Raw genomic sequence first — 115,343 nt, forward strand, 5'->3', positions numbered from 1 at the left:
CTTCGAGTGAATGGACTTGAGCCGATGTTACTGGCGACCCATAGAGCGAAGCAATCAATGCAGTCCGTGCGCTAGTGGCGGGAGCCTTGCCGCCGTTCTCCCATCCCTCGATTGCGGCGGTCTTCGCCTTATTCGCCTCCCTGTTGTTCGCGCAGAGGCCGGACGCCACGAGACGAGGGACCATGCGAAGGATGCTGCCGAGTTGGTCGGCTTGTTTGAGAGCGTGCGCAACCGAATTCGACTTACGGCAAAGAGCCTGTAGCGCACGAACGCTGCGCACCCCCTTGCGAACAAACGAAACAGCCACAGCAACGAGTCGGGTACTTACTCCGCTTCGAATAAAGACTGGCCGGCCTTTTCGCAAGACAGGCTCGTTCGTTCCCGGCTTCAACTTCGCGCGCTTCGTTATTGCACAGATCATTTCTTCGGCTATCTTGTCATCTGCCCAGAAGGAATCCGCGTCGAAACTGGCGCCTTGGGAGTCACGCTCGATCTGGAGGCGCTGAGAATACCACTTCGATACAATGCCAAACATTCCCTGGAAGTACTCGCTTCCGATTTCAGGAGGTCCGCACTCGACAAAAACAATCATCGCGTCGCGCTTTTTCTTTCGGGCTTGTTCGTGGCGTTTCTCGCGCGCTCGGGTGCTGGCAATTTCTGCCGCGCTGCGGCACGTATTGCTAGCGACGTGTTGATTGTAGTGACTCCCGATTGCTCTAAGGCCGCAACGCTCACAGGTACCGTATGCTGGATTCTCGGGGCAGACATCTCTGAGGTGTTCTTGATAGTCGAATACTGGCACGAGTTCGCCACAGTATTCGCAGTCACGGTAGCGGGGGATGTTAGATTGTCCAGTTGGTTCACTCGCCTGTTCCTCATCAGGCGGTCTTGATACCCGTGAGGGGTCCATTCCAGTCTTCGTTCTAAACACCATCGCGAACTTTGATGCGCGCTTGTTCACGGATACCTCCGAACTTATTTATATCGCTTGCTCTGAGCCGTTCACAAGCAGACAATGACAGACGAAATCGGCTCGCCTAACGTCGGCCTAATTACCCGATGAACAGCCGCGCAATCTCTACGCGGTTGGCGAGTCGAAATGAACTAGAGACTTGCCGCCGAAGAGAGGGCGAGACGATGCGAATTAGAAGTCCGCTTGAATTTGCCAATGGACACGCATGCCTAAAGATTCAGCAGGCCGATCGCTTGGAGGACGAGCGATTATCAGATTTGGTCGCGCTCGGCATGCCTACAGACGGTCAGGTCCGGCTCACAATAAAGGGCGAGTTTTTTGATCCTGCCTTCGCCGGCTATACGCTAGAGCTTTATGGGTTTTGGCCTGAAGACTTGGAGCCGAATCGGCGTGATCAGAGAATTGGGGCTCCCGATCATACGCTTGTCAATTACCCATCAGAGGCGAGCGGGTACATCTTCAAGGCGTGTTATTACTTCTGGCTACAGAGAGTAAGGTATGGGAACGAGACAGTACGCGAGTTAAGCTGGCATCCTGACGTGCGCGACTACCTATCCATTAAGCGCAACGTGTGGGTCAAGTATTCAGAACCTGCACGGGCTCTGCTACGCCACGTACAGCAGCGCGGACGGCGCGAAGGGACCGGCTACTTCAAGAGCGATGCGAGTTTCATCAACGCACTTAGCGAGGTGCTAAGAGATCAAGACCGGAGACTGTCCGAATCGAAGGGCCTGTACTTCTTATCACGAAATCAATTTTGGCAAGCAAAGCCCCTAACGATGAGGGAAAGCCAAGCCAGAACGAAAACGTTGAGGAACTGGCTTACACGATGTGGCCTCACTTGGGATCAGGCAAAAGGCAAGTATTGCTAGGGCGAACTAACAATTGAAAGGCATAAGCGCTGAAATTCCGGCTCCGCATTGGAAGGGAGACCTTAAAGAATATCTCCAATGGCTAGCACCAAGGGATCAGCGTCTTGTTAGGACGCTCAAAACCTCAGGCTTACCGTCGAAGGGTGAGTGTAGCCTAACAGCAACGCCGGGAGAGAACTACGGAATCCGCTATAAGGACTTCGCGGTCAACAGTCTCTCGGTGTTGTTGGGCAATCGGGATGACTTCGACCTGAACAAGATGGGGGGCATGTTCTGTGTTTCGGGTTCGGGCTCGGAAGGCTGGAGAATCTGGAGAGTGTGGCTACTCGAAGTTGCACATAACGATCCGCAGCGAGGCTCGTGTATTCGTTATCTCTGGGATCGGGCCAGCAACGGCTCACGCATTAGCATCGAGCATATTAACGACGACTTAGCTAGGTCAGAGCGCAAACAACTCGGACGAACTAGCGTCGTTACCCAGTTGAAACAGCTCGTATCCGGCCTTGAAATCATCTCGATGGAAGAAGCCAAATCGAAGCTTTCGGGTCGGCCGGAAGGAACCGGTTGGTTCAAAAGCCTTAAGGATTTTCGTATCGCTCTAAAGGAGGTATTGGCAGCGCAGAATAGCCGCCCGACTCAGTTGAACGTACTGAAACTTCTTGACAATCACCGTTTCTGTCAAATAAAAGCTCGAAAGCCACGCAATCAAAGTCATACCAAATTACTGAGACATTGGCTTCATAAGGCTAAGATCAAAAGCTACAACAAAGCTCTGCAAATGTACTGGAAGCCATCGAAAAGCGGAAAATAATTCAACCGCCGTTTCTTCCTGCGGAAAATAAGTCATACCGAGTTTCTTCCCTATATCGTGAACCGCCCGAACGTGCTGTAATCGGATCGTTGAAGGTTTCGTTTGTGCTGCCAACTAGTGTAATCGAGCCTAAGAATTTTTTCACGAAGCAGAGCCGGTGAGCATATCGGAGTTCGCCCGATTGTTCGCCGGCTCTTGCTATTTCTGGAGGGTTGCCTATGAAAGCAAAACGACCCCGGTAGTTCGTAGCTACCAGGGCCGTTGAAAACCAAATTTCTTATTAGCTGGCTTGCGAGCCAGCCTGCATTGTAATCCCACCGAGGCCGGTTCGCAACCAAAATTTTTCACCTTCGAACTGAGCCTGCCATTTCTTGGCGGGTAGGGAGACCTATGCAGAAAACGAAGAGACGCGGCCAAGGCCGCAGACCAGTGCGGGCATCGCCCCGCATTCTCACTCGAAACGGACAGCGCAAGACTCGATTGAACTGCGCGGTTCGATGCTTCTAGTGAAGTCAGCTAGCAGCGGGCCGGGGAGCCAACGATTCTCCCCGCGCCCGCGCGATTGCTACGGCTATGCGTCATTCTGGCGATCATACCACCCTTGCATGCCGCCGAGCGTTATAGTACGTATCCACTTCGGGCTATGACTTAATTTCACTATTTCAACGTGCGCAGACATTCTCAATCCTCTCTGATAAAGCATGGAACGGCCATCGTGATCCTTCGAACCGCGAACGATATTATTGTAGGTGCCGATAGCAAAGTTAATTATGCCGTAGCAACCGGGAATGTTGAGACGACGTGCAAGATATTCCAGGTGGGGCGGGTTTTTGTCGCCTCCGCTGGAATGATAGAGAGCGCGGAATTCGAATATGACGCGCGGACAATCGCTACTGCCGCGATCCAACAAGGTAGCAGGATTCTTGAAATGATGGATCGGTACCAAGATGCCATCTCTCAACCGCTGCTAGAGGCCGCCGGCTCCTTGCACGATCAGAATCCAGCCTTATACCAAAGCATGATCGGCGATGGAGAAGTTCTCGATACGGCCTTCTTTGGAATCGAGAATGACGTTCCTGCTCTAATCTACAGTCAGTTTGAAATTACATTCTCGCCCGACCGAGACGTTATGAAAGTTGTGCCCGGAATCCTGGGGGTAGATCACTACTTGTTGTGGGGACATCCCCGGCCACTAAAGAAGTTTCTTGATAGCCATCACGGCTACTTCGATGAGGTCGGAGACGTGAATGCGATTAGGAACCTCATTCAAATTGCAATTGACGATAAGCCCGGTAAGGTCGGGAAGCCCATTGTAATTATCCGCGTCAATACAGAGGGCGCAGAATGGGTCATAGAATCTCCGTGTTGTCCTCCAATAGAACCATACTAGGATTTTGGGGCAGAACTCGCGCTTGCCTCGTAAATGGGGCCATAATCGGCTTTTCAAGGCAAAGCCCTGTTCATCCTTTTCTTCTTTATCGGAATCCGTCTGATTATCGTCGCGGACCGCGAGGCGGACGCCGGTCGCGGTCACCGCCGGGTCGCGGCGGGCGCGGACCCCGATCATCCCGTGGACGATCATCCCGAGGCGGACGATCTCCGCCGCCGTCGCGATCAGAGTCAGGCTGGCGCTCTTCTTCACCTGTTTCGCCGCGCTCATCTCTCAGCACTGCCTTGCGTGATAATCGTATCTTGCCCGATGGATCGACGTTGATCACTTTCACCAGCAACTGCTGGCCTTCTGTAAGCTCGTCGCGAACGTTCTGCACTCTGTAATCAGCAATCTCGGAGACATGCAACAAGCCGTCGGTGCCCGGCATGATCTCGACAAACGCCCCAAAGTCTGCGATGCGCTGGACTGTGCCCAAATAAGTTTTGTTCACCTCGGGGACAGCGGTGATCTCTTCGATCAAGCGCTTGCAAGCCTCGGCTTTCTCGAGATTGGCCGAGGCAATGTTGATGCGACCAGTGTCTTCAACGTCGATCTTGCAGCCGGTTTTTTCGACCAGGCCGCGAATTATCTTACCGCCCGGCCCAATGACCTCGCGAATCTTGTCGATCGGAATCTGAACCGTAAGGATTCGCGGAGCATACTTGCTGATTTCAGCGCGCGGCTCCGCAATGGCCGCATCCATCTTTTCCAGAATGTAGAGACGCCCATCCTTCGCCTGCTGCAAGGCGTCGGCGAGAATCTGAGCGTTTATGCCCGTGACTTTGATATCCATCTGCAGCGCTGTGATACCCGTGCGCGTTCCCGTGACCTTGAAGTCCATGTCGCCGTAGTGATCTTCAGCGCCGGCGATGTCGGTCAAAATCGCGTATTTGTTGCCTTCCATCACCAGTCCCATCGCAACGCCGGCGACTGGAGCTTTCAGCGGGACGCCTGCATCCATCAACGCAAGCGAGCCTCCGCACACCGATGCCATCGAGCTGGAACCATTCGATTCGGTGATATCGGAAACAACGCGCGTGATATAGGGCCAGTCTGCTTCCGCGGGAAGCAGCGGCTCGAGCGCCCTGCGAGCAAGCGCGCCGTGGCCGTACTCGCGGCGACTTGTCGAGCCCGTGCGGCCAGTCTCGCCAACTGAGAAATGCGGAAAGTTATAGGCAAGCAGGAAACGGCGCTTGATCTCGCCTTTTTCCAAGTCGTCCATATACTGGACGTCTTCGCTGGTGCCCAAGGTGGCGGTGACGATTGCCTGAGTCTCACCGCGGGTGAACAACGCCGAACCGTGCGCACGTGGGAGCCAACCGACCTCGATCGAGATCGGCCGGATCTGGTTGAACCGGCGGCCGTCAGGACGATGACGACGATTCAGAATGTCCTCGCGGAAAATCTTCTCCTTCAAATGATCGAAGATCTTTCCGGCCATCTTTCGTTTGTCCGGCTCCTCCTCGGGATAAGCCGAAACGGTTTCGTCTTTCAGTTTGTCAACCAGCGTATAGCTTTCAAGCTTGCCGTGTTTTGTTGTGTCGAGCGCATCGCGCAAGCCGTCAGTGATTCGGGTTTCGATCTCCGACAGCATCGCTTGATCGAGTTCGGGCTTAACAACTTCGCGCTTGACGATGCCGAGCTTCTGATACATTTCTCTCTGAAGCCGGCACAGCTTCTTTATTTCGTTGTGGCCGAACATCAGCGCTTCGACCATCACGTCTTCGGCGACTTCGCTCGCGCCCGCTTCCACCATCACGATCGCCTCTTCGGACCCCGCGACGATCAGATTCAACGGTGAAGCACGTGTTTGATCGTAGGTGGGATTGACTATGAAACGATCCTCGATCAGCCCCACGCGAACGCCGGCGATTGGTGTCTCGAGCGGGATGTCCGAAAGGTAAAGCGCGGCTGACGCTCCGGTTATCGCAAGGACGTCGGAGTCGTAGTTCTCATCGGCCGAAAGCACGAAGGCTATCACCTGTGTTTCGCTGTTGTATCCCTTGGTGAACAATGGCCGGATCGGCCGGTCGATTAGCCTCGAAGTCAGCGTCTCTTTCTCGGACGGACGACCTTCGCGTCTAAAGTAGTTGCCGGGAATGCGCCCGGCCGCGTAACCGTACTCGCGGTATTCAACCGTGAGCGGGAAAAAATTTATGCCCTCGCGGGGCTTCGTGCCGACCACGGCTACCAGAACCACTGTGTCTCCATAACGAACTATCACAGCGCCATCGGCCTGCTTGGCGACTTTGCCGGTCTCAATCGAAAACTCTACTCCCCCTAGCTGAACTGATTGCTTCAACTCCATATCTGTCTCCCTTCTCTCCGCTGCGCGCCTCTCCGCTTTTGATCTGAGAGCCACAGCCTGCGTGCGTACCGCATGCGGCTCAGTTTTGTAGCGCGCTGTTGCAGTAACTGAAATTTCCGGCTTGCAGTCTACGTTCTGCAAGCAAAGTGTTGCTGTGAAAAGCAACAAGGCCACGGTGAGCGGCAAAGCCTGCCGGCTCGCTCCCGTGGCCATCGATGAACTGAATTGTCTGAACTGTACGTGGCGCGTCCGGTTTCCATCGCCTGGTCTTTTGCCGCCAGGACTTCACACCTAATCGAGTTATTTCTTGGTTGCGCGCCAGAGAACCGACAACTGACCGGACCGCTCGAAACGGCTGCACTCGGTTCCGGCCTTTCGCTGAGGTGATCTCTATTTTCTTATACCCAGACGGTTGATGACTTCTCGGTAACGGTCGGCGTTCTTACGCCTCAGATAATCCAACAAGCGCCGCCGCTGGCTGACCATCTTCAACAGACCTCGCCTCGAATGATTGTCTTTGACGTGAGCTTTGAAGTGCTCCATGAGGCCGTTGATACGCTGCGTAAGCAGGGCAACCTGAACTTCAGGCGAGCCGGTGTCAGTAGGGTGCGTCTTGTATTGACCGATCACTTCGGTCTTAGCTTCCTTAGCCAAAGCCACTGTAACTCTTTCTCCTCTACAAGCTAGAAATCTTCGTTCTCATTGAACTGCCAAAAGTTATCACACGCGGAGCAACGGTGTAAAGTCCAACACGGACGACGGCACTTCCTTGAAAAATGTCGATCTACCGCTGGCTGACCCCGGCAGGACCTTCCGCGTAGAAGAGGCGAACCTCCTTTTCGGTCCTCAACACTCGGTTTGATCCGGCGGTCAGGACGATGTCGGCGCTGGGCCGCTGCGATTTCAAGCGGCGCTCGCGTTCGATCGCAAGAGCATGGGCGCCCGGCTGCGAACCCTGATCCAGATAGTCAAGACCAAGCTCGATCTTGGCATATGCTTCCGCGAGTTCATGAAAGGTTATCGCACCAGTTTGAACCCAGTAGTTGCTGCTCAGGTTGTACCAACGCGCGTCGGGATTCATGGCCACAAGCGAGTCAAATCCTTCAGGCGGCTGCTCTACAGCGAGCTTCTTGCCATCTTTTCGATAACGATTGATGCGGCTGTCGAAGTTCGTGTCCAGGTTTATGCTTCCGCTGATGGTTATGATCTTTCCCAGCGTTGGAACTTGCCGGCCTGTGTGAAGGCGGTAACGGTAACGCCCTTCCGCGAGTTGAACCAGGAGAAGCAGTCCTTCATTTGACCAGATATGTTTTGCCACTTGTACAGCATCACCCGCCCGAGACGGGCCGAGGCCGCCCGTGTTCGCCAACAACCTTCTATCCAGTTGTACGCGTCCATCGGGATCGAGCTTGATCAACTGGGCATTCTCTGCGCCGACGATCCATCGTAGGCGCGCCAGTCCCTCGGCGGTGTCGCCGGTTATCCAAAGGCCGCCTCGATTCCTGGATTCAACCCGGTAAGGTCGCACTTCACCGACGACGAGCCTCAGCGCCAGTGTGACCGGTTCCGGCCTGGGTATAAGCCCTGTATCAATACGGGGCGCGAGACCAAGTGCCGATGCTCTGAAATCGGGCAGCGGTGTAGCAGGAGAAGCATACGTCTCGCGCGCCGCCGCGACCGGTCGAACTCTGAGCGTCGCATTCCGAGCGCTCTCTGGCAGTGAAGCCCCCTTGGCAGCCGCTGGACTCAAGATGAAGTTCTCAGCGCTCACCGCGTGGCGCGTGCTTGGTGGTTTATGCCGGGCGACTGAGGCCAGCGCTTCCGGGTCGCTGCCAGTGACGCGTCTGGGTCGAGTGACCGCCTGATTCGGGTCCGCTCGCCTAACCAGAAACTCGTCGACGACGCCACGCCCCACCAGGTTCTCGCCGTAACGGCGCGCCGCTTCGCTGGTCGAGAATAGTCCTACAAATACCCTGGTCCAGTACCCGCGTGCTTGTAGCTCTACAGTTGCGCAGAATGGACGCTCTCCGGCTCGAACCAGCTTAACGGCGAAACGATCGGCGAGATCCGTGGTAGGGAACGCAGCAACTTGCAATGTGTAAGGAACGGCTGGATCTGAACCGGCAAGCGCGATTGCCGGGCCTATCAACATGAGCACCGCCGTTGAGAAGAGAAAGAGCCGCCAGTGCATGGGCCCTCCGCTAAAAAGTTATTTGTGGGCGTCCAATTCTGCGGGTGCAAAAGACAGCTTCGGGGACTCCGGGGGAGTTGCAGCTCTGAAGGCTGCAAGTGAAAAGAGGCGGCGGTGGCTAACCGGAAAAGGGAGCACGTCCGCTTACGTTCTTCATCCTAGGTTACGACCAGATCACTGTCAATAATTACGTCAGTCGTGATCACTCTGGTCCGCGACGTTGACCCAGCAAACATCGCGCCGCGATTCTCAAAGCCGATGGCGCTCCTGGAAACGATTATCGACGGCCTCACACTCAATTGTTTTCTGGTGCTAGCGTTAACAAACCAGCTATCGAGCGCTGACTTGCCTTCGCCTGTGCAAGTAACTAGCATGCTCATTTCGCGTGCTCGCCAAAATGCTGAGTGAAGACACCATAATGCCTCACGAGGGAACAATCGAAACACTCATAGGAGCAGTTCGAAAAGTCAGCAGCTCGCTTGACCTCGACGAAGTGCTCGACACGATTTTCGATTCGATCAAGGAACTCATCAACTACTCGGCTGCCGTGATCTACGTCATGGACCCGCGGAGCGGCGAAGTTCACGAATTCAAGACTCGCGGATACGCGCCGCAATCAATATCCGAAGACTTTCTCGCAACCGGCAGCGGCATAATCGGCTGGGTGATTCGAAACCGAACAGGCGAAATCGTCGACGATGTGAAGCGCGACGCGCGTTACGTCAAGGTGCGAGCCGAGACCGGCTCCGAGATAGCCGCGCCCATCATTCGCGCCGATGGCAGGGTCATCGGCGTCATCAATCTCGAAGCCGATGTGGTCAACGGTTACGGTCAGCGCGACCTTGAACTGCTGACGATGTTCGCGTCGCTCGCGGCTGCAGCGATCGACCACACGCTGCTTTACCGCCAGGTGATGCGCCAGCGCCGAGTCGAGAGCGAGCTCGAGCTTGCGCGCAAAGTAGTCGAGGGCCTGATGCCGCGCTCGTTCCCGCTGATCGAGGGCTTCGACATCTACGGCACAACGATCTCGTTCCGCGAGGTTGGAGGCGACTACCTTGATTTCATCGACTCGATCTCGGACCGGCTGGTTGTTCTGGTAGCGGACGTATCCGGCAAGGGGCTGGCGGCGGCATTGATTATGGTCGCGTTCAGGGCTTACTTTCACGCGACGGTAATCAACGAGCTGGCGATGCGAGTGGTGATGTCCCGCGTCAACCGGCTGGTCCACGACACAACCGACGGAGAAAGGTTTATCACTTGTTTTTACGGCTTGATCGATCCCGAGCACAAACGCTTGCTGTACATCAGCGCCGGTCACAATCCGCCGCTGCTGTTGCGCGGCGACGGGACCAGCGAACTGCTGACCCAAGGCGGTCTGCCGTTGGGCCTATTCGAGACCTCGCGCTATTCGGAATCGGTGGTCGAGTTCCGCTCGGGCGACATCCTGGTGCTGTACACGGATGGAGTTGTCGAAGCTCGGAATCAGCTCGATGAAGAATTCGGCGTGGAAGGGCTCGAAAAAGTAGTGCGCGCATCAAGCGACCGGCGCGCCCACGAAATCGTGAAGGCAATAACAACCGCCGTGGACGAGCACTCTGTTGAGGTGGGCGGCCCCGAAGATGACCTGACAGTGTCGGTAATCAAAGTGAAATAGCCATTAACTACATCACCCTGAACTGACCAAGATCGTTCGTAGTCAAGCTGTTGGACTCAGCGAACAGCGCCTTACGTCGCGCCTTGTCCGCATGCATCGCGCGGTCGGCTGCAAGCAGCAACTCATCAAACGTCTCACCGTCCACTCCGAAGCTCGCGTAGCCGACGCTCATGCCGATGAACAGCTTAGAGCCCGCATAGCCGAAATCGTGGCGGTCTATCGCTCGTTGAATTCGCTGCGAAAGCTCCTGCACTTCTTCCGTGCCGACTTGCAGTATCGCCACGAACTCATCACCGGCGTAGCGGCTCACGAAATCCGATGAGCGAACCTGACCCAGCAGCAGCACTGAGAACTCTTTCAGCATTTGGTCACCCGCCTGATGCCCAAACTTATCGTTCACCGCCTTGAAGCCATCCAGGTCCATCATAACCACCGAGAAACTGTCGCGATGCCGCCGCGCGCGGTCAGCTTCTTCCTCAAAGCGATATCGGAGCGCTCGCGCGTTCGGCAGGCTCGTCAGCAAATCAGTGAGCACGCCTGTTTCGGTTCGCTCGTGATGGACCGCATTGGCGATCGCATCCGTCGCGAGCTTCGCTACCGCTTCCATCAATCTCAGATGTTCAGCAGTGTACGCGCTGAGGTCGGCGGAATACAGCGCCAGCGCGCCGAGCATCACTTCGTCCCTTGTGAGCGGCACGACGGTCGCCGTGCGGTACGGTTCGGGCAGATCGACCTTGAGCACATCGAAATCAAGACGGGGATCGCAATTGTGCATCGGGTGACGATTGGCGACGACCCATCCGGTTATTCCCGCGCCCGAAGGAACGCCTTTGCCTTTGAACAACTCGGCGTGGCGCCCCGCAACGTGCGCAGCTTCGACATCGGTCGAGTCCGGCCGCACCAGGTAAAGCACGCAGGTCGTGTAGCTGACTATGTCTTCCAGTCTCGCAGCGAACACCGCGAACGTGTCGCGCAAGTCCAAGCTCGTACCGATCGTTTGTGCGATGTCGTACAGGGTGATCACTTCTCGATGCGCGCTGCGTATGCGTTCGTAGACCATCGGTCCGCTCTCGGTGACCGGGGCCCGGGCGATCCCTCGCTCTTGCGGATGCTCGACCCGCCGAGGCTCGAAGCACTTCTCGCGAATCTCGGCTTCGAACTCATCAAGATGATCCAGAAAAGTTCTAACAACGTTTGGATCGAAGACGGTCCCGCTCCCTTCGTCTAGCATAGCGATCGCTTCGCCGCGAGTCATCGCCTCGCGATAGTTCCGGTCCTCGCGCACTGCGTCGAAGCAATCCGATAGCGTCAGTATTCGCGCGGTCATCGGAATCTCGTCGCCGCGCAGGCCGTCGGGATAGCCCCGCCCATCCCAGCGCTCATGATGGTGACGAACGACGGGCACGACGGGATAAGGGAAGCCGACTCGCTCGAGTATCTCGGCTCCGACGATGGTATGCACTTTCATCTTGTCGAACTCGGCGGGCGTGAGCGGACCGGGCTTGTTCAGGATGTAGTCGGGCACGGCCAGCTTGCCGATGTCGTGTAGCAGCGCGCCGGCCCTGAGAGCTTCGATCTCCGGCTCCGATAGGCCGAACAATCGCGCGAGTCCCGTAGCATAGACTTGCACGCGATGGACGTGGTCGGCGGTCACTTCGTCCTTGGCGTCGATGGCGATGGCCAGCGCCTCGATGGTCTTCAAGTGAAGCTCGGCCATCTGCTCGGCGTGACGGTTCGAGGTCTCGACCCGCTCGAGATAGACTTTGTAGGTCAAGAAGGTGACGGCCAGGATCGGAACCGAAATGATGAAGGCGTAAAATGAAATGACCGTGATCAGCTTGACGATCAGGCAGGCGCTCGCCGCGCCGGCGAAGACCGATATCGAAGTCAACAGGAACGATTGTTTCCAGGTGTCGACGATTCCTCGCTCGTTTTCCAGTGCGGCCGCCACGCTCATCATAGCGGAGTTCAGTACGAGATGAATCACCCCGAGCATTCCCGCGGCGAGGACCAATGTCCCCGGATCAGAAGCGAGCGTTTTCGGTTCGCCAAATACCAGAGAGACCGCCGCGCCCGAAACGAAGATGGACAAGCTCATCGCCGCCGCGTCAAACAAGATCATCTTGCGGCGTTCCTTGAACCCGAGCGCGCACACGGCAACGTCGAGCCCGGCGAGCACCACCGAGGGGTGTACGCCGTAGAGCAGTATCGAGATGAAGATGAATGACTCGGACAGAGTGACGGCGCTTCTGGCCCTGGGGATCCCGATGTCGATGCGCGAAACCATCAGTATCGTCACCAGGCTTAACAGGACCCATTCGAAGTTGATGGGGTGCAAGGCGACCGCGAAAGCCGAGTAAGCGAAAAACATCAGTCCAATCAGAGACACCGCTGCTATGAAGAGACTGGCGGTATTTTTGCGCTCACTGGGTTTCATGACCTGGTTTCTCGGCCGAGCAAAGTACAAATCCGATTCACTAAGGCGACCCGCGTTCCACCGCTTGGTGCGTGCTCAAGTCAGCGTAAGGCGAACAAATCGTTACCCGAACGTGCCCCGGGCCGCGCGACTTATGAGGAGAATCGGACCAAATTGAATGAATAGTTTCGGTCAAATTGCCGCATAGCCGTGGCGGAAGTAGCGCAGACTTTAGAGTCTATGCCACCGGCTGTCGCAATAGAAAACCATTGGGCCGTTCTTTGCGTATGAACCAGTTGGTAAGGTATAAATGAATCAACCGTGTTAGCCCCAATCTACAAAAAGGTGTTTAGGCAAAGTGCATCACAAGAAGTTCTTGGTCACAGCAGTCATCACAGCCGCAGCTCTCGCCGTTGCGATCTCAACAATCGTTTTCAGCTACGGCCCTCCCGCGGAATCCCGTTCTACGGACGAGAATCGAGCTGAGCCGCTGGAGGACGCAGCCGGAGAAGTCGCAGCAACCCTGCCGTTGTTTCACCGAGTCGATTCGAATTATGTCCGCGGGTCGCAGCCTTTGCGCGGCGGCATCAGAACGCTCAGCCGCCTCGGAGTCAGGACCCTCGTCGACTTGCGCTCAATTTACGATCACACGAAGGACATCAAGGAAGCGGCCGAGCTTGCCGGCCTCGCTTACCAATGGGTGCCGATGAGCGTTTGGAATCCGCCCACTGATGAGGAAGCCGATCGGTTCGTATCGGTCGTGACGGACACCGCGAACGGTCCGTTCTATGTTTTCTGCGCGGACGGGTTGAACCGCACGGGCGAGATGACCGCGATCTATCGCGTCGCGCACTCAAACTGGACTGTTGAGAAGGCGCTCGATGAAGCGGACGAGCTTGGCTTCAACCCTTATTACTACACGCTGCGGAGCTACGTCTGGGACTATGCGCGCAAGTTCAGGCCGTCATCAGTGCCTCCCACCGGCCGCCGGGTGAGTCCCCTCGAACCGTAAGCAACAAAGTAGATCTTACTTAAGCACGATCAGATCAATCACGAAAACTCGCCGCCTGGTTTTCACACGCGGGCAAGCTCGCCACCTCTGGATAGTTTGGCGCGACACGCTTGCTTGATAATGAGGCGCCGCTTCAATCATACTTCGCCCGGAAAGATGGGCAGGCAGGCCTCCCAACAAGAGTAACCAAATGGCAAAGTCCAAGTCTCCTAAGCTTGTCTTCGTCTGTCAACAATGCGGCTCGCAGCAGCCGAGATGGATGGGCAAATGCCCCGACTGCGGCGAGTGGAATTCGCTGGTTGAAGAGAAGTCCACGAGCGCACACCCGGAGTCTTCCCCTCGCGGCGGGTTGTTTCGCATGCGGGAAGTCGCGCCGGTCGCTTATCAGGATATCGAAAGTCAGAACGACGCGCGCCAGCCCTCGGGCATTGAAGAGTTCGATCGAGTGCTTGGCGGCGGAATAGTTCCAGGCTCACTTGTGCTGATCGGCGGCGATCCCGGCATCGGCAAATCAACGCTGCTGCTCGAAGTGGCGGACAAGCTTTCGATCACCTGCGGCAGAGTCCTGTACATCTCGGGCGAAGAGAGCGAGCGGCAGATCAAGCTGCGCGGCGAGCGGCTAGGCATCAATCCCACGGGTCTGTACCTCTTGCCCGAAACGTGTCTCGAACGAATCTTTCAAGAGATCGACCGGCTTGACCCGCAAGCGGTAATCGTCGATTCCGTGCAAACCGTATTCTCGATGAAGCTCGAATCCGCGCCGGGATCGGTTTCGCAAGTCCGCGAAGTAGCGGGGCAGTTTTTGATGCTTGCTAAGAACCGCTCGGTGCCCGTGTTCCTGATCGGGCACGTCACCAAAGACGGGGCGATCGCCGGACCGAAAGCGCTCGAGCATATCGTCGATACGGTCCTCTACTTCGAAGGCGAGCGCCATCATAATCATCGCATCATTCGCGCGGTGAAGAACCGCTTCGGCGCGGCGAATGAAGTCGGGGTGTTCGAAATGACCAGCCGCGGGCTGGTGCCTGTGCTCAATCCCTCCGGGTTGTTTTTGAATGAGCGGCCCGTTGGAGTGTCGGGCTCGGTGGTGACGGCTTGCGTGGAGGGCACACGGCCGATGCTGGTCGAGCTTCAAGCGCTGGTCACCTCAACGAAATACGCGACTGCTCGACGGATGACACAGGGCGTTGATGCGAACCGCGTTTCGCTGCTGATGGCGATGCTCGAAAAGCGAGTAGGCATGCACGTACTCGGCGACGACGTTTTCGTGAATGTGGCAGGTGGCATGACGATAGACGAACCGGCGGCCGACCTGGGCATTGTCGCAGCGATTGCATCGAGCTTCCGCAATGTTCCTGTTGACGAACGCTCGGCAGTGTTTGGAGAAGTCGGGTTGGCCGGCGAAGTGCGCGCGACAAGCCAGGCTTCAGTGCGAGTGCGTGAAGCTTACTCAATGGGCTTCCGCCGCTGCGTGATTCCTCACGGGAACCTCGCCGGGCTCGAGTACGACGACGGGATTGAAGTAGTTGGGGTGCGCAACGTCGGTGATGCGCTCGAGGCGTTGTTTTGATTTGCAGGTTTTTTCCGATCAATTGCTGAATCAAAATCCACTAAACGAAACGTCCACTTAACAGTTAGCTTCTACGGGACTGCAGTCGTGTGGAAGTGACGCCCGCTGGGTCAGAACCCCAAAACGTTCAGCGAGCACGGTCAGCAGTTTGACGTTAAGGCCGGGTCTCAAAGTGAGGATGTGATTTCCGCAAGCTTAACCGAAATCTCTCTTGATGCTGCTTCCTGGGCTTCTGAAAGCAACGCCGTCATACTGTCAGACAGATCAGCCAGACAAAGTTCGATCTCCTGCGGTAGTCGGCCACGCTGTTGTTCACTCATGGAGTAGTCGTAAATATCTTTGTCAGCCAGGATCATCAGCTTCTGGGGCGCTTCCGAAAGTATAAGAAACATGATGTCGGAATGAATCTTCCTCATCTTGGACTTGGCGAAGCCTCCTTTCTTCGCGCGCCCACTGTTTGCCGATATGCAACCAACGATCTGACCGTCATTGGATACTGCGTCAAACGCGAAGAAACCGTTGTTTCGTAAGGGAGCAATCTTTTTGGTAAACACTTGACCGTACTTTCGATGAAGCCATTCCGCCCGAATGTACTCCTCGACGATAAGGAATGATTTTGAAACAGCCATGTTTGGTCTCCAGGACCATGGTAGACGATCCCAATTCCAGGTCAATCGTTTCGACAACTGAACATGTGCTGCGCAAACTGGACTTGCCACGTTTGAACTGACATATCGAGGAGCAGTTCTGAAACAAAACATATCCGTTGCGACGAACTATCTACTAGATAATAAGGGGCCTGTGATGTAATAGATATGGGGGTTTGTCACTTAAAAAGTGAAACGCAATTCGGCCTCTGTTCTTCTATTCGACGGGCAAGAGCTTCCAAGCTGGCAGCCAGCCGGTCTTGCCCTTATAGGCTCCGTCCAGGATGCGCACCCTAATCAGGCATTCCGCAGCAAGCTGTCGTGGGTATTGATCCGACTGCCCGCGGATCTTGGCGAGCTCACTTTCCAAGTGCATTTTGAAGTAGGAAAGGGAGGTTTCAAGTATTTTCACCTTAACTTCGACCGGAACAAGCAGCAAATTACCTCCGTCTGTAAGTTCGTTAATGCCTTGTGAATCTTTTGCAGCTACAGATTTATTATAATCATCGTACGAAGACGAATACACTGCCATGACAACGCGGGGTCTGGAGTCCGTTTCCTCGTTTTGTCTGGCCTTGAGGTCGGAGTCTACAACCCGAGCTACGCGCCCCGGTTCAATAGTCATGCTGACATCGAGCTTATTTGCTCGCAGTCCTGAGGCTACTGCTACTGACAACGCCCAAATTCCGCGCTGAGCTTTCTCTGCCTCTCGCTCGGCTGCGCGTACGTCGCGCGCATACTTGAACGGGTTGTCCGTGTCGGTGAGACAGCAACCCTGTCGGACAATCTCGAGATTTATAAATAATCGATCTGGCATACGATAGATGTAGACCATGGCATTGCCATCACTATCTACCGCCAAGTCAGGCTCCAACTCAATCAATATGTGTGCCCTGCGATTAGCGAGTTTAGGCAATTAGTCGCTTGAGAAGCGTTGAATCGCGCATTAACGCCGATGAGCCGCACAACACTCTCTTTTCCGTGCAGCATGAGCACAGCTCTTGCGCCATCGAGTACTCGCAACACCTTCCAGACACTGTCGGAGGTTTTTGTTTTGGTCTGAGAGACTCCTAGACTTGGCGAGAAAACACTCAGGATGAGAAAACCCGCTGCTAGGTGTTTCTTCATTACTACCTCGCTATCTAGACACAGGGCTGAGGCGTCACTCCAAAGTGACATTGCCTAACCGAGGATCGCCAACTCGCAACAGGCTAGGAGCAATGATGGTATTCTGGCAGCCAGTTACAGTGAGTCAAGCCTTTTAGTGGCGTAACCAATATTCTTTGAGTGTGCGCAGGTTTCGTGGAGCAACGGTTTACGCGAGCACAGATTCCGTGGCGGCCCTCTCGTCTAATCCGCTAATAAGCACTGCGTAGCCCGCGCGTTAGCGGGTGGGTAAGGATGGCTTGAAGATAGCTTCGAGTTGGCGCTCAATTCGATCCAAGCGCTGCTCAAGGGCCGCAAACCGAGTATCCTGAGCCGCAAACCGGGCGTCGAGATAGCCACGAAGATCATCAATCCGCTTGTTCATCGCCTGCTGATTAAGCCAGCTTGCGCCAAAGATGCTGACGATGAAGGTCGCTAACGCAATGATGATGGTCACGATCAGTGGATTCATCGGCGTCATTATACTGAGTTGACCGAGGGAAGACTAGGGCTTGTCAAACATTGCGGACAGCTTCTTGAACCCTTGTTCTGTTCAGGGCGCCGGGTTGCTCTTTCCAATCCAATAATCCGGCCGCTCTTGCGTACTCGGATCGTGTCTCTCCATCCACCGCTCGGGAAGTTTCAGTTCATTGAATCCGAACTTGCGATAAAGATCGTGCGCGTCTTTCGTCGCAAGCACCCATCGCCTGAAACCTTGAAGTTCGGGATGCGAGATGATCACTTCCATCAGCCATTTCGAAAGGCCGTGCCCGCGATGCGACTCAAGCACAAACACGTCGGCTATCCACGCGAACGTTGCGTAGTCGGTGATGACTCGCGCGAATCCGACTTGCTGATCGCCCTTGTAGAGACCAAACGGAATCGAGTGTTCGATCGACCGGCGGATTGTCTCGACGGATCGCCCCGCGGCCCAATATGAAGTGTCCAGGAAACTGTGAATGACACCAATGTCGAGGCGTGTCTTGTCGGTGCTGATCGTGTATTCGCCTCTGTGCCAATGACCGTCCATGCTCGCCCTCCGTTCGTGTCATCAACGCGCTGAAGAGTGCTCAACTCCCTCCCGCAATCGGCGTTCGGCCAGGCGATCTGCAGGTCGACTACTCTTTCAACGCCGGTCTCGCGTACTCTCTCGCGTACTCTGGTGGTTCAATGCCCGCCGGAAGCCGACCGTCACTGATTGGCGCACCGGCCGTTAGTTTCAACGGCACCACGCCTGCCCAGACTGAGAGCTCGTAGTCTTCTTCATCGTCAATCGGGGGACCTGTACGCACCTTCGCCGAGACTTCGACGAGCGGCAGCTTCAGCACCAGCGTCGCGCGCAACTCGCCTTCATCAGGCGTGCGAACCTCTTCCCAACGTCCGGGCACTACCTGGTCGGTGAACGCATGGAGCGCTTTGAGCTTCTCGTCCTGAGCATCGACCGCCGTCGCATTTCCAAAAATGACCACGGACCTGTAGTTGATCGAATGATGGAACGCGGAACGCGCCAACACCAGTCCGTCAATCAGCGTGACGGTTACGCAAACGTCTATGCCTTCTTCCAACGAGCGCAGCATGCGGCTAGCGGCCGAGCCATGGATGTACAGATCATCTTCGATCCGCCCGTAGGAAGTTGGAATCACCACGGGCTTGCCTTCAGCGATGAATCCGACGTGGCATATGAAGGCTTCATCAAGGATTTGAAACACCGCGGCGCGATCGTACTCGCCTCGTTTCGGCAGTCGTTTCAAAACGGTTCGCTCGGTTGGTGTAAAGGTCCTCGTCAAGCTGTTTACTCCGTTGCTATCTCCAATGCTCGGCGCGGGCAGTCGCCGGCGCAGGCCTCTTGATCCGCGGCGCTTGCTTATCCTTTAGCGTTTTTAGGACCAGTGTCGTACGCGTCGAATGAACAGCTGCGATTCGCTCGATCTTGTCGCTGACCAGCCGTCCAAGCTGTTCGGTGTTCGATACCCGCACTCGCAGAACGTAGCAGTCTTCGCCTGCTATGCGGTGTAGTTCTTCGACCTCGGGAATTCGCGCGAGCAGCGCGGCGGCTTTGGCTGCGCGAAACTGAGTCTGAACGAAAACGAAAGCTACGAGGCTATCCTTCATAATCACCCCGCGAAGTAGCGCAGACTTTAATCTGTGTCTCTAGTCTCGACATTCCCGTGCCTCTCCCAACTCCCTTTGAGCAACTCCGCTAGGAGTTGAATGTTTATAGAAGCGGGTCGTTCGGCGGGGCGCACACCAGCGGGGTGCTATGTCGATGACTCGCTCATTCTACGAGAGTTGATCCGGCACATTGCACCCCGCTGGGGTGCGGCTCACGCGGACCACGTTTCTATAAACATTGCACCCCTACGGGGGTGCCTGCACAGACTTTAGTCTGTGTTCAGACCAATGCTCTCAGCCCTTCGACTCGTTTGACCGACCGTTGTTGCCGGCTCTTCAGTAGCCGGGCTTTGATCATCGACCCTAGTTGTTTGACCGCCTGCTCGATCGCTTGAGGACCGGCCATGGTGAAACTCAGCCGCATCATGTTCTGTTGCGGCGAGCTCGAATAGAAGTGTTCTCCGCTGACGAAAGTAACTCCACTCTCGATCGCCTGAACGAGTAGCTGCGAGGTGTTTATCGACTCAGGAAGCCTGACCCATACGGACATTCCACCGGCTGGCCGGCTCCAGCTTGCATCGTTCGGGAAGTGCTTCTCCAGCGCTTCAAGCATCGCGTCGCGGCGCTGAGCGTAAGCCTTCTTCACCCTCTTTATGTGCTTGGCGAGAAGCCCTCGCCGGGCGAATTCGAAGATCGCCGCTTGGGCGAGAAGGCTCGCGTGCAAATCGGATCGCTGCTTGGCGCGATTGAGATGATCAATGACCACTTGCGGCGCGGCAATCCAGCCGACTCTGAGCCCGGGGAAACCGACCTTAGAGAAGCTGCTGATGTAGATCACCATGCCGTGCTCGTCCAGCGCCTTGAGCGGCGGGACCTCGGGTCCGTTGTAGCGCAGTTCCCGGTAGATGTCGTCCTCGACTATTGGCACACGATATTGGCCGGCGATCTCGATCAGGCGGCGCCGCGACGCCACATCCATCGTGACCCCGGTCGGGTTGTGAAAACTCGGCACGACGTAGATCAGTTTCGCGCGCCGCTGAGAAAGAACGTCTTCGAGAACGTTGAGGTCCATTCCATTTTCGCCGACCGGTACGCTGATGTACTTCGAGCTCGCTCCGCAGAATACGCTGAGCGCGCCCGGATAAGTCGGATTCTCGAGCGCGACTTCTTCGCCGGGGGCCACCAGTATCTGGCGGATCAAATCGAGAGACTGCTGGCAGCCATTGGTGACAAGCACCTCGCCGGGCGATGCCTTCACTCCGGACAGCGCGAGCTGCGCGGCGATGTATTCCTGAAGCGGCGCGTACCCGCTGGTGGTTCCCAACTGGAGCAGTATGCGGCCTTGTCTTCTCAGCGCTCGATCGACACAGCGGCGGAAATCATCGAGCGGGAAAAGATCGGCCGAGGGAAGGGCGAGGGCGAGCGGAATCACCTCGCGCCGGGTTTCGAAGCCGGCCATCTCCTGTAGCCAGTTGTCTCTGCCCTGGACTGCGAGCAGCGACTCCCAGGGCATCGGCGATGGCAAGCTTTGCTCTTTGGCCGGAGAAGCTGGAGCCGGCGCTGGGACTCGCGTGATGTAGGTGCCGCTGCCGACGCGCGATGTTATGACCCCGTCGGCGGCGAGTTCGGCGTAGGCGTTCGTGACGGTGTTGCGATTGACACCGAGCGTCTTCGCAAGCTCTCTATTCGCGGGAAGCCGATCCCCGATCTTCAATGCGCCGTCGGAGATTCTGCGGCGCACTTCAGTCACGATCTGGGTGTAAAGCGGAACGTGACTGTCGCGTTTCAGCTCCAATAGCATCGATGGCAGCCTCAAAGAATTGGAATATCTGACCGAGCCATTTTACAGCCAGATTGCGCGATGTAAAGAACCAATTATGGGCCAATTCTCATAGGCCAATCAATGGGCTGTGTGGCTCCGATGTATTGGATATCGGTTTTTGAAAACGAACGGAGGTCGCTTAGTTTCGGATAGGTGATTTTGGATTACGCTTGTGTGCTACTGATGGGCTTATCGGAATCGTTAGATAACAGCCCGGACTTCGCGGGCCGGGTAAGATACTGTCTGGGCCAAACCGAAAAACACCAAAGGGGATGACGCCGCCCCCGTGGCCTCATCCCCCTCAGTTTATTGTTGCTTTGTCTGTCGCTTCTCTCAGTCTTGCGATGACCGGCGGAGCCCCCGTTCCCCCAACCACCGCCTAACTTTTTAAAGCTACGCAGTCACATTGGCAATGTTTGTGCCAGCGTTTCTGCCCCGCGCAGGTAGCCGTAACTTGTGCGGTTGAATGAAACCGTGTCTGTGCTCTTCTTTGAGCTGCCAAAACTTGTCAAGTAGCGAGTGACGAATCGCGGCAAAGAGCAAAGAGCAAAGAGCAAAGAGCAAAGAGCAAAAGGCAAAGGGCAAAGGGCAAAGAGCAAAGCGCAAAGGGCGGCGGTTCGACATCTTCTCTAGCTATGTTCCTCTTTACTCTTTGCTCTTTGCTCTTTGCCCTTTGCGCACTATAATGAACGCCGTCAGGGCCCGCCCTTGACACGACTGGGAGTCAGAACGGATCGCGGCCTCGATCAAATCCTATTCACTAATTGTTTCGCGCCGCTTTCCCGCGACTTGTTCGATTCTTATCTTCTTTAGTGTTCCAGTCGTAATCAAGCCGGAGCGAACAGGACAACTTGAATTCCAGATTGCGGTGATCCTATTTGTTTGATGTCGCAATCGCAGCTTAGTCGGAGTCGCGACCAAAGGGCCGCGAATTGATCTTTCAAAACTCAGCTTAACTATTCGCAGCGTCGTAAGGCAGGAACGGCTCGAGCGATAGATAAGACGTACGGAGGATATATGCAAGCCGATGTTACTCTGATTCGTATCGTCTTCGTCGCGGCGCTCGTGAGTGCAGGTTACTTCCTGAGGCCTTTCCCCAAACCCGGTTCGGGAAATGGGGTAATGTCGGCGGTCATTGGGGGAGTACTTGCAGTCTCGATAATCTACTTCGAGACCCGGATTCGCAAAGCCACACTTAAGACTCTTATTGGCGGGGCGGTCGGGTCGATACTCGGTATCGCAGGCGCAACCTTAATCTGCTGGATCATAGCCGCGCAGCATGCGATCCCGGAAGAGTTCAAATCTTTCCTAACACTCACGCTCACGTTGTTCATGGGTTACGTAGGATTGATAGTCGGCGCGGTCAAGGGGGACTATCTGGACCTCACTGCGCTTGGAGGAATATTCGTAGAAAAAGGAGCAGCCAAGTCGCACTCGTTGATACTGGACACTTCGGTCATCATCGATGGCCGCGTCGCCGATATTGCCGAGACAGGGTTTCTCTCCGGGATGCTGGTAATCCCTCAGTTCGTGCTGCGCGAGCTTCAACAGATCGCCGACAGCGCCGACTCGATCAAACGCAACCGCGGGCGCCGCGGACTCGACATACTTCAGCGGATTCAGAAGAAAAAAGGCAGCAGCTACGAGATAGTCATCAGCGAGGCTGACTTCCCGGATGTGCGCGAAGTCGACCACAAGCTCATCGAGCTGGCCAAGCAGATCGAAGCCAAAATCGTCACCAACGACTTCAACCTGAACAAGGTCGCTCAACTTCGCGGCGTGTCGGTGCTCAACATCAACGAGCTTGCCAATGCGTTGAAACCGGTCGTGCTGCCCGGCGAGATCATGCGGGTCTTCGTTCTGAAAGAGGGTAAGGAATACAACCAGGGCGTGGCCTATCTCGACGACGGCACGATGGTGGTTGTGGACAACGCCCGTCGCATGATCGGCAAGAACATCGACGTGTCGGTCACCAGCGTCTTGCAGACCACAGCGGGCAAGATGATCTTCGGCCGCTTCAGCGAGGACGGGCGTCCGGCCGGCCCGCGGCACAACAACGCAGCCTCGCCGTGACCGAACGCAAGCTCAACACAGCCATAATACCCGCGGCCGGCATCGGCGCCCGCATGCACGCCGATCGCGCCAAGCAGATGCTGGAGTTGGGCGGCGTGCCGGTGCTTGTGCATACGCTTCGGCGCTTCGAGCAGTGCGATGCAGTCGATCAAATCATTTTGGCCTTGCAGACGAACCTGACTACTGACGTGCTGGGGCTGATCTCTCGATACAACATTACGAAGATTGCGCGCGTGGTGGGAGGAGGAGCCGAGCGGCAAGACTCGGTCTATCGCGGGCTCCAAGTGGTGAGCGAAGAAAACGCCGGCATAATAGTCGTTCACGACGCCGTGCGCCCGTTCGTCAAGCCTGAAGAAATCCGCGCGGTGATCGAACGCGCCGCAGCCACCGGAGCTGCACTCCTTGCATTGGCCGCCACCGACACCATCAAGCAGGTGAAATCGGGCCGCGTTCAGCGGACGCTTGATCGGCGGCGAATCTACTACGCGCAGACGCCTCAAGCGTTTCAATTCTCGATCCTTCGCGAAGCGTTCGAGCGCGCATATGCCGATGGCTTCATGGGTACCGATGAATCGCAGCTTGTGGAGCGGCTTGGCCATCGGGTGTCGGTGGTGGAAGGCTCGCCGATAAACATCAAGATCACCCGGCCGTTTGATCTGCGGCTGGCGGAAGCGATACAAGCCGCGTTCTTCGATTGAGTAAATGAACGAATTGAGTCGCATAGGAATCGGCTACGACATACACCGTTTGGTTGAAGGGCGGAAACTTGTGCTGGGCGGCGTGGAGATTCCCTTCGAGAAAGGACTGCTCGGGCACTCGGATTCGGATGTGCTCACTCACGCGATCTGCGACGCACTGTTGGGGGCTGCTGCGCTTGGAGATATCGGCACGCACTTTCCGGATAGTGATCCTCGCTGGGCGGGAGCGTCGAGCCTGGACTTTCTCGCGCGGGTGGTTGAGCTAGTCACTGAAAAGGGATATCGAATTGCGAACGCCGACGCGACGGTTATGGCTGAGCGGCCTAAGCTCGCGCCATATGTTCAAGCTATGCGCGAGAGATTGGCTTCGGTCCTTCGAATCGACGTTGATCAAGTCAACGTGAAAGCAAAGACGAACGAAGGGCTCGAATCAGTCGGCCGCGGCGAGGCTATGGCAGCGCAGGCAATTGTGCTTCTTGCATACTCTGGGGCGAGAGCCTTATGAAGTTGCGGTTCGAATGGGATAATAGAAAGGCTGCGGCGAATCGTCGTAAGCATAGAGTGGGCTTTGATGAGGCGAGCACGGTCTTCGACGATGCGCTCGCGCGTATCTTTGATGATGTGGGGCACTCGACCGACGAAGTACGAGAGATCAAAATGGGGAATTCAATACTCGAGCGGCTGCTGGTGGTTTCTTTCGTTTTAGGTACCGGTGGAAGATATTCGAATCATCAGCGCGCGATTGGCGACCAGGAAAGAGCGTGAAGACTATGAAGAAAACATCAGGGCGTAAGATTCGGAAGAATCAATCAGACGAATTGCGACCGGAGTACCGCTTCGACTATGAAAAGGCACGTCCAAATCGGTTTTCGAGTGGGACGAGCGAGGAGCGGAGGGTCGTAGTGCTGGATCCCGACGTTTCCGCAGTCTTCAAGACACCCGAGTCTGTTAACAAGGCTCTCCGGGCGATAATCTCCGCAATGCCAGGAAGCAGGCCAAAAGTCATTCGCGAGTCAACACAGAAATAACTGAACCCCAACCGAACATCTGATGCTCAAGCAAAGAAAGACACCTGCGGTTACCGCGATCTGTCTGGTTTGGTTGATCCTTACCAGCGTTGCTCTTCTGACTCTGGCACAATCTCATCATAAGCCTTCGCGTGATGAAGCAACCAAGGCCATCCGCTCATCAGCGTACGAAATGATGAAGGCGTTTCTCACTCAGGACGTCGCGACATTCAAGCGTCATGCGGCGAAGCGGACGCTGGCACTGATAGACCTGGCATACGAGGCGGCGCGGCAGGATCCGCGTTATCAAGGAGAGCTGCAAACCGCGCGAATCACGAACGCGGACCAGTTCTTGAGCTACTTCTTGCAGGGCATGGCAACCCAGTATCTTCAGGGTGCCCCGCTGTCTCCCGAAGCAGCGGCTATCAGAGTCGCTAACGACTCGACCGTTTCCTTCATCAGCGATTCCGAAGCCCGAATCATCGCGGGTGATTCTGAAGTCGCCCGCGCACGGCTAGTCGCGAGAGGGTGGAAGATTGATCTGACGGATGCACTTAAAAAGGCTGTCCTCAAAGAAGTAAATAATCCGGAGCTGCGAGCTAAAATAAAGAGCTTGTGAGATGCGAGCAGTCGATATCATAGCCAAGAAGCGCGACGGTCATTCGCTCACCGGTGACGAGATAGGCTTCATCATTCGCGGTTACACTAACGGCGAAGTCGCCGACTACCAGATGGCCGCGCTCGTTATGGCCATCTATCTGCGCGGGATGACCACCGCAGAAACTCTCGCGCTCACCGAAGCGATGCTACATTCCGGAGAGGTCGTAGACTTCTCCGATCTGGCGCGCCCGCGCGTCGACAAGCATTCGACCGGCGGCGTCGGCGATAAGACTTCGCTGGTGATCGCACCGGTGGTCGCCGCGGCCGGTGTTCTCGTGCCGATGATCTCCGGCCGCGCGCTCGGGCATTCGGGCGGCACGCTCGATAAGCTCGAATCGATTCCCGGCTTTCGGACTGATCTATCGCTTTCGGAGTTTCGAGCAACTCTTACAGAAGTCGGCGCGGCGCTGATCGGCCAGACCGCCGAGATCGCGCCTGCGGACAAGAAGCTCTACGCGTTGCGCGACGTGACCGCTACTGTTGCTTGCCGTCCGCTGATGGCTGCTTCGATCATGAGCAAGAAAATGGCCGAAGGAGCGAGCGGCCTGGTGCTCGACGTGAAAACCGGCAGCGGCGCTTTCTTGAAGAAAGAAGAAGAGGCAAGGGAGCTCGCGGCGCTGATGATCTCGATCGCGCGCGGAATGCAGAAAGAATGCATCGTGCTGATCACCGATATGAACCAGCCGCTCGGCCGCGCGGTCGGCAATTCACTCGAGCTGATCGAAGCGATTGAGACTCTGAAAGGCGGAGGCCCGGATGACTTCAACACGTTGTGCCGCGAGCTTTCAGCGGAGATGCTGGTGATGGGCAGGGCGGCGACTGATACCGGCCGGGGCCGCCAGCTTTACGACGAGCTGATCTCATCCGGCGCCGCCCTCGAGAAGATGCGAGCCATCATCGGGGCTCAGGGAGGCGATGCGCGCGTGCTCGACGATTACGGGTTGTTGCCACACGCGGAGCAGCAGCAGGAACTTCTCTCATCGCAAGCCGGTTTTGTTCAAGCCATCAACACCGAAGCCATCGGGCACGCATCGATGCTGTTGGGAGCGGGGCGGGCAAGGCTCGATACCGCGATCGATCTCGGCGTAGGCCTGACCGTACACGCGAAGATCGGCGACACGGTCGAGCGGGAATCTCTTCTCGCGACGATGCACTTCAACGACGCCTCTCGCGCCGAAGAGGCCGGCGGCGACGTTCGCAACGCATACACGATAGGGCCGGAGCGGGTCGCTCCACCTCAGTTAATCAAAGCCGTTCTGCGCTGATTTACAAACATAAGGCGAGTCGTTAGAATCGAGCGCGCTTCGACCCACACTGAAGTTTTGAGTTCAGCCTACAGGCTGCCGGGGTTTCGGAGAGACAACCGGCAAGCTAAAGCTTGAACTCTGAACGTTTTGAGTTCAGCCTTCAGGCTGCCGGGGCTTCGGAGGCACGACCGGCAAGCTAAAGCTTGAACTCTGAACTCTGAACTCTGAACTCATCACGCCGAGGAGGACACAATGAAAACCAAGGTAACCCGTCGAGACTTCTTTCGCACAAGCGCCGTCGCGGGATTTGGCGCGCGGCTGTTCGGAGGCCTGTCGCCGGTCACGTTTGCTCAATCAAAGGGCTCGCGCCCGCTTGTGGTTTCGAGCGCCAACGGATTGCGCGCGACGGCGAAGGCGATTGAGATGATCCGCGCGGGTAAGGACACGCTTGACGCCGTGGTCGCCGGAGTGAACATCGTAGAAGACGATCCAAAGGATATGAGCGTGGGCTACGGCGGCCTGCCCAATGAGGACGGCGTCGTCGAGCTGGACGCGAGCGTGATGCACGGCCCGACGAAACGCGCCGGCGCAGTCGCTTCGATTCAGAAAATCAAGAACCCATCCAAAGTGGCGCAACTGGTGTTGGAACGCACTGACCACTTGCTGCTGGTCGGACCAGGCGCGCTTCGATTCGCGCTCGCTCACGGGTTCAAGGAAGAAGAGCTGCTGACCGAAGAGTCTCGCATCGTCTGGCTGCGATGGAAAGAGCGGATGAGCGCGGACGATGGGTGGGGGCCGGGGCTCGCCGCGCCGGACGTTCCGCCTACTCAGAGCAAGCTTCTCAACGGCGACCCGAAGCGCGCAGAACTGATCGCTCTCGCAGATGAATACATAGCTCACCCGCCGACCGGCACCATCAACTGCATTGCAGTGAACGAACGCGGAGACATCTCGGGCACGACGACGACGAGCGGGCTGTTTCACAAGTTGGCCGGACGCGTTGGAGATTCGCCCTTGATCGGCTGCGGCCTGTTTGTCGACAACGAAGTCGGCGCCGCGGGATCAACCGGCCGCGGGGAAGAATGCATAAAGATCAACGGCGCGCACACTGTTGTCGAGATGATGAGGAAGGGCATGTCGCCAACCGACGCCGCGCTCGAAGCCTGCAAGCGGGTGGCTGGGAACTACAACAACAATATGGCGAAGCTCAAAAAGTTCAGCGTCAATTTCTACGCGCTGAACAAGAACGGCGAGCACGGCGCGGCGAACTTGTGGGGCTACTCGGTGAATTCAAAGGGCGAGCGGAAACGCAATCAGTACGCGGTACACGATGGTCGAGAGAACAAGCTGCACGATGTTGCGTACTTATACGAATCGCCAGACAAGTAGCCCGAAGCGTCTGTTTGCGTTGGATGAACCGCCGATCTGCTCTGACTGACGCAACGCTGATCTTCGCAGATCAGCGAGGATCTGCGAACCGGCAGGCAGCGGAGACCGGCGGTTAATTCAGGCAGAGATGCACATTCTCATATCCGGCCACTCGCGGAGAGTCTCTATGACCAAACGTCGCTTGATCTTTGCGGCGAGCACCCTCATCACCACCCTCGCGCTCTTGCAACTCGCACCCGCTCAGTCGAAGCCACGGGCCCGCGATCTGGGGATTCCATTTGAGGGCACGCCAGGAGCGCTCAACGCGATCACCGATGTCAAAGGCATCGAGGTCGGTCACACGACGCTAATCTCGGGCGAGGGCAAACTCCAGGTCGGCGTTGGTCCGGTTCGAACCGGAGTGACTGCGATTCTCCCGCGCGGCAAGCAGTCATCGAACGATCCGGTGTTCGCGGGTTGGTTCTCGCTCAACGGCAACGGCGAGATGACCGGCACAACCTGGCTCGAAGAATCGGGCTTTCTAGAAGGGCCGATCATGATCACCAACACCCACAGCGTCGGCGTCGTGCGCGATGCAGTGATCGCGTGGCGAGTGAAGCGCGGACCGCCGGACGCGTCCGGGTACTGGTGGTCGCTGCCAATCGTCGCGGAAACCTACGACGGCTACCTGAACGACATAAACGGATTTCACGTCAAGCCCGGCCACGCGTTTGATGCTCTCGACGGCGCCAAGCCTGGGCCGGTCACGGAAGGAAACGTTGGCGGCGGGACTGGAATGGTCTGCTACGGCTTCAAGGGCGGGATCGGAACGGCGTCGAGGAAACTCGATCAAAACGTGGGCGGCTACACCGTTGGAGTGCTGGTGCAGGCGAACTTCGGCCGCCGCAATCAGCTTCGCATCGCGGGTGTACCGGTTGGTGTTGAGATAACCGAAGGCGCCCTTTCGTCCAACGATGGCTCGCTTCGCGATGACGTCGGCTCCGTTATCATCGTCGTCGCGACAGACGCTCCCTTGCTCTCGCATCAGCTAAAGCGACTGGCTCGGCGCGCAGCGCTTGGAGTCGCAAGGACCGGGAGCATTTCAGGCAATGGCTCGGGTGACATCTTTGTCGCCTTGTCGACGGCAAATCCGGAAGCCGCTAAGGAAACAGGAACAATTCAGTTGACGATGCTCCCGAATGAACGCATGACTCCGTTGTTCGAAGCAACCGTCCAAGCGACTGAGGAAGCGATCATCAACGCGCTGATCGCAGCGGAGACCATGACCGGGATCGATAACCATAAGGTGATCGGTCTCCCGCATGACCGATTGAAGCAGGTGATGAAGAAGTACAATCGCTCAGTTGGCGCGAAAGAGAGGTAGGTGCTGCCTATCAGGTCACTGCGGCGTAACCTGCAACCGGGGTCTTCAGCCTGACGACGGTGGACGTCGGCCGGCTCATACCTTTCTGCAAGAAGGGCGCAAACAAGTCCCGATTGCCTCCCCTTTTCCCCTTGGTTCGACTACTGCATTCGGTAGTGTGATATTCCTGCTTCGCTAGAGGTTTATTCACGGAATGTCCTAGTTAAGATAGCGCTCTAATTCTTTCGCGTTAATCGCACGTAGTGATAACAAACGCAAAGTCCAATAGCGGCGACCACAACGTAGAACTGAGAGTTCATGGGTGTATAGCCGCTGTATTCCCGTTAATACAAAGTCCAGCGCGGCAAGGATGAGAACCAGGTAGGACATACCCAGTAGTGAGTGCACCACGACCTGTATCCATTTGATCTTGGATTCTATGGCCCATTCTAACCAAACCAGGCGGCACCAACGCAAAGCAGATGCCGAAGAAATAAAAAAGGGGAAAGATGGCTTCAGGCTGAGCGATATAGTTGTAAACGACTATAACGGCAATGCCCAAGAAAAAGGCAATGATAAGAATCCAACATCCAACCGAGAAGCCAAGTGTTAGGATCCTTTTGGCTCTTGATTCTTCGCTCGGAGCGTCCACGGATGCTATCTATACTCTTGTTTCAGACTTGCGATCAAGCCGCAAGAAGTTCGGTAGTGGGGTAATAGTGTGTCGCCTCGAACGCTGAGACCTGCGGTACCATATTGCTGGCGGCAGTCCCAGGCGTTATGATCAACAGCATGAATCAAGAGCAGCCAATCAATCAGGAGCAGGGAATTGAGCTGGAATTTTGGGACAGGCAGGAATTCTGGAGGCAGGGGCGACCAATATCCGAACGCCGACGCCTTAGTCAGGGCGAGACAGTCCCGTTGCCGGAAAAGTTGGAATGCTTCGATGGCCACTTCTGGAAGGTGATAGAAACTCAACCAGTGGTAGGGATCGTGGGAACTCCTCCGGTAACGCTTGTCTTCTGTAGGTACATAGGACCGGCGAAGCAATCACTGAGCTAAGCGACAACCGGGCCTTATGATTATCCAGCAACGCAGGAATATCACATTACCCTGCATTCTTGTTCCGAAATAACTCGTGATGTGATGCTATAATCCGATACAAGGATCGACGCGACTCTAAAAAGGTAGACGAATCTTATGAAAATGACAGTGCTGGTGGAGCGGATCGAGGAACATAAGTACCGGGCGAGCACGGGGTATCCGTTGGCCATCGAGAGCGAAGGAAAGTCGCGTGATGAAGCAGTGGAGCGCCTGCGGAAGCGAGCCTTGGAACGCCTGGAGAGGAGCGAACTAGTGCAAGTCTCAATCGCCGACGAGCGCGATATCAATCCCTGGGTCAAATACGCAGGCCTCTGGAAGGATCATCCAGACTTTGACGAGTTCCTCGAGAATATCGCCGAATATCGTCAGGCCGCCGAAGATGTACGTCCCACCCGATGAGCCTCTACGTTTTGGACACCGACACGCTGACGTTGTGGCTTCGCGGTCACACACGCGTATGCGAGCGTGTCGCGGAGCAAGATTCAAACGAGCTTTGCGTGAGCATCGTCACCATCGAAGAGATGCTCAGAGGTTGGTACACGCAGATTCGCCGCGCGAAAACAGACGAGCAGCTCGAGCGCGCGTATGCTGCTCTACAACAGGCCGTTCAGGTCGCATCACGGCTTCCGATCCTCGCGTTTGATCATGCGGTCATCCAACGTTTCGCCGAACTGAGGAAACGCAAACTTCGGATTGGCACCAACGACTTGAAGATTGCGGCCACCGCGTTTGAAAACCAAGCAGTGTTGGTCACACGAAATCGGTCAGATTTTCGACGCGTAGCTGACCTGATGTTCGAAGATTGGTCCTGAGATGAATCGCGACAACATCCTCGACAGCCGATTCTGGGGCACCGTCCCGCGTGGACTAATCAATGCCAGGTCATTTATGATTTATTGGTCAGTCGCGCATCTCGAAACGCGACGACTAGGTGGAACCGCCTCTTCAAAACAATTCGATAGATCAGCGGCCAGAGACCTTAAATGAAACGAATTGCTTTTGTTCTTTTGCTAACAAGCACACTCGCGCTGCCCGCTTGCACCGGAGTGATAGGCAAGCGCGATGAATCCGGCGGCAAGCTTCGCGTCGGCATTGTCTTCGACATCGGCGGCAAAGACGACAAGTCTTTCAACGCCGCCGCGTGGGAAGGCGTCAAACGCGCCAAGGAAGAACTCGGTATCTTTCTTCGCGACGTCGAACCAGGCGACCCCACGTCGATCGAGCCTTCGATGCGAGCCTTCGCGGAACGCGGCTACGATCTGATCGTGGGCGTCGGCTTTGCTCAGGCGCCCATCATGGACGAGGTCGCCCGCGATTATCCCAACTTGAAGTTTGCCATCATCGACGGAGTGATCGACTTGCCCAACGTCGCCTCCCTGATCTTCAAAGAGCACGAGGGATCTTTTCTAGTCGGGATGATCGCAGCGCGGACGTCGAAGACCGGTAAGATCGGATTCGTCGGCGGGATGGATATTCCCCTGATCCACAAGTTCGAGACGGGCTACGAAGAAGGCGCGCGCTACGCGAACCCGAAGATCGAAGTGTTCGATAACTACGTGGGCGTGACCGATGCGGCGTGGAACAACCCAGGCAAGGGCAAGGAGCTTGCCAAGGCTCAGTTGGAGCGCGGAGCCGACGTCATCTTTCAAGCAGCGGGCAACTCGGGTCTCGGCGTCTTCGACGCGGCCGAGGAGACGCACACGCTTGCGATCGGGGTCGATTCCAATCAGAACTGGGTGAAGCCGGGCTTCATACTGACAAGCATGATCAAACGCGTTGACGTCTCAGTCTTCAACACGGTGAAGGACGTGGTCGAGGGCCGCTTCAAGGGCGGAATTCATGAATTCGGGATGGAGACTGATGGAGTTGGCTACGCGCTTGATGACTACAATCGGAACCTGATCCCGCAGTCGGTGCTTGACGAAGTGGACCGAGCGAAACAGGATATCATTGCAGGACGCATCAAAGTCACCGACGCGATGGCCGAGAAGTAGAAGTCAGAAGGCAGAAGTCGGAAGACGACCGAGGACCGGAGACGGCCGACCGTCAACCGTCAACCGTCGTCCGTCATCCGTCCTTGCTAGCCCTATCCAAGAAATCGTATCGCCGAGGGCAGCACTTCTAGGTGGGCAGGCGTGAAGCCGACCATCTCACCATCCAGATCAATGGCCATCGGCTCCTCGGTTTCTATTGAGACTTCGCGAGCATGCATCTCGGTCACCTTCGGGCTTTTCAGATACGCGCCCCGCTGGATTCGCGGCAACTCCCTTATCACATCCAAACGAGTAGCCCCGTCCGTTACGATCACGTCGAGCAGGCCGTCATCGAGTTCCGCGTGCGGCGCCAGCATCATCCCGCCGCCCGCGAACCTGCCGTTGGCGACAATGATCAGGTTGCTGTTGATCTTCATCTCGCGTCCATCGAGCCGAAGCGAAACCGCGATGTTCTTGTAGCGCCCCAGAGCGGCGATGGCTGCGGCTGCGAATCTCGCGCTCCCGCCGATCCAGCGAGGCAGAGTGTTGCGCCAACGGTTGACCATCTCCGAAACATCGCCACCCAGTCCGAACGACGCGACGTTGATGAACAAGCGAGAAACCTTCGCGCCATTCTGGTCGTGGAACTCCGCTCGCGCAACGTCGAGTAATCTGCTTTCCGGCTCGATCAGCGTTCGCATCCAGTCGCTGCGACTCGTCAATCCAAGCGTGCGGCGAAAGTCCGAACCGGTTCCACTTGGCAGCAGTCCTATCGATGCAGCCTCGTTGATAGCACAACCTCGATCGCTGAAGTAGCCATTGACAACCTCGTTCAGCGTGCCGTCACCGCCAACCGCTACAACACGCGAAGCGCCGGCGGAGAGCGCTTGACGCGTGACTTCAATTGCCTCGCCTGCGCGGGTAGTCACGTGCGCATCGAAGCCAATATCGAGGGCGTCAATTCGTTGCCGCGCATCTGCCCATGCGCGGAGAGTCGCGCCTCGAGCAGAAGCCGGATTGATGATGAACAGAATCTTTTCCACGTCTGAGGTCGGGCCAACAATGAGTCGGTTATACCAGCAGGGCGCAGCAGGCGTAGAAGTCAAAGTTCTGCGTCTTACGCTACGCTTGTTTTGCGAAGAAGAATGTCAACATGCCTGCTACCAAGAAAGAACTAGAGGATGCTGTTGCGTCGAGGTACGCAACAAGCGCAGTAGTGGAGTCATCCCTAATCAGAGCAAAGGCCAAGCAGCGCCACGCCAATAGGAGATTCCATATCGTGGCGATAATCAAGGCGATCCACAGCATGGAACTCGATACCTGGCTCGTCCCAGATGTTCTCGCCCCAAAGATCCCTCCGATAATCACTGCCAGAGGCACTGAGTATATGGCCAAGAGCTTAGTAAGCGGAGGAACCAACTCATCGGCGTAAAGATCGCCCTTTACGAAGGCAAGGATTATTGCCGCGCTTTGCAGAAGAAGAAATGCTACAAAGACGGTTAGCAATTTAAGTCTTGCCCGAGCAATCGTCACTTTCTTTCCCCAAGCCCCCTGAGCTCGTTTACCAGAGAGTCTATCTGCTTATGTGCTTCATCTTTCGTCGCGTCGCTCAAGTCATTCCGCCAGTTAGGGGATTTGCTTCTCTTCTAACGAACGAGATATTGAAGACGAAAGTACTTCTCACCACCGCCCGTTACATGCGGGTAAGAAAGAAGTATTGCGTACTGGCCAATCAGGGAATCGGAACGGATACTTAGAGGGATGTACGGGGTTGCGTAGTAAGTCGTATCCCCTTCGCGGTAAGGATGGAAATCCAGCGACTTGCGGGCAAAGAGGGCAAACGCAGCTTGTTCAAATGAAATGGCAAAAGGCCAAGGTTCATTTCGAGACGTTGATGCGAAGTCGCTCGGTTTGGGTATATCAAAGTCTGGAGGAGGTGCGTAATAATGGCCAACAGTAGCCATGAGAACAAAACTGAGAATGATGTTACCCCGATCCGGCTCCCGAAACTCAATTGTTAACTTATCGGAAACAGACAGGAACTCAAACCTACCTTGACGTGGCAAGAGAAACTCAAGCTTGTCGCGATCAGAGCTTGAACGAGGTTTTGACAGACTCACGTAGACCGTATTTTCCTTGCCACTAACGTTCCCCATTGGCATTAAGTCAAAGAAATATCTTAACCTAACAACATAAATCAATTCTTGCTTCGTAGTGTATCTTTTTACCATGCTCGCTTCGATTGCTACACCCTTCATGGGAATCTGAAAACGGGACGTCTCCCCTGCCCTCTGCGGTTGGCCTCCAGTAGCGGATTGTCTGGCCTTAGCACTTGTGTCGGCGGCCACTGGTTTGTGGGTGGCATACGAGGGTTCAGTTAGGAGTATTATTGCAGTCGCGAGGATCAATCTGCTCATAAGCCTCGAAGTCACTCTCAGACAAAACTAGGAAGGTCTTTCAACTCTACCCGTCCGCTTCGTGCGCGAAATAGGCCCAACGATTAATATGATCATTTACCAGGTTATTAGACATCGCTGCTATTGCTTTCGGCTAACTACGACCTAGGAGTGGGCCGAATGATACCGTTTCCAACAAATGAATTCAAGACCACTCGAATGCGACACACCAACACCAGTTGGATGGCAGCTAGGATCATTGAGAGAAGTTCGATGTCGATCGTTCGACCCAGGTCTCGAAACCTCAGCTCGCGGCAGACGGGACGGTTTCTTCTTTCACCCTTTCGATCTTAGTCTCAACTATCCGGTTTCGAGCCGTCGATTGGACCGTCAGCTTCAGACCGTTGTACTCGACGCTCTCGCCGCGCTTCAACAGCCTGCCCGCGCGCGCCATCATGAATCCGGCTATCGTGTGATAACTGTCGGACTCGGGCAGATTCAACGCTAGCCGTTTGTTCGCGTCTCTGATCGAAAGATTGCCGCGTACGTTGTAAGTGCCGTCGGGCTGTTCGACGATCTGGCGCGCCGCGGCTTCATCGTGCTCGTCGCGAATGTCGCCGACGATCTCTTCGAGCAAGTCTTCGAGCGTGACCAGTCCTTCCACTCCCCCGTGTTCGTCGACTACGAGGGCCATGTGCTCGCTCGAGCGGCGCAACATGCGAAGCGCGTCGTTGAGCTTCACGTTTGTCGGAATAAAGACGGGAGTCCTGACAAACTCTTCGAAGCTTACAGCACCGCCTCGTCGAACCGCGCGGCTCAGATCCTTGTGCAGCACGATGCCGATGATGTTGTCGAGCGAGTCGCGATAAATCGGCATGCGCGAGTAACGAGTTTGCTCGAACACGTCGAGCATCTCGGCGGGACTGAGTTCGGCATCCAGAGCTTCGATCTCGGTGCGCGGCACCATTACGCTTTCGACTGTCGCTTCGGTGAAATCAAAAACGTTGTAGATCAACTGCCGCTCGTCTTCGATCAGGTGGCCGCTCTTGTGGCTGAGCCCGACGAGGTGGCGCAACTCTTCCTCGCTGTATGCGGCGGCGTGTTCGGCGGTAGCTCGCAATCCCATCCAACGCAGGATCAGAACCCCGGATCGGTTGATCGACCAGATGGGGGCTTTGAAGACGCGGTAGAAGATCTCCATCGGGCGCGCTACCGCGAGCGCTATCTTCTCGGTTCGTTCGAGCGCAAACGCCTTAGGCACCAATTCGCCGAGCAAAAGGTGCAGGTAGGTTATCACGACAAACGCGAGCGCGACTGCGGTCGAATGCGCAGCGACTTTGGATGCGACGGCGGACAGAATCAAATCCGTCACCGGGTTAAGCAGCTGTGCGATGGTGTTCTGGCCGATCCATCCGAGCGCAAGACTTGCGAGGGTGATACCAACCTGGCACGCGGAAATGTAACCAGTCAGATCTTCCGTGATGCGCAGCAGGAGCCGCGCGCGCTTGTGTCCCTCCGCCATCAGGGTAGCCACCCGCGATCGCCTGAGGCTGACCAGTGCGAACTCGGCGCCGACAAAGAAAGCGTTGGCCAGCACCAGCATAAAAACAGCGGCCAGCTTGAGGAGGACAGTCAATAGTGGCGAGCCGTCCATAGACGGGGAGATTCTATCAAGCCCATGTAGTGATGACTAGCAACCGGGCGATCCGCCAATTTCTTAGAACATAGACCCCGCGCATAGAACCGATCGAATCGCGGGGCGCGGATGCCTTACTTCCTACCGACGCCGCACGGAAGCTCGTGCAGTTCAGCGACCAGTGCCAACGCGAACCGATACCCTACGTAGACGCTCGGCACGTGGACTCGTTTCACCTGGTCGCCGACACTATGGAGAATTGCCTCCCAGCCATTCGAGATACCGGCTATCGTAATCGCGGGTATCTTCTTCGAGATAAACGAACTGGAATCCGCGTCGGCGAAGTTAAGGTTGGCTCGCCCCAACGGAAGCTTCATTCGTTTTGCTAAATCGACTGCTCGTTTGATCAGCAATCCGCTTGACAGGTTTTCGATAACCTCGAGGCCCCCCATTCCCAGACTGTCAATGTTGACCATAGCGCAATAGCCGTCCGCTTCTTCCTTCTTGATCGCTTTCGCCATTGCCTTGGAACCAAGCAGTCCTTGCTCTTCTTTTCCGAAGGCCACAAAGACCAGGCTTTTTTGGATTGGATAATCTTTGAGGCTTCTGAATATGTGAGCCAACGCGACAATGCCGGTCCAGTTGTCGATCGCGCCGCATCCGTCCGCGACTTTGTCGTAGTGCGCACCCACGATTATAGTGCCGGTGGAGGTGCCCTTCTTACGTAAGACGAGATTCTCAACGCCATCCAGTTTTTCGACGTTTAGTTCGTCCTCGCGAGCGCCCATCTTCAAGAACAGAGCCTTAACGGCATTCAATCGTTCTAAGTCATTGCATGGAGCGAGAGCGAGGTCGCGAGCAATTTCCTCCTGAGTGGAAATAACACCTTGTTGAGCCTGAGCGGCGTAGTCCGGCTTTATCGAGGCGGGCGCCAGCAAGACGAAGGTGAAGAGCGGGACGACCAGACCCGTAGCAGATGGTCGTCGCTTTCTCGTATGGCTCAATCTGCACACATCATTTTGAAGTGATTCCATGGTTGACCGTTGGGGCAAGCGGCGGGAATCTCGATCGAGCTTCGCATAGCGCCCTTGCTCAGCCGCCATTCACCCAATTCCTCGCGCGCCCGATTGCGCGAGTCCATTCCGAAAGCAAACGATTGCGCTCCGATTCCGACATCCGTGGCTCGAACGTCTTCTCTCGCTGCCACAACTCGCTCAGTTCACTTGTGCTCGACCAGAAGTCAACCGCGAGCCCCGCAAGAAACGCCGCGCCTGCCGCGGTTGTTTCCGTGTTAGCGGGACGCACCACCGGGATTCCCAATATGTCTGATTGAAACTGCATCAGGAAGTCATTGCGCACCGCGCCGCCGTCTACTCGAAGCTCGGTCAGATCGATTCCCGAGTCGTCACGCATGCACCGCAACACGTCGCTTGTCTGATACGCGATTGATTCGAGAGCCGCGCGCGCGATGTGCTCTCGCGTCGAGCCGCGCGTCAGACCGACTATTGTCCCGCGGGCGTATTGGTCCCAGTGCGGCGCGCCCAGTCCGACGAACGCCGGAACAAAATAAACGCCGCCGTTGTCTTCAACGCTGGTGGCCATCGCTTCGGTGTCGGCTGCGGAGTCGATGATTTTGAGCCCGTCGCGCAGCCATTGGATTGCCGCGCCCGCGATAAACACGCTGCCCTCGAGCGCGTATTCGATCGGCTCGCTGTCGATCTGCCACGCGATCGTAGTCAGCAGGTTGCTCTTAGATCTTACAAGCTCCTTGCCGGTGTTGAGCAGCATGAAACAGCCCGTGCCGTAAGTGTTCTTTGACATGCCGGGTATCGTGCAGACCTGTCCGAACAACGCCGCTTGCTGGTCGCCGGCATTGCCCGCAATTGGTATCGCGCGGCCGAACAACGAGGGGTCCGTTTCGCCTATCATCGCGCTCGATGGAACGACGTGTGGGAGCACTTCGCGGGGCACATCGAGCGCGGCGAGCAGTTCATCATCCCATTCTCCGCGTTCGATGTTGAAGAGCAGAGTGCGGCTGGCATTCGACGGATCGGTCGCGTGAATGCGGCCGCCGGTGAGCTTCCATATCAACCACGAGTCCACCGTCCCAAAAGCGAGTCTGCCTCGGGCGGCCAGTTCTCGCGCGCCGGGAACGTGATCGAGCAGCCAGCGCACCTTTGTGCCTGAAAAATACGCGTCCAGCACGAGGCCAGTGCGTTGTTGAAAGAGCGGCGCCAGCCCCTCGCTTCGCATGTGATCGCAGTCTTCAGCGGTGCGCCGGCACTGCCACACGATGGCGTTGTGAATCGGTTCGCCGGTCTCGCGATCCCATATAATCGTCGTCTCGCGCTGATTGGTGATGCCGATGGCTGCGATCTGGTCAGGCTTAACATCCGATTCTCTCAAGACAACGTGGGCGGCGTTGAGCTGGGAAGACCAGATGTCTTCAGGCCGGTGTTCGACCCAACCGGGTTGCGGGTAAAGCTGCTCGAATTCTTGTTGCGCGACGGAGGTCGCGCGGCCCTGACGGTCGAATAGAATCGCGCGTGAGCTGGTTGTTCCTTGATCGAGCGCGAGGATGTACTGTTGACTCATTAACGTTCTCCAGGAAGGATGAGCTTCAAAAGGCGAGCAATGATAGCACTCGGGTTCTTTCTCAGCTAGAACAAATTTGGACTGCGCCGCCCTAAACCAGATTCCTACTCAGCTAGAACATCGGCGGCGCTTTTGCTTCGTGCAATTGTTTAGAAACCGCGAATCGGTCAAGAAAGGACCATCGCAGGGAGCGGCGGTGCTTTGGCTTCCGCGGGGTGATGAACCGGGGCGTAGCACCTGTTGGTAGGGTGTTCGCCAAAAGCGCCGCCACAGCCTGAGATAGTCGTTGAATCAGGAATAGGCGGCGCAGTCCAAATAAGCCGCTGCATGACACACTCGTTGCGCAGCAGCGTGAGCGTGTGGCTGCAATAACTGATCGAAGGCGGCGCACCACAAAGAGGTTCAAGTTCCTCGCAAGTCCACAGGTACGCCCCATTCGTTCTTGTGGACTCCAGTGGACAACCAGGTTTTCCCCTTACTGGTACTGCCAGCAAACGCGATGGTATAATTCACACCGTCGCGACGTTCAGTCACACAGAAGGAAACAAAACAGAATGGTAGCAACACGAACCCACAAGAGAGCGGTTTCAGTCACGCTCCTCGGATTGCTCTTTGTGCTCGCCCCGCAAGCATTAGCGCAAACTGAACAAGCTTCAGCGATCGATGTAACGCACTATAAGATCAATGCTGAGTTATTGCCCGACTCGCACACCCTCAAGGCACAAGCGATCGTAACGTTCAAAGCTCTCAAGCAGACTCAGTCAGCGGTGTTTGAGATGAACGGCTCGCTTAGCGTTTCCAGCATCAAAGCGCCCGACGGCAAAACGGCGCTGCAATTCATCCAGGACAAGGTCAACGAACTGAATGTCAGGGTGAACCTCGGCCAGTTGTATCCCGCCGGCGCCGACGTTACATTGACGTTCGACTACTCGGGTCCGCTGGCAACACCCGAAGGCGGTCCGATAGCTGACACTCGCCTGGCTTACATAGGACCCGAAGGCTCTTACCTGTTTTATGCGTCGCGTTGGTTTCCGTTTCACGGATACGCGGCCGACCGCGCGACTTCTGACATCAGTTTAACGGTACCGGGCAACTGGACCGTCGCCGGACACAGCGCCAACCCGGTTACTCCGGTCACGAATAAAGACGGGCGCAAGTCGTTCAGTTTTGTCGAGACTCAACCGGTGCTTCCGGGCTCGTTTGCGGCCGGGCAGTTCATCACCAAGACGATCAACTCCAGTGGCATGCAGTTGGACATAAGCGTTCTGCCGGGCAGCGAAGCGCGGCTTCAGGAGTTCGGTCAGGAGATCGCGCAGATAGTTCAGTTCTACAACAGCCGCTTTGGCCCGTTCCTGCTTGGCTCGCGATTTGTGATCGCTGAGATCGACGACGAAACGCTCGAATATTATAGCGGCGCGGGTATCGGGTTCATTCCCCACAGGACGCTCATATCCGATAAGCCGCTTCCGGTGGACGACCTGGCTCGCGAGATTGCCTATCAGTGGTGGGGGCAGGCGGTCGGGTTGAAGAGCTTTGACGACGCGTGGCTGTCGCAAGGGCTCGCCGAGTACTCCGCGGTGCTTTATCACGAATCACGACAGAGTCCGGCTGAATTCCATGAGACATTGTCAGCGATAATCGAACTTGCGCTTGCCTTCGAACAAGATGCTTCGATATCTCGCGCGCCGGCCCAACTCAACGATCAGTCGCCGGCCTATCGCTCGGTGGTGATTTACAAGGGCGCTTACGTTTATCACATGCTGAGGACCACGATCGGCGACGACAAGTTTTTCAACCTGCTCAAGACCTATTACTCGACCTACAAAGGACAGAACTCGGGCATAGAAGACTTCGAGACGCTGGCCGACAAGGTGTCGGGACAGAAGTTGCGAGGCTTCTTCGGAATGTGGATTGATTCGACCGGCGTGCCTGAGTTCAAGGTCGAGTACTCGATAATCCGGACGAAAGAAGGCAAATTCAAAGTGCGCGGCACATTACGCCAGAACATGGATTCTTTCCGCGGTCCGGTCGGCGTCGCGCTCGAAGCAGAGGGAGGCCGTGAGACAAAGGCCACGCTGGACATGCGCGGGACATCGGTTGACTTCGATCTCACAAGCGACGGCAAACCGCTGGACGTAGTCGTCGATCCCGAGAATCGTTATCTGCGAATAAGCGATGCGATACGTGTATCGGTCGTGGTGCGGCGCGGGATTCAGAACTTCCAGCGCGAGGAATACGCAGAGGCCGAGCAACAGTTTCGAGGGGCGCTCAAGCTTAATCCGCGCTCGTCGTGGGCGTGGTACAACATCGGTTTGCTCTATGTGGAGCAGCGCAATTGGCAGAAGGCGCGCGACGCCTTTACTGAAACGCTTAACGGGGACCTTGAGCCTGCGTGGCTTGAAGTCTGGTCTTACATCAAGCGCGGCAATTCGTGGGACGCTGAAGACAATCGCGACCGGGCCGTCGCCGAATACAACAAAGCCAAAGAGGCCGGGAACAATCACAACAACGCTCAGCAAGCGGCCGAGAAGTACCTGGGGCAGCCGTACAAGAAAGAACGATCGAGTCAGCCTGGCAACTGAGCGCCGGTTCGTAGTCCCGCCTTCAGGCGGAAGTTCGTGGCTGGTTCCACCCGAGCAAACTACGAACCTCCGCCTGAAGGCGGGACTACCAACCGTTAGAAAGGCGATCATTCGATGACAGCAGCTATCACAAAACGCCCGGAGAGTTCCGAGTATCCGCCCTACACCGAGGGCTACATTTCACGGGTACCCGACGGCGACATCGTGGCGACGCTCGGCAAGCAACTCGAAGATACGCTCGCTCTGATCAACAGCATTCCTGAAGCTCGCGGTGAGTGGCGATATGCGGAGGGCAAGTGGAGCGTCAAAGAGCTTATCGGGCACGTCATAGACAGCGAGCGAGTGTTTGCCTACCGCGCGCTGCGGTTTGGTCGCGGAGACGCGACGCCGCTGTCAGGCTTCGAGCAGGACGACTTCGTTCGCGGTGCAGACTTCAACAAGCGGAGTCTTAGCGATCTTGCAGACGAATACGAGCACGTTCGGCGCGCGACGATTTCTCTTTTGGCCAATCTGGATCAGAGCGCGTGGGATCGGCGAGGCGCGGCCAACAACAACGAAGTGTCGGTTCGTGCGCTTGCGTTCATCATTGCCGGCCACGAACGCCATCACGTCGACATACTTCGAACACGGTATCTGTGAAGGGTGTTCGGTTGACTGAGCCGATCGGCGGTTGCTAGTATCGGCAACAGATTAGATCCTCGAATTAGAGTGGGGCCATAGCTCAGCTGGGAGAGCGCATGACTGGCAGTCATGAGGTCAGGGGTTCGATCCCCCTTGGCTCCACCAACTACCTCACGCTATTTCGCTTCGGGGTAAGTTTGGGGGTCACTTTCGGAGCCGAAACCGCCCTTTGGAGCAACCAGTTGCTTAGATCATTAGATTCTCATCTCGCCCAATGTGAACTAATGTAGTCAACGGATTCTTTGGTTCCTAATTCCTGAGTCGCGTTTCCAGTACGAACGTAGAATCGAGTTTGCTGCCCCTCTTGAATGTATACGGGTCGCGAGCTTCGATTGACGCGAATGACGCATATCTCTTGTCCTTTGGCTGGCTGAAAGGAGACAGAAAGATAGGCGCAGCTGTCCTTGCCCATACACGAGGAAACGAGGTTTACCAAGAACTGTTGATAGCCGTCGCGATCTGGACGCTTCGAAAGTGTTCCGTAGTCCTTCTCGAGCCCCAGCACATTACCGTCATCGTCGATCCCGACAATCACGATTCCACCATTTCCGTTCAGGAAACCTGCGATCGTCTTAGCAATCACCGACTCCATGACCTTGTTTTGTTTTCCTTCACGGTAATCCCACCGAGCCGATGACTTGAATTCGACCTCATCGCTTTCGCCTTTGGAAATGAGATCGTCAATGTCCACGACGTCCAAAGACAGCTCATCTTTCTCTATGAAATCATTAATTGCTCTAGCGAGGGCCGCGCGGCGGTACTCCAGGAATTGGGGATATGCATCAATGCTCCACAGTGATTCATCCAGCGGCAGGCAATGCGCGGCTAAGGCTTCCTCTCCTTGTTCTTCTGTGCAAATATTCTTCTGGTGGCTTCGACGCGATACTTCGGTTTGTTCCCCCACTGACGAACGCCATATTTGCGATCTCGTTGATTTCACTTTTACTGTATTCCGCCTTTCTCAATAGGGACTTCGGAAATATGTGATGATGCTCTATAAAATCGAAACGACCTTGGTGTGTGAGAGACAGACCCAACCGGCTTCGCCAGTCTTTCGCGCCTCGAGCTTTTAGAGCTAGATAGGCAGTCGAGAATAGGGCGCTTCTCTGCCCACGGCCTTTAAAGTCGCTCGGCTCAATCTCGAATCGCCCAAGCTGCTGTCTCAAAACCTCGAGCAGATCATTTGTTGTTCCATCCCGGCTAATAATATTGAGATCAACATCAAGAGTCGTTTCTGATGAGCCACTGTAGTGTCCGCGAGCATTGGCGACATACAGCCAACGCCTCAGCTCCGCCTCATCACTCCGCGTCAGCTGATAGTGCTGGTGCATCGCGTAGAACGCTATCGTGATAATGAACACCGGTGAAGAAAGAAGACTCTCATCCTCAATGCCGGCATTAGCCCGTAGAAAACTAACCGCGAAACGAATTCCGTTTTTCGCCTCCTCCCAACCAGCTTTCAAGCGTTGAACAGGAATTGTTCCAACCGTTTTGAATCGACTCTGTCCTGTCGTAAACACTACCAGTGCGCGTACGAGTAATCCGAGGTCAAGCGTAAACCATTTTTCTTCACACTCCTCCTGGAACTGCTCAAAAAGCTTCAGTGAGTCTTGCCATCGAGAGGTGATTTGCGCTAGGGCTAGGTCAGATCCGCGAAGCTTGATTCCCAGCGAATTCACTCTCACGAAGATTTCGGCGACCTCTTCGTATGAAAGCTCTTTGTCGAGCACATGCATCACGTAAGGATAGTCCTTAATCTTTCGGACTGCTTGCAACCGTTTCGAATACCTGTCGAATAGCGGATCATCGAAGGAGTTCACTAATCCTTTCAAAATCCGAGCATCCGACTTGTCTTCAGCGAAGATATCCGAGATTTTCACCCAACGAGGATCTGACTGTATCGATCTGGCGGCCACCACAAAGGTGCGGAGTTTAAGTCTCTCGTGAATATTCGGGCCGGGCTCCTCTTCGTCACCTTCGGTTTCACTATCATCACCCGCCGTGTCATCTTCGACTTCCAGCACCTCCACGGGGGGACCGTCAGGGTGATCGAGATTGAACAATATGTCTATCGATCTCTTTCGTCCTCTGACCGAGACAGGTGTGCCCCTCAGTATAGCTGAGAGCGATGTCAGGCGCTGCTGCCCATCCAAAAGCAGTTTGTGACCTTTAAACGGGCTCGTCTCCTGTTCAATCGCAAGATCACGACTGGGCATTTCGCGATCAGTTTCCCAGACCAAGATGGTTCCGGATGGGTAACCTCGATAAAGCGAGTCCATCAAGTCGCGAACTCGCGTGGCGGGCCAAACGTATCGCTGCTGCATTTCGGGTAGGCGCAGTTCGCCGTCCCTTATCATCGCGACAAGGCTTCCAACTGTGGTATCGATCTTCGGCATGATGAGCTACTCCTTTTCAGGGTCTTATCATACGGGCTCGAGCCCCACAAACCGAACGGACAATATACCCGACTCTTACCCCAGCAAACAACGGACGGAAACGGAGGATTCAAATCATGCTCAGGGAAACAACAATTCGCGCTCGACAGGACCAACTGGTCCTGTTAGAGTCTAGTTTGAGTAAAGGTGACCTTAACTCTTACTCTGTGAGATCGGAGCTTGACAGCATGGCGAAGGCGGCATCGGCGAAGAAAAGAGTAGTCAAATCCGGCGGAGGGCCCTGGCCGACGATTGGCGTTAGCGTTGTAATCTTCGCTCTGCGTCCGCATGGCGACTCGCACGAACTTGCCGTCCTCCTGGTCCGCAGAGAGTCGTCTCCGTTTGCCGGGCTGTGGGCGCTTCCGGGAGGTTGGGTGCATACGGGCGAGGGGCTCGAGGAATCGGCGCGACGGCATCTGCTCACTAAGACAGGTCTCCAGGCAGCGTACCTGGAGCAGCTCTACACTTTTGGAAGACCGGACCGTGATCCTCGCGAACACCGAATCGCCGTAGCCTATTACGCGCTTGTCCCCGGCGATCCCGTGGAGCCGTCGACCGGTCAGCGTGAAGCGCGTTGGTTTTCGGTCGAGCGGTTGCCGAAAAAACTCGCCTTCGATAACCACGAGATTCTTCGATATGCCCTCTGGAGGCTGCGCAACAAGGTCAGCTACGCCGACGTCGCGTTCCAGCTCTTGCCACGAAACTTTACGCTCTCCGAACTGCGCGAGGTCTACGAAGTGATTCTCGACCGCAAGCTCGATCCGACCAACTTCCGCCGCAAGGTCGAGGCCAGCGGGACCATAGTTCCAACCAGCAGCCGGGTAGAAGGCGGGGCTCACCGGCCTCCTAGACTATACCGCGCACACCGGCGGAGTCTGCCAGAACCGGCGCCAATGAACTGAAAACAATGGTCAATGTCCAACGTTCAAGATATCCTCTGCATCATGTTAAGGTGGTTAGCACCTTAACTGGAAGGAGAAAGCCAAGATGACAAGCCTGAATACACCATCGGCGCCTGTGAAGCTGTGTAACCCGAAGCTGAAGCAAGAGCCATGGAATTTCGACGCGCCGCTCCCGCCGCACTACGGGCCCGGATCGAGCCAGGATGACGCAATCCCCCCAAGCGCGCCTGTCCAGCATGGCCTGCCGGCGTTCTACCGCTCGCTCAGCGAGGAACAACTGGCCGAGCGCATAAGGCAAGCGAAAGAGAAGCTGGGCGAGCGGCTGATAGTTCTCGGGCACCATTACCAGCGCGATGAGATCATTTGTCACGCCGACCTTCGCGGCGACTCGTTCAAGCTATCGCGGCAAGCCGCTGCGCGAACCACTGCGGACTATATCGTTTTCTGCGGCGTCCACTTTATGGCGGAGAGCGCCGACATACTGGCTCAACCCCATCAGCAGGTAATCCTTCCTAACATGGCAGCGGGCTGCTCGATGGCTGACATGGCGGACACTGATGACGTGATTGACGCGTGGGAAGCTCTCGTCGAGGTGTTGGGGCCTGGCAGCGGCAGCGTGTCGATCCTTCCGGTCACGTATATGAACTCGGCTGCCGCGCTTAAGGCGTTTTGTGGCGCCAACGGTGGGATTGTGTGCACTTCATCGAACGCCGAACGGGTCTTGCAGTGGGCTTTCGAGCGAGGTGAGCGCGTGCTGTTCTTTCCCGATCAACATCTCGGACGCAACACCGGATACAAGATGGGCGTCGCGCTCGATCGGATGCTCGTGTGGGACCCGCTTCAGCCGCTTGGCGGAAACACGCCACGACAGTTGCGGGACTCGCGAATCATTCTCTGGAAAGGGCACTGCTCGGTTCACAAGCGCTTCACCGTGGCGCAAATCGAGAAGGCGCGCCGCGACTACCCGGGCATCAATGTCATCGTTCATCCCGAGTGCGAGCTTCCGGTCGTTCAGGCGGCTGATCTCTCGGGTTCGACTGAGTTCATACTGGCTCGCATTGCGGCTGCCGAGCCCGGTTCGCAGTGGGCCGTCGGCACGGAGTTCAGCATGGTGCACCGACTCGCCTCGGAGAATCGCGACAAGCTGATCTTCTGTCTTGATCCCATTGTTTGCCCGTGCTCGACAATGTACAGGATTCATCCGGCCTATCTCGCCTGGGTACTCGACAACCTGCTTGAAGGCCGCGTAGTGAATCGCATTCAGGTGGATGCGGAAACGAAAGGATGGGCTAAGGTGGCACTCGAACGCATGTTGGCGCTGCCTTAGCGCCTCGAGTCTGTGACCTGTATGGGCGTCCCTCCGTGGGCGCCCCTCCTTGCTCTTCAGCGCTCCGGCGGAGAAGGGGCGCCCACGGAGGGACGCCCATACAGGTTCTACCAGGCTCGTTTGTCAGGAAGGATCATAACCATGCACGACTACATTATCATCGGAAGCGGAATAGCCGGATTGTTCACGGCGCTGCTGGCCTCGAAGCACGGCACTGTTCTTGTGCTGACCAAGGCCGCGCTTGAAGAGAGCAACACGCGCTACGCTCAGGGCGGGATTGCCGCCGCCATGTCGCCTGCTGACAGTCCGCGCCTTCACTACGAGGACACGATCGCAGCAGGGGGCGGGTTGTGTGATGAACGCGCTGTCGAAGTCCTCACGCGCGAGGCTCCCGGCCGAATCCGGGATCTGCTCGCTCTCAACGTCCCGTTCGACCGCCAGGGCAGCGAGCTGGCGCTTGGGCTCGAAGGCGCGCATCGCGCTCGGCGTGTCTTGCACGCGGGCGGAGACGCGACCGGATTCCATATCGAGCAGACGCTTTGCCGTGCGCTTCGGGATGCTGGCGTTGAAGTCATCGAAGGCTGCTTTGTAACCGACATCGTCACCCACGAAGGCCGCGCGGTAGGCGTGCGAGCCTTATCTGATGAGGGCTCCGACGTTGTGGAAACCCATTTGATGCTTGGCCGCCACATCGTTCTCGCGAGCGGCGGAGCGGGACAGTTGTTTTCCCACACGACGAACCCGCTGGTGGCGACGGGCGACGGGCTGACCCTTGCCTACCGCGCCGGTGCGGAGCTTGCCGACATCGAGTTCTATCAGTTTCATCCGACAGCGCTGGCCATCCCGGGTCTTCCGTCTTTCCTGATCTCAGAGGCAGCGCGCGGCGAGGGAGCGTTTTTGCGAAATGCCGGCGGTGACCGGTTCATGCTCAGAGTCGATCCGCGAGGTGAACTTGCTCCGCGAGATGTCGTTGCGCAGGCGATCTCAACCGAGATGCTGCGGAGCGGGGCGACCCACGTGTTTCTCGACCTGAGTCATCTGCCCCATGAGACAGTCAGGAGTCGTTTCCCGACGATCGATGCATACTGCCGCAAAGCCGGACTCGATATGACTGTAGACTTGCTGCCGGTAGCGCCGGCCGCGCACTACTTGATGGGCGGAGTGCAAACCAATCTCTGGGGTGAAACAAATGTGCCCGGCCTCTATGCGTGCGGCGAAGTTGCCTGTACCGGAGTTCACGGAGCGAACAGGCTGGCCAGCAATTCACTGTTGGAGGGGCTGGTTTTTGGAGCGCGAATTGTCGACCGCACGACGCGCGAGACCAAGCGCGAACCGGCACACGCGGATGCGAATGCATTTCGAATCAGCGAGACTGCAACGGTCTCAGCAGATCTAGGGCCAGTTGAGAAACCATCTTTGGCAGCGTTGCAGAAGCTGATGTGGAATCAGGTCGGTCTTGTGCGCGACGAAGCCGGGCTTAGCGCCGCGCGAACCGAACTGGCGGTCTGGCAGCACGCATTGCCTGAACCTCGCTCGCCCGTAGATCACGAATTGAAGAACATGATCTTGATTGGCAACTTGATGGCGACGGCGGCACTCGAGCGACGAGAGAGCCGCGGAGGTCACTGTCGCAGAGACTTCCCGGGCGCGGACTCACAATGGCGACGCCACATTGTTTTGTCGAAAGCTGCGGCCGCGCGTTGCGCCAAGGAGTTCATATGAGCAAAGGCGAACTTCGGCTCTCTGACTACATGACCGAAAGCGGCTTGCGCCGGCTCGTAGAACGGGCTCTGGAAGAAGACCTGGGCCGAGGCGATATTACCAGCGATCTCCTCGTTCCCTCAGATGTCACCACGAAAGCTGTGTTGCGAAGCCGCGGCCAGGGTGTGATTGCCGGGCTTGATGTTGCAGCGATGGTGTTCGCTTCGGTGGATGCGCAAGTGCATTTTGCTGCTCTGATCACAGACGGCGACGCTGTTGTTCCGGGTCAGGAACTCGCGGTTATTTCGGGCGCCGCTCGCAGCCTTCTGCGCGCCGAACGGGTCGCGCTAAACTTCCTTCAGCGGTTGAGCGGTATCGCGACGCTGACATCTCGTTACGAGGAGGCTGTGCGAGGCACGCGGGCTCGCATCGTCGACACGCGTAAGACGACTCCCGGACTGCGGTCGCTGGAAAAGTATGCAGTCCGTGCCGGTGGCGGCTTCAATCACCGGCGCGACCTGAGCGACGCGATGATGATAAAGGACAACCATCTCGCCGTGATCGAAGCCCTTGGGCTTTCCCTCAGCGAAGCGATCAAACAGGCGCGCGAGTCGCTTCCGCACACGCTGAAGATCGAGATTGAAGTAGACCGGCTCGATCAGATTTCCGAGGCTCTCGCTGCCGGCGCGGACATCGTACTGCTCGACAACATGTCGATTGAGGACTTAAGGAGAGCCGTGGCGATGATCGATGGCCGAGCTATGACTGAAGCATCAGGCGGAGTGAACCTACGCACGATCTCTGAGATCGCGGCGACCGGTGTTGATGTGATTTCGGTTGGCGCGCTTACGCATTCGGCGCCAGCGTTGGACATCGGATTGGATTTCGAGGTCTAGACGGTCCAGGCCCTTACTTCTCCTCGCCGCCACGCGTGATGAGTATCTCGGTTCCTTCGTCGCCGCCCATTATCACGACATCAATGTCTCCAGCCTTCAAGATGGTCTGGCCGACTATCGAGATCTTTTTAGCACCTTTTAGTCTCGCGATGTACCAGCCGGTGACCCTTGTTGCTGCGTCATCGGAGTGCAAATTAAGCACGCTCTTACCACCGTCCGCTTGGATCGACATTGTTTGGCGCGCTCCGGGGTAGATAAGCGATTGATCGATTGTCGATGGGCCATTGATGGCAGGGGGCGCGGGGGGAGGAGCCGGCTCCGAGAAGCCTGGCGGCGGCGGGGTCGCGGGGATGTCATCTGAACCCAGTCCGAAACTCAAGAAAGCCAACAAGCCCGCGAGCGCAAATATTATCAACGCCAACGTGCTCACAAGGATAATCAGATTGCGCTTCTGTGTCTTTTGTCTCAGGTCGTTAGTTTGCGGAGCCGGCGGCAACTCAAAGGGAGCCATGTAAGCCGGGGTCGTGAATGAGGGTCCAACGGGACTGGTCGGACTCTGAACGCCGGGCTGTTCGTCGAATCTTTTGGTGGCCGCTTCCGATAGAGGAGTGGGCTTTCCGCAAGCGCGGCAGAACTTGGCGGTTTCCTCAAGCAGGCTTGTGCCGCAGTTGTCACAGTACACTGTTCCCATGACCGCAATAATCGGCTCCTCAAGCGAGTTCGTCAACAGAATGACCTGCGTTCTCAAGCGCCGCTTGCGTTCCGTACCCTTGATGATAGAATCGCGTTCGAATAAGTGAGAGGCGGGAACTGCCAAGCGCCAGGCTCGTGCTGGATTTGGCGAATCTCTTCGGCCCGCGCGGCTAATCACACGTCTAGTTAGACAGAACCTACGCGGCGAAACGCTCTGACGGAGGTGACTCATGAAGCGAACGATGTTTTATGCGAGCTCGATGGTGATCGGCCTGCTCGTTGTCACAGGGCTTGCTCAGCAGCCGCGGCGCATGCAGCTCGACGATCTTGGGCGAGTCGTACGCGTCTCCGATCCGCAAATCGCGCCCAACGGCAAGACGATCGTTATCGTCGTTTCGCGCGCCAACTACGACGAGAACCGTCATGATGGGGACCTCGTGCTCGTGGACATCGCCAGCGGCAATCAGCGCACTCTGACTAACGAGCGCCGGAGCGTCAGCCAACCAAGGTTTTCGCCGAACGGCAACCGGCTGGCGTTTCTATCGAACGTCGCGCTTGCAAGCGGCCAACAGCCGCGCCCACAGGTCTTCGTTATGCCAATGAACGGCGGCGACACGCGGCGCATCACCGCCGCGCCAAAAGGCGTGCAGCAGTTCGCGTGGTCACCCGACGGGCGCACGATCGCGTACGCGACCGAGGACGAGGCCGAGAAGAAGACCGGCCCTGAGCGCTTCAACGACTCGTTCGAAGTCGGCAACGACGATTTCCTGATCCAGTCTCAAGCTCTGCCGACGCACGCATGGCTGGCGCCCGCCGAGGGTGGTGAGGCGCGCCGGCTCACGTCGGGGTCGTGGAGCCTTCCAATCAATCATCCACCGGGAGCGCCCGCTTCTCCGCTTGCGTGGTCGCCTGATGGCAGCTCGCTTGTGCTGGTCCGGCTCGCGACTCCGCACTCGGGCGATGCTCGTGAGGCGACAATTCAAGTGCTCGAAGTCGCGACTGGACGAATGCGCGGGGTGACCGGACGCGACAGCCTCGAAGGTCAGCCCACCTATTCGCCCGATGGCTCGCAGATCGCTTACTGGCAGCCTCGCGATGGTGATTCCGGCAACGTGAACGAGATTCACGTTGCGCCTTCAACTGGCGGCGCGGGCAAGAGCATCACCCGCGCCATTGACCGTCATATCGCCAGATCGATCTGGATGCCCGATGGCAAGTCCTTGCTGGTCGGCGCGAACGACGGAACTCGAGTGTCGCTGTGGCTGCAACCTCTCGTCGGCCCGGCGCGCAAGCTCGATCTGGGCAAGCTCAGCCCGTCCTCCTCATTCTGGGTCGATGTTGCGGTTGCCAAGGACGGCGCGATTGCGTTCACCGCGACCGATCCGTCGCGACCGGCGGAACTCTACTATTCGTCATCCGCGACCGCGGCGCCGAAGCGACTGACGAACCTCAACGCCGAGGTTGCCGGGCTGGCACTCGGACGGACTGAAGTAGTCTCGTGGCAGTCGGACGGCTTCACGCACAACGGGATCGTGACCTATCCGCCGGATTTCTCTAACACCCAAAAGTACCCTTTGGTGCTCGTGATCCACGGAGGTCCGACCGCCGCGTCGCTCGAGACATTCGCGACAAACGCGCACTTGTTTGCGGCGAAGGGTTGGGTGGTCTTCCAGCCGAACTATCGGGGCAGCGATCAAATCGGCAATGTGTATCAGCACGCCATCGTCAACGACTCAGGCGCCGGACCGGGACGCGACGTGATGGCCGGTATCGAAGCTCTGAAGCAACGTGGCTTCGTCGACGCGACTCGAATCGCCGTGTCTGGTTGGTCCTACGGCGGCTATATGACAACGTGGCTGCTCGGGCATTACTCGGGTTGGCGAGTAGCAGTAGCGGGCGCGGCAGTCACCGACTGGCTGGACCAGTACAATCTCGGGGACGCGAACGTGCGGCGAGGCGCTGCGTTCGGCGGCTCACCCTGGACTGATTCGAAGCGGATGCAGTCCTACATGGAGCAGTCGCCCATCACCAACGCTTCCAGGATCCGGACTCCCACGCTGGTGATGACAAACACGCAAGACTTCCGAGTAACGCCCACACAGTCGTTCAAGCTGTATCACGCGCTCAGGGACAACGGCGTCCCGACGAAGTTCATCGCCTATCCGATTTACGGGCATAACGCGGGAGACCCGGTCCGGCAAAGGGACGTGCAGCGCCGGTGGATCGAGTGGATTGAACAGTATTTCCGCGAGCCGGCTTCCAACGGACAGTAACCAAAGCGCAACGCGGCCGGCCTTCGGTCACCTGTTCAGAATTCAGATTGCAGATTGCAGATTGCAGATTGCAGAATAACAGAGTTGACGGTCAAGCCGGCCGCGCTTGTTTGACTTTGTTTAACGTGCACTTTGAATGTGATCACTCGCTCCACTTTTCCGGTGCAGGCCTTTACCCGAACACTCACCACGTATTTGCCTGCGTCGCCGATCTGAGGGGCGATCTGCACAACGCCCAACCCCTCCGCGTATTCGGTTCCCCGGGTTTCATTGCGATACGCCGAGGATAGGTGAACAAAGCCGGGGGCGGAGGGCAGCAATTCAAACTGAGTGTCGCTCTCGTCTTCGAGAAGGCACGTCGCGGTTACAACCACTACGAAGGAGTCGCCTTCACGGGTGACAAACAGATCTTTGGCAGGGGTAATAAACGGAGGAGCGATCGAAGAATATGCTGTCAGGTTGTCACTCTGGGTACGATCATCATCATCAGCCAGTGTCTCGCTCCTACCGGCAACGACACAGAAAAACGCCAGGATGACTATTGTTCCAATACGTCTGAGCATATCCCTCCAATTAATCATGAACCTAATCATCGATAAATGAAGAATACTGACAGAATTCCGGGTCGATGTCGCACTCACTCGCCGGCTTGTGGCTGTTGCCGCTCGCCAGAAGAATCAGTTGTTGGTCTTGCCTTCGTCGTCGACAACATTGAAGTCGGCGCCGTCATTAAAATCGCCGTCGTACACGATTACGTCCTCAGAGGGACTGGTAACAGGCGCTGGGGTGACTGATTTTGTATCGTCATCCTCGTCGGACTCATTGAGCTTCGGAACTTCATCCGGGTTTACTAACACTCCAGCGCCGCCCAACGAGTTCAGTTTTTGGTAGTTCGTCAAGTCATCGACTTCGCGTTTCGTCGAATGCTCCCGCTTGTCGTAGTCTTCATCCATGGCTCGCCTCCGTCGTGGTATCGTAGCCATTCTAGCGTAGCACATGTGGCGGGAGAAAGGTTCCGCGACATCCTTCCAAGCTTCTAACTTAAAAAAAACCGGTTCTATAGCGACCACCTTAAAGACTGCAGTGTCCACCAGTGCTCGGGTGGACGGCTAATAAGATCTGAGGTTGGCGCGTTTCCGCATCACTCTTGATTCGGGACCTGCGTCCAGCCTTCGCTCCCCAGGCGAAACCGTTCAATTCCGGACACGACAAAGACCGCCCCGTTTGTATGCCAATCCAAACGTTCTATCGTAATGTTCGGACGTTCCATTCTAATGACGTTGAAGGAATTTGCTTCTCCTCTGCCTCGCGTGGATGCTGCCGTACCTGCTTGAACGACGAGAGCTGAGCGCCCGCCGACTCTGTAGCGTTGTGCCGTGTGTCCGGTATGACTGACGTGCAGATGACCCGCCAGAAACACATCGGCGCCACAACCCGCGAGTAACTCGATTGCCATTTCCGCTCGCCCGACCAAGTCGCTTTCGCGATGACCCTCGGGCACATCGAACGGATGATGGGTGACGACGATCTTGATAACCTCGGGGCCGAGAGCGCAAAGCTTCTCGCGGAGCCAGGCCACTTGTTCTTCGTTGATGCGCCCGCCTTTGATCGTCAACGAGCGTGCTGTGTTGACACCAAGCACCGCGATCTCATCATCGGCACAGAAAGGCCGCAGGTCGTGGGTTATGTAGCGACGATACTTGTCGAGCGGGCGCACGAAACGGAACAAAATGTTGTGCAAAGGAATGTCGTGATTACCGGGCACCACAATTTGGGGAAGGGGAAGCGCATCGAGAAAAGCGCGAGCCGCTTTGAACTCGCGAACGCGCGCGCGTTGAGTGAGGTCGCCGGAGAGGGCAACGACATCGGGCTTGACGTCGTTGATCGCCTGAATCAACGGCTTGATGATCGCATGGTCAACGCGACCGAAGTGGATGTCAGAGAGATGCACAAGGGTTCGCATCTTCTATTTGGTTCCTTCGGTTTCTTCAGGTACAAGAACGCACAGCGCTCCCGGATGCACGCGGTAGTCAAGCGGCATCTGCATAACCGCGACTTCGCCGTCAGTTGAGACGCGAACGCGTCTGCGACGCGTTTCTACGCGCACCTCCGTGGTAGTCAGCGCGACGAAGTCCTGAGGATTTCGCAACCGCCTGAAAAGGGCGCGAAGGGCAAGTCGCACCAGGCCCCACCGCCCCGTGCGGTTTGTGACGTACAAGCTCAACACTCCGGCGTCCAGGCGCGCGCGACTTCCGATATTAAAGCTCTCCATCTCATAAATATTGTTGCCGATGAAGACGAACGGCGTGCGGGTCGCAAATTCCTTACCGTCGAGGATCAACCGGACGGCGAGAAACGGATTACGGCGAAGGACTGTGAGCGCGGCCCACAGGAACGCGGGCCACTTGCCGTGTCCCAGCCGTTGTTTCATCTCGCGTTGGTGGACGATGCTTGGATACAAACCCAGGCTCGAGTTATTAAGGAAGATGCGATCGTTGACTTCACCGACGTCGACCTTCATGGTGCGGCCGGCAATGATCGTGCGCGCCGCCGCCTCCAGGTCGAGTGGGATCCGCAAATCTTTTGCGAAGTGATTGAGCGTGCCGAGCGGCAAGACGCCGAGCGTTTTAGTCGTTCCGAGGAGCGTCGAAGCGACGGCATTAATTGTGCCGTCTCCGCCGCCGGCAACAACGGTTTGAGCATCGCCACTAGCCGCGCGTCGCGCGAGTTTGACCACTTCCGCTCCACTCTTCGCGAGCGAGATGCGCGCCTCGACGCCAACGGCGGCGAATACGGCGGCGAGCAGGCGGCGCGCCGCTTCTTTGTCGGACGCGCCCGAGCTTGCATTGATAATGACATCAACGGGCGGAGGCATATCGTTCTTCAGGCATAGCGGGGCGCGCGGTTTCTGGGCGCTCAAAACATTGGTTGTGCTTGTAAGCCATCGAGCCCTCTTGCTGGATCAGCTTCTACGAAAGCTGGCCCAGTCTAATCCTAAAGGTTCGGGCTTTCAATCACGACGCTGCGGCGCCGATCTGAAGGGCGATCTGCGCCACGCCTAAGCCCTCAGCGTACCCGTTTGCTCTGCTCTCTTTGCGATAGCCGCCGGAGACGTGAACAAAGCCCGGAGACGAGGACAGCAATTCAAACTGCGCATGCTGTCATCTTCGAGAAGGCACGTCGCAGTCACGATCGTTATGGCCCTCGCGCGTCACAAACGAATCTTTGGCGGAAGTGATAAACGGGGGAGCAATCGAGGAGTATGCAGTAACATCGTCGTCAGCGGCTCGACCCTTAATTTGACCGGCTACGGTTTTGCCGGTGCCCGCTACAAAACAGGCACACGCCAGTAAAGCCCATTGCTAGACCACGTCTAGTGAGCATATTCCTCCTATGACTAGGTGTCTGATCGTTAGTAAGGTGAGAAGGAGCGGGCATTCCGAGATTCAGTGATGGTGCCGCTAGGGCGAGCACCGTAGATAAAGAATAAGAAAGGTCAGATTAAGTTGAAACCAGTATGAAGGCATCCACGTCTGAAACATTGGTGGTTTCGCTAAGAAAACGGCTTTCGACGATGCGTTTCCTTGTTGGCAAAAAAAACACAATCCGTCACAATGAAGCTCTCGATGATTGCCCCAGCAAAAAGCCTATAGGAGTACCGCGCTATCGGCGTGCCCGACCCGTGCATAGCAGCTAATATTCTCTCATCAGGGAAAATATGACTGACCATTCTGCGCATACAAGTCAAACCGCGCTTGCTAGCAAAAGGCACAAGTCACGCAAGCTGTCAGGTTCCTTTCGATGGCTTCAGACGCTTGCCCTTGGTCTCGCTTGGACGCTGGCGCTTGCCCTGGCAGCGCAAGCGCAGAAGTTGGACAACGACACCGTGCTGTTACAATTGGGCGTCACGCCCGAAGGCATTCCGGTAATTGAAGAAGCCGCTTGGCTGGCGACGGGCCAGACCGCATTTCGCGACTTGGGAACCCCTGATGGTCTCGGCGCATGGGTTCCAGCGTCGCTGATTCCAAGCGCTCAGACCGCGCCGGTAATATGGAGTATTACCGAAGGCAATGGCCTCACGACCGCCGAAGCGACGCGCGAACTCAACAACAAAATGCGCATCACCTGGATTGTTGAGTTGCCGAAACACGGGCAACTCTTTCGTCTGCGCATTCGATTGACCAATGGCGGCAAGAAGGCGCGAGCGGTGGATTGGTTTCCGGCGTGGTCGGCCAGTTGGGATGTCGCCGGCCAATCGCAATGGGCGCGCTGGTGGCGGTCTCTGGAGTACGACCGCATTGAGCAGGCATTGGATGCCGGCAGCAACATTCGCCTGGGCAGCCGGCTGCATAGCTCGGATGATGCCGCCGGCGGCGTCAATCCTTACTGGGTCGTCGGCGGTTCGAATAGTCGCATCTATTTCGGTCTGGAGTGGTGCGGCGGTTGGAGCGCCAGACTCGATGGCCTCGACCATGGCTTCACTTTTGCTGTTGGTCTGCCGGCTGAAGAGACGCAACTAGTGCTCAACAAGGGCGAAACGATTGAAGGCCCGGCGCTGCTGGTAACCCCGATGCCGGAATCGGACGACACTAATGATCGCGCCATCTGGATGAGCCAGCGAAGCGCGCTGGGGCGCATGCTCTACAGCGGCCCCCCGCCGTCGTTTCCGCTGTCTTACAATCACTGGTATGCGGCCCGCCGGCAAGTGGACGCCAGGTTTTTGAATCAGCAAATCGCGGCGATGTCGCCTTACTCGTTTGAGGCGTTCATCATCGATGCGGGGTGGTTTGGCGACGGGCGCTGGAAGCCCGACCCGGAGAAATTCGAGTCGGGCGAGATGACCGAGATGCTCGCATCGCTCAAAGCCAATGGCATCAAACCCGGGTTGTGGTCATCGCCACAGTACGTCAGCGAGATCAACGGCCCGTCAGGGTTGGCCATAGAACAGCCGCCGGTTTTCTCCAGATTTTTTGGCGGCTTCCTCGCTGACATGTCGGAAGACGCCTTCGCGGATTATTTGACCGGGCATGTGCAGAAGCTGCGAGACAAGTATTCCATGGACTACTGGAAATATGATCAGGCATTTTTCACCGACCGGTCGCGCGCGGGAGAAATGAAGAACGTCGTTGGTTTTCAGAATGCGTTGCGAGCCGTGCGGCAAGCCAATCCCGATCTAACCATTGAAAATTGCCAACTCGGCGGGCGAATGATCAATGAGTTCACCTTGCTGGCAACCCAGACGACCTGGCTAAGGGATGCCGGCAACATGGGGCTGGAAGATCCGCGCGTCAACATCCGTGTTGCGCTGAATGCGCTGGAGTTCGTCTTCCCGTGGGCGGCGCTGCGCTTCACTATCAATCTGGATCAGATGGATCAAAACGATGACGAAATGACGCGGCTCTATTGTCGCAGCGCGATGGCCGGCAGATGGGGCATCTCCGCCGACCTATCGCAGATCGGCGAGCGCCAGCAGAACATCATCCTGACAGAGATTCAAAACTATCGGCGGTTGAACAGGATGAAGGACTCCTCCGTCTACGATCTGCAACTACCCACCGAAAGCGCGGATGTTGCGGGCGCAACCTTCTACAGCGGGGGCCGGTCTAGTGCGGGAATTTTGCTCTACCGGTGGCAGTTGAGCGGGGCCTTCGATCAGCGGGTCGTGTTGCCGAAGCTGAAACCCTCGGCGATGTACCACGTTGTGGACGTGGACACGGGGGTGGAAATCACCGCCAGCGGCAGTGATCTGATAAGCAACGGAGTAACCGTCTCTTTCAGCAGCGAGCGGCTATCGGCCCTGTTATTCGTCGAGTTGGCCGCAGAATTGCCGGTGCAGTAAACCGGGCCTATGGTCATTCTTTAAGTGTGTCAACGCGCGGGTAGCGGAAGAGCGACATTCAGATCACAACGCGTAGGATTCTGTGAAGATGCACAACGGTGGGCGTCAACTTCGCAGTGGCCATTCTTTGTCGATAAGCTGAACACAGAGCCGTTCCAGCCCATCTTTTCCGATGTATCGAGTTCTAAGCGCGGCCAGGCCTTCGAACTTCAGCTTTGGGCAGCTCACCCTCATCAGATCGAACTCCGCTGGGGCTGTGGTCCCCGAGATTCGGACACCCGAACGACTTACGTTCTCGGTCCTCGCCTCTTCTCTCGCGATTGACTGCATGCTCTCATCGAAGTACTCGATCTTCACGATCTCCGACCGGTCCACTCGATCGGGTCGCCTGCGTTCGTCGCCACCCCACCTCTTAGCGCGGAAAAGAGCCCAGGGTTTGTCGAGGAATCCTTTAGGCGGATGCTCGCCAAGGAATTCAACGCCAACGGCGCGCACGCCTTGCTTTGGCGGCTCCACTCTTCGAACCAGGGTATAGACGTTGTAGCTTTGCTCGGCGAAACCGTGACTGCGCAATTTTGCCGGCAACGGAAGCGTCACGAAGAGCACCGTGCCGTGCTTGACCCGCCTACGGAGGCGAAGTCTGACGCCCGTTCGGCTGACGTCGATCGTCTCGGTCATCTCGTGCCACTTACCGTTCTTTCGATCATAACCCGTAACTCGCGCTGGAACGCTTAGCTTGAATCGCTCGCATCTGCGGCGGTTGTCGTTCGCTTTAGCCTTGGACGACTCTCTGTACACCTCGCCTTGTTGAGGCATGCGGCTAATCGCCAGATCATAATTTTCCGCCGCTACCTCCGACGAGTCGGAGCGACGCGCGCTGCCGGACTGCGAGGCTTGCGGCTGATTGAGTTGAGGCTGCTTGGGCGGACTAGCGACCGATGGTTTGTTAGCTATCGAGAGCAAGGCGCCGTCGTATTCCTTTCTCCTGGCAAAACTAGCGAGCACGGCGAACGCTTGCGAAGCCTTGTTGAATGCGCGCTCAATTCGCGGAGCGATTTCCGCGGGCATGGTTCGGCCGATGACGTAGGGAGGGAAGAGCAGATCTAGGAGTTGTTGAAATGAGGACTTGATCTGTTCTTGTCCATCAGCGCGATCTACCCCGAGTACCTGGTAGTAGGTTGTTGCGGAATCGATTCGACCGAGCAAGCCTTCGAGATCCAAAAAGTACGCGCTCACGCGGTCCGGCGCGAATTCAGCCAGTGCGGGACTAAGGTCCATCTGTGTTGGTGCAATAATAGTGCTCAAGGCTTCACCTCGAACGGGCGGCGTTTATTCCATTTGTGGCGTCGTCGTCCGAAGGGGCTTCCAATCAAATGGTTCCCGAGTCGAGCCCATTATGATCGGCTGAACTTGTTTGTCAACAATGTTGTTCTTTCGGGTTTTGTTGGCCTACCCGCGTGGGGCACGCCATCGCCCGACTGATCAAAATCTGAACTGTGTTTATGATGTTCGCACGTTCGACATCCTGTTCTAAGAGGAGAGAAATGACTAGCCGGCGCCTCTCAAACCGAGTCGGGTGATTAGAAGCGCGGCGCAATGCATGGTCAACTAAGAGAATTTCGACCGCTCAAGCAAAAAAAGAGTACAATTGCTGTGCTCAATCTGACATCGAAGCTGGATGCTTTCCTCTCACGCCCGCGGAGGATCACAGATGTACTCACTCGAGCGAAGGACAGTTCTGGCAGCGACGATGATCGTTACCATAGTAGCGACGGCTCATTCTTGGACGCCCGTCCAATCCAGTCAAACTACGGAGGCAACGTGTTCAATCTCGGGCCGGGTGATGATCGCGGACCTACCCGCGCGCGGCGTAACAGTTTTGCTGCTGCCGGCAGAAAACCGACCAAGCGAGAAACCGCTTGCCAAGGCGATCACCGATCAAGACGGCCGCTTTCAACTGACGGGTGTGCCTGCCGGTCAGCATCTACTCCAGGCCTTCGCCCCCGCGCTGGTAGCTCGAGGCGACAACATGATCGGCGGTTCGGGGAAGCTCATCCATATAACCGCCGGTGAGTCTATCGAAGGCATCGACATTGCTCTGACTCGCGGCGCGGTGATTACCGGACGAGTGACCGATGCCGATGGCCAACCTCTCATTCAGGAAAATGTTCGGCTGTTCGCCGTATCCGAACAAGGCAGGAAAGAATCGATCCATTTGCCTAACGCTTCCTTTGCTACTTATGCTACGGACGACCGCGGGGTGTATCGAGTATTTGGTTTGCCGCCGGGCCGATACATCGTCTGCGTAGGTATGGATACTGGCGCGCCGACCAGCAGGATGGCTTCAGGGAATACATATTATCCGGCCACCTATCATCCTGACGTAGCCGATGAGGCGAAGGCTACCGTGGTTGAAGTGTCGGCCGGGAGTGAAGCTACCGGCGTGGACATAGTGCTCGGGCGCGCTTCGAAGGCTTACTCGGCATCGGGCCGAATAGTCGACGCGAATACCGGCAAGCCAATAGTAGCTATGCAGTACGGCTCCGCTTCACTAGATTCTGGCGGGCGCCAGGTTTTTGCAACGAGCTCCGGGGCTTCAACCTCCGGAGCGAGAGGAGAGTTCCGGATCGACGGGCTGGCGCCCGGGCAGTATTCCGCTTACGCAGTTCCAATCCCCGATAGTGAGATGTACAGCGACACAGCTCCATTCACGGTCAACGACAGTGATGTCGCCGGGCTTGAGATCAAGGTTCGTCGCGGGTCAACCATAATCGGCTCGGTGATCATCGAAGGGGCCGAAGGTCAGCGAGGAGCGCCTCCCCTTTCTGAAGTGCGAGTGGGCATTTCCTCTGGCTTAGTGAACGCAGCTCCCCGGAATCGTTTACTGAGCATCGCTGCCGACGGTAGCTTTCGCGTGACGGGGCTACCGCGGGGGGTCGCGAACTTTCATGTTTTTACCTATCCCTCCAATACAGGGCTAACGCTCGTCCGCGTGGAGCGCGACGGAGTGGAGCAGAAGAATGGTGTCGAAATCGGCGTAGCAGGGGAGATTTCGGGAGTCAGAGTTGTGTTTGCTTACGGGAGCGGGACGATACGCGGGCAGGTGCAGATGGAAAGCGGTGAGATCCCAGCCGGCGCAATGATGTTCCTCTCCATTCGACGAATCGGAGCTGCTCAGAATCAAGGGAGGAGACCGCCATATCCCGATTCGCGCGGCAGGTTCGCGATCGACGGACTTCTGCCCGGCGAGTACGAACTCTCGCTCACCGTTCAAGTCAGACAAGTCGCCGGTAGTCCTCAAATAGGCCCGAAGTCAGTGAAGAAGACGGTCACGGTCACAAACGGAGCAGAAACGCAGGTCACGATGGTCGTGGACTTGAACGAAAAGAATCAATAGCCTGGGCGTTCGGTTTCAAGGAATTGAATTGAAACACAAACTCCTCTTTGTAACGGTTTTGCTTCTCATGGCCTCAGCAGGGTTAGGGGTGAATAGTCTGGGCCAGACCGCCAACCAAACGCCCACGCAAAAGACTAATGAGCGAAGCGCAGGCTCGATCACCGGACGCGTAGTCAATGAGAGCGGCCGCCCCATGCCCAACGCAAAAGTCTCGGTCTACGGCATGGGTAGACAGACAGTCCGCCGAACAGTCATCACAGACGAAGCCGGCAAGTACGTGGCTGATGCTCTTCCTCGCGGCTCATACGCGGTCGTGGCGCAGGCCAACGGATACGTTTTGTCTCGAGACCCGCGCGATCCGTTTCACTACAGACCGGGCGACACTGTGAATCTTACTTTGAAGAAGGGCGCTGTGATCACCGGGGCGGTGACGAACTCGGATGGCGAGCCGGTGGTGGGCGTGCCGATAAGCGTGATTCTCGTTCGTGACGGGCAAGGCCGCCCCATCGGCGCTACCTTTGGCCAGGCGAGATTCACTGACGACCGCGGGGTCTACAGATTTTTTAGCTTGCCCGCCGGCACGTACATAGTTGCCGCGGCCCTGAGGACCGCAGGCTCGTTGATGCAGACCCCATACGGCGACGACGCTCCAACCTACTATCCTTCTTCAACGCGAGACACGGCAGCCGAGGTTTCGCTTCATGACGGTGCTGAAGCGACGGGCATCGACATCCGCTATCGCGGAGAGCGAGGCTACGCGGTGAGCGGTACGATTGCCGACGCATCTTTTACGAACTCGTTAGTAGCCCCTGTTATTGTGCTGTTGATCCGCGCCTCGAACGATATGCTGGAAGCGCAAGCCTTCGTTCAGCCGCGAGCCGGCGAGCGAGCGTTCGCCTTCTACGGCGTGCCTGATGGCGACTATTACCTGAGCGCGCGCCGGGGTTCTTCCGAGAGCGATGACGGAGCCATCTCGAAGCGCGTTCCAGTGAAGTTGAGGGGCCGTGATGTCACCGGGGTTGGAATCAGCCTCGTGCCTCTTGGCTCAATTGCCGGGCGCATGACCCTCGACGTGACTACCCGGAACCTCAAGTGCGAAACGACGCCGGCGCCTGCGATTGAAGAGACTCTCATCACTGTACAGACAGACGAGACGGATAGCTCGGACCCTTCTTCCCGCTTCGCGTCCGGAATGAACGCGCCGGACAGCAAGGGCGACTTCCTATTCCAGGGGCTTCGAGCCGGGCGTTATTTGCTCGACACCAGGCGGTTGCTGGACGAAGCGTGGTACGTGCGGGCGTTCACCGTTCCAGGACCGACTAACACGCCGCTGGATGCCAGTCGCAGCGGGATTTCCGTGAGGCCAGGTCAACGGATCAATGGGATCAGAGTTGTGCTTGGCGAAGGCGCCGCTTCGCTTCGCGGACGAGTGGCCGCCGGCAAGGAAGGCGCCTCGCTGCCTGATCGTCTGCGCGTTTATCTGCTGCCGGCCGAGCCAGATTCCGCCGGCGATATATTGCGCTTTTTCGATGCAGAGCTTCAGAGCGACGGCTCGTTCAAGCTCACGAATCTCGCGCCTGGCCGTTACCTTGTAGTCGCTCGCCAGCGTTCAGAGGAAGAAGCAAAGCAGAGGTCGCCTCGCCCGCTGGCCTGGAACGCGACAGAAAGGGCCAACCTGCGCCGCCTTGCGGAAGTCTCGAACACGACCTTGGAATTAAAGCCCTGTCAGCGCGTCTCGGACTACGAGCTTCGCTATTCGCCGCCGAAAGAAGCGCCAAGAGATAAGCGGCCTTAGATCGCTCGCAAATCGCGCCTTCTACATTTCCGGTCCGGCTTGGAGTGGCGATACTCAACAGCGACAAAGCCAACGGGACACTTCAAGATTCAGGGTTCGTTGCTGCCGCTTGCCGATGTAGGCGCTGGCAGATAACATTCCGGTAGTGCCAAGCAAACCTCGTCGAAAGGAATACTCAAATGAATTTCAAGAAGCTCGTTCTCTGTGCAGCAATGATCTGCGCATTCGCCGCCATTGCAGTTGCTCAAGGCAACCGCGGCAAGGCTGAAGCCACTATCAAAGGAAAGCTGATCACGATCGACTACGGCCGGCCGCCAATCGGGAAGCACAGCGTTTCCGAACTCCCTGTCGGAGGCGTATGGCGAATAGGCATGAATGCAGCTACGCGGATCGAGACGGCGGGCGACCTCGGGGTCGGAGCTGAAACGGTCAAAGCCGGGACGTACACTCTCTGGATCAAGCGAACCGGAGACAGTAGCTGGGTGCTTGCGTTTCATCCGAAAACGGAAGGCGCACCCGGCAAGCCTCTATGGGGCGCACCTCCTCAAACCGCCGGCTTCATCGCCGAGACGCCTCTCAAGCTCGAAAAGGCAAAAGACTCCGTCGATCAAGTGACGATCACGCTCGCAGACGCCAAGGGTAAAGCAGCGTTCAAAGTTCAATGGGGAACCGACGTCCTGACTGGCTCGTTCGACGTGAAGTGAGATGCGCATATCGAACTGACCGTCGCATTAGACGAAGAAGGGCTGCTCTCTACGAGCAGCCCTTCCTGCTTGAGAACACTCAACCGATCAGAGGCTTACCTCTGAGACCCGGTTGCCGCGCGCTCTCCACCGGCCTTCTGACTGTCCACGGTGAAATCGAAGAACGCATTCATCATCTCGTCCCATGTCTGCTCGCCGAATCTGACCTCCTTCGTCGGATCCGGATTGCGCGGGTTCTTGGCCGAGTTGTCGTAATGCGCGACCGCTTCGATGCGAGTACCTTTCGGTACTGCGAGCGGCTTTATCGGATAGTAGTAGACCTGCCAGTTGAAATTGTATCGCGGAACGGAGAGCAGAATCTCTGAGCGTCCATCGGGATAGATCGCGCGATAGGTGATGTCTTTCCCGCGCAGATGCATGTGAGGCATCAGGCTGATTATGTGCGAGTCCTGCTCGAACTCGTAGACGGATTTCACTTCGTAGTTCTGAGCGCCCGCCGGAATCACAAACTTGATATCGAACGCTGCTTTTGTGTTTACGATCTTGTCGACCGGACCTTTCGCGAAGATCAGTCCCACCGTCGAGCGGTCCTTCGCTTCTTTTCCGTTTGGCGTGTAGTGCATCTGAAAGATCAGTTGTGAACCCGCTTTGATCAGCTTGGCCTGTCCGGGCTTGGCAACAAAAGGAGTCTGCCCCGGCGAGAGCGCGCCGAGAATTCCGTCACCGATGTTGAACTTGCGCGCCTGTCCGCGCTGACGCGCTTGCTCTCCAGGTTCGCGCACATACATCACGATGTGATGCACCACCGAGAGATTGCCGGCGCGCGCTTCGAGAGCTTGAATGTAGCGATCCTCTTTGAAGTTTGTCGGCACGCTGAAGTACTGATAAGGCACCGAGCCCTCGGCCGGCACGGTGAATTCCGCAGGCATCTGAAAGACGAGGTCAGGTTCACCGATCTGCCATCCGCTGGCAAGCTTGGGAAGCGTCGGCAAGTCCTTCGGATTCCCTTCGCTGGCGCCCTGGTCAATCCACGCGACGACCGTGTCGATCTCCTTCTGATTGAGCCGCCGGTCGTTCTCCCATTTGCCGTATTGGGAGTCAAGATGCCAGGGCGGCATCTCACGCGTAGCGATCTTCTCGCGGATCGACTTGGCCCAGGGTCTGACCTCTTTATAAGTCAGCAGCGACATTGGCGCGATCTCACCGGGCCTGTGACAGCCGATGCAGTTCTTGTAGAAGATTGGAGCGATGTTTTTGGAGAAGGTCAACGACGCCTTGCTGTCACCGCTCACGGTATTCGACCCAACCAGAGCAATGATGAAGCAAAACGCGGACGCGAGCACAACCAGACCAGCCTTTTTCATGTGCGACCCCACGAGTTTTCTTTATGCGCGGTCTTGAGTCCGCGGACTAGGATTCTTGCGACTCAATTAGGTTCCACTGGCGCAACAGATTCTATGAGTACGCCTCCTCGAAGTCAATGGGTCAACGGGGGTACCGGATGAACTCCTGTTCCGGGTGAGCAAATCGGGCAACAGCCACACGATATGGAGCGGCGCGAGAAGCGTCCCGTTTACTTTTTGCGCTTTTCTCACAAAGAAGCGGAGAGGCTGCTGTGTCGTTGGCTGGAACGCGAGTTGCCGCGATCATCGGTGCATCTTATCAATCAGGAGGAAGCATAATGTTAAAGAGAACCGCAGCAATTGTCCTGGCCGCTACCTTCCTTTCTCTGGCCATCGCGCCGGAGACGCTTGCGCAACGTTATCGAAGGGCCGGTGACCGCCGGTCGGTAGCTACAAGCTACAATAGTCGCGGCGTGGCGGGGACGCGCTATTACGCGCAACCGTACTACAGCGGGGTCGGTTCACGTTATTACGGGCAGCCGTATCGCAGTAGCGTCGCCGGAACACGTTATTACGGACAGTCGTACGATCGCGGCTATTACGGCCGATACGATCGCGGCCGCTCTACGCGGAACCTGGCTCTGACAGTAGGAGCGCCTGCGGCAATCGGCGCCGGCATCGGAGCACTGGCGGGCGGCGGTAAAGGCGCTGGCATCGGAGCGCTTGTTGGAGGCGGAGGCGGTGCATTGTTCTACCTGCTCAACAACCGACGCGGTCGCCGCTAAGAATAAGGTTCAGGGTTCAGGGTTCAGCGTTCAGGGTTCAGCGTTCAGAGTTGAGAGTTCAGCGTTCAGAGTTGAGAGTTCAGCGTTCAGAGTTGAGAGTTCAGCGTTCAGAGTTGAGAGTTCACTGTTCCGCGTTCAAAGTTGATCGTCGGTTTCGACAACCTGAACCACGAACCCGGAACCATTGAACCAAGCAAAAGACATTGGTAGCCGTCCGCCGGCTACCAATGTCTTTTCGTGTCTCAGGGCACTGACCTTGTGTCGACCAACAAGCCAACTGTAGACTTCCTGCCTGAGTTTCAGCTTCAACAATCTGAAAATAATGCGATGCTCCGAATAATCAATGTCGTCGGCGCCCGGCCAAACTTCATGAAGATAGCGCCGGTGCTCAACGAGATGCGTCGGCGCTCAAATCGAATCGAGCCGCTGCTCGTCCACACTGGACAACACTACGACGAGTCGATGAGCGACTCGTTCTTCGAAGACCTGCAGATTCCGCGACCCGATATCAACCTCGAGGCCGGTTCGGGCTCACATTCCGAGCAGACTGCCTGCATAATGACCGCCTTCGAACAGGTCTTATTGAAGCACGCGGCCGACTGGGTGGTGGTTGTCGGAGATGTGAACTCGACGATGGCCGCGGCGATAGTAGCAGCAAAAATGCTCGTGCGGGTTGCTCATGTGGAAGCCGGGCTTAGAAGCGGCGACCGCACGATGCCGGAAGAGATCAACCGAGTCGTCACCGATGCGCTTGCGGATCTGCTGCTTACACCGTCACGAGATGCAAACGAAAACCTGCTTCGCGAAGGCGTAGCGCCGGAAAAGATACGCTTCGTCGGCAACGTTATGATCGATACGCTTTATAACAATCTCGAGCGGGCGCGTACCTCGCCGGTGCTCGACCGCTTGAATCTCAAGCAGGGCCGGTTCTGCGCGATGACTCTGCATCGTCCATCAAATGTCGACGACAAGACAACGTTGTCCGGGATACTCGATGCGCTACAGGTGATCGGCGCGCGCTTGCCGATCGTCTTCCCGGTTCATCCCCGCACCCGAGCCCGCTTGGAGCAGTTCGGCTTGAACGAAATGGTTCGCAGGCAGTCGTCACTCATACTCACCGAGCCGCTTGGCTATCTGGACTTTTTGCAGCTTTACAGCAACAGCCGTTTGGTCCTCACCGACAGCGGCGGCATTCAAGAGGAGACCACGGTGCTTGGCATTCCGTGTTTGACGCTCAGGCAAAACACGGAGCGACCCATCACTATCACCGAGGGGACTAACCGACTAGTTGGCAACGATCCCGAGGTAATAAAACGCGAAGCGCTCGCCGCACTCGAGCGACCCTTGCGTCCAACGCGTGTGCCCGAACTCTGGGATGGCCACGCTGCCGTTCGCATCGTCGACGCGATCGAACAGGCGAGCAACCCGCCCCGGGCTACATAGAACTTCAAGCTATCAATTGAGATCTGGTGACCGATGGACAGACAGCGAGATAGGCCGGATAGGTTCTTTGCAGCGTCACCCCCTCTTCGCACCACTGCTTTGTTGATCCTGACCACTATTGCCGTGGCGTTTGCGGCGATACTCTGCGCGAGCGGCAACTACAGGGAGGCCGCCGTCCTTGCAGCGGCCGGTCTGGGCGCTGGGCTTCTCGTCGCCGGGCCCATCTCAGTCCAAGCGGTACTGATTACGTGGTTCGCAACCGCGCCGCTGGCGTCCTTCTATATCAGGTTTCCTACCGATAGATCGATCGTCACATATAACCGTAGTGTTTTCGCTCTGGTCATAGTAATGCTTTTGCTGAAGCCTGGATGTACGGCGTCGCTCACGCAAACAACAAGCGAGGCGCAATCGTCTTCCGGGAATGCGTGGTCGAGACGAGCGGCCTTCTCCGTATCAAAGTTCGAAGTGGCCTGGGCGCTGTTGTCGGTCCTCGCGCTCGCAAGCGCCGTGGCCGCCTCGAACAATGCCGCCAATGCAGCGCGAATAGCGATCGATACGTTCTGGCTTCCGCTCGTCGCCTTTCACGTTGCGAGGAACTATCTGGGCTTGCGGAACGGCGGCAGGTGGTTGTTGCTCGGAGGCATCGCGCTAGCGCTGTTCTTGTTTGCGACCGGCGCCTTCGAGTTCGTGACCGGCGCCGACTTGTTCGCCTACAAAGGCTCTGAAATAGTGCGCGAGGGCGAGCGCCGTGTGAACGGCCCGTTCGCCGCCGATTCCTCTTTTGCGATCATCTGTCTGATCCTCTTCTTGTTCCTGCTGGCCGCGGCCAAACTCTTTCGCGTGCGGTTCGACCGGACCGGCAAGCTCGTTTACGCGTGCGCGCTGACGGGAGCCGCACTAGGAGCGCTGTTGCCTTTGTTCCGCGGCGTCGCCCTCGCGCTCGTCGCCGGCTGGATCGTGTTGCAATGGAGCGGGCGGTCGCTGCTTAGTCGGCCGGCCTTTCGTCGCGCCATACCCATGGGCTCGGTTATCGTTCTACTCTTGATCGCCCTTGTTGCGTGGATCGTGACGATCGCTCCGTCGCCTGTTGGAAACCGCCTTACGGACGCGCGCACTGCCTACGGCAGGCTCGCTACCTGGCAGGCGGCGGCGGAAATCGCATTCGACAATCCCGTCCTTGGCGTCGGCCTGGCCAACTACGCCGATTATTTCGACGCCTCGCATTACTATTCGGACGAGCCTCCTGAGGAGGTCCTGGACACGAGGGCTGCAGACAGTCCGCACTCAAATGTCTTGTGGATCGGAGCGGAACTCGGGCTCACGGGGCTTGCGCTGTACTTCGCGGCGAACGCTTATCTCTTCCTGATTGGCTGGCGCGCGCTAAAGCGAGCGGGAGACTCACGGCAACGAACCGCGGCCTTGTGCTTCCTTGCGCTTGTTGTAGCTTACTGGATCCCAGGGCTGACTCTGGCGAGCGGCTACTATTCGGATTTGAATTTGTACTTTCTTTTCCTGCTCGGAGCGCTGTCCAATTCGTCCCTAGTTCCGAGCAGCCGGTCGTTAACCCACGGTTGATTGCGACGTTGAAACGGCTCCAAAACATTCGCGAGAAGCTCGACGGCTTGACGGCGGGAGAGATCGCCGGTGAAGCCTTCCTTCGGGCGCGCCGGAAAATCTCACGAGCCATAAGCCGCGCGAGTGATACCCCGCAAACAACTTATGTTTCTGACGAGGACCTTCGTCGCGCGCTGGGTGGACAGTCGATCGCCAAAGTCGCTTCAAGAATTCGAGAGAGCGGAGGGCCGCACCTGACGCCGGGGCTTGCTGACCTGTCGCAGACGGTTGCCACCGTCAAAGAGTTCTTTCCCGATTCGGTCGAAGCCTCTCGTCTCGAAGCTGACGCCGTTGTCGATCACAGGATCAGTCTGTTCGGCCGCGCTTACGATCTCGGCCCGAAGATAGATTGGCTCCTCGATCCGCAAGCGGACCGGGCCTGGCCGCTTGCTCACTTCACTCGGGTCCCGCTGGTGATTGGGCAAGGCGCCGACGTGCGCGTGGTTTGGGAACTCAATCGCCTTCACCACCTGGTAACGCTGGGCCGCGCATACTTGCTTACCGGCGACGAGCGCTACACCGAAGAGTTCCTGGGTCAGCTCGCCTCATGGTACGAAGACAATCCGCCGCGCTTCGGAATCAACTGGACTGTTGCAATGGAAGCAGGCATCCGCGCGGTGAATATCATCGCGGCGCTCGAGATGTTCCGTGGCTCGCCACAGGTGACCGGCGAAGCGATCGAGCTGATACTCAAGACGCTGATCGCTCACGGCAGCTTCATCCGCGGCAACCTCGAGTTCTCTTACCGCGTGCCGAGCAATCACTACCTCTCGAACCTTATCGGCCTGTTTGTGATTGGGATGATGATGCCCGAACTTGGTGAAGCTCGCCGCTGGGTGAGCTTCAGCGCGCGACGGCTGGTGAAGGAGATGGACCGGCAAGTGCTCGCGGACGGCGTCGATTACGAAGGCGCGATTGGCTATCACCGTTTCGTGCTTGAAATCTTCGCGCTGTTTTTCTCGATGAGTCACGCAAACGGCATTCAAATTCCCGGCCGCTACTGGGTGCGGCTGGAAGCGATGTTTGACTTCGTGCGCCACTATCTCAAACTCGATGGGACTGCGCCGATGATCGGCGATTCAGACGATGGGCGGTTGATCAAATTCAAAACTCGTCCGTCCGGCGATCATACCTACTTGATGTCGATCGCCGCGGTGTTGATCGAGAACGAGAGGTTCAAGCAGTCGAGCCGCTTCGACGAAGAAGCCATCTGGTGGTTCGGACTCGAGGGGCGCGAAGCCTTTGACAGCCTGGCGATCGGCAAACAACAGCCGGCTTCCCGAGCTTTCCCTGAGGCGCAGATTTATATTCAACGGGGCGTAACACAAGGAGAGGACGACGGGCCGCTCTACGCCATCATCGACTGCGGCGATCACGGCGCGCGCGGCCGCGGCTCGCACGCACATTCGGATGCGCTGTCGATTGAGGTGTTCGCGTTCAACCGGACTTTTCTTCGAGACCCGGGAACGTACGTCTACACGGCAAGCGAGCGGGAGCGCAATCTGTTCCGGTCAACCGCTTATCACAATACCGTTCGTGTCGATGGCGAGGAGATCAGCCAGGAAACTCCAGGCGAGCTTTTCGCGTTCGCCTCTAACGTGCGCCCGCACGTGAATCTGTGGGAGAGCACGAGTGAACGCGACGTGCTCGACGCTGAGCATTACGCATATCAACGTCTCAGCTCGCCGGTGACTCATCGCCGCATCGTCACGCTGGACAAGCGCGAAGGCTACTGGATCATCAAAGACATCTTCACCGGCAAGGGCAGGCATCGATTCGAGTTCTTCTTCAACTTCGACGTTGGGCTTGAAGTCACGATCGACGCGAGCAACCGCGCCATCGCTCGCGACGAAAGGGCGGCGCTCACGATCGTGCCTGCTTGCGATCACAAGCTTGAAGCGATGATAGAGTCGCGAGGGGTCTCACCCACCTACGGGATTCGGGTAGCGTCGTCTGCTATCATTTACAGTCTTGCGGCGGACGTTCCGTTGGAGGTGAGTTTTCAGTTGTTACCATCGATGACCATGTGACTTCCGCCCTCTGACCTCTGACCTTATGTGCGGTATTTGCGGAATCTATGAATACGGCGCGAGCCAGCCGGCGGTGAGTGACGCGCTCGTCGTTCGTATGCGCGACACGATGACTCATCGCGGACCCGACGACGCCGGTGTGTACGTCAGCGAAGATCGTCGCGTAGGACTCGGCAACCGGCGGCTTGCGATCGTAGACTTATCACCCGCCGGCCGCAACCCGATGCCTAACGAAAACGGGCGTGTCTGGATAACCTTCAACGGAGAAATCTACAATCACGAATCGCTCCGTCCCGGACTCGAAGCGAGAGGCCATCGCTATCGTTCGCGCACCGACACCGAAACGATCATTCATCTCTATGAAGAGCGCGGCCTGGATTTCGTTCACGAACTCGAAGGCGACTTTGCAATCGGGATTTGGGATGAAGACGCCAACCGCATCGTGCTCGCGCGTGATCGCATCGGCGTCAAGCCGCTCTACTACACGCTCGCGGGCGGCCGGTTGATCTTCGCGTCCGAGATAAAAGCCATACTCGAGCATCCGGCGGTTTCGCGCGACATCAACGAAGAAGCTCTCTATCACTACCTGACTTTCCTGGCGACTCCAGCGCCTCAGACACTGTTCGCGGGCATTCAAAAACTTCCCGCCGGCTGCATGCTTACGTGCGACGCGCGAGGCGATGTGAAGGTCACCCGCTACTGGGACGCGATCGTCGAGCCGCGCGATTCCGCGGAGTTTCAAGACGAGCAGGCGGTAGCCGAAAAGCTGCGCTGCCTTCTTAGAGAGTCGATAGCCAAGCGGATGATGAGCGACGTCCCCTTCGGCGTGTTCCTGTCGGGCGGAATTGATTCGACTGCCAACGTCGCCCTGATGGCTGAGTTGATGGATCAACCGGTTCGCACCTTCACCGTTGGCTTTCGCGACAACCCGGCTTATAACGAGATCGAAGAAGCGCGCTCGGTTGCTCGCGAGTACGGCACCGATCATCACGAAGTCATGATCAGTCAGCAAGAGCTTATCGATTTTATTCCCGACTTGATCTTTCACCAGGACGAACCGATCGCCGACCCGGTCTGCGTGCCGCTGTATTACGTTTCAAAGCTTGCGCGCGATACCGGCACAAAAGTCATTCAAGTGGGCGAAGGATCGGACGAGCTTTTCTGCGGCTACAGAAACTACGTTCTCTATCTTAGATTTCACGATCTGTTTTGGCGGCGCGCGATCCGGTGGCCTCAGCCGATGCGTGGTATCGCCTCCGCGGCGGGCCAGGCATTCTACCGGCTCGGCGGCGGGCGGCTTCTGCCGAACGTGGGTAAGATGATTCCGGATTTGATGCGAAGGCTGGCAGCGCGCGAAGAACTTTTCTGGGGCGGAACATTTGTCTTTGATGAGGTGAACAAGCAGCGGCTGCTGACGCCCCAGGCCAGAGCGAGGCTGGCCGCGGCCGGCGGAAACGCACTCTCGTCTCACTCGATCATAAGCGCGGATCTCGATCGACTGCTTACGGCAAAGCCATCCGCCGATCAACTCGAGCAGATGATCTACGTCGAGTTGAAACTCCGCCTTCCGGAGCTTCTGCTGATGCGCGTCGACAAGATGACGATGGCAACCTCGGTCGAGGCCCGCGTCCCGTTCCTGGATCACAAGCTGGTTGAGTTTGCGATGGGCTTGCCGCGCGACCTCAAGTATCGCAACGGCGAAACCAAATACATACTCAAGCGCGCGCTCGAGGGCGTGGTGCCTGAGCGGATCATCAAGAGGAAGAAGAAAGGCTTCGGCGTTCCGATAAATGAATGGATGCTCGATCAGCTTGGCGGTTTCGTCGAGGAGTCGCTGTTCGACTCTTCTCTGCGCAAGAGAGAGTTATTCGATTATGGCTATATCAAGCAGCTTCTAGATGCGCATCGAGCGCGCCGCGCCAATTATTCGTTCTTCCTGTGGAGTCTGCTGAATCTGAGTCTTTGGTATGACCGCTGGATTGAAGGAGGCGCAACCGGACCGAAAGCAATGGAGGTCGATATGAGCCTCCGAGTTTGAAGGCCTGGTCCTTTACCTCTTGCAGCCTCATCATCTTTTCAGTGACTAGTGGCGTGTAACAGACATTTCGCCAGTGAAGCGGTATCCGCGCAAATCCGTCGGATCAGTGTCATCGGTGGTTCTATGCGGTACTACCAAACCGATTCTTCCGAACGCATAGACCACCGATGAAACGGATTTGACGGATTCGCACGGATTTCTTGTCCATTTGATCGCTAGCGAAATGCCCCGTACAAGTCACTAGGTACTGGTGCTTCTGAGTGATTATGCTGATTCATCGTCTGGCATCGTGGCCCTCTACGACAAGCGGAATTGATGTTCCCCGGACAACGTTATCCCGCGCTCAGCTCTTAACAACCTGCGCAGTTATTTTTCTCACCGCTCTTGGCATAAGGCTTTTGTATTGGCAGGACAACTATGCCGAGCTCGCACGCGGGAAAAGAGACTCGGGACTTCAGATAGTGTCCTTCTTCTACTACGACCAGGCTCAGAGGATACTTGATGACGGAGGCATTCTATTCCCGCGCAATCCGGTGGACCCCGGTGACGCAACTGTACTAACGCATCCACCCGGCTATTCAATATTAATGGCCGCTGTCTTCAAAACGTTTTATGAGCAAGGGGCCGGGCAGTCGCTTTCGCGAGCCGACACCGTCCTCAGAGTTGTGCAGATAGTTGGCGATGCCGCTTCGGCAGTTGTGATCTTCCTCATCGCGGCAGAGTTGTTTCCCGTTGCCGTTGCGATCATCGCCGCGATGCTCTGCGTTTTCTCTCCTCATTTCGCTTACTACTCGCTGATGCTGGGGCCCGATTCGCTTTCGATCTTGCCGATCCTGCTGGCAGGTTATTTCATGATTCGAGCAATCAAGCGTCCTCGATTTATCACAGTAATAACTGCCGGCGCCTTTGTCGGGTTGTCCTGCTGGCTCAGATCAAACGCGCTGCTGCTCGCGCCGTTTCTTGCCTGCATCATTCCGCTACTCTTCGAACGCGGAAAGCGGCTGCGTTACTCGCTGGCTCTCATTGCTGGCACTGTCCTCATAATCGCGCCGATAATTATTCGCAACTGGATTGTGTTCCATCAATTCGTTCCGCTCTCGGTTATGGCAGGACTCAACCTGGTTGAAGGCATTGGTGATTATGACAAAGAGGACAGGTTCGGGATGCCGAGCAGCGACGCCGAATCTGCTTTGAAAGATGCTGAGTGGCACGGCCGCCCCGACTACGCAGGCAGCCTTTGGAGACCGGACGGCATCGAGCGCGATAAGGCGCGTTTTGGGCGAGGGCTTGCGGTTGTTCGGTCAAATCCTGGCTGGTTTGTTGGCGTGATGCTGCGCCGGATGGAATTCATGCTGAGATACAACGACTTTCGCCCGCGGGATTTCCCTCACCTTACGACAGCGCCCGCACTTTCAGCCGCTCCCAACTTCGGTCACAAGCTAGAGCCCGCTGCCGAAATGACGCCAATGTGGTCAAGTTCTTCGCCCAAGGTGATGGCAAATGGCGACGCCGTTTCCAGGCTGGCGCAAGCTGCGATCCCAGATGGCAACCAGGCGCTTCAAATCACCGGCGACGGATCTCAATACGGAGAGATCTTCTCCTATGAGCCGATCGAGGTGAAAAAGAATACCGACTATGTGCTCAGGTTATCGGTAACCCTCGAACAGGGGAACGCCGATGTTAAGATAGGAACCGCCGATCCGCGAATCGTGCTTGCGTTGGTGGCTGCGTCGAGTGCAGTAAAAGAGCCGAAGCGGAAGACGGAAGACAAAGATGCCAACCAAGCTGATCCAACTCGTGAACCGCGGATGAAAGTGCTTCTAGTCCCCTTCGCAAGCGGGGACAACGCGCAAGTACGGCCATCATTCTATAAATCAACTGTAGAGCGAACAGTGCTGAACGTACGCCGGGCCGAGATGTTCGAGATCGGGCCGACGGGTTATCTCTGGACGCGACACCCGCGCGCCCTGATTCGCGGTGTTCAGAAAAACGTCTTCAAGACGAATCCTATGCGCGCGCTTATCGCGATAGGCATCATTCTATTGGCACTCGCGCGGCGCGGCCGAGTGCTTGCCGTCCTGCTGATCGTTCCAATCTATTATCTTCTTGCGCAGTCGCCCCTGCACACAGAGTACAGATACGTGCTGGCGATACACTACTTTCTTTTTGTGGTAGCAGCAGCAACGATCTACTATGGCGGCCTGGTCATCGGGCAACTTATGCAGAGGGGCTATCAACTCGCACACGACAAACTCGCGCGCCAAATTAATTGACCTCGAAGATCAAGTCGCCAACATTTCCGTTTGAGAACTGGCGAATGTCAGCCTTTGATACGGGAGTGCCTGGGCGATAGAATTTAGAACGCATAAAAAAAAACAATGAGCATCGGAAGCGGATTAAAGTCTCTTTTGAGACCGGCCTACTATCGCCTGCCGGCAACCTTCTGCTATGGGCCGCTCTTCTCGCGAACGCTGAAGTTCCTGGAAGAGTCTCAGAGGTGGGACGAAGATCGCCTGATTGAATACCAGACCTCAAAGCTCCGCGTGATGCTCCGTCATTGCGCGAAGCACGTCCCGTATTACCGGCAAACGTTTCGCGAGGCCGGGTTTGATCCCGAAAACTTCCGCAGACTTTCTGACCTGCGCGTTCTTCCTTTGCTCGACAAAGAGACTATACGTTCCCACCCGCAGGATTTTATTGCCGATAACGTCAGTCGTCGCCAGATGCTCTATTTCACAACAGGGGGAACGATGGGTCAGCCACTGGGGCTGTACAACCTGAGACACAGCGGGGGCCGAGAAAGAGCTTTCATGTACTCACAATGGGCCCGGGTTGGTTTTCACTACAACAACCGTCGCGCGATGCTCAGGGGCTCGCCGGTGAAAAGCAAACGGCATTGGAAGTATGAAGCCTCGGAGCGCGCGTTTGTTTTTTCAAACTTCCATATGACCCCGGACAACGTGACTGAATATGCGCGCGTTATGCGCGACGAGAATCTTCCGTATCTGCACTCCTATCCGTCGGCGGTGATCGATTTCGCCCGCCATCTCAAAGAGCTCGAGATCGAACCTCCGCGCTTTCGAGCAGTGCTGGCGGCCTCGGAGAACTTATATCCGGGTCAGAGAGAATTCATCGAGTCTTTTTTCGGCGCGAGGTTGTTCTCATGGTACGGGCACACCGAGAACACGATTCTGGCCGGGGAGTGTGAACTGAGCAATCACTACCATATTTTCCCCGAGTACGGAGTGGTGGAAGTGATCAAGCAAGACGGCTCTTCCGCTGAGCAGGAAGACGAGATGGGCGAACTGATCGGCACGTCGTTGGATAACTTCGCGATGCCTTTGATCAGATACCGCACCGACGACTGGGCGGTGATTGGACCCGAGCGATGCGCGTGTGGGCGCAACCAGAGGCTTCTCAAAGAAACTTATGGCCGCTGGCATCAGGAGATGCTTGTCGGGAAACTGGACAATCTCATCTCGGTGACCGCGCTCAACGTGCATACTCATGTTTTCGATAACGTCCAGCAGCTTCAGTTTTATCAACGTGAGAAGGGCAAGGTTGAACTGCGATTGAAGCGAAAACCCGGCTACTCAGAACGAGACTCGAAGCGCATAATTGCGGCGCTTGACGAAAAGATGGGAGATACGATGGAGGTCTCGCTGAATTTAGCCGATGATATACCGCTTATGCCTCGCGGCAAGTTCCGTTTTGTGATTCGGGAGTTGGACCTTCCACGATCTGTCTTTGATGAGGTTCGCCTTGAAAAGTCTTCTAGCTAACCTGGATGTTGGTCTGGTTTCCGGTGACGGCCGGTATCCGTCGGAGTCTCCGTTTCATCCGCCTGAGTTGTATCCAGAGTATCCCCACGAAGAACTAAATACTGACCCGGCCAACCAGGTATACACGATGGTGCGGGAGTCTTTGCGGCTGTTGGGGATGGACAAAGCGAACTTCGGCCGGCCGGAGTGGGACCCTCTTGGCGAGCTGATTTCGCCGGGGCAGCGCGTGCTGATCAAACCTAATTTCGTGCTGCACTTCAACGCCGGCCAGGGCCCCCTCGACGCGGTCATTACCCATCCTTCGGTGATTCGAGCCATATGCGATTATGTCGTCATTGCGCTTCGCGGCGACGGCGAATTAGTTGTGGGCGATGCTCCGCAGATGAACTGCGATTTCGCCCGGCTTTGCCAGGCTTCGGGCATGGATATCCTGGCGACCTACCTTGAATCGGCCTGCGCCCGGCGAGGCATCGCGCTACGGTTGGTGGATTTTAGAAAGGAACAAACGCGCTACAAACACGGAATCGTTTGGGAGCGCAAAGCGCTAAACAATGGCGAGTCTGTACGAGTGAGCCTCGGCGAAGACAGTTCCATGGAGAACATCGATGGCCGGTTGTTGTACGGAGCTGACTACTCGCGGCGCGAGACTGTGCAGGCGCACGAAGGCCATCGCCACGAATACGTCGTTGCGCGCCCGGTGTTATCGAGCGACGTGGTGATCTCCGTGCCCAAACTGAAGGTTCATCGCAAGGTGGGAGCAACTCTAAACCTGAAGAACATTGTCGGGATCAATACCGACAAGAACCATCTGGCTCATTATCGCGTCGGGTCTCCTGCGAGCGGCGGGGACGAGTTCTCCGACCCGGGATGGGAAGATCGAGCCGAACGCGTTCTGTCGGACATCTTACTTGGACGCTCGTGGCGGTTTGGAAAATATCCCTTTCTTGCCTGGAGAGCCTTCCGAAAGGCTCTCGGGTATTTTGCCGCCGACTCGGCCAGGCCGGCTTTCAGTTACGGCAACTGGCATGGAAATGACACCGCATGGCGGATGGTGCTCGACTTGAATCGAATACTGCTATACGCCGACGCCGAAGGCCGTTTGCAAGAGCTGCCGACTCGTAAGTATTTCTCCGTTATTGACGGGGTGATCGGCGGAGAAGGCGAAGGTCCATTGCATCCGGCTGCTTATCCGTCTGGGGTCGTGCTTGCGGGGTTCAATCCGGTGGCCGTGGATTGGGTAGCAGCACGGTTGATGGGATTCGAGGCCGGCCGGATTCCACTCTACCGGCATGCGCTCGAACAGATGCGCGAATGGCTCCCCGATTTCGCGATCGAAAGAATTCGCGTTGTCTCGAACGTTCCGAGTTGGGAGGCTATTATGAAGACCAGCGAGGTGGTGTTCAATTTCCGAGCGCCTGCGGGCTGGCGCGGTCAGATCGAACTACAGGAGCCGGCCCCGGAATCTGCCCGGCAAGAAGAGACAACCGTTGGCATGCTATCTCAGTAGAGTCATACGTCGAAAAATGACGCCTTCGAACAGACTACACGGTCTATATCTCCGTTTCCTCAACAGAGAGACGCCGCGACAGGCAGGCATGCTCTTTTCAGCCCAGACCGCATCGATGTTCGCCGGATTCTGCGCCAGCGTGATCCAAGCGAGATGGATGGAACCGGCGGAGATGGGCCGCTTCGCTTTTTGCCTCAGCATCATCGTTGTCACAAGCCTGTTCTTCGAGTTTGGCATCTCCTCGGCGGGGGCTCGCGTGCTTGCGCTCGCGCACGACCGCCAGAGCGAACGGCAGGCGCTGGGGGCGCTCGTCTTGATGACGCTTGCGATCAGCCTCGTTTTTTCCGCGTTCATCGCCCTCACGGCGGCGCCGATCGATTTGATCTTCAACAAGGACGTGAAATGGCTGCTGATCGCGACGGCAGCGCTGGCGCTTTTTCAGCCGTTCCAGTTGTTGATCGAGCAGAGTTGCCAGGGTCTCAATCAGATTCGCCGGCTTTCGCTGTTTCAGTTGATGATGTCAGGCGGTTACCTTCTGATATTGGCTGTGCTGGTAGCCACGCAGCGGCTGACCGCAGGAACGGCCCTGGGAGCCTATTTGGCGGGCACCGGGTTGGCGTCGGTCTGGACACTGGTTCGAATGCAACCGAGCTTTAAAGGCGCCTCGGGCTACATAAAGGTGACTCTTAAGGAGACTCGCGGGTACGGGTTCAATCTTTACCTGGCGCGAATAAGCGGAATGGCTTCATCGCGCTCGGATCAACTGGCGATCGGTTATTTCCTGGCGGGCACTGCCCCGCTGGGCATGTACGCCATTGCGCAAAAGTTCAGCAATCCGGTAGCGCTGATCGGCCGCTCGCTGGCGGTCACGCGATTCCGAGCCTTCGCGCGGCTCAACAGAGTGCCGCCGCGGATCACCAGGTGGAACGCGATCGCGGTTGTGTCCGCATCCGCCGGGCTGATTGCGCTCGGGCCGGTTGCGTTGCGGCTGTTCTTCCCGAAATACAGCGACGCGGCGCCGCTTCTGCTTCCGTTCGCCGTCATGAATTCGTTTGTCGGGTTGTTTCAGCCCTACAACGTATTCCTTGCCTCGCACGGCCGAGGCGCTGAATTGCGAAACATCGTTCTGATAGTCGGCGCCGCCACGATTGCCACGCTGGTGATATTGGTGCCACGCTACGGCATCGCGGGAGCGGCGTGGACGGGGGCCGGGGCGATGGCGCTGGACTACCTACTGCACCTTCTCTACTATCGAAAGTTCAAGCGGACTCTCGAAACGGGCACGACCGGGCAAGAAGGACAGGAGGCTGAGGACTGAGAAAATGAACACAACACGCCACAACTCAGTCCTCGGTCCTCAGAGCGCAGTCCTTGTAGACTACAAGCAACGCGCTCGTGAGCAATGGAGCGCGAACCCATGCGGTGCTCACGTCGCGCGCGAGCATGAGTTTGGGACTCGCGAGTACTTCGATGCGATTGAACACAATCGCTACGTCGAGTACGCGCCTTGGATGAAACCGATAATTGGCTTCGATCGCTATGCCGGAAAACGGCTGCTCGAAGTCGGAGTCGGAACGGGCACCGACCTGCTACAGTTCGCCCGCGGCGGCGCGCTGGTTACCGGCGTCGACCTCACGCTGCGAAGCATCGAGATCGCCCGGCGCAGGTTTGAGGTATACGGCTTCGCCGGCGAGTTCGCGATTGGCGACGGCGAAAGCCTCAGCTTTCCCGACGCTAGCTTCGACGTAGCTTACTCGTTCGGCGTGTTACATCACGCTCCCGATACCCAGGGCGCCGTTCGCGAGATTCATCGGGTGCTCGAGCGCGGAGGCAAGGCCATCGTGATGCTGTATCATCGTCGATCGCTTTACTACTGGGGCTCGCTCGTCGGCAAACACGGAGTACTGGGCGGGGAGCTTCTTAAAGAGAGCATGACAGAGATCATGGCCCGCCACGTCGAATACTCGGAAACAGGCGGACGCCCGCTGGTAAAGGCTTACACGCGTGCCCAAGCTCGCCGCTTGTTTAGCGGCTTCAGCGAATGCGACATCAGTGTAAACCAGCTCTCGCGCCGCGAGCTGGGGCAGATCGGGCGCTTAATGCCTGAAGCGGTTTTCCAAGGGCTTGCTCGAAGTTTCGGCTGGAACCTCCTAATAACGGCAACCAAGTGAATCCGCCTCCGCCTCCTAACAAATCCGCCCGACCCGTTGCCGCCGGCTACTCAAACAGAGGCGCGAGCGATACACGCGGTCGAGACGACGCAAGCCCGCTCGCGTTGTTACTGGATCTGTCCAGCAATAAGAGCGCCGCACTCGAATGGGCGTCCGAGCAGTTGTCGGGCGCCGACATCAAGCCGCTAAACAAAGCTGATCTCAAATGGACTTCGAAGCGCGAAGCGCTTGCGCGGGTGCGCGGGCTCAACCCGGATCTGTTCGCCGTGTTCACGCCGGACTTAAACACACAGAGCGGACTGAGCGCGCTCATGCTATTCGCGATCTCGGCAGGCGCGCGGCAGGTTGTGATCGGCGACCAGAAGGGCGGAACTGTTTCGCGCTCGAGGCTCGAGGTGCTGCTCATTCAAGCTCCGCGATTCTTGCTCGAGTTGTTGGGCGGGTACGGGTTGATAGTGCCTCTTTCATGGCTGCTCACCGAGGCGCTGCGAATTGCGCTCGCGTTTCGAAAGGTCGTGCGCGCATCGCGACCCGCAACAAGGACGGCCGGCCCGAATCATGAGCAATCACTTAGCGCGCTATACATTCGAGCGACGTTGGCGAGCACCGCGGAAGGCGGGATGTCCAGTCACATCGCGGGATTCGCCAGCGGCGCCTCTCTGCTGAGACATCGACTCACGTTCCTAGTGAGCGGCGTCGAGAGTCCTGTCGAGAAACACAATGACGGCAGCATCGCGATTCCACCGTCGCGAGTTTTCGGCGCGACCAAGGCGCTGTTTGAGCTGTGGAACAATCTGGTGTTCACCGTCAAGAGCTTGCAGCTAATTTCGAGTGAGTCCCTGTCGTCCAATGAGTTCGATTTCATCTATCAACGCTACAGCCGATTCAATTGGACCGGCGTTGCGCTATCTCTGATGACGGGGCTTCCGCTGATGCTTGAGTTCAACGGTTCGGAAGTGTGGGTCAGCCGCCAGTGGGACCCGATTGGTCAACTCTGGCTGTTGAAGCGCTTCGAGCGATTAAACCAGCGCGCGGCTGATCTGATCTTTGTGGTCTCGGATGTCGAGCGCCGCAATCTGATCGATTCCAATCTTCGCTCGACGAAGATAATAGTAAACCCGAACGGCGCTGACACAGATCGGTTTCGACCCGAGAGTGGTGGCCGCGAGATCAGGCGGAGGCTCGGCATCGAAGACCGGATCGTCATTGGGTTCATCGGAACTTTTGGCCCGTGGCACGGCGCGCCAGTGTTGGCGGAGGCGGCTCGCGTAGTGAAGCCAGACGTGGGCTGTCACTTCCTGTTCATCGGCGATGGCGAACAGCGTGCACAAACTGAATCGATCATCGAAGCGGGAGGCGTGAGCGCGACTTTCACGGGACGCGTCGCGCATCAGGAGGCGCCGGCCTATCTCGACGCTTGTGACATATTGGTTTCGCCACACGTTCCGTCGACTGATGCGAGTGAGTTCTTCGGCTCGCCGACGAAGCTGTTTGAGTACATGGCGATGGCCAAGCCGATCATCGCCAGCCGGATCGGCCAGATAGCTGATGTGATCGCCGACGGCGAAAACGGAGTGCTTGTAGAGCCGGGCGATGCGAACGCGCTCGCGCAAGCGATTGAGGAATTGGGTCGGGATGAAGCGTTGCGCGAACGGCTTGGGGCTGCGGCCAGGCGAACTGTCATTGAGCGATACACTTGGCGGCACAACGCCGCGCGAGTGTTTGAAGCGTCGTCATCGTGCATACCCAGCTAACAACCGGAGCACATCAGCTCCTGAATCCCACCAACTGCGTTGGTGGTATTTGGGAGTGGCGCCTCCCGAATCTCTTAGGCGATTAGGACGACGTTGCGTAAGCAGGCGCCAGCTCCTGCAGGCGCCAGCTCCTTTCCGAAGCACGCGCTCTCAGCTAACATTGCGAAACATGATCGACGATCCCAGCGAGCTCATCGCCACCGTGCGCCGGAAGATCAACACCTCCGATATGCCTGCGGCACTGGTGTTCAATTGCCACATCACTGGACTTGCAGTAGCACGTTCGCTTGGAAGGCGAGGCGTGCCGGTCATCGGGCTCGACCGCGACGAGAACGGCTTTGGTCTGCATTCGCGCTATACGACCATTGCGGGACGGTGTCCTTATCCGCTCGATGATGAGCGCGGCTTCATCGATCTGCTAATGGAAATCGGAACGGCATTGAAACAGAAGGCGGTCCTCTTTCCGTGTCTCGATGAATGGGTGTTTGCCGCCGCGCGTCACGCGGGCGAGCTTAGCGAGTATTTCATTCTTCCATTCTCGGATCTTGAAACCGTCGAGCGGATACTGGACAAGAATTTGCTCTATCGCAAATGCGAACAGCGGCAGATACCCATCCCGCGAACGTACTATGTCGGCGAACAAAGCCCGGAGCAAATCGCGAGCGAGATCGGCTACCCGTGCATCGTGAAGCCGGCGCTTCAACGCGAGTTCACCAACGAGTTCGGCGAAAAAGTCCTGCGCGCCCAGACGCGTGAACAGTTTCTTGGTTTATGCGAGCGCGCCGGCCATCACGCACTCCTTGCACAGGAGATTGTCGGCGCGGGCGTCGATAGCTTCTACTCGCTGTGCAGCTACATCGGGCGCGACGGGCAAGCGAAGGGCGTGTTCGTGGGGCGCAAGCTAGAACAGTATCCGCCCGACTTCGGCACCGCCTGCCTGGTCGATTCGCGCTACGTCGAAGAGATCGTCGCGCGCGGCGTTGATATCCTGAATCAGTTTGGCTATCACGGCATCAGCGAAGTCGAGTTCATCTACGACGCGCCGAGCCGCGACTTCAAGCTGCTCGACATCAACACGCGAGTGTGGAAATGGATCGGGTTGCCGATGCGAGCCGGTATCGATCTGCCGTGGCTGGCTTATGCCGATGCGGTCTTCGGCAGCGTCGAAGCGGCCGGGCGCCAACAAGACGGGCTGCGATGGGTTTACTTGAAGGACTACGTTGGGTTGCGCCGCGAGCGAGCCGGAGCGGCTGAAACGACGCTGACGCGGCAGGAGTGGCTGGCCCTGATCGCGGGCCGCGCGGAATCGGAGGGTGAGATCGTCGACGCAGTGTTGTCTGGCGATGATCCCGAGCCGTTTGTTCAAATGATCGAAAGCTTGTTCACGAAGCGGCAATACTATTGTGCTTGCTAGATCAGAACTTAACCGCAGAGGAACGCAGAGAGTTTGCGTTCCTCTGCGTTCCTCTGCGCCCTCTGCGGTTAAACTCGGGAGATGACTAATGCCTAAGGTACGTTTTGGATTCTGGATGCCGATATTCGGCGGATGGCTTCGCAACGTCGATGACGAGCAAATGCACGCGACGTTCGACTACAACAAAAGGCTTGCTCAGCGGGCTGAACAGATCGGCTTCGATATCACGCTGCTCGCGGAGTTGAACCTGAACGACATCAAAGGCGCGACGGCTCCGGTGCTCGAGTGCTGGACTACTGCCGCGGCAATCGCGTCGGTCACCGAGAAGGTTGAATTGATGAATGCGATTCGTCCGGGATTCAGGCTGCCGGCAATCACGGCTAAGATGTCGGCTAACATCGATCAGATTTCCAACGGCCGCTTCAGTCTGAACATCGTGTCCGCGTGGTGGGAACAGGAGATGCGCGAGTACGGCGGCACGTGGGTCGGTCACGATCAGCGCTACGAACGCACGCGCGAGTTCATCGAAGTGATGCGTGGGATGTGGTCCCAGGAAGAGTTCAGCTACGAAGGGCAATATTACAAAGTTGAAAAGGCGCATCTTGAACCTAAGCCTGTGCGCAAACCCTGGCCGACGCTCTACGCGGGCGGGGAATCGGAAGATGCCAAGCAGATGATCTCGCGTTACTGCGACGGCTACTTGATGCACGGCGATCCTCCCGAGAACGTGCGTCCGAAAGTCGAGGAGATGGAACGTAGAAGACGCGAGCTCGGCCTGGGAACGATGACTTACGGGATCGCGGCTTACGTGATCTGCCGCAAGAGCGACGCCGAAGTGAAGAAGGAGATCGATCGCATCTGCGACGTAAAGGACACGGCCGGTTATTTTGGCTTCAAGGATTTCACCACGCAGAGCAAGCTCGAGCGCGAGTTGTCGTTGCGTGATTACAGCGTGTCGAATCGCGGCTTGCGAAGCGGGCTCACGGGGACGCCGGAGCAAATCGCCGAGCGGGTGATCGAGTTTCGCTACGCGGGCGTCGAGATATTCTTGATGCAGATGAGCCCGATGAGAGAAGAGATGGAGCGCTTTGCCGAAGAGGTGATTCCTTTAGTAAACTCTGGCCTCGCCGACTCTGCGTGAGCTCAATTTAACGCAAAGACGCAAAGACGCCAAGAAAGAAGGGAGCGCTATGCTTTTGAGACTAGCAACAAGAGCATTTCTTTTCGTGATTGTATCAATGTTGGCAATCGAGCCGGCTGCGTTTTCACAGCAGAGACCCACCCCACCTGCCGACCCTGTACAGGAGCGCTTGCGGGCAATCGAAGAAGCGATCAGTTTCCTTCAGCAGGCGTTGTCGAAGGACGTCGATGACCTGATGTGGATGCGGGCGTTGGATGACGTTGCGGTGGTCGATAAGGTCCGCTACACAGGGCCACCACCGCGAGTTATTCCTAACCCGACGGGCCAGGGTGCGGGTAATCCGGTCATCATCACCGCCTACACATTCATGCCGAAGAAGTATGCAGCGTCGGCGAAGCTGCCGCTCGTCGTCTACGTGCATGGCGGCGTTCATGGCAATTTCGAATCGACGGCGGTGCACATCGTTCGAGAGATGGTCGAACAGGGCTACGCAGTTATCGCGCCCGACTATCGGGGAAGCACAGGCTACGGGCGTGAGTTCTGGCGATTGATCGACTATGGCGGATTAGAAGTTGACGATGTGTTTGGGGGCAAACAGTGGATGCTTGAGAACCACACGAACGTCGATCCCGAGCGAGTCGGCATCATCGGCTGGAGCCACGGCGGATTGATAACGCTGATGAACATCTTCGACCATCCGAAGGACTTCAAAGTAGCGTATGCCGGAGTGCCGGTGAGTGATCTTGTCGCGCGAATGGGATACAAGAGTCAGAGTTATCGCGAACTGTTCTCGGCGCCCTATCACATAGGCAAGACCGCCGATGAGAACGTCGCCGAATACCGCAAGCGCTCGCCTGCGTGGAACGCCGAGAAGCTTCAGACGCCGCTATTGATTCACACAAACACGAACGATGAAGACGTGAACGCGCTGGAGGTCGAGCATCTGATTGCGAAGTTGAAAGCGGCAGGGAAGCAGTTCGAGTACAAGATCTATCAGAACGCTCCGGGTGGGCACGCGTTCAACCGGCTGGATACGAAGCTTGCGAAGGAGTCGCGGGCGGAGGTGTATAGATTTCTGGCTAAGTATTTGAGCCCGCCGAATGCTGTGAAGTGATGGTTAGGGTCGAGTTGAATTGAACTTTCTGTGAGATGGGTCTTGTCTTGGCTGCCGATCAGCAGGACAATGAAGTCACACATCTGATTAGGAGCGAGCGAGAGTTACATGTCGGCTGAAACAAAACGGCGCTACACCCTTGACGAATACCTGGCTCTTGAACGCGAGTCGGACGCGAGGCTTGAGTTCTGGGACGGTGAGGTGTTCGTGATGAGCGGCGGCACGCTCGGGCATGAGCGGGCCATGGGCAACGCGTTCGATCTGTTTCGTATTCAACTACGCGGCAGTGAGTGCACAGTCTTTGGTAGTAACATGCAGATCAAGGTGCCAACAGCGCCGCCCTATCGCTATGCCGACGGCAGTGTAACGTGCGGGAGAGTTGAAGTCGAAAGATTCAACGGGAACGATCTGCTACTGAATCCAGTTCTGATCTATGAAGTCCTCTCGCCGAGCACGGAAGCGTATGATCGCGGCGACAAGTTCACGCACTACAAATCGATCGCAAGTCTTCGCGAATACCTGCTTATTGCCCAGCACCGGCCGCACATCACGCACTTCGTGAGGAACGATGATGGCACCTGGAGCTACTCGGAAGTGAATGGCCTTGACGCGAGCCTTTACCTGCCCTCGTTGGGTGTGACTCTGAGGCTCAGCGATGTTTATCAGAATGTCGAGTTCGAAAGTAGTTCTGGCCCAACGGCCGCGCTTTCAGGAAAGCTCGATTGACCTCTAACTCGAAAAAGCGTCACAGCCTTGAATAGTAAGCTTCGCCTGCGCAGGCGCGACAGATCGTTCGGCCGTCGTGTAAGACTTCGCGGCGGTCGTTGATTCCTTCGCCGCACTCATCACACAGCACCCTTGAAACCGGCCTTCCAGGCTGATCCTGTGGTGGGAGGCTCACTCGGACGCTTTCGAGTTTGAAGAGTTCCTCATCGGGCAGCAGCTTGTAAGCGCGAAGCTGACGCTGGTATTTGTTTTCGATCTCGGGGAAAGCGCAGTCGGCCGCCTCGCGTGATGAGTCGAGCGCGACGACGCGCACGGCTTCACCGGTCTTGACGTTAAGAAACGTCGAGGCAAGCTTGCCATAGTCGAAGAACTTCAACGTGCGTTTGCCAAGCCTGCACCCGGTGACAGTGTTGACCGCATCGGCGGCACATCGGTCTATCTCGACGAATACGATCAGATTCTTGCGGTCGGCGCCGCGTGGGTCTTCTATGCCAACCGCGCGGCATCCGAGCATCGCCATCCGCACGCCAAGCACCTGCCCGGCGCACATATGCCCATGAGATTGTTCGGCTCGTTGAAGAAGTTCGTCGAGCGACTCCATATCGGGATTATAGACCACGGATCACGCGGATTCGAGGGATTCTGCGCGGATCAGCGTAAATCCGTTCAATCCGCGTCATCCGTGGTCTATTTTGTCTAGTCGTATAGAAGATAAGTTTCGCGCCGCGCGGCGAATTCATTCAAACCCACGCTCCAACTCTCTTCGATCTCGGCCACCGCGCTTCCTTCTTCTATCTGCTCGCGTAGGCTCGAGCTTCCGTTGATCACATCAAACGGAAGCTTGTCGTAGACGTACTCATACGGCGGTTGCTTCCACTCGAAATGATCAGGATAGAGGCGACGAATTGTACTGACGATCGCCACGCCGGTGATGACAGGCTTGTATGCGCTCCGATCAGTCACGTGAATCTGAACGCCCCCGCAAAGATCATTGGCGAATTTGTGAAACGCCGGTTCGAAATGGAGCGGACGAAACACCACGCCGGGGAGGTTGTCTTGTTTCAACTCCTCGACCAGCTCCCAGGGATCGATGAAAGGCGCGCCAATGATCTCAAACGGTCGAGTGGCGCCTCGCCCCTCGGAGAGGTTCGTGCCTTCGATCATCACGCTGCCGGGGTAGACGACCGCGGTATCGACCGTGGGCATGTTCGGCGAAGGCATTACCCAGGGAAGCTCGGTGTCTTGATACCACATCTCGCGGCGCCAGCCTTCCATCTCGACTACCTCAAGCTCGCAGCCGATTCCGAATTCCCGATTGAACATCAACGCCAGCTCGCCAATCGTCATGCCGTGACGCATCGGGATCGGGAACATCCCGACGAACGATTGAAACTCAGATTCGAGCACGTTGGCTTCCATCTGAACTCCGTTGATAGGATTGGGCCGATCGAGCACGATGAATCGTTTGCCGAGTTCGCGCGCCGCCTCCATTGCCAGCGCCATCGTGTAGATGAAGGTGTAGACGCGCGTGCCGGCGTCCTGGATGTCGAAGACAAGGACGTCAACGCCCGCGAGCATTTCAGCGGAAGGCTTTCGCGTCTCGCCGTAGAGCGAATAAGCGGGCAGCCCCGTCCGCTTATCGCGGAACGTTCGCCACTCGATCATGTTGTCTTGAGTTTCGCCACGAATGCCGTGCTGCGGGCCGAAGAGCGCGGTGAGATTGATTCGAGGATGTTGATGAAATAAATCCGCAGCGTGCCGGAAGCGTGAGTCAATCGACGCGGGGTTGACGATCAGCCCCACTCGCGCGGCGTCGAGCAAACCGAGCTTCGATTCGAGGATTATTTCGAGTCCAGTCTTTACCATTAAAGGCCTTCAGCTTTGAACTGGGGGTTCAGGGTTCCGGGTTCAGGGTTCCGGGTTCAGGTTTCAGGACTCAGGGTTCCAGTCTCGTAACCAAATATCAGAAACCAGAAACCCGAAACCCTGAACCCGAAACCCTGAACCCGAAACCCTGAACCCTGAACCCTGAACTCTGAACCCGGAACCCTGAACCCGAAACCCTGAACCTCTTCCTTAACCACACAGCACCGACCCCCCGTTTACATTAAGCACTTCACCGGTGATGTGGCTCGCGAGATCAGACGCGAGGAAGAGGATCGGCCCGGCGATTTCATCGGGTGTTGCGACTCGGCCGAGCGGAATCAACTCGCGAATCTTGCGGCGCTCTTTGGGATTGTTCAAAGCGTCCTCGGTCATGTCGGTCGCGACCCAACCGGGAGCTACACAGTTGACGGTGATCCCGCGAGGCCCGAGCTCAGCCGCCAGCGATTTAGTCATCGAGATGATCGCGCCTTTTGTCGCCGCGTAGTGGGAATGAAACGGCTCGCCGCGCTGGCCCGCGGTCGAAGAGATGAGGATCATCGTGCCGCCTCGCTTCGGTATCATTACTCGGGCAGCCTCGTGACAACACGTGTAGATCGACTTGAGATTTACGGTTATCGTTTCGTCCCATTCGCGCTCGGTCATCTCCTGGATCGCAGCTTCTTTCCAGATGCCCGCGTTTGCGACGAGGATATCGAGCGAACCGAAGCGAGCGACCGCGGTTTGAACCATCTTCCGGACGGCGGGTAAGCGCGAAACGTCCGCGCGAACGGGAACTGCCTCCGCGCCGAGCTTCTCACACTCGGCGGCGACGCGCAGGGCTGCACCGCGATCGCGGTTGTAGTTGAGAACCAATCCACGGATGCCGGCTCGAGCAAACTTGATTGCGGTAGCAGCGCCGATGCCGCGCGACGCTCCGGTGATGATAGCGACTTTGCCTGCGAGATTGATCATGTTACAGGCCACTAGTTCGAACGGCTTCTCAATCGCCGACTGCGCTTGCGGTTGCCAGATCCGACTCGACTATTCGGCGGTGAATGGGCTCGTCGCGCGGTAGAAGGTAAGCTAACACGACGGTGACCATCGTAACGGCCGAAGCGAAGATCAGCACGTTGCGATAGCCGAACGCCGGCACGAACGTCGAAAGCGCCTGAGGTGCAAGCGCGCCCACTCCCCACGCCGCTCCCATCATCAATGCCGAGACGGTGCTGGTCTGACCGGGCACCAGTTCCTGAGCCATCGCTACGATGACCGGAATCGTGGCCAGCAACATGAATCCGCCAAGCCCGAGACAGACGACGCTCAACAGGCCGGTAGTTGCGAAAGAGCCAATCATCAACGGCCCCGCCAGCAAGCCCGAGTACAGGGTCACTGCGCGGCCGGAGAACCGCTCGGCGGTGAAGCCGCCGGCAATTCCGCCTACTCCTCCCAACAATAGAAACACAGTCAGCATGTTGCCCGTGTCCGTTAGCGAATAGCCCCGGTCCTCCAGCATGAAGGGCAGGTAGTTGTTGGTGGTCATCTGCAGGCCCGAGCGGATCACCGTGATTAGATAAAGCAGAGTGAGCGGCTTCCACGCAGTGCGCAGCGCGGCAAGCAGTTGCCACTTGATCTTCTCAACCCCGGGCGCCGATGAGCTGTGCGCCGGGAGCGGCGGACATATTCGATAGAGCACGGCCGACATCAGCAAACCGGTTCCGACTAGGTAGTAGGAGTGCTCCAGACCGTAGGCCGAAACGACTCTGGTTATCACCAGCGGTCCGACTGCGAACCCGAGCGTGCCCACCGCTGAAAATAGCGCCATCCCGACTCTGCGGCGGTCGCTTGCCGCTGTGGCCGCCATCGCCGCGCCTTGCGGATGAAAGGAGCCTATTCCTATCCCGCCGGCTACGAGCAAGACGATCAGAATCCCGTATGACGGCGCCAGCCCGATCATCGACACAAAGATGCCGGTGATCGCCGGGCCAAACACCGCGAAGGACCGCCTGAAGTATCGGTCTGAGATGAAGCCATAGACTGGCTGCATCAGCGAAGACGAAATCGCGTAGAGCGGCGCGAGCCAGAAGACCTGGGTCGCGGTGAGGCCGAGCTTGATTTTGATCAACGGCAGTAGCGGATAGATGATGCTCGAATAAGAATCGTTGACGAAGTGCCCTGCGCAAAGGGCGGCAAGTGTCAGCTTATCTCTTCTGCGCATAGTGCCACGAAGTGATTAGGAGTGAGCGCTCTTATCTGTCAACTCTGACCGCGTCTTCGACGCGCGACGCCTGTCTGTCTCGCGCTACGACTATGAAGTGATTGAAGAGCGCTTGAGAGAGCAGATCGTCTTGCCAGCCGACCTCGGGATGCCATTGAACGCCGAGCACGAACTGATCGGGGCGCGTGTTGATGACTGCTTCGATGACTCCGTCGGGCGCCCAGGCAATAGGCTCGAGGTCCCGGCCGACAATATCGATAGCCTGATGATGATGGCTGTTGACGGTCGTGTGGGTTGAGTCGGCGAGCCTGGCGATGAGCGAGTCTTCGGTTATGTTGATCGAGTGCGAACGCCGCCAGAAGAGATCGCCTTGCATGTGCTTAAGCGGCTCCTTGACCTCGCTGTCTATGTCCTGAATGAGCGTACCGCCTCGGTAAACGTTCAGTGATTGAATGCCGAAGCAGATCGCGAGCACCGGCAGTTGTCTTGCTTCGGCCGCTGCGAGCAACAGCATGTCGGTTTCGTCTCGACGGGGAACCACGGGTCCGAGTTTCGGTCTCGGCTCGTGCCCGTAACGGAGCGGATCGACGTCGTTGACCGCGCCCGAAAGGGCAATTGCGTCGACGTGCGCCATGACCGATTCGATGTAATCGGTTTCCGCAATCAACGGCAGCAGCAGCGGTGTGCCTCCCGCCGCATAGATCGCTTCGGCGTAAGTCTCGCGGAGCTCGTAGTAGAAAGTGTTCCAGTTATAACGGCAAGGTATGCCGATGATCGGCCTGTATTCGCTCAACTCGGGTTCCTTTCAAGCATGGTTGCACTCAGGGAGCGACTGTCCCCGTGAGCTTCTGTTTTAGAGCAAGACTGAGAATAGCCCGCTGCACGAGACCTGTCAATTCTTCGTAATTGACAAGCCGGCTGTTGAAGCAACCAAGCTGTCGCGAGCCATAGTGGCGCCTTGGCCACATCATTGTCCTAGTTTTTCAATTAGCCTGGGCTAATGGAAAAACGACAAAAACTATTGAGAAGCCGGTCTCGCCGCCCGATAATCGTCGAGCAAAGCCGCTCGCCCCCGAGCAGGACACTCGATGAAAAAGACTCTTGCCTTGATTCTGGGGATCGCCATCGCATCGATCGCTATTTGCGCGCTTACCCACGCGCAGTCGAGCCCCGCGAGACGCACTCCGGTTCTAACGAACGACGATCTCAGTTCGGCAGCGCGCGAGGCAGTCCGTGCGCCCGCCGAGAGTGAGGCGCAACCTTCAACCCGCAGGGACCCCGAGGTTGTCCGCGGCCAAATCGCGTGGCAACGTGATCTTCGCCGCGCGCTCCAGATTGCGACCGCCGAAGGAAAGCTGATAGTAGCCGACGTGTACACAGACTGGTGCGGCTGGTGCAAGAAGATGGACAAGACAATCTACACAGATCCGGCAATCGTTGCGCTGAGCCGGCAACAGGTGTTCGTCAAGGTGAACGCAGAGGACCGAGGAGAAGGTCAGAGCTTTGCTAAGGACATGGGTGTCAACGGCTATCCGACTACGATAATTCTCGACGGACAAGGCAGAGTGTTGAACATCGCCGAAGGCTACATTCCGTCACCGCAGGCTTTTCTGGAATTCGTCGAACGAGCGCGCGGGCAAACAAGGTGATCTGCAATCGGTAGGACAACATTATGCAGGTTGGGGCTTCAATCCACCTGCTCGCTTAGCTAGTTCGGCGATGTAAGAGGGCAGCTCAGCGAATCTGACATAGTTCTCGACGAAGGGTGGAATCTCTGAGTCCTCGACGTTTACGACAAGGGGCGTTACTCGCTTATGGAGTCCTAAAGCTGCACCCATTTCATATAAGACCCATGGGCTGTTGACGGAGTTGTCGGTGAGTATGACGATCACCTCATCGGCTTCCCTTAATGAACGCGGGACTGACGCGGCTCCACTCTCTCCCCGCACCGTTTTTTCGACCGGGAAGACTCTAACCCCAGCTTCCTCGATCCGGCGTGCGAGATCCCGGGCAACATCAATGTCTCTGTGGGTTGAACTGATGAATACTTTGTACGGCATATGTCCCATAGCTAGAGTCTGGTGTTTTGGCCGGTCACTTTATTCGCTTGGCCAATTGTATCAGGAATTCATCGAACTGGTTAAGGTCAATTGATTTTACGTCCTTCATTGGAGCGATTGCGTCGTGGTTGACTTGGTTCAGTATAGGCGTAACACGTTTGTGTTGACCCGAGACGGCTCCTATTTCGTAGATAACCCAGTGTGACTTAACGCTCTTTGGCGACACTAAGACAATTGCCTCGTTGCAAGCATCGATTCCCCGGATGATCTCGCCGACAAGTGCATCGCCTCCTTTGAGATCATTCTTGTCTAGCCAGGTTGCGGCGCCGAGCGCCCTTATCTGCTTGTCTATCTGTTCCGCTATCCAGATATCCGTTGAAGAGTGGCTTATGAATACCAGGTATGGCCTGGCCTTTACTTTAGGTTTCGGGTGGCTCTTTGCCATTACCTCATCTCTGACTGCTTTAGCTTACTCATTGAGACCTGTGGTAGTCAGGGCTGATTCTCTCAAACAGCGCGGGAAATGGCAACAGTCGTGGTAACGCCGGAGGAGTTTGACTCGGCCGCGACGCGGTGCTAGGTTGCTTGTTCTCAAACTGCTCTTTGTGAATCGTCACGAATAGCTTCAGGTGCCCCGAGAGTCGGGGAGAATAGGGAAGCGGGTGAGATTCCCGCGCGGTCCCGCCACTGTGATGCTCTCGAAGCCGCCGGCCACCGAGCCACTGATCTTGTATCGGGAAGGCTGCCAGCGGCAAAGATGTGCGGTCGATTTTTGACCCGCGTCTGCGAGACTAAGTCAGGAGACCTGCCCGAAGCGTGTTGCGAGCCGAACGCTCTCCGCGCGAGAGGGCAAGGCGCGCCGGAGCACCTTCTTTATCAGCTCCTGCTCGACCCATCGCGTGGATTGGTCGGCGGGGGCTTTTTCTTTTGCACAGCCAAGGATCGATCACATTCAAAGAGTCTTCGCGGCAGGCTGGTTGTTCGCAGCGCGCCCATCGCCGAGCCCTCCTATTTGCCGGCATCGCACTTGCGGCGATGGCATGCACGGCTTGCGTTTCGAAGAGCGCGGCCCCCGATGGCACGCGACCCTTTGTCGATGAGATCGGACGCACGATCCAGGTCAAGTTGCACCCTCAGCGAATCGTCTCGCTCGCGCCCTCTGTCACCGAGACCCTGTTCGCGCTCGGGCTAGGCGATCGCATAGTCGGAGTCACCTCCTATTGTGACTACCCTGTGGAGGCAACGAGCAAGGAAAGGGTCGGCGACACGATGCGCCCTGGCATTGAACGCATAGTGGCGCTGAAGCCCGATCTGGTCATCGCCTCAACCGCAAGCCAACTCGAGGAATTTGTGCACAGCCTCGATCAGGCCGGGGTCCCAATCTATGTCAGCAACCCTCGAGATATGGAAGGGGTCCTCAAGTCTATCGAGATGACTGCCGAGTTGACCGGTGTTTCGGAACGCGGGCGGGATCTCTGCGATCAATTGCGCGCGCGCATCGAAGCGGTTCAAGCGCGCACAGACAGGCTGGAACGGCCGCGCGTCCTATTCGTGCTGAGCTCGAGCCCGCTGATAACCGCCGGCGGACGAAGCTTCATCAACGATCTGATCAATCGAGCCGGTGGCCGGTCGATCTCCGCCGATCAGAATAGCGACTACCCCCAGTACAGCCTCGAGACCGCGGTAGCCGGACGGCCTGAAGTCATCTTTCTCCAGACCGGTGACGCGGCATTTCCCAACCGGCTTAAGGAGACCCCAGCGGCAACGTCGGGCAGAGTATTTCACCTTGACAACAATCTGCTTTTACGGCCAGGACCTCGCGTTGTCCAGGGGCTAGAGGAGATGGCGACGAGGATTCACCCGGAAGCGTTTGGAAAAAGCGAGAACCCCGAATGAGCGCGACGGCAACCGTGGATATGAAACCGGAAGGCTTGCGCGAAAGGCTCACCGCGCGACGATTGGTGCTTACTCTCGTCGTGCTTGGCATCGTGCTCGTTTTGTTTGTTGCTATCGCGACCGCAGTCGGTAGCGAGCATGTGACCATCGGATCGGTTCTTAGAATCGTCGCCGCCGAGATCACTGGCCGCACAGCGGACGTCACACCTGAGCAACGAATCATCATCGCCGGAATTCGATTGCCACGGGTGTTGATGGCGATAGTGGTCGGCGCCGCGTTGTCGGTTGCCGGCGGGGCTTACCAGGCGCTGTTGCGGAATCCGCTTGGGGACCCTTACATCCTCGGCGTGTCCACCGGCGCCGCGCTTGGCGCGATATTGGCTACCGTTTTCGCTGAGACGCTACCGCTAAGCCGTCCGGCTGCGGCATTCATAGGCGCCGTCGCAACCATCGCTGTCGTGTACGTGCTCGGTCAGAGCCGCCATGGTGGAACCAGCGAACGATTGATACTTGCCGGGGTGATCGTCAACGCGTTCCTGTCGTCCGGCGTTATTTTTTTGGTGACCACCGCGTCAGGTTCTCGTCAGCGCAGTGTGCTCTCGTGGCTGATTGGCGACCTGAGCGGTGAATCCCGCCTGTTGCCGCTGGTCGGCCTGTTCGTTTTGGCGGGGATCGGAGTGATTTACGCGAATGCGCGCAGCTTGAATTTACTGATGACCGGCGAAGAAGAAGCGCTGGCGTTAGGCGTCGAAGTCACCCGAGTGAAGGTCACGGTGTATCTCGCGGCGTCATTGATCACAGGCGCGGCGGTGGCTGTGAGCGGTGTGATCGGGTTTGTTGGTTTGATCGTCCCACACGCGATTCGCCTCGCCGGAGGCAGCGACAACCGGCTGGTCATTCCTGCGTCGGCGCTGGTGGGAGGCGCATTCCTATTGCTTGCGGACACGGTCGCGCGCACGGTGATCTCGCCTCGCGAGCTTCACATCGGGGTGATCACAGCGATGATAGGCGCACCGGTGTTCATTTACTTGCTGCGACGAACAAGCTGACGAAACGGGTTCCCGATCATGCTCGAAGTGAGAAGCGTTCAATTCAGCTACGCCGAGCCGGTGCTCAACGAGCTGTCATTTGAAATTGGCGCCGGGCAGTTGCTTGCGGTGCTGGGGCCGAACGGGTCGGGCAAGAGCACATTGCTCAAGATCATAGTCGGGATACTCTCGCCCGCCAACGGCAGCGTTTTGATCGGCGGTCGCGATCTGTCATCGATGAATCGGCGTGAAGCCGCTCGTTTGATTGGCTACGTTGCGCAGGACTCGGCGGTGAGATTCCCACTCACCGCAATGGAGTTTGTGCTGCAAGGACGATTCGCTCAAGGCCGGCTGATAGGGTTCGAAAGCAGCGAAGACATTGAAGAGGCACGGCGCGCGATGGAACTGACCCGGACCACGCAGTTCGCATCGCGCCGGCTGATTGAATTGTCGGGTGGAGAGCGACAACGAGTGATGCTGGCCCGCTCGCTGGCGGCGCGTCCCCGGTTGTTGGTTTTGGATGAACCGGTTGCGAATCTGGACATATCGCATCAAGTGAAGATGCTCGATTTGGTGCGAACGCTCACGAGCGAGCGCGAGATGTCGGCGATCGTCGTCACCCACGAGCTGAATCTGGCGGCCGATTTCGCGACAAGCGCGCTGCTTTTGAAGACGGGCTCGATGATCGCGTTCGGAACGCCGGAGGACGTGATGACCGAGCCGCTGCTGCGAAGCGTGTTTGAAACGAATTTGATAGTTGATGCAAATCCGGCGAGCGGCTCGCCCAGGGTAACGCTTATTCGAGACGTCCGTAGTCAGTAGTTCGTAGTCCGTAGCCAGTAGTCCGTAGTCAGTAATCCGCGGTCGAGCAGTCGCATTTTGATAGTCCACAGCCGTTTTGCTGGAACGGTGGTTGTTCTGGCGGCGAGCCACGGACCACGGACCACGGACTACGGACTAATTTGCAAATCTGGATCGTTGTGCGGGGAAGGCGGTGAAAGACCGCCACTGTCCCGCAACTGTGATGCGCAACGAAACCGGCATCATGCCACTGCCTGCAAAGGTGGGAAGGCGCCGGCGTAGGAAGTCAGTAGTCCGTGGTCAGTAGTTGGTAGCTCGTTGTTCGAAACGCTGCTTTGAGAGCTACGGACTACTGACCACGGACTTCGGACTAATTGGCGCTAAGTCAGGAACCCGCTCGGCGATCCGCGGAAATAACTCTTTCGCGGAAAGGAGAATCCATGTCTGACCAATTATCAAGAAAGCTGTCCATCCAGTGTCTCGCTCTCACCATCATTTCAGTCCTCGCGCTCACCTCAATCGCAGTTGCCGGCGCGGGAAGCGGGCGGATTGAAGGAAGCGTAGTTGATCCAACAGGCGCGAAGGTCGCCGGCGCGCGCGTTGTGCTTCGCAATGCGACCGGACTCGTAGCTTACGAAACGCGCACAGACAACGAAGGTCACTTTTCAATCGCTGAGGTTGCCAACGACCGCTACCAGGTAACGGTCGAAGCGCCGGGGTTTTCCCACAGGCGTCAAGCGGCAGTTGAGCTGCGGGCGGGCGCGACTGAAACGGTGAACGTACAGCTTGAGATTGCCGCCATTTCAGATCACCTGATAGTCACGGCGACTCGGACCGCGACTTCGACAAACGAGTTAGGCGGCTCCATCACCGTTGTCACCAAAGAAGATCTGACCCGCAAGAATTACTCGCTCATCTCCGAACCACTGAGGCAGATTCCAGGACTCGCGGTTGTGCAAACGGGCGGGCGCGGCGGGTTGACGTCGATTTTCGCGCGCGGCGGCGAGTCGGACTACAACAAGGTGTTGATAGACGGCGTGCCGGTCAATAGGGCGGGCGGCGCTTTTGATTTTGCCTTCCTCACACCCGAGAATGTCGAGCGAATAGAAGTTGTGCGCGGACCACAAAGCGCGGTATTCGGCTCCGACGCAATGACTAGTGCGATTCAGATCTTTACGCGGCGCGGCGTCACGCCCGTCCCAGAGTTTGAATTACAAGCGGAAGGAGGGAGCTTCGATTTTCACAGGGAGGCGGCACGGCTATCGGGGGTCGCCGGCTGGTTCGATTACTCCGCGGCCTTTGGTTATCAAACGACCGGCGGACGATTCCGAAATAGCGATTTCATCAATCGCTCGGCTTCGGCTAACCTCGGTTTTCGTCTTACGCAGCAGGGCGACCTGCGAATAACATCGCGTTGGAACAACGGGACGCTCGGAGTGCCCGGACCTACGGCGATTCTGTTTGCCGATCCGGACGCAAGACAAAAGCATCGAGACCTTGCGCTTGCCGCCACGCTCAATCTGAAAACGACCAAGCGGTTTCATCAGACTGCGCGGTTTGTTTATTCAGAGTTCGATACGAACAACTTTGATCCGAACGCTCAGGACCTGACAACGCCTGGCACGCCCCCGGCGGGGCCCGACGTCTTCGGTGGTGATTTCAGGTCAGCCTTTCAAGATCATCAGAAGCGCAGCGGCGTTCACTATCAGAGCATCGCCGCCGTCACAGGCTCGAACGTCCTGACCGCCGGGGTGGATTTCGAGCACGAGTCGGCCGTGATAACGAGCAGCAATGACTTCTCGCGCAGCCGAGTCTCGCCTGACAGGAATAACCTCGGGCTTTATGTTCAGGAGCAAGCCGCCTGGCGCGAGCGTTTGTTTGTCACTGCGGGTGTGCGCTTCGAGCGCAACACGGGCGCCGTACCCGATGACTTGAGGCTAGTGCTGGAGTCTCTGGGTTCGAGCGTGCCTTCAGGTGACATCGGATTCGGCTGGGCTACAAACCCTCGAGTAAGCGTTTCCCTGCTTGCGCGTGAGCATCAGGAGAGCGCGCTGGTAGGGGCGACCCGGCTCAAGGCGAGCTTCGGCACCGGTATCAAAGAGCCCACGCTTGATGAAGCCTTCGGCCCGAGCAGCGACGCACTCGGCAATCCCAGCCTCAAGCCAGAGCGCGCAATCAGCTTCGAGGTCGGTGTTGTGCAAGAGTTCTTCGGCCGCAGAGCGAGCGTGGAGCTGAATTACTACGACAACCGGTTTAGAAACTTAATCATCTTCGAATCAACGCCGGCGTTCGGGCCGATCCGGTTGCCCAGCGGCGTTCTTACTAACTTCGTCAACGCCGACCGCGCGTCCGGGCGCGGCCTGGAGTTGATCGCCAGCGCACGGCCCGGCGGCGTGTTGAGGCGCCTACGACTCCTCGGGACGTACACCTTCCTGCGCTCCCGGTTAGACCGAGCGGCCGATGTGCTCGCGTTTCCGCCGCCAACTTTCGAGGCCGTGCTGGCGCCGAACCCCGAGCTTGGTCTCCCGCTGCTTCGCAGGCCGCGGCACTCGGGCAGTTTCGAGATCAGTTGGATCAGTCAGCGATTCGATGTCACGCTTGATGGCTCAATTGTTGGACGACGGCGAGACTTCATACCTTTTCCGTTTGCGAAGTTTGACCATACCGGGCAGCCGGTATTCAACGAAGGTTACGGCAAGCTAAGCGTCGCGGGCTCCTATCGGTTCAACAGATTTGTCAGCGCATTCGCCCGCGTGGACAACCTGTTGAATCAGGATTACCAGGAGGTGATCGGTTTTCCGGCTTACCGCTTGAACTTCAGCGGAGGTCTGCGGGTTAGAGTGGGAGCAAGCAAGTGACAGGGCACAGCTCACCTCAGACGCCAAGCCTGGCTGACAGGGTTCTTGCAGGCTGTTGGCTGACGATAGCTAGGCTGTTTGACCGTGAGCGCCTTCTCGCTTGAGCATTCGCTGATACATCTCGCGCAGGTGGAGGGCCAGTTCCAACCGCTTGCGCGAGATACCCATCAACTTCTTGTTGCCTCGCTGACGGGCACCTTCGAACGTCGCGCGTAAAGACTTGATTTCGTCCTCTTGCGCTCGCAGCCGCTCTTTGAAGTAGTCTTCGGGCATCCCGATACAACCTAATCAGTCTTGTTCTTGTGAACTGAGGGGGGAGGCCAACCAGTTCCAACTTACGTACCCACTGCAAGGGGCGATTAATTCCGCGCGGTATTATACCTGAATTGCTTATCTCGTGAAACCGCAAGCCGCGATATCGAAACTCGGGTTGCTCACTGCCCGGGCCGCTTCTCGCTTACGGTGCTGACCGGCGCCGCATAACCGTTGTTGCTGCGTTTCGGAACGCCCAACTTCTTAAGCAAAGGCGCCGAAGGTAACCCGGTTTGTGACAATCCGTTCTTAGCCTGAAACCGCTTCATCGCTTCGATCGTGGCATCGTCGTATAGCCCCGAAGCCGGGCCGTCCATGTGGCCGGCCTTGATCAACGCGTTTTGTATCTCGGTCACGCGTTCGGTTGGGATGCCGGGCGCCGGCCGTGAAGCGCCAGGAGCGACTGTAGGCTGCGGCTCGTACCTTCTACGATTTTGGCGGCGCGCGCGTGCGAGAAGACGGCCGCGCTTCCCACGTACTGCGTATTTGCCGCGTCCGCGTTTTTCACGGCGCGCGACGGCTCGGCTTGCCCGGCCATGACGCGCGTCTCGCTTCAGGTGGCTACGAGAAGAGGCGCGGCTGGAGCGGGACTTCTTTGCAGCAGCTACATCGGCGCTTACCAGCGTCATCAACAACGCGATCACCAAAACGGAAGCCCATTTTCGTCGCATACAATCCTCTGTCACGTGGGGAGAATCTGTTTTGCACTGCTGGCTGGGGCGGCCCGGTGCAGGATTATATCACTAATATCGAAGTTGGCAACAAGACCTCTTTGGAGCGCGCCGCCCTCGGCCGAAAATCTCGCCGGGCGTGTACCGGCGGACGCTTTGGCTGTCTCACCTCATGGTCGCACTTGCCAAGAGATCCCTCAGGCGATAGGCGGAGATGTTCCGTGAGTGCGCCTTTTTCATCATTGTGCCGCGCTTCTCCGGCAGTTGCTGTTTCACCGAGCCAAAGCGCCGCGTGGTGGAAGTCGGGGAAGTTGTTGGTCGAGAGCGGCGCACTCCAAATCTCTGCGTTAGTCTTATCGATCGCTTTCATGATTTAATTGAATCAAGCACGACTGGAGGATGGATGAAGGTCATCATAATAGGGGACGTGGTCGGCAAGCCGGGCCGCAAGATCCTCGCCGCGACGTTGACGAAATTGAAAGAACGGCACGAAGCGGAGTTCGTGGTTGCCAATGTCGAAAACGCCGCCGAAGGCGCCGGCGTAGTTCCGAAGGTCGGAGATGAGATTTTGAACGCCGGAGTCGATGTGATGACCTCGGGCAATCACATATTCGATAAGCGAGAAGTCATCCAGTACATAGAGAATCAGCCGCGTCTGCTTCGTCCCGCCAACTATGCGCCCGATGCTCCGGGAAAAGGGCTCTGGCTGGGTTCTACGGCATCGGGCACCCAGGTAGCGGTGATCAATATCCAAGGCCGCGTTTTCATGCCGCCCACCGATTGTCCCTTCAGGACCGCCGACCGCTTGTTAGCCGAGATCGGCAAGCGGGCATCGGTGATCATTGTCGATCATCACGCCGAAGCGACGTCGGAAAAACTGGCGATGGGGCGCTATCTTGACGGAAGAGTTTCAGTCGTAGTTGGCACACACACTCACGTTCAGACCGCGGACGAGCAGATACTGCCGGGCGGCACGGGCTACATAACTGATCTGGGAATGACTGGCCCTTACGACAGCGTAATCGGCGTCGAGTCGCAATTGGTGATCACGCGTTTCGTGCGCGGGTTGCCGATTCGTTACCAGACTGCAAGCCAGAATCCTCAGTTGCACGGCGTGGTCGTGGAGATTGACGAGCGAACGGGGAAGTCCGTCGGCATTTTGAGGCTACAGGTCAAGGAGTAGTTCGGCGTCTCTGGTTGATGAGCATCAGCAGTTGTTTGGCCCTCTCAAAAAAACAAACCCGCCAGCAAGTTTCTTCTGACTCGCTGACTGGTCTGTGTACGTCTCACGCCCACCGGCCAACATTCGCGCAGTGCATTAGCCAGGGCTTTTTATGCGGACTATTCGGACTGGTCTTTGACTGGATGTTTAGCGCGCTATGCCGCACGTGCGTGCTGAGCGCGGCATAGCTCCAGGATTATTTCAGCGACCTCTCGATTGAAGCGTCGAGTGTGTGCACTGCGAAGTCCACCTGCTCCCGATCTACTATCAACGGCGGCGAGAATCGCACTGCAGACTCTCCCGCGCCCTGGATCACAAGCCCGCGATTGAAGCATTCGATCACGATCTTGTCGCGCACCTCTGTCCACGGTTCTGTCGCGTCGCGGTCACGGGCGATCTCGACTCCGATCATCAAACCTAGACCACGAACCTCCGCGATTGGCGCATGCTTGTGTTGAAGCTCGCGCAAGCGGTCCATCATATAAGCGCCCATCTCGGCGGCGTTCTTCATCACGCCGTTCTCGAGTATCTCGAACGTCTTCATCGCGGCTGCGATTGCGACGGGATTTCCGCCAAATGTGGAAGCGTGCGCGCCGGCGTGCCAGCGCATCAAGTCCTCTCGCGCGAGCGTCACGCCTAACGGCAGCCCGCCTCCGATGGCTTTCGCCATGCACATTATGTCGGGCACGACGCCGAAGTGCTCTACTGCCCACAGCTTTCCTGTACGGCCCATGCCAGATTGGACTTCATCGACGATGAGCGCGATACCGTGCTCATCGCAGATTCGCCGAAGCTCTGGCAGGAAGTCCGCCGGCGGCACAACGTAGCCGCCTTCACCCTGGATCGGCTCGACTACGATCGCGGCGCAGTCTTCGGGTGAGACGGTGGTCTTGAAGATCGTTTGTTCGATGTAACGCGCGACACGGCGGCCGACGCTTTCTCCCGAACGGCGCTCGAGTGGAAAGCGAATCGGGTTCGCGTAAGGCACGTGCGTTACGTCGAGCGTCTGCGGGCCGAACCCCTTGCGCTGCGCCGCTCGCGATGCAGTCAACGAAAGAGTGCCAAAGGTGCGTCCGTGAAACGCCCCGCGAAAAGCGATGAACTTATTGCGGCCGGTTGAATAGATCACGGCCTTCAACGCCGCCTCCATGGCTTCAGCTCCCGAGTTGCAGTAGTGAACTTTCTTTGTGAAGTCGCCCGGCGTTACTTGAATCAATTTCTCGGCGAGCGCTGTTTGATGTGGATAGTAGTAGTCGGTGCCGGATATGTGAACAAACTCGCGCGCCTGGCGGCTGATCACTTCGGCGATCTCGGGATGTGCGTGCCCGAGCGCGGCGACCGCGACACCCGCGTTGAAATCGAGGAACGTGTTGCCGTCAACGTCTTCGATGATCGCCCCGTAGCCGCGCTGCACCACAAGCGGGTAGCTTCGCGTGTAGCTTGGCGAAATATACTTCGCGTCACGATTGAGTAGCTCTTTCGCTTTCGGTCCGGGAAGAGCGGTCTTTATCTCAGGCAGTGTTGTCTTAGTGATGGTTTGCATAGAACCTCCATGAACTCATTCTCGAATGAAACATTCATCGCAGGCGAAGCGCCTGCCTTTAATGGGTGTTTAATGGAGGGCTGGTCAGTCGGCGAAAAGATTTCTGCGGACTGTGCGGGGGGCGCATATGATCGTGCATCTCACCTTGGTCACCTCCCTTATCGAGTGCTGAAATCTTAACACCGAAAGGGGGCGGCGGCAAACATTCGGAGGTCAGTGATTCTGCCATCTCTTAGGCCCGTAAGGGTGCCGCCAGGCGAGCGCCGAGCGTCCGGTCAATTTTTATTTCATTTCCGGGGGTGCTTTCCGAAAAAGGTTCTTGCGCGGGGCATGCGGCCATGTTAGATTAAGTGTTCAAAAGATTTACTGGAACGGGAGCTGACTGGAACGGGCGCTAAGCGAGCAGGATATTTTGACCGCGGCCGGGGTTTGAGGTTTCGTAAGGGATGCCGGCCGTCATCCGATAAGCCTTACAGTGAGTTGTTAATTCATCCACCGCCTCGGCTTTACGCCAAGTGCGTTCTTCTCCCTTTGCAGAAAAAGTTTCTTGCTCTGGTCGCCGCCCATCAACGGGGTTGATGAGGGGCTCTTGTGGGACTGTAGATGAAAGCTTTCAATGAGCGTGTGCTCTCATTGATCCCGCTGGGGTAAAATTCTTCTGGGGACCATAGCGAAATGCAAGACGAGGCAGTTAGAACATCGATCTTTGAAGCTGCGATGCGGCTGCATGAATCGCTGGATGCGAGCGAGATCGTAGCCCGAGCGTTGGAGTTCCTTCCGAAGTTGGTGGACGCCCAGTCGTGGGCGGTGTTCATCAAGACAGAGCAGGCTAATCGGCTGGAGCTTGTCCGGGCGATCAACGCGACGGAACTGCCGGTCGGCCCGTTTGTAGAGATCGAACAGGCGCCGCTCCCGATAGCTCGCGCTGTCAATGAGCACAGGACGATCATAGCCAACAGCGGTGGCGAGCGCTCGTCGACGGGCACGCCGCTAGAGGATGAGCTTGCGGCGTTGTGCGTTCCACTGATCGCGAATGGTCGTCTGGTCGGCGCGGTGCAGGCAAGCCGGAAAAGCGGTGAGGGCGATGCCTTCAATCAAGAGGAGGCGCGGATAGTTGAACTAATGTGCGCTTCGCTGGCCAGGGCGTTGGCGAATGCAATCGACTACCACGACGCTACGCGGCAAACGCTGATTGATGACCTGACTCGGCTATACAACGTGCGCTATCTGTACCAGACGCTCGAGGGTGAGATCCGCAGAGCGCGCCGCTACGGGTCGGCGGTTTCAGTAGTGTTTATGGATCTGGACGGTTTCAAGCTGGTCAACGATGCTTATGGTCACCGGGCGGGGAGCGCCACTCTGACCGAAGTCGCCCAGGTTATTACCCGGTCGGTCCGAGATTCGGACTTTGTGGCCCGGTACGGCGGCGATGAGTTTGTATTGATGCTGCCCGAGACCCCGGCCGAACGCGCGCTTCAGATGGCTGAAAGAGTGCGTTTGTGGATAGCGGGTCACCGCTTCAAAGGCGGCGTCGGGGCAGACATTTATTTGACGGCGAGCTTCGGCGTCGCAAGCTTTCCCGAGCACGCTACCCAGGCGGAAAAGCTGATCGAGCTTGCCGATGCAGCGATGTACGAAGCCAAGCAGCGCGACAAGAACAACGTTCGGCTCGCCGCGTCCTAAATGCATTGTCAGGATCACTGGTATTGGCGCAACGGTCCGTGGATATTCTGGTTAAAGAAGCCAATATAAATTAGAGAAGCGAACATAAATAATGAGACTGAGAAATCTATTCAACCCTTTCTCTAGCGACCTGGCTATCGATCTGGGAACCGCGAACACTCTTGTGTTTGCCAAGGGACGTGGCATCGTCGTCAGCGAACCTTCAATCGTCGCCATCAACAAGATAACCAATAAAGTAGAAGCCGTCGGCAAAGAAGCCAAGGAGATGCTCGGCCGAACGCCCGGCAACATCATAGCGATCAGGCCTATGAAGGATGGAGTGATCGCCGATTTCGAGGTGACCGAGAAGATGCTGCAGCACTTCATCCGGAAAGCCCACAACGGCCGCTCCTGGGTGTCGCCGCGCGTCGTCATTGGAGTGCCCGGCGAGATCACACAGGTTGAGCGCCGCGCGGTTGAGGACGCGGCTTATCGGGCGAAAGCATCGAAGGTCTATCTGGTAGCCGAAGCGATGGCGGCGGCGATCGGCGCCGGACTCCCCATCACCGAGCCCTACGGCAACATGATCGTCGACATCGGCGGCGGCACGACCGACATCGCAGTCATATCGCTTTCCGGCATCGTCTATTCTCGCGCAGTGCGCGTAGCCGGTAACGAGCTGGATGAAGCGATCATCCAGTACATAAAACGAAAGTACAATCTTCTAATCGGCGAGCGCACCGCCGAGTCCATCAAGATTGAGCTTGGCTCGGCCTGGCCATGCGAGGAGCCGATCCAGATGGAGATCAAGGGGCGCAACTTGATTGAGGGCGTTCCTCGCACGTTAACGATAACCGACGAAGAGGTGCGCGAAGCGTTGGCCGATCCAATCTCGACTATCGTGAACGCGGTACGTGTTGCTCTCGAGCGAACGCCTCCCGAGTTGTCGGCGGATATTGCTGAGCGCGGCATTGTGCTCACCGGCGGCGGTGCGCTGCTAAAAGGAATTGACAAACGTTTGATGCACGAGACAGGAGTGCCCGTATCGCTGGCCGAGAACCCCCTTTCCTCGGTCGCGCTCGGGACCGGCAAGATGCTCGCCGACTTCGACCTGCTCAGCCGAGTGAGCTGGGAAAACACTATGCTCCACCGCGGGCTGTGAGATGGGGATAGGGCTTAGGGTTTGGGGGTTGGGCCACCCCCTAATCTCTGACCTCCACCCCTGTTCCTATGAGTGCAAACACTGCACAGCAGAAAACACCCTGGATACTAGCCGCACTGTTGCTCTCGCAGGTAGTGCTGATGTCGACAAACGCTCGGCATCCCGACAGTGAGCAATCCGTCCTGCGCATTTGGCTCGTGACGGCTTTCGCACCGATTGTCCACGCCGCCGACTCCGTTCTTTCCTCGATCAAAGGGACCGGCGCCAGCTACATCGATGTCCGGCACGCTCGCGAAGAGAACGTCGAGCTTCGCGAAAAAGTCGAGCGGTTGACAGCCGAGTTGAACAAGGAGCTCGAGCGTGCCGCCGCGCTCGATTCGCTGCGCAGGCAACTCGCCCTGCCAACGCACCCAGAGTATGGCAAGCTTGCTGCTAACGTGATCTCGCGCGACGCAAGCCTGTGGTTCCGCCGCTTGACCATAGATCGCGGAACGCTCGACGGAGTTAAGCGCGACATGCCCGTGGCGACAGCCGGCGGCATCGTTGGTCGAGTCATCTCAGTAGGACCCAACTTTGCGATGGTGCAGGCGATCACCGACAAACACGCCGGCGTGGGAGCGATGCTTCAAACCTCGCGCGCGATGGGAGAGGTTCGCGGGGTCGACAATGATCGTTGCGAGCTGAGGAACATCTCGTCCAGCGAGAACGTGGAACCCGGCGAGTCGATCGTGACGACCGGTCTCGATCGGATTTACCCAAAGGGGTTGCTGGTGGGCACAGTGGAGCGCGTTGAAGCTGACCCCAACGGACCTTGGCACAAGATCATCGTCAAACCAGCGGCGCCTGTCGATCGCGTCGAGCATCTGTTGATACTTTTGGTTGACCAGAAGGATTTGAAGCTTGGTGAAGGGAAATGAACAGTGATGCGTGATGCGTGACGCGTGACCAAGAACGCTAGCCCGAGACGGGACTCAACGGACGCATCACGGATCACGATTCGAGGTAGCCTAAAGAGTGCAGACCTTCAAAATCGCCCTGACCATTGTCGTTGCGCTCTTGCTACAGATGCTTCTTCCCAATTATGTGAGGTTCTTTCAATACATCGACCTGGCCCTGCTGGTGACGGTGTACTTCAGTCTGCAGCGCGCGCCAGTGATTGGGATGGTGACTGGAATGATAGCGGGGCTCGGCGGAGATGCGGTTGGAGGGGGCATCCTCGGCGTTGGAGGATTCTCCAAGACGCTGATAGGCTATCTCGTGGGCGCCGCGAGCGTGAGGCTTTCGCTCGAGAATCCGCTGGCGCGGTTGTCAGTCGTTGCCGTCGCTTCGGCCGGAAACACGGTGTTGTTTGTAGGGCTGAACCAGATGCTTGAACAGACGCTGCCGCATGTTTCCACGTGGGCGGAGTTCGGCGCGACGATAGGGTGGAAGATGCTAGGCGATACCGTGGCATCGATCATTCTGTTTGTGGTGCTCGACCGGGTTTTCTCAGAACAGGCGACCGCGCGGCGCATGGCGATAAGGAAGCGATTCTATGAGTAGCACCAACGCGAGAGAAGAAGGATTCAATCTGGAACTGCGAGTGTACTTGATCCAGTACCTGGTGCTGGCCGTGTTTATCGCGCTCGGCATTCGCTTCTACGTCCTTCAAGTCGCGCGGCACGAAGATTACCAGGCGCGCGCCGAGAACAATCGAATCCGCGACATTCCAATCCCTGCGTCGCGCGGCGCGATATTTGACCGCAACGAGAACCTGCTGGTCGACAACGCGTCCGCGTTCAACGTAGTAGTCACTCCGGAGGACATAACCAACAAGGAGGACACGGTCAATGCCCTGGTTCAAAATCTGGATATTGATCGAGGCGAGTTGTTGGTTGAGTTGAATGATCCCCTGCGCCCGAAATCACAGCCGATACTGGTCAAGCAGAATGCCTCGCTCGCCGATCGAGCGTGGGTTGCGGCTCACGAACTCGAGCATCCTGAGATAACGATCGACCAACAGCCGCAGCGGGTCTACAAGTACGGCAAGCTGGCCGCGCACCTTCTCGGCTACATCGGCCAGGTCAACCCGAAGCAACTCGAGAATCCGGAATTCAAAGCAGCGGGATACAAATCGGGCGACATCGTCGGACAGGACGGGATCGAAAAAAAATACGACCGCGAGCTCCGAGGCCAGGACGGGATGCGTCGCGTGATCGTCGATAGCCGAGGCATGCCCAAGGCCGAGCTCGCCCGCATCGAGCCGATTAAGGGTCAGGACATCATCCTCACGCTGGATCTCGATCTACAGAAGGTTGCAGAGCAACAGTTCTATTCCAAGAACGAGACCGGTGCGGCGGTAGTGCTGAACCCGCAGAACGGCGAGATACTCGCGATGGTTTCGGTCCCCAGCTTCGACCCGAATGTGTTCGCGCGCAACGTCGTGTCGACCGGGAGCCGCAAGGAAGTGGCCGCGATCGTCAATGATCCGTCGCACCCGATGTACAACAAGGCGATTCAGGGTATCTATCCAACGGGCTCGACCTGGAAGATCTTGATGGCCACCGCGGCGCTCGAAGAAGGAACCATTACGCTGAAGAACTCCCGGATCGTGTGCGGAGGCGGCATCCAGGTAGGCAATCGCTTCGTTCACTGCGGCAAGAATCACGGCATGCCAGACATCCATGCCGCGATAGTGCACTCGTGCGACGGCTATTTCTACAGGCTTGGACTCAAGATGGGCGTCGACATAATCCACGACTGGGTGACCCGTTTCGGTATGGGGCAGCGAACCGGAGTCGATCTGCCCGGCGAAGTGAGAGGAATAATCCCGAGCCGCGAATGGAAGAAGCGGGTCAATCCTCGCGATCCGGTATGGAAGGACTTTGACACCGTGCTCGCATCGATCGGGCAGGGCTCGGTTGCGGTCCCGCCGATTCAATTGATTCGAGCCGAAGCCGGAATCGTGATCGGTGGCGAGTTCCACACGCCGCATTTATTCAAACAAGCGAAGGAGACGCAGCTTGGTGCGGTCAAGTACTACGACGACAAGCCCACCGAAGTGAAACTGTCAGAACTCACGATCGAGACAGTTGACTACGGCATGTGGGGAGTGATCAACGAGGGCGGCACGGCCAGCGGCGTTGGGTTTCCGCGCGAGATCAACGCAGGCGGCAAGACCGGCACCGCGCAGGTGATCGCCAAGGAAAAGGTACGCGGAAAAGAACATAAGGACCATTCGTGGTTCATAAGTTTCGCTCCCATGCACACCGATCAGAAGCCGGAGATCGGGGTTGTTTGCATAACTGAAAACGGGGGCTGGGGAGCTTCAGCATCTGCTCCAAAGGTGAAGATGATCGAAGCCGCCTACTTTTCAAAGAAGCTTGGCCGCCCGATACTTCCCGAGTTGGTCGCGCTGAAAACGCAGCCGAAACGGGAGACAACTCGTCCGGCTACGGGCGCTCCGGCAAAGCCCAATGCCGATCCTAAGCGCCGCCCGGGCACGCCGTGATTACTGGACGCTGTAGCGAAACATGCAGGCGATTTCAAGAAACTCCGAGTTGGCCCTGAGGCTGGCACCCGACCCGATACGCCGCGATGGTTGATATCCAAAGGAAATTCAAAGACGTAGATTGGTTGCTGTTGCTGGCGCCGATAGCTCTAACCGCGTTTGGCTGCGTGGGGATAAGCAGCAGCGCGCCGGACGGCAGCTTCGTTAAGAAGCAAATCTTCTCGCTCGGGATCGGCCTGGCGATCGCGATAGCGATAATGTTCACCGACTACCGCAAGATCGTCATGAATATCGCGCCGTTTTTCTATGCCGCGGTCTTGATTCTGCTTGTTGTGGTGTTGGTTTGGGGAACGCAGATCAACGGAAACAAAGCATGGCTGCGTATTGCCGGTTTCAGCTTGCAACCGAGCGAGTTCGCGAAAGCCGCGACCATTCTTATGCTCGCTCGTCACCTGGCTCATCAGCGCCAGACATCGCTTTCGATCAAAGACATGCTCATCATGGCCGCGATAGTCATGCCGCCGCTTATACTGGTTTACGCCGAGCACGACACGGGCACGACGCTCACCTTCGGAGCGATACTTGGAACGTTCTACTTTCTTGGGGGCATGCGGAAAGTATTTTTGGGGATCGGCGTTGTCGCGGTAGCCGTCGGATTGGTTGCGGTGTATCCCCACCTCAAGCGCTACCAGATCGAACGCATCAACGTAATCATTCACCCGGAGGAGGCCGACCCGAGGGGATTCGGATACCAGACGATTCAATCGGTGATAGCGGTCGGTTCAGGCGGCGTGCTAGGGAAGGGAATCGGCCACGGCACTCAAGGCCGCCTGGGGTTCTTGCCGTTCGCGTGGACGGACTTCATTGCCGCGGTGATCGCCGAAGAGACCGGACTGATCGGAGTGCTGCTGATGATGGTGCTGTACCTGGTGCTCATCTGGCGGCTGATAGCGGTGGCTAAAGCCTCGCGCGAGCGGTCAGGCTCGCTGATCGTGATGGGCTTCGTGGGATTGATAGCGTTTCACATTCTGTGCAATCTTGGGATGGTCGTGGCGCTGATGCCCATAATGGGAATCCCGCTCCCGCTGATGAGCTACGGCGGCACCGCGGTGATGGCTATGTTCATAGGTGTGGGGTTGGCGCTGAGCGTGAGGATGAGACGGTTTGTGAATTAAGTGGCTACTCGTAGCGACCCTTCGTTAGACGGAGGTATTGTGACAGCACAGATTCTAGAACAAGAAAGGCCGTTCACCGTGGCTCTGGATTTCCATTCTGTCAGATTGACGGAAGAGCAGTTTTATCAACTCTGTCAGGACAACGACGACCTGCGTCTTGAACTCACTGCAGAGGGAGAGCTGATCATTATGCCTCCAACTGGCGGAACCACAGGTTCGCGCAATGCAGACATCACTTTTCAGATTGTGCTTTGGGCAAAGAAGGACGGCACGGGGCTGAGTTTCGACTCTTCGACCATGTTTATTTTACCCAACGGCGCCAAGCGTTCTCCAGATGCCTCCTGGGTCAGCCGAGAAAGATGGGACGCACTCTCTGAAGAACAGCGCGAGAGGTTTGTTCCGCTCTGTCCTGACTTCGTTTTGGAGTTGCGCTCTGCGACGGATCGGTTGTCGTTTCTGCAGGACAAGACGCAGGAATATATCGCGAACGGCGCGCAGTTGGGACTGTTGATCGATCCCCAATCGAAACAAGCCTATGTCTACCGTCCGAATCAGCCCGTCGAATGCCTAGACAATCCGCAGAGCATCTCAGGTGAGCCGGCGCTGCCAGGTTTTGCTTTGGACCTGAAGGATATTTGGTGATCAACACACAAAATGACTATCGAGCAGCATTAGACTCGATTCTTCCGCTTGTCGAGAAGCCCGCGCGCTACGTGGGCGGTGAATGGAACGCCATCCACAAATCGCCCGGCGAAGTTCATACCCGCATCGCGCTTTGCTTCCCGGACACTTACGAGATCGGGATGAGCCACCTCGGCCTCAAGATACTCTACAGCCTTTTGAACAAGCGCGACGGATGGGCGGCCGAGCGCGTGTACGCGGCGTGGCCCGACATGGAGGCAAAGCTCCGTGAGCGCGGAATACCGCTGCTCTCGCTTGAAAGCTATACGCCGCTTCGCGATTTCGACGTTGTCGGCTTCTCGCTCCAGTACGAGATGACCTACACCAACGTGCTGACGATGCTTGATCTGGGCGGCATCCCGATTCATACGCAAGCGCGCTCGCTTGTTGACCCGCTGGTTATCGCCGGAGGGCCGACCGTGTATTCCTGCGAACCGGTAGCCGACTTCATCGACGTGTTCGTCATCGGCGACGGCGAAGAGACGTTCCCCGAATTGGTTTCGCGCTACATGGAGTTGAGAGACTCCGATATGGATCTTACCCGCGAGCAGTTGCTGAAAGAGATCGCTCGAATTGAGGGTATGTACGTGCCGTCGCTGTATCCGACCTCGGTGAGCCCGCATCACGGTCTGCTCATCGTCAACCAACCGGACGACGCGGATATCCCGTTTCCGATTCGCCGGCGGGTGGTCCAGGACATCAATCAGTATCCGTTTCCTTCGGACTCGCCCGTGCCGGCGATCGAAGCGGTGCATGACCGCGTGGCAATCGAGATCGCGCGAGGTTGCGTCGACGGCTGCCGGTTTTGTCAGGCGGGCACGATCTACCGCCCGGTCCGCGAGCGCGACCCGAAGCAGATCGTCGAGACGATCATTGACGGCATCGAAAAAGGCGGCTACGACGAGACGAGCCTGACCTCGCTTTCGACGGCTGACTACACTTGCCTTGAGCCGCTGGTGAAGATGCTTGGGAGCGAGCTCGAGCGCCGCAACGTCAGCTTCTCAGTTTCATCGCTGCGCGCGTCGGGCGTCACCGAGTCGCTCGCTCGCGAGATCGCCCGTGTCCGCAAGACCGGCTTCACGATCGCGCCCGAAGCGGGCACTCAGCGGATGCGCGATGTGATCAACAAGAACATCACCGAGCAGGACGTAATGAACTCTTGCTCCGTTGCGTTTGAGCAAGGCTGGTCCGCGATGAAGATGTATTTCATGATCGGGCTGCCGACCGAAACAGATGAAGACGTGAGCGGCATCGCCGAGCTTGGCAGAAAAGTGCGCGAGCTTGGCAAGAACAAGTACAACAAGAACGTGAAGGCTACGTGTTCGGCTTCGTACTTTGTGCCAAAGCCGCACACGCCCTTCCAGTGGTGCAAGCAAGAGGACATGGACTCGATCAAGCGCAAACAGCGAATGCTGAAGGAGCTTGGCCGCCGCTATCGCATCGACGTGAAAGTGCATCACGCGGAGACGTCGCTGCTCGAAGGAATAATCTCGCGCGGCGATCGCGCGCTGTGCAAGGTGATCGAGCGAGCGTGGAGAATGGGTTGCCGGTTTGACGGCTGGACCGAGCATTTCGATTTCGGGAAGTGGATGGAGGCGTTCAGAATCGAGGGCGTGGAGATCGAGCCTTATCTTCAGGAGTTCCCGGTCCGGGAGTTCAACAAGCCCGGCGCGCCGCTCGTTCAGCTTCCGTGGGACCACATCGACACGCTTGTGAAGCGCGAGTTCAACGCCCGCGAGTACATCAAGGGAATCAAGGCGAAGATATCACCGCCGTGCGAGCTGCCGGTGAAGATCATCGACGGCCGGCCCACGGCGATCGCTCCCTCGCACGAGGAGTTCGAGCGAGTAGCTTCCCAACCGTTGCTCTGCTATGCATGCGGGCTGGAGTGCGATCTGACCAAGTCTCGAGAGCACCTTGGCAAGGCCTATGCGCTGCATGTGGAAGTTCGAAGTTATCAGGAACGGATAGCAGCGGTGAAGGAAGTTATCGAGCAGCCGCTTGTTGAGCTTCAGGGGTTGGCCCCGACGCCCAACCCCACACCCCCAACCCCCCTCTTCCGCTATCGCGCGACGTTCGAAAAAGGTGAAGAAGTAAAGTACCTTTCCCATCTCGACCTGACGCGAGCGTTGCCTCGCTCGTTCAGACGTGCGAAGATCAAGCTTGGATACAGTCAGGGGTACCACCCGATGCCGTTGATTCAGTACGGGCCGGCGCTTGGGGTGGGGACAGTGGGTTATAACGAATTGATCGACTTCGATTCGCACGATGAACTCGAGGAACGGCAGTTCCTCGACAGGATCAATGCAGTCTTACCACCCGGTTTAAGTTTCAAGTCACTGCTGCGGCTGCGGGCCGGAGCGCAGTCGCTGATAAAAGAGGTCAACCGCGCGGAGTACTCGGTGAATCTCGACGCACCGGAGATCGAGGCGGCATTTCAAAGAATATGCGGTGAACGAGCTGAGTTCGCCGCGATCGACGCGCCCGATATTCATCGGAATCTGGCAGACGGTTTCATGGCGCGCGGCTCGTGCGTGATTGAGCGCGTGCGCAAGGACAAGCGTCAGCGAGTTGATGTGCGGCGCTACACAAAAGCTCTGAGTCTGGTCGAGGACCTGAACAGTCTTAGTATTGTGACTGAAGTTTCGCCGAACGGCGGCGTGAAGCCGATTGAGGTCGTGGCCGCTGTTTACGGCTTGACCGAGATTGAGACGACTTCTCTCAGTTCCCGCGTGCGACGGCTGCGGTTGTATTGGGAGGATGAAACAAGCGACCCCGCAAGCTGGACAAATGGAGTCACCGCTCTGATGAGCGAGCAAGGAGACAAGTTGCGAGTGACCACGAGTCACTCATAGATATCTAAAACGGTTTGTGCCGTTAAGCAGCGCGGTAAGTTTTGACATTCGCCTCCTCGCGAGCGACGCGATGATCGCCGATTTGAACGTTATGAGTGAGGCGAGCGCGACCGGTTTGAGAGCGAGTTCGCTAGAACTGTAGCGCGGAGTAATCGAAGTGTGACGCGGGCGCTAACGCTTGTCAGCGACATTCGCTCACTTTGAGCTCGTAGCAAAAGGCTTTCAAGAGGCTCAAAGACCTGAAACTCAGTTCATCTGCTCGAAGCTACTCTGTGATCTGAGACCAGAAGTCCGGTCGTCACCTGCCGAAGGCGCGTTGCGCTTACCACCTCTTGCTGCACGGCAACATCAGGAGAATTCATGGCAAAAGAGTTAATCATTAGTGCAAACGTGCACGAGAAGAAGGTCGCCATGCTTGAAGATGGCATAGTGACCGAGTTCTACGTCGAACGCAGGGACGAGAATCAAGGCGTTGTCGGCAACCTGTACAAGGGCCGGGTGATGAAGGTGCTGCCTGGAATGCAGTCGGCCTTCGTCGACATCGGGCTGGAGCGCGACGCGTTCTTATACGTCTCGGATTTCACCGAGTTCATGGAGGAGGAGGAAGAGATCGACTTCCGTGAAGTGGGTGATGATCAGCGCGTTCCTCCTCGAATCGACGACCGACCGCGGC

The 115,343-nt window shown here is 57.1% G+C and carries 97 protein-coding genes, 1 tRNA gene and 2 riboswitches (2 of these 100 running past the window's edge); of the genes, 61 read left to right on the forward strand and 37 right to left on the reverse strand.

The genetic code is table 11. The annotated features are described in order from the left end of the window. On the reverse strand, window positions 1-961 hold the 5' portion of the coding sequence (locus tag AABO57_09715) for a hypothetical protein (GenBank protein MEK6286004.1). The gene continues 116 nt to the left of window position 1, outside the view; only the first 961 of its 1,077 coding nucleotides appear in the window; its start codon is at window positions 959-961; the stop codon falls past the left edge of the window. A 176-nt stretch (window positions 962-1,137) separates the two neighbouring features. Between AABO57_09715 and AABO57_09720 the strand changes: the two genes are divergently transcribed. The 3 genes from AABO57_09720 (at window position 1,138) to AABO57_09730 (ending at window position 4,046) form a co-directional block, all read left to right on the forward strand. Continuing rightward, window positions 1,138-1,845 (forward strand): hypothetical protein, encoded by a 708-nt coding sequence (locus AABO57_09720; protein ID MEK6286005.1) that lies wholly within the window; start codon window positions 1,138-1,140, stop codon window positions 1,843-1,845. Window positions 1,846-1,858: 13 nt separating this feature from the next. After that, a complete protein-coding gene (locus AABO57_09725) occupies window positions 1,859-2,656 on the forward strand; it encodes a hypothetical protein (GenBank protein MEK6286006.1) in 798 nt (265 codons plus the stop codon). Window positions 2,657-3,371: 715 nt separating this feature from the next. Beyond that, entirely contained in the window at window positions 3,372-4,046 is a 675-nt protein-coding gene (locus tag AABO57_09730; GenBank protein ID MEK6286007.1) for a hypothetical protein, read from the forward strand. A gap of 103 nt (window positions 4,047-4,149) precedes the next feature. On the opposite strand, the gene pnp is transcribed toward AABO57_09730, so the two are convergent. From pnp to AABO57_09750, 4 genes are all read right to left on the reverse strand, one after another. Then, the gene (pnp, locus tag AABO57_09735) at window positions 4,150-6,396 is read right to left on the reverse strand and encodes a polyribonucleotide nucleotidyltransferase (GenBank protein ID MEK6286008.1); all 2,247 of its coding nucleotides are present in this window, start codon (window positions 6,394-6,396) and stop codon (window positions 4,150-4,152) included. A gap of 390 nt (window positions 6,397-6,786) precedes the next feature. After that, the gene (gene rpsO / locus AABO57_09740) at window positions 6,787-7,056 is read right to left on the reverse strand and encodes a 30S ribosomal protein S15 (protein MEK6286009.1); all 270 of its coding nucleotides are present in this window, start codon (window positions 7,054-7,056) and stop codon (window positions 6,787-6,789) included. A 124-nt stretch (window positions 7,057-7,180) separates the two neighbouring features. Then, entirely contained in the window at window positions 7,181-8,587 is a 1,407-nt protein-coding gene (locus AABO57_09745) for an SPOR domain-containing protein (protein ID MEK6286010.1), read from the reverse strand. Between the two features lie 158 nt (window positions 8,588-8,745). Beyond that, window positions 8,746-8,967, reverse strand: a complete 222-nt coding sequence (locus AABO57_09750) for a hypothetical protein (GenBank protein MEK6286011.1) — start codon at window positions 8,965-8,967, stop codon at window positions 8,746-8,748. A gap of 38 nt (window positions 8,968-9,005) precedes the next feature. Here AABO57_09750 and AABO57_09755 point away from each other — a divergent pair, with 38 nt between their 5' ends. Then, window positions 9,006-10,241: a GAF domain-containing SpoIIE family protein phosphatase gene (locus tag AABO57_09755; GenBank protein MEK6286012.1), complete on the forward strand. Its 1,236-nt coding sequence runs from the start codon at window positions 9,006-9,008 to the stop codon at window positions 10,239-10,241. 7 nt (window positions 10,242-10,248) lie between these two features. Here the strand turns inward: AABO57_09755 and AABO57_09760 are convergent, their stop codons facing one another. After that, window positions 10,249-12,678, reverse strand: coding sequence for an HD domain-containing phosphohydrolase (locus AABO57_09760; protein ID MEK6286013.1), 2,430 nt, complete (start codon window positions 12,676-12,678; stop codon window positions 10,249-10,251). 337 nt (window positions 12,679-13,015) lie between these two features. Here AABO57_09760 and AABO57_09765 point away from each other — a divergent pair, with 337 nt between their 5' ends. Both AABO57_09765 and radA read left to right on the forward strand, forming a co-directional pair. After that, the gene (locus tag AABO57_09765) at window positions 13,016-13,669 is read left to right on the forward strand and encodes a hypothetical protein (GenBank protein MEK6286014.1); all 654 of its coding nucleotides are present in this window, start codon (window positions 13,016-13,018) and stop codon (window positions 13,667-13,669) included. 190 nt (window positions 13,670-13,859) lie between these two features. After that, window positions 13,860-15,239, forward strand: coding sequence for a DNA repair protein RadA (radA, locus tag AABO57_09770; protein MEK6286015.1), 1,380 nt, complete (start codon window positions 13,860-13,862; stop codon window positions 15,237-15,239). Window positions 15,240-15,406: 167 nt separating this feature from the next. On the opposite strand, the gene AABO57_09775 is transcribed toward radA, so the two are convergent. From AABO57_09775 to AABO57_09805, 7 genes are all read right to left on the reverse strand, one after another. Then, window positions 15,407-15,868, reverse strand: coding sequence for a hypothetical protein (locus AABO57_09775; GenBank protein ID MEK6286016.1), 462 nt, complete (start codon window positions 15,866-15,868; stop codon window positions 15,407-15,409). 235 nt (window positions 15,869-16,103) lie between these two features. Continuing rightward, window positions 16,104-16,748, reverse strand: coding sequence for a thermonuclease family protein (locus tag AABO57_09780; protein MEK6286017.1), 645 nt, complete (start codon window positions 16,746-16,748; stop codon window positions 16,104-16,106). Window positions 16,749-17,270: 522 nt separating this feature from the next. Continuing rightward, entirely contained in the window at window positions 17,271-17,504 is a 234-nt protein-coding gene (locus AABO57_09785) for a hypothetical protein (GenBank protein MEK6286018.1), read from the reverse strand. A gap of 81 nt (window positions 17,505-17,585) precedes the next feature. Then, window positions 17,586-18,062 carry a GNAT family N-acetyltransferase gene (locus AABO57_09790; protein ID MEK6286019.1) on the reverse strand — a complete coding sequence of 159 codons (477 nt, stop codon included), beginning with the start codon at window positions 18,060-18,062 and terminating at the stop codon, window positions 17,586-17,588. Window positions 18,063-18,150: 88 nt separating this feature from the next. Beyond that, window positions 18,151-18,819, reverse strand: a complete 669-nt coding sequence (locus AABO57_09795) for a pyridoxamine 5'-phosphate oxidase family protein (protein ID MEK6286020.1) — start codon at window positions 18,817-18,819, stop codon at window positions 18,151-18,153. A gap of 16 nt (window positions 18,820-18,835) precedes the next feature. Further along, a complete protein-coding gene (locus AABO57_09800) occupies window positions 18,836-19,144 on the reverse strand; it encodes an Lrp/AsnC ligand binding domain-containing protein (GenBank protein ID MEK6286021.1) in 309 nt (102 codons plus the stop codon). Window positions 19,145-19,424: 280 nt separating this feature from the next. After that, window positions 19,425-20,945, reverse strand: coding sequence for a PLP-dependent aminotransferase family protein (locus AABO57_09805; GenBank protein MEK6286022.1), 1,521 nt, complete (start codon window positions 20,943-20,945; stop codon window positions 19,425-19,427). 1,038 nt (window positions 20,946-21,983) lie between these two features. On the opposite strand from AABO57_09805, the gene AABO57_09810 reads away from it, so the two are divergent. The 12 genes from AABO57_09810 (at window position 21,984) to AABO57_09865 (ending at window position 32,480) form a co-directional block, all read left to right on the forward strand. After that, entirely contained in the window at window positions 21,984-23,039 is a 1,056-nt protein-coding gene (locus tag AABO57_09810; GenBank protein MEK6286023.1) for a PIN domain-containing protein, read from the forward strand. Further along, a complete protein-coding gene (gene ispD, locus AABO57_09815; protein ID MEK6286024.1) occupies window positions 23,036-23,737 on the forward strand; it encodes a 2-C-methyl-D-erythritol 4-phosphate cytidylyltransferase in 702 nt (233 codons plus the stop codon). The genes AABO57_09810 and ispD overlap by 4 nt, the downstream gene beginning before the upstream one ends. 4 nt (window positions 23,738-23,741) lie before the next feature. Further along, window positions 23,742-24,242 (forward strand): 2-C-methyl-D-erythritol 2,4-cyclodiphosphate synthase, encoded by a 501-nt coding sequence (ispF, locus tag AABO57_09820; protein MEK6286025.1) that lies wholly within the window; start codon window positions 23,742-23,744, stop codon window positions 24,240-24,242. Then, on the forward strand, window positions 24,239-24,502 hold the full coding sequence (locus AABO57_09825; protein ID MEK6286026.1) for a BrnT family toxin: 264 nt from the start codon (window positions 24,239-24,241) through the stop codon (window positions 24,500-24,502). Before ispF ends, AABO57_09825 begins: the two co-directional genes overlap by 4 nt. A gap of 5 nt (window positions 24,503-24,507) precedes the next feature. Beyond that, window positions 24,508-24,765: a hypothetical protein gene (locus tag AABO57_09830; GenBank protein MEK6286027.1), complete on the forward strand. Its 258-nt coding sequence runs from the start codon at window positions 24,508-24,510 to the stop codon at window positions 24,763-24,765. A 22-nt stretch (window positions 24,766-24,787) separates the two neighbouring features. Further along, entirely contained in the window at window positions 24,788-25,363 is a 576-nt protein-coding gene (locus AABO57_09835) for a hypothetical protein (protein ID MEK6286028.1), read from the forward strand. A 1-nt stretch (window position 25,364) separates the two neighbouring features. Further along, a complete protein-coding gene (locus tag AABO57_09840; GenBank protein ID MEK6286029.1) occupies window positions 25,365-26,669 on the forward strand; it encodes a thymidine phosphorylase in 1,305 nt (434 codons plus the stop codon). Between the two features lie 234 nt (window positions 26,670-26,903). After that, on the forward strand, window positions 26,904-28,040 hold the full coding sequence (locus AABO57_09845; protein MEK6286030.1) for a N(4)-(beta-N-acetylglucosaminyl)-L-asparaginase: 1,137 nt from the start codon (window positions 26,904-26,906) through the stop codon (window positions 28,038-28,040). A gap of 166 nt (window positions 28,041-28,206) precedes the next feature. After that, window positions 28,207-29,403 carry a P1 family peptidase gene (locus tag AABO57_09850; GenBank protein ID MEK6286031.1) on the forward strand — a complete coding sequence of 399 codons (1,197 nt, stop codon included), beginning with the start codon at window positions 28,207-28,209 and terminating at the stop codon, window positions 29,401-29,403. A 1,179-nt stretch (window positions 29,404-30,582) separates the two neighbouring features. Continuing rightward, entirely contained in the window at window positions 30,583-30,885 is a 303-nt protein-coding gene (locus tag AABO57_09855) for a hypothetical protein (GenBank protein MEK6286032.1), read from the forward strand. Continuing rightward, the gene (locus tag AABO57_09860; GenBank protein MEK6286033.1) at window positions 30,882-31,298 is read left to right on the forward strand and encodes a type II toxin-antitoxin system VapC family toxin; all 417 of its coding nucleotides are present in this window, start codon (window positions 30,882-30,884) and stop codon (window positions 31,296-31,298) included. Before AABO57_09855 ends, AABO57_09860 begins: the two co-directional genes overlap by 4 nt. A 171-nt stretch (window positions 31,299-31,469) precedes the next feature. Beyond that, window positions 31,470-32,480, forward strand: a complete 1,011-nt coding sequence (locus AABO57_09865) for a BMP family ABC transporter substrate-binding protein (protein ID MEK6286034.1) — start codon at window positions 31,470-31,472, stop codon at window positions 32,478-32,480. Between the two features lie 92 nt (window positions 32,481-32,572). On the opposite strand, the gene AABO57_09870 is transcribed toward AABO57_09865, so the two are convergent. Beyond that, window positions 32,573-33,502: a diacylglycerol kinase family protein gene (locus AABO57_09870; GenBank protein MEK6286035.1), complete on the reverse strand. Its 930-nt coding sequence runs from the start codon at window positions 33,500-33,502 to the stop codon at window positions 32,573-32,575. A gap of 110 nt (window positions 33,503-33,612) precedes the next feature. On the opposite strand from AABO57_09870, the gene AABO57_09875 reads away from it, so the two are divergent. Further along, a complete protein-coding gene (locus tag AABO57_09875; GenBank protein ID MEK6286036.1) occupies window positions 33,613-33,891 on the forward strand; it encodes a hypothetical protein in 279 nt (92 codons plus the stop codon). 214 nt (window positions 33,892-34,105) lie between these two features. On the opposite strand, the gene AABO57_09880 is transcribed toward AABO57_09875, so the two are convergent. The 4 genes from AABO57_09880 to glpK form a co-directional block, all read right to left on the reverse strand. Further along, window positions 34,106-34,876, reverse strand: a complete 771-nt coding sequence (locus AABO57_09880) for a hypothetical protein (GenBank protein ID MEK6286037.1) — start codon at window positions 34,874-34,876, stop codon at window positions 34,106-34,108. A gap of 283 nt (window positions 34,877-35,159) precedes the next feature. Then, a complete protein-coding gene (locus tag AABO57_09885) occupies window positions 35,160-36,491 on the reverse strand; it encodes a hemolysin family protein (GenBank protein ID MEK6286038.1) in 1,332 nt (443 codons plus the stop codon). A 134-nt stretch (window positions 36,492-36,625) separates the two neighbouring features. After that, a complete protein-coding gene (locus AABO57_09890) occupies window positions 36,626-37,495 on the reverse strand; it encodes a M20/M25/M40 family metallo-hydrolase (GenBank protein ID MEK6286039.1) in 870 nt (289 codons plus the stop codon). Window positions 37,496-37,583: 88 nt separating this feature from the next. After that, a complete protein-coding gene (gene glpK / locus AABO57_09895; protein ID MEK6286040.1) occupies window positions 37,584-39,086 on the reverse strand; it encodes a glycerol kinase GlpK in 1,503 nt (500 codons plus the stop codon). 554 nt (window positions 39,087-39,640) lie between these two features. Between glpK and AABO57_09900 the strand changes: the two genes are divergently transcribed. The 3 genes from AABO57_09900 (at window position 39,641) to AABO57_09910 (ending at window position 42,454) form a co-directional block, all read left to right on the forward strand. Further along, window positions 39,641-41,668, forward strand: a complete 2,028-nt coding sequence (locus AABO57_09900) for a M1 family aminopeptidase (GenBank protein ID MEK6286041.1) — start codon at window positions 39,641-39,643, stop codon at window positions 41,666-41,668. A 114-nt stretch (window positions 41,669-41,782) separates the two neighbouring features. Then, the gene (locus AABO57_09905; protein MEK6286042.1) at window positions 41,783-42,307 is read left to right on the forward strand and encodes a DinB family protein; all 525 of its coding nucleotides are present in this window, start codon (window positions 41,783-41,785) and stop codon (window positions 42,305-42,307) included. A gap of 71 nt (window positions 42,308-42,378) precedes the next feature. Beyond that, a tRNA-Ala gene (locus AABO57_09910) sits at window positions 42,379-42,454 on the forward strand. 97 nt (window positions 42,455-42,551) lie between these two features. Here AABO57_09910 and AABO57_09915 read toward each other — a convergent pair. Both AABO57_09915 and AABO57_09920 read right to left on the reverse strand, forming a co-directional pair. Further along, complete coding sequence (locus AABO57_09915; protein ID MEK6286043.1) at window positions 42,552-43,253, reverse strand: ATP-binding protein; 702 nt, start codon at window positions 43,251-43,253, stop codon at window positions 42,552-42,554. Beyond that, window positions 43,150-44,745 carry a DUF262 domain-containing protein gene (locus AABO57_09920; GenBank protein ID MEK6286044.1) on the reverse strand — a complete coding sequence of 532 codons (1,596 nt, stop codon included), beginning with the start codon at window positions 44,743-44,745 and terminating at the stop codon, window positions 43,150-43,152. The genes AABO57_09915 and AABO57_09920 overlap by 104 nt, the downstream gene beginning before the upstream one ends. A 227-nt stretch (window positions 44,746-44,972) precedes the next feature. Here AABO57_09920 and AABO57_09925 point away from each other — a divergent pair, with 227 nt between their 5' ends. The 4 genes from AABO57_09925 to nadC all read left to right on the forward strand — a co-directional run bounded on the left by AABO57_09925 (window position 44,973) and on the right by nadC (window position 49,610). Continuing rightward, window positions 44,973-45,686 (forward strand): NUDIX domain-containing protein, encoded by a 714-nt coding sequence (locus AABO57_09925; protein MEK6286045.1) that lies wholly within the window; start codon window positions 44,973-44,975, stop codon window positions 45,684-45,686. Between the two features lie 85 nt (window positions 45,687-45,771). After that, window positions 45,772-47,013: a quinolinate synthase NadA gene (gene nadA / locus AABO57_09930; GenBank protein MEK6286046.1), complete on the forward strand. Its 1,242-nt coding sequence runs from the start codon at window positions 45,772-45,774 to the stop codon at window positions 47,011-47,013. 141 nt (window positions 47,014-47,154) lie between these two features. Next, window positions 47,155-48,735 (forward strand): L-aspartate oxidase, encoded by a 1,581-nt coding sequence (nadB, locus tag AABO57_09935; protein ID MEK6286047.1) that lies wholly within the window; start codon window positions 47,155-47,157, stop codon window positions 48,733-48,735. Further along, window positions 48,732-49,610 carry a carboxylating nicotinate-nucleotide diphosphorylase gene (nadC, locus tag AABO57_09940; protein ID MEK6286048.1) on the forward strand — a complete coding sequence of 293 codons (879 nt, stop codon included), beginning with the start codon at window positions 48,732-48,734 and terminating at the stop codon, window positions 49,608-49,610. Before nadB ends, nadC begins: the two co-directional genes overlap by 4 nt. Window positions 49,611-49,623: 13 nt before the next feature. Here the strand turns inward: nadC and AABO57_09945 are convergent, their stop codons facing one another. After that, window positions 49,624-50,301 (reverse strand): zinc ribbon domain-containing protein, encoded by a 678-nt coding sequence (locus tag AABO57_09945; protein ID MEK6286049.1) that lies wholly within the window; start codon window positions 50,299-50,301, stop codon window positions 49,624-49,626. A gap of 232 nt (window positions 50,302-50,533) precedes the next feature. Between AABO57_09945 and AABO57_09950 the strand changes: the two genes are divergently transcribed. Next, window positions 50,534-52,576 carry a S9 family peptidase gene (locus AABO57_09950; protein ID MEK6286050.1) on the forward strand — a complete coding sequence of 681 codons (2,043 nt, stop codon included), beginning with the start codon at window positions 50,534-50,536 and terminating at the stop codon, window positions 52,574-52,576. 35 nt (window positions 52,577-52,611) lie between these two features. Here the strand turns inward: AABO57_09950 and AABO57_09955 are convergent, their stop codons facing one another. From AABO57_09955 to AABO57_09970, 4 genes are all read right to left on the reverse strand, one after another. Then, the gene (locus AABO57_09955; protein MEK6286051.1) at window positions 52,612-53,139 is read right to left on the reverse strand and encodes a hypothetical protein; all 528 of its coding nucleotides are present in this window, start codon (window positions 53,137-53,139) and stop codon (window positions 52,612-52,614) included. A gap of 114 nt (window positions 53,140-53,253) precedes the next feature. After that, window positions 53,254-53,529 (reverse strand): hypothetical protein, encoded by a 276-nt coding sequence (locus AABO57_09960; GenBank protein MEK6286052.1) that lies wholly within the window; start codon window positions 53,527-53,529, stop codon window positions 53,254-53,256. Window positions 53,530-53,717: 188 nt separating this feature from the next. Beyond that, window positions 53,718-54,539 (reverse strand): metallophosphoesterase, encoded by an 822-nt coding sequence (locus AABO57_09965; protein ID MEK6286053.1) that lies wholly within the window; start codon window positions 54,537-54,539, stop codon window positions 53,718-53,720. Window positions 54,540-54,542: 3 nt separating this feature from the next. Beyond that, complete coding sequence (locus AABO57_09970; protein ID MEK6286054.1) at window positions 54,543-55,451, reverse strand: diacylglycerol kinase family protein; 909 nt, start codon at window positions 55,449-55,451, stop codon at window positions 54,543-54,545. Window positions 55,452-56,294: 843 nt separating this feature from the next. Here AABO57_09970 and AABO57_09975 point away from each other — a divergent pair. Then, a complete protein-coding gene (locus tag AABO57_09975) occupies window positions 56,295-58,415 on the forward strand; it encodes an alpha-galactosidase (GenBank protein ID MEK6286055.1) in 2,121 nt (706 codons plus the stop codon). A 105-nt stretch (window positions 58,416-58,520) separates the two neighbouring features. Here AABO57_09975 and AABO57_09980 read toward each other — a convergent pair whose 3' ends face one another. Then, the gene (locus tag AABO57_09980) at window positions 58,521-59,720 is read right to left on the reverse strand and encodes a PilZ domain-containing protein (protein ID MEK6286056.1); all 1,200 of its coding nucleotides are present in this window, start codon (window positions 59,718-59,720) and stop codon (window positions 58,521-58,523) included. A gap of 406 nt (window positions 59,721-60,126) precedes the next feature. Between AABO57_09980 and AABO57_09985 the strand changes: the two genes are divergently transcribed. From AABO57_09985 to AABO57_09995, 3 genes are all read left to right on the forward strand, one after another. Then, entirely contained in the window at window positions 60,127-61,812 is a 1,686-nt protein-coding gene (locus tag AABO57_09985; protein ID MEK6286057.1) for a carboxypeptidase-like regulatory domain-containing protein, read from the forward strand. 28 nt (window positions 61,813-61,840) lie between these two features. Next, window positions 61,841-63,607: a carboxypeptidase-like regulatory domain-containing protein gene (locus AABO57_09990; protein ID MEK6286058.1), complete on the forward strand. Its 1,767-nt coding sequence runs from the start codon at window positions 61,841-61,843 to the stop codon at window positions 63,605-63,607. 179 nt (window positions 63,608-63,786) lie between these two features. Beyond that, on the forward strand, window positions 63,787-64,311 hold the full coding sequence (locus AABO57_09995) for a DUF2911 domain-containing protein (GenBank protein MEK6286059.1): 525 nt from the start codon (window positions 63,787-63,789) through the stop codon (window positions 64,309-64,311). 95 nt (window positions 64,312-64,406) lie between these two features. Here the strand turns inward: AABO57_09995 and AABO57_10000 are convergent, their stop codons facing one another. After that, window positions 64,407-65,675: a cytochrome c gene (locus AABO57_10000; GenBank protein MEK6286060.1), complete on the reverse strand. Its 1,269-nt coding sequence runs from the start codon at window positions 65,673-65,675 to the stop codon at window positions 64,407-64,409. A gap of 317 nt (window positions 65,676-65,992) precedes the next feature. On the opposite strand from AABO57_10000, the gene AABO57_10005 reads away from it, so the two are divergent. From AABO57_10005 to AABO57_10075, 15 genes are all read left to right on the forward strand, one after another. Continuing rightward, window positions 65,993-66,439, forward strand: a complete 447-nt coding sequence (locus tag AABO57_10005; protein MEK6286061.1) for a hypothetical protein — start codon at window positions 65,993-65,995, stop codon at window positions 66,437-66,439. Window positions 66,440-66,697: 258 nt separating this feature from the next. Further along, window positions 66,698-67,882, forward strand: a complete 1,185-nt coding sequence (gene wecB, locus AABO57_10010; protein ID MEK6286062.1) for a UDP-N-acetylglucosamine 2-epimerase (non-hydrolyzing) — start codon at window positions 66,698-66,700, stop codon at window positions 67,880-67,882. A 33-nt stretch (window positions 67,883-67,915) separates the two neighbouring features. Continuing rightward, window positions 67,916-69,457, forward strand: coding sequence for an O-antigen ligase family protein (locus AABO57_10015; protein ID MEK6286063.1), 1,542 nt, complete (start codon window positions 67,916-67,918; stop codon window positions 69,455-69,457). A gap of 8 nt (window positions 69,458-69,465) precedes the next feature. After that, window positions 69,466-71,526: an alginate lyase family protein gene (locus AABO57_10020; protein ID MEK6286064.1), complete on the forward strand. Its 2,061-nt coding sequence runs from the start codon at window positions 69,466-69,468 to the stop codon at window positions 71,524-71,526. A 25-nt stretch (window positions 71,527-71,551) separates the two neighbouring features. Then, window positions 71,552-73,564 carry an asparagine synthase (glutamine-hydrolyzing) gene (gene asnB, locus AABO57_10025; GenBank protein MEK6286065.1) on the forward strand — a complete coding sequence of 671 codons (2,013 nt, stop codon included), beginning with the start codon at window positions 71,552-71,554 and terminating at the stop codon, window positions 73,562-73,564. 266 nt (window positions 73,565-73,830) lie between these two features. Then, window positions 73,831-75,837: a glycosyltransferase family 39 protein gene (locus AABO57_10030; protein ID MEK6286066.1), complete on the forward strand. Its 2,007-nt coding sequence runs from the start codon at window positions 73,831-73,833 to the stop codon at window positions 75,835-75,837. Between the two features lie 105 nt (window positions 75,838-75,942). Next, window positions 75,943-77,346 carry a phenylacetate--CoA ligase family protein gene (locus AABO57_10035; GenBank protein MEK6286067.1) on the forward strand — a complete coding sequence of 468 codons (1,404 nt, stop codon included), beginning with the start codon at window positions 75,943-75,945 and terminating at the stop codon, window positions 77,344-77,346. Further along, a complete protein-coding gene (locus tag AABO57_10040) occupies window positions 77,327-78,853 on the forward strand; it encodes a DUF362 domain-containing protein (protein MEK6286068.1) in 1,527 nt (508 codons plus the stop codon). The genes AABO57_10035 and AABO57_10040 overlap by 20 nt, the downstream gene beginning before the upstream one ends. A gap of 88 nt (window positions 78,854-78,941) precedes the next feature. Continuing rightward, entirely contained in the window at window positions 78,942-80,171 is a 1,230-nt protein-coding gene (locus AABO57_10045; protein ID MEK6286069.1) for an oligosaccharide flippase family protein, read from the forward strand. A 4-nt stretch (window positions 80,172-80,175) separates the two neighbouring features. Next, window positions 80,176-81,024: a class I SAM-dependent methyltransferase gene (locus AABO57_10050; protein MEK6286070.1), complete on the forward strand. Its 849-nt coding sequence runs from the start codon at window positions 80,176-80,178 to the stop codon at window positions 81,022-81,024. Beyond that, window positions 81,021-82,778: a glycosyltransferase family 4 protein gene (locus tag AABO57_10055; protein ID MEK6286071.1), complete on the forward strand. Its 1,758-nt coding sequence runs from the start codon at window positions 81,021-81,023 to the stop codon at window positions 82,776-82,778. Before AABO57_10050 ends, AABO57_10055 begins: the two co-directional genes overlap by 4 nt. A 160-nt stretch (window positions 82,779-82,938) precedes the next feature. Beyond that, on the forward strand, window positions 82,939-84,192 hold the full coding sequence (locus AABO57_10060) for a carboxylate--amine ligase (protein ID MEK6286072.1): 1,254 nt from the start codon (window positions 82,939-82,941) through the stop codon (window positions 84,190-84,192). Between the two features lie 88 nt (window positions 84,193-84,280). Next, window positions 84,281-85,333 (forward strand): LLM class flavin-dependent oxidoreductase, encoded by a 1,053-nt coding sequence (locus AABO57_10065; GenBank protein MEK6286073.1) that lies wholly within the window; start codon window positions 84,281-84,283, stop codon window positions 85,331-85,333. Window positions 85,334-85,382: 49 nt separating this feature from the next. Beyond that, on the forward strand, window positions 85,383-86,447 hold the full coding sequence (locus tag AABO57_10070) for an alpha/beta fold hydrolase (GenBank protein MEK6286074.1): 1,065 nt from the start codon (window positions 85,383-85,385) through the stop codon (window positions 86,445-86,447). Between the two features lie 108 nt (window positions 86,448-86,555). Then, window positions 86,556-87,173 (forward strand): Uma2 family endonuclease, encoded by a 618-nt coding sequence (locus AABO57_10075; GenBank protein ID MEK6286075.1) that lies wholly within the window; start codon window positions 86,556-86,558, stop codon window positions 87,171-87,173. Between the two features lie 19 nt (window positions 87,174-87,192). Here the strand turns inward: AABO57_10075 and AABO57_10080 are convergent, their stop codons facing one another. From AABO57_10080 to AABO57_10100, 5 genes are all read right to left on the reverse strand, one after another. After that, window positions 87,193-87,774: an FmdE family protein gene (locus AABO57_10080; GenBank protein MEK6286076.1), complete on the reverse strand. Its 582-nt coding sequence runs from the start codon at window positions 87,772-87,774 to the stop codon at window positions 87,193-87,195. 95 nt (window positions 87,775-87,869) lie between these two features. Next, on the reverse strand, window positions 87,870-89,039 hold the full coding sequence (locus tag AABO57_10085) for a DUF1343 domain-containing protein (GenBank protein MEK6286077.1): 1,170 nt from the start codon (window positions 89,037-89,039) through the stop codon (window positions 87,870-87,872). Window positions 89,040-89,249: 210 nt separating this feature from the next. Continuing rightward, a complete protein-coding gene (locus AABO57_10090) occupies window positions 89,250-90,011 on the reverse strand; it encodes an SDR family NAD(P)-dependent oxidoreductase (GenBank protein MEK6286078.1) in 762 nt (253 codons plus the stop codon). 28 nt (window positions 90,012-90,039) lie between these two features. Then, window positions 90,040-91,254, reverse strand: a complete 1,215-nt coding sequence (locus AABO57_10095) for an MFS transporter (GenBank protein ID MEK6286079.1) — start codon at window positions 91,252-91,254, stop codon at window positions 90,040-90,042. A gap of 31 nt (window positions 91,255-91,285) precedes the next feature. Beyond that, entirely contained in the window at window positions 91,286-92,047 is a 762-nt protein-coding gene (locus AABO57_10100) for a gamma-glutamyl-gamma-aminobutyrate hydrolase family protein (protein ID MEK6286080.1), read from the reverse strand. 295 nt (window positions 92,048-92,342) lie between these two features. On the opposite strand from AABO57_10100, the gene AABO57_10105 reads away from it, so the two are divergent. Continuing rightward, a complete protein-coding gene (locus tag AABO57_10105) occupies window positions 92,343-92,903 on the forward strand; it encodes a thioredoxin family protein (GenBank protein MEK6286081.1) in 561 nt (186 codons plus the stop codon). Window positions 92,904-92,924: 21 nt separating this feature from the next. Here the strand turns inward: AABO57_10105 and AABO57_10110 are convergent, their stop codons facing one another. Further along, on the reverse strand, window positions 92,925-93,323 hold the full coding sequence (locus AABO57_10110; protein ID MEK6286082.1) for a toll/interleukin-1 receptor domain-containing protein: 399 nt from the start codon (window positions 93,321-93,323) through the stop codon (window positions 92,925-92,927). Between the two features lie 25 nt (window positions 93,324-93,348). Beyond that, window positions 93,349-93,759, reverse strand: a complete 411-nt coding sequence (locus AABO57_10115; GenBank protein ID MEK6286083.1) for a toll/interleukin-1 receptor domain-containing protein — start codon at window positions 93,757-93,759, stop codon at window positions 93,349-93,351. Window positions 93,760-93,924: 165 nt separating this feature from the next. Further along, window positions 93,925-94,142, forward strand: a riboswitch (cobalamin riboswitch). A gap of 99 nt (window positions 94,143-94,241) precedes the next feature. Between AABO57_10115 and AABO57_10120 the strand changes: the two genes are divergently transcribed. The 4 genes from AABO57_10120 to AABO57_10135 all read left to right on the forward strand — a co-directional run bounded on the left by AABO57_10120 (window position 94,242) and on the right by AABO57_10135 (window position 99,897). Next, window positions 94,242-95,210, forward strand: coding sequence for a cobalamin-binding protein (locus AABO57_10120; protein MEK6286084.1), 969 nt, complete (start codon window positions 94,242-94,244; stop codon window positions 95,208-95,210). Then, complete coding sequence (locus AABO57_10125; protein ID MEK6286085.1) at window positions 95,207-96,259, forward strand: iron ABC transporter permease; 1,053 nt, start codon at window positions 95,207-95,209, stop codon at window positions 96,257-96,259. The genes AABO57_10120 and AABO57_10125 overlap by 4 nt, the downstream gene beginning before the upstream one ends. Window positions 96,260-96,277: 18 nt before the next feature. Beyond that, the gene (locus AABO57_10130; GenBank protein MEK6286086.1) at window positions 96,278-97,060 is read left to right on the forward strand and encodes an ABC transporter ATP-binding protein; all 783 of its coding nucleotides are present in this window, start codon (window positions 96,278-96,280) and stop codon (window positions 97,058-97,060) included. A 120-nt stretch (window positions 97,061-97,180) separates the two neighbouring features. Continuing rightward, window positions 97,181-97,455, forward strand: a riboswitch (cobalamin riboswitch). A gap of 24 nt (window positions 97,456-97,479) precedes the next feature. Further along, a complete protein-coding gene (locus AABO57_10135) occupies window positions 97,480-99,897 on the forward strand; it encodes a TonB-dependent receptor (protein ID MEK6286087.1) in 2,418 nt (805 codons plus the stop codon). 69 nt (window positions 99,898-99,966) lie between these two features. On the opposite strand, the gene AABO57_10140 is transcribed toward AABO57_10135, so the two are convergent. Both AABO57_10140 and AABO57_10145 read right to left on the reverse strand, forming a co-directional pair. Next, a complete protein-coding gene (locus AABO57_10140) occupies window positions 99,967-100,170 on the reverse strand; it encodes a hypothetical protein (GenBank protein MEK6286088.1) in 204 nt (67 codons plus the stop codon). A gap of 161 nt (window positions 100,171-100,331) precedes the next feature. Continuing rightward, window positions 100,332-100,880, reverse strand: a complete 549-nt coding sequence (locus AABO57_10145) for a peptidoglycan-binding domain-containing protein (GenBank protein ID MEK6286089.1) — start codon at window positions 100,878-100,880, stop codon at window positions 100,332-100,334. A 403-nt stretch (window positions 100,881-101,283) separates the two neighbouring features. Here AABO57_10145 and AABO57_10150 point away from each other — a divergent pair, with 403 nt between their 5' ends. After that, complete coding sequence (locus AABO57_10150; protein ID MEK6286090.1) at window positions 101,284-102,063, forward strand: TIGR00282 family metallophosphoesterase; 780 nt, start codon at window positions 101,284-101,286, stop codon at window positions 102,061-102,063. Between the two features lie 235 nt (window positions 102,064-102,298). Here the strand turns inward: AABO57_10150 and AABO57_10155 are convergent, their stop codons facing one another. Next, on the reverse strand, window positions 102,299-103,645 hold the full coding sequence (locus AABO57_10155) for an acetyl ornithine aminotransferase family protein (GenBank protein MEK6286091.1): 1,347 nt from the start codon (window positions 103,643-103,645) through the stop codon (window positions 102,299-102,301). Between the two features lie 675 nt (window positions 103,646-104,320). Between AABO57_10155 and AABO57_10160 the strand changes: the two genes are divergently transcribed. From AABO57_10160 to AABO57_10200, 9 genes are all read left to right on the forward strand, one after another. Beyond that, entirely contained in the window at window positions 104,321-105,328 is a 1,008-nt protein-coding gene (locus AABO57_10160; GenBank protein ID MEK6286092.1) for a GGDEF domain-containing protein, read from the forward strand. A gap of 91 nt (window positions 105,329-105,419) precedes the next feature. Beyond that, on the forward strand, window positions 105,420-106,469 hold the full coding sequence (locus AABO57_10165) for a rod shape-determining protein (GenBank protein MEK6286093.1): 1,050 nt from the start codon (window positions 105,420-105,422) through the stop codon (window positions 106,467-106,469). Between the two features lie 68 nt (window positions 106,470-106,537). Next, window positions 106,538-107,386: a rod shape-determining protein MreC gene (gene mreC / locus AABO57_10170; GenBank protein MEK6286094.1), complete on the forward strand. Its 849-nt coding sequence runs from the start codon at window positions 106,538-106,540 to the stop codon at window positions 107,384-107,386. A gap of 97 nt (window positions 107,387-107,483) precedes the next feature. Beyond that, a complete protein-coding gene (gene mreD, locus AABO57_10175) occupies window positions 107,484-108,011 on the forward strand; it encodes a rod shape-determining protein MreD (protein MEK6286095.1) in 528 nt (175 codons plus the stop codon). Further along, window positions 108,004-109,959 (forward strand): penicillin-binding protein 2, encoded by a 1,956-nt coding sequence (gene mrdA, locus AABO57_10180; GenBank protein MEK6286096.1) that lies wholly within the window; start codon window positions 108,004-108,006, stop codon window positions 109,957-109,959. Before mreD ends, mrdA begins: the two co-directional genes overlap by 8 nt. A gap of 86 nt (window positions 109,960-110,045) precedes the next feature. Beyond that, window positions 110,046-111,134: an FtsW/RodA/SpoVE family cell cycle protein gene (locus tag AABO57_10185; protein MEK6286097.1), complete on the forward strand. Its 1,089-nt coding sequence runs from the start codon at window positions 110,046-110,048 to the stop codon at window positions 111,132-111,134. Between the two features lie 39 nt (window positions 111,135-111,173). Beyond that, a complete protein-coding gene (locus AABO57_10190; GenBank protein MEK6286098.1) occupies window positions 111,174-111,776 on the forward strand; it encodes a Uma2 family endonuclease in 603 nt (200 codons plus the stop codon). Further along, complete coding sequence (locus AABO57_10195; GenBank protein MEK6286099.1) at window positions 111,773-114,670, forward strand: TIGR03960 family B12-binding radical SAM protein; 2,898 nt, start codon at window positions 111,773-111,775, stop codon at window positions 114,668-114,670. Before AABO57_10190 ends, AABO57_10195 begins: the two co-directional genes overlap by 4 nt. A 360-nt stretch (window positions 114,671-115,030) precedes the next feature. Then, window positions 115,031-115,343: the start of an Rne/Rng family ribonuclease gene (locus AABO57_10200; protein MEK6286100.1), read on the forward strand. Its footprint extends 2,678 nt past the window's final position; the window shows 313 of its 2,991 coding nt (coding positions 1-313); it begins with the start codon at window positions 115,031-115,033; its stop codon lies off the right edge, out of view.

The organism is Acidobacteriota bacterium, from assembly GCA_038040445.1.
GTDB classification, from domain to species: domain Bacteria; phylum Acidobacteriota; class Blastocatellia; order UBA7656; family UBA7656; genus Onstottus_A; species Onstottus_A frigus.

Coding starts and splice junctions, on each gene's coding strand:
- AABO57_09720 (MEK6286005.1), top strand. CDS start 1,138: ATGCGAATTAGAAGTCCGCTTGAATTTGCCAATGGACACGCATGCCTA.
- pnp (MEK6286008.1), bottom strand. CDS start 6,396: ATGGAGTTGAAGCAATCAGTTCAGCTAGGGGGAGTAGAGTTTTCGATT.
- AABO57_09745 (MEK6286010.1), bottom strand. CDS start 8,587: ATGCACTGGCGGCTCTTTCTCTTCTCAACGGCGGTGCTCATGTTGATA.
- AABO57_09750 (MEK6286011.1), bottom strand. CDS start 8,967: ATGAGCATGCTAGTTACTTGCACAGGCGAAGGCAAGTCAGCGCTCGAT.
- AABO57_09755 (MEK6286012.1), top strand. CDS start 9,006: ATGCCTCACGAGGGAACAATCGAAACACTCATAGGAGCAGTTCGAAAA.
- AABO57_09760 (MEK6286013.1), bottom strand. CDS start 12,678: ATGAAACCCAGTGAGCGCAAAAATACCGCCAGTCTCTTCATAGCAGCG.
- radA (MEK6286015.1), top strand. CDS start 13,860: ATGGCAAAGTCCAAGTCTCCTAAGCTTGTCTTCGTCTGTCAACAATGC.
- AABO57_09775 (MEK6286016.1), bottom strand. CDS start 15,868: ATGGCTGTTTCAAAATCATTCCTTATCGTCGAGGAGTACATTCGGGCG.
- AABO57_09785 (MEK6286018.1), bottom strand. CDS start 17,504: ATGAATCCACTGATCGTGACCATCATCATTGCGTTAGCGACCTTCATC.
- AABO57_09790 (MEK6286019.1), bottom strand. CDS start 18,062: ATGGACGGTCATTGGCACAGAGGCGAATACACGATCAGCACCGACAAG.
- AABO57_09800 (MEK6286021.1), bottom strand. CDS start 19,144: ATGAAGGATAGCCTCGTAGCTTTCGTTTTCGTTCAGACTCAGTTTCGC.
- AABO57_09805 (MEK6286022.1), bottom strand. CDS start 20,945: ATGCTATTGGAGCTGAAACGCGACAGTCACGTTCCGCTTTACACCCAG.
- AABO57_09810 (MEK6286023.1), top strand. CDS start 21,984: ATGCAAGCCGATGTTACTCTGATTCGTATCGTCTTCGTCGCGGCGCTC.
- ispF (MEK6286025.1), top strand. CDS start 23,742: ATGAACGAATTGAGTCGCATAGGAATCGGCTACGACATACACCGTTTG.
- AABO57_09825 (MEK6286026.1), top strand. CDS start 24,239: ATGAAGTTGCGGTTCGAATGGGATAATAGAAAGGCTGCGGCGAATCGT.
- AABO57_09830 (MEK6286027.1), top strand. CDS start 24,508: ATGAAGAAAACATCAGGGCGTAAGATTCGGAAGAATCAATCAGACGAA.
- AABO57_09835 (MEK6286028.1), top strand. CDS start 24,788: ATGCTCAAGCAAAGAAAGACACCTGCGGTTACCGCGATCTGTCTGGTT.
- AABO57_09840 (MEK6286029.1), top strand. CDS start 25,365: ATGCGAGCAGTCGATATCATAGCCAAGAAGCGCGACGGTCATTCGCTC.
- AABO57_09845 (MEK6286030.1), top strand. CDS start 26,904: ATGAAAACCAAGGTAACCCGTCGAGACTTCTTTCGCACAAGCGCCGTC.
- AABO57_09850 (MEK6286031.1), top strand. CDS start 28,207: ATGACCAAACGTCGCTTGATCTTTGCGGCGAGCACCCTCATCACCACC.
- AABO57_09855 (MEK6286032.1), top strand. CDS start 30,583: ATGAAAATGACAGTGCTGGTGGAGCGGATCGAGGAACATAAGTACCGG.
- AABO57_09860 (MEK6286033.1), top strand. CDS start 30,882: ATGAGCCTCTACGTTTTGGACACCGACACGCTGACGTTGTGGCTTCGC.
- AABO57_09865 (MEK6286034.1), top strand. CDS start 31,470: ATGAAACGAATTGCTTTTGTTCTTTTGCTAACAAGCACACTCGCGCTG.
- AABO57_09875 (MEK6286036.1), top strand. CDS start 33,613: ATGCCTGCTACCAAGAAAGAACTAGAGGATGCTGTTGCGTCGAGGTAC.
- AABO57_09880 (MEK6286037.1), bottom strand. CDS start 34,876: ATGAGCAGATTGATCCTCGCGACTGCAATAATACTCCTAACTGAACCC.
- glpK (MEK6286040.1), bottom strand. CDS start 39,086: ATGAGTCAACAGTACATCCTCGCGCTCGATCAAGGAACAACCAGCTCA.
- AABO57_09900 (MEK6286041.1), top strand. CDS start 39,641: ATGGTAGCAACACGAACCCACAAGAGAGCGGTTTCAGTCACGCTCCTC.
- AABO57_09905 (MEK6286042.1), top strand. CDS start 41,783: ATGACAGCAGCTATCACAAAACGCCCGGAGAGTTCCGAGTATCCGCCC.
- AABO57_09920 (MEK6286044.1), bottom strand. CDS start 44,745: ATGCCGAAGATCGATACCACAGTTGGAAGCCTTGTCGCGATGATAAGG.
- AABO57_09925 (MEK6286045.1), top strand. CDS start 44,973: ATGGCGAAGGCGGCATCGGCGAAGAAAAGAGTAGTCAAATCCGGCGGA.
- nadA (MEK6286046.1), top strand. CDS start 45,772: ATGACAAGCCTGAATACACCATCGGCGCCTGTGAAGCTGTGTAACCCG.
- nadB (MEK6286047.1), top strand. CDS start 47,155: ATGCACGACTACATTATCATCGGAAGCGGAATAGCCGGATTGTTCACG.
- nadC (MEK6286048.1), top strand. CDS start 48,732: ATGAGCAAAGGCGAACTTCGGCTCTCTGACTACATGACCGAAAGCGGC.
- AABO57_09945 (MEK6286049.1), bottom strand. CDS start 50,301: ATGGGAACAGTGTACTGTGACAACTGCGGCACAAGCCTGCTTGAGGAA.
- AABO57_09950 (MEK6286050.1), top strand. CDS start 50,534: ATGAAGCGAACGATGTTTTATGCGAGCTCGATGGTGATCGGCCTGCTC.
- AABO57_09955 (MEK6286051.1), bottom strand. CDS start 53,139: ATGCTCAGACGTATTGGAACAATAGTCATCCTGGCGTTTTTCTGTGTC.
- AABO57_09960 (MEK6286052.1), bottom strand. CDS start 53,529: ATGGATGAAGACTACGACAAGCGGGAGCATTCGACGAAACGCGAAGTC.
- AABO57_09965 (MEK6286053.1), bottom strand. CDS start 54,539: ATGCGAACCCTTGTGCATCTCTCTGACATCCACTTCGGTCGCGTTGAC.
- AABO57_09970 (MEK6286054.1), bottom strand. CDS start 55,451: ATGCCTCCGCCCGTTGATGTCATTATCAATGCAAGCTCGGGCGCGTCC.
- AABO57_09975 (MEK6286055.1), top strand. CDS start 56,295: ATGACTGACCATTCTGCGCATACAAGTCAAACCGCGCTTGCTAGCAAA.
- AABO57_09985 (MEK6286057.1), top strand. CDS start 60,127: ATGTACTCACTCGAGCGAAGGACAGTTCTGGCAGCGACGATGATCGTT.
- AABO57_09995 (MEK6286059.1), top strand. CDS start 63,787: ATGAATTTCAAGAAGCTCGTTCTCTGTGCAGCAATGATCTGCGCATTC.
- AABO57_10000 (MEK6286060.1), bottom strand. CDS start 65,675: ATGAAAAAGGCTGGTCTGGTTGTGCTCGCGTCCGCGTTTTGCTTCATC.
- AABO57_10005 (MEK6286061.1), top strand. CDS start 65,993: ATGTTAAAGAGAACCGCAGCAATTGTCCTGGCCGCTACCTTCCTTTCT.
- AABO57_10015 (MEK6286063.1), top strand. CDS start 67,916: ATGGACAGACAGCGAGATAGGCCGGATAGGTTCTTTGCAGCGTCACCC.
- asnB (MEK6286065.1), top strand. CDS start 71,552: ATGTGCGGTATTTGCGGAATCTATGAATACGGCGCGAGCCAGCCGGCG.
- AABO57_10030 (MEK6286066.1), top strand. CDS start 73,831: ATGCTGATTCATCGTCTGGCATCGTGGCCCTCTACGACAAGCGGAATT.
- AABO57_10035 (MEK6286067.1), top strand. CDS start 75,943: ATGAGCATCGGAAGCGGATTAAAGTCTCTTTTGAGACCGGCCTACTAT.
- AABO57_10045 (MEK6286069.1), top strand. CDS start 78,942: ATGCTCTTTTCAGCCCAGACCGCATCGATGTTCGCCGGATTCTGCGCC.
- AABO57_10050 (MEK6286070.1), top strand. CDS start 80,176: ATGAACACAACACGCCACAACTCAGTCCTCGGTCCTCAGAGCGCAGTC.
- AABO57_10065 (MEK6286073.1), top strand. CDS start 84,281: ATGCCTAAGGTACGTTTTGGATTCTGGATGCCGATATTCGGCGGATGG.
- AABO57_10070 (MEK6286074.1), top strand. CDS start 85,383: ATGCTTTTGAGACTAGCAACAAGAGCATTTCTTTTCGTGATTGTATCA.
- AABO57_10075 (MEK6286075.1), top strand. CDS start 86,556: ATGTCGGCTGAAACAAAACGGCGCTACACCCTTGACGAATACCTGGCT.
- AABO57_10080 (MEK6286076.1), bottom strand. CDS start 87,774: ATGGAGTCGCTCGACGAACTTCTTCAACGAGCCGAACAATCTCATGGG.
- AABO57_10085 (MEK6286077.1), bottom strand. CDS start 89,039: ATGGTAAAGACTGGACTCGAAATAATCCTCGAATCGAAGCTCGGTTTG.
- AABO57_10090 (MEK6286078.1), bottom strand. CDS start 90,011: ATGATCAATCTCGCAGGCAAAGTCGCTATCATCACCGGAGCGTCGCGC.
- AABO57_10095 (MEK6286079.1), bottom strand. CDS start 91,254: ATGCGCAGAAGAGATAAGCTGACACTTGCCGCCCTTTGCGCAGGGCAC.
- AABO57_10105 (MEK6286081.1), top strand. CDS start 92,343: ATGAAAAAGACTCTTGCCTTGATTCTGGGGATCGCCATCGCATCGATC.
- AABO57_10110 (MEK6286082.1), bottom strand. CDS start 93,323: ATGGGACATATGCCGTACAAAGTATTCATCAGTTCAACCCACAGAGAC.
- AABO57_10115 (MEK6286083.1), bottom strand. CDS start 93,759: ATGGCAAAGAGCCACCCGAAACCTAAAGTAAAGGCCAGGCCATACCTG.
- AABO57_10125 (MEK6286085.1), top strand. CDS start 95,207: ATGAGCGCGACGGCAACCGTGGATATGAAACCGGAAGGCTTGCGCGAA.
- AABO57_10130 (MEK6286086.1), top strand. CDS start 96,278: ATGCTCGAAGTGAGAAGCGTTCAATTCAGCTACGCCGAGCCGGTGCTC.
- AABO57_10135 (MEK6286087.1), top strand. CDS start 97,480: ATGTCTGACCAATTATCAAGAAAGCTGTCCATCCAGTGTCTCGCTCTC.
- AABO57_10140 (MEK6286088.1), bottom strand. CDS start 100,170: ATGCCCGAAGACTACTTCAAAGAGCGGCTGCGAGCGCAAGAGGACGAA.
- AABO57_10145 (MEK6286089.1), bottom strand. CDS start 100,880: ATGCGACGAAAATGGGCTTCCGTTTTGGTGATCGCGTTGTTGATGACG.
- AABO57_10150 (MEK6286090.1), top strand. CDS start 101,284: ATGAAGGTCATCATAATAGGGGACGTGGTCGGCAAGCCGGGCCGCAAG.
- AABO57_10155 (MEK6286091.1), bottom strand. CDS start 103,645: ATGCAAACCATCACTAAGACAACACTGCCTGAGATAAAGACCGCTCTT.
- AABO57_10160 (MEK6286092.1), top strand. CDS start 104,321: ATGCAAGACGAGGCAGTTAGAACATCGATCTTTGAAGCTGCGATGCGG.
- AABO57_10165 (MEK6286093.1), top strand. CDS start 105,420: ATGAGACTGAGAAATCTATTCAACCCTTTCTCTAGCGACCTGGCTATC.
- mreC (MEK6286094.1), top strand. CDS start 106,538: ATGAGTGCAAACACTGCACAGCAGAAAACACCCTGGATACTAGCCGCA.
- mrdA (MEK6286096.1), top strand. CDS start 108,004: ATGAGTAGCACCAACGCGAGAGAAGAAGGATTCAATCTGGAACTGCGA.
- AABO57_10185 (MEK6286097.1), top strand. CDS start 110,046: ATGGTTGATATCCAAAGGAAATTCAAAGACGTAGATTGGTTGCTGTTG.